This is a genomic window from Paenibacillus sp. FW104-T2, from assembly GCF_058789975.1.
The window spans coordinates 57,672-151,157 of sequence record NZ_JBYTCE010000017.1 but is presented as its reverse complement, the minus strand read 5'-3'; the positions used below and the strand labels follow the sequence as shown (position 1 = coordinate 151,157).

General features: G+C 47.5%; 76 protein-coding genes. 52 read left to right on the top strand and 24 right to left on the bottom strand.

The window, feature by feature from the left end; all coding sequences use genetic code 11:
* Positions 1-195: 195 nt before the first annotated feature.
* The 5 genes from AC3WQ3_RS20615 to infC all read left to right on the top strand — a co-directional run bounded on the left by AC3WQ3_RS20615 (position 196) and on the right by infC (position 4,167).
* The gene (locus tag AC3WQ3_RS20615) at positions 196-1,203 is read left to right on the top strand and encodes an LLM class flavin-dependent oxidoreductase (RefSeq protein ID WP_492473340.1); all 1,008 of its coding nucleotides are present in this window, start codon (positions 196-198) and stop codon (positions 1,201-1,203) included.
* A gap of 68 nt (positions 1,204-1,271) precedes the next feature.
* A complete protein-coding gene (locus AC3WQ3_RS20610) occupies positions 1,272-2,045 on the top strand; it encodes a metallophosphoesterase family protein (RefSeq protein ID WP_492473339.1) in 774 nt (257 codons plus the stop codon).
* A 107-nt stretch (positions 2,046-2,152) separates the two neighbouring features.
* A complete protein-coding gene (locus AC3WQ3_RS20605) occupies positions 2,153-2,476 on the top strand; it encodes a (2Fe-2S) ferredoxin domain-containing protein (RefSeq protein ID WP_492473346.1) in 324 nt (107 codons plus the stop codon).
* A 169-nt stretch (positions 2,477-2,645) separates the two neighbouring features.
* Complete coding sequence (locus AC3WQ3_RS20600) at positions 2,646-3,578, top strand: manganese-dependent inorganic pyrophosphatase (protein ID WP_127536116.1); 933 nt, start codon at positions 2,646-2,648, stop codon at positions 3,576-3,578.
* A gap of 97 nt (positions 3,579-3,675) precedes the next feature.
* Entirely contained in the window at positions 3,676-4,167 is a 492-nt protein-coding gene (infC, locus tag AC3WQ3_RS20595) for a translation initiation factor IF-3 (RefSeq protein ID WP_336779751.1), read from the top strand.
* Between the two features lie 178 nt (positions 4,168-4,345).
* On the opposite strand, the gene AC3WQ3_RS20590 is transcribed toward infC, so the two are convergent.
* Positions 4,346-5,170, bottom strand: a complete 825-nt coding sequence (locus AC3WQ3_RS20590) for a protein-glutamine gamma-glutamyltransferase (protein WP_492473337.1) — start codon at positions 5,168-5,170, stop codon at positions 4,346-4,348.
* 282 nt (positions 5,171-5,452) lie between these two features.
* Between AC3WQ3_RS20590 and AC3WQ3_RS20585 the strand changes: the two genes are divergently transcribed.
* Positions 5,453-8,191 carry a PAS domain-containing hybrid sensor histidine kinase/response regulator gene (locus tag AC3WQ3_RS20585; protein ID WP_492473336.1) on the top strand — a complete coding sequence of 913 codons (2,739 nt, stop codon included), beginning with the start codon at positions 5,453-5,455 and terminating at the stop codon, positions 8,189-8,191.
* 103 nt (positions 8,192-8,294) lie between these two features.
* On the opposite strand, the gene AC3WQ3_RS20580 is transcribed toward AC3WQ3_RS20585, so the two are convergent.
* Positions 8,295-8,507 carry a cation:proton antiporter regulatory subunit gene (locus AC3WQ3_RS20580; RefSeq protein WP_127536112.1) on the bottom strand — a complete coding sequence of 71 codons (213 nt, stop codon included), beginning with the start codon at positions 8,505-8,507 and terminating at the stop codon, positions 8,295-8,297.
* Between the two features lie 133 nt (positions 8,508-8,640).
* A complete protein-coding gene (locus AC3WQ3_RS20575) occupies positions 8,641-9,381 on the bottom strand; it encodes a hypothetical protein (protein WP_492473335.1) in 741 nt (246 codons plus the stop codon).
* 697 nt (positions 9,382-10,078) lie between these two features.
* Here AC3WQ3_RS20575 and AC3WQ3_RS20570 point away from each other — a divergent pair.
* From AC3WQ3_RS20570 to AC3WQ3_RS20500, 15 genes are all read left to right on the top strand, one after another.
* Positions 10,079-11,773, top strand: coding sequence for a M3 family oligoendopeptidase (locus AC3WQ3_RS20570; protein WP_492473334.1), 1,695 nt, complete (start codon positions 10,079-10,081; stop codon positions 11,771-11,773).
* 291 nt (positions 11,774-12,064) lie between these two features.
* Positions 12,065-13,216: an iron-containing alcohol dehydrogenase gene (locus tag AC3WQ3_RS20565; protein ID WP_492473333.1), complete on the top strand. Its 1,152-nt coding sequence runs from the start codon at positions 12,065-12,067 to the stop codon at positions 13,214-13,216.
* Between the two features lie 551 nt (positions 13,217-13,767).
* Positions 13,768-14,937, top strand: coding sequence for a glucose-1-phosphate adenylyltransferase (locus tag AC3WQ3_RS20560; RefSeq protein ID WP_492473332.1), 1,170 nt, complete (start codon positions 13,768-13,770; stop codon positions 14,935-14,937).
* 26 nt (positions 14,938-14,963) lie between these two features.
* A complete protein-coding gene (gene glgD / locus AC3WQ3_RS20555) occupies positions 14,964-16,067 on the top strand; it encodes a glucose-1-phosphate adenylyltransferase subunit GlgD (RefSeq protein ID WP_492473331.1) in 1,104 nt (367 codons plus the stop codon).
* 299 nt (positions 16,068-16,366) lie between these two features.
* Positions 16,367-18,799, top strand: coding sequence for a glycogen/starch/alpha-glucan phosphorylase (locus AC3WQ3_RS20550; RefSeq protein ID WP_492473330.1), 2,433 nt, complete (start codon positions 16,367-16,369; stop codon positions 18,797-18,799).
* A 179-nt stretch (positions 18,800-18,978) separates the two neighbouring features.
* The gene (locus tag AC3WQ3_RS20545; RefSeq protein WP_492473345.1) at positions 18,979-19,845 is read left to right on the top strand and encodes an AraC family transcriptional regulator; all 867 of its coding nucleotides are present in this window, start codon (positions 18,979-18,981) and stop codon (positions 19,843-19,845) included.
* A gap of 42 nt (positions 19,846-19,887) precedes the next feature.
* Positions 19,888-20,337 carry a VanZ family protein gene (locus AC3WQ3_RS20540; protein WP_336779758.1) on the top strand — a complete coding sequence of 150 codons (450 nt, stop codon included), beginning with the start codon at positions 19,888-19,890 and terminating at the stop codon, positions 20,335-20,337.
* Positions 20,338-20,502: 165 nt separating this feature from the next.
* A complete protein-coding gene (locus AC3WQ3_RS20535; protein ID WP_336779759.1) occupies positions 20,503-22,230 on the top strand; it encodes a glycoside hydrolase family 13 protein in 1,728 nt (575 codons plus the stop codon).
* A gap of 129 nt (positions 22,231-22,359) precedes the next feature.
* A complete protein-coding gene (locus AC3WQ3_RS20530) occupies positions 22,360-23,052 on the top strand; it encodes a metal-dependent hydrolase (protein WP_336779760.1) in 693 nt (230 codons plus the stop codon).
* Between the two features lie 289 nt (positions 23,053-23,341).
* The gene (gene dctA / locus AC3WQ3_RS20525) at positions 23,342-24,694 is read left to right on the top strand and encodes a C4-dicarboxylate transporter DctA (protein WP_336779761.1); all 1,353 of its coding nucleotides are present in this window, start codon (positions 23,342-23,344) and stop codon (positions 24,692-24,694) included.
* Between the two features lie 313 nt (positions 24,695-25,007).
* Positions 25,008-26,729, top strand: a complete 1,722-nt coding sequence (treC, locus tag AC3WQ3_RS20520) for an alpha,alpha-phosphotrehalase (protein ID WP_336779762.1) — start codon at positions 25,008-25,010, stop codon at positions 26,727-26,729.
* A 29-nt stretch (positions 26,730-26,758) separates the two neighbouring features.
* A complete protein-coding gene (gene treP, locus AC3WQ3_RS20515; protein WP_492473329.1) occupies positions 26,759-28,774 on the top strand; it encodes a PTS system trehalose-specific EIIBC component in 2,016 nt (671 codons plus the stop codon).
* A 229-nt stretch (positions 28,775-29,003) separates the two neighbouring features.
* Complete coding sequence (locus AC3WQ3_RS20510) at positions 29,004-29,855, top strand: chemotaxis protein (protein ID WP_492473328.1); 852 nt, start codon at positions 29,004-29,006, stop codon at positions 29,853-29,855.
* A 44-nt stretch (positions 29,856-29,899) separates the two neighbouring features.
* Positions 29,900-30,160: a YkgJ family cysteine cluster protein gene (locus AC3WQ3_RS20505; protein WP_492473327.1), complete on the top strand. Its 261-nt coding sequence runs from the start codon at positions 29,900-29,902 to the stop codon at positions 30,158-30,160.
* A 77-nt stretch (positions 30,161-30,237) separates the two neighbouring features.
* On the top strand, positions 30,238-30,441 hold the full coding sequence (locus tag AC3WQ3_RS20500; protein WP_336779765.1) for a hypothetical protein: 204 nt from the start codon (positions 30,238-30,240) through the stop codon (positions 30,439-30,441).
* A gap of 111 nt (positions 30,442-30,552) precedes the next feature.
* On the opposite strand, the gene AC3WQ3_RS20495 is transcribed toward AC3WQ3_RS20500, so the two are convergent.
* The 3 genes from AC3WQ3_RS20495 to AC3WQ3_RS20485 form a co-directional block, all read right to left on the bottom strand.
* Positions 30,553-31,674 carry an AbrB family transcriptional regulator gene (locus AC3WQ3_RS20495; protein ID WP_492473326.1) on the bottom strand — a complete coding sequence of 374 codons (1,122 nt, stop codon included), beginning with the start codon at positions 31,672-31,674 and terminating at the stop codon, positions 30,553-30,555.
* 163 nt (positions 31,675-31,837) lie between these two features.
* A complete protein-coding gene (locus AC3WQ3_RS20490) occupies positions 31,838-33,142 on the bottom strand; it encodes an MFS transporter (RefSeq protein ID WP_492473325.1) in 1,305 nt (434 codons plus the stop codon).
* Between the two features lie 99 nt (positions 33,143-33,241).
* Positions 33,242-33,931 carry an O-methyltransferase gene (locus AC3WQ3_RS20485; protein WP_492473324.1) on the bottom strand — a complete coding sequence of 230 codons (690 nt, stop codon included), beginning with the start codon at positions 33,929-33,931 and terminating at the stop codon, positions 33,242-33,244.
* A 138-nt stretch (positions 33,932-34,069) separates the two neighbouring features.
* On the opposite strand from AC3WQ3_RS20485, the gene AC3WQ3_RS20480 reads away from it, so the two are divergent.
* A complete protein-coding gene (locus AC3WQ3_RS20480) occupies positions 34,070-34,981 on the top strand; it encodes a LysR family transcriptional regulator (protein WP_492473323.1) in 912 nt (303 codons plus the stop codon).
* 91 nt (positions 34,982-35,072) lie between these two features.
* On the opposite strand, the gene AC3WQ3_RS20475 is transcribed toward AC3WQ3_RS20480, so the two are convergent.
* Both AC3WQ3_RS20475 and AC3WQ3_RS20470 read right to left on the bottom strand, forming a co-directional pair.
* Positions 35,073-35,789, bottom strand: a complete 717-nt coding sequence (locus AC3WQ3_RS20475) for a YoaK family protein (RefSeq protein WP_492473322.1) — start codon at positions 35,787-35,789, stop codon at positions 35,073-35,075.
* Between the two features lie 92 nt (positions 35,790-35,881).
* Positions 35,882-36,754 carry an alpha/beta hydrolase family protein gene (locus AC3WQ3_RS20470; RefSeq protein ID WP_492473321.1) on the bottom strand — a complete coding sequence of 291 codons (873 nt, stop codon included), beginning with the start codon at positions 36,752-36,754 and terminating at the stop codon, positions 35,882-35,884.
* Between the two features lie 243 nt (positions 36,755-36,997).
* Here AC3WQ3_RS20470 and AC3WQ3_RS20465 point away from each other — a divergent pair, with 243 nt between their 5' ends.
* Together AC3WQ3_RS20465 and AC3WQ3_RS20460 are read left to right on the top strand one after the other, a co-directional pair.
* Positions 36,998-37,744, top strand: coding sequence for a GTP pyrophosphokinase (locus tag AC3WQ3_RS20465; protein WP_095287774.1), 747 nt, complete (start codon positions 36,998-37,000; stop codon positions 37,742-37,744).
* 43 nt (positions 37,745-37,787) lie between these two features.
* Positions 37,788-39,014 (top strand): multidrug effflux MFS transporter, encoded by a 1,227-nt coding sequence (locus AC3WQ3_RS20460; RefSeq protein ID WP_336779771.1) that lies wholly within the window; start codon positions 37,788-37,790, stop codon positions 39,012-39,014.
* A gap of 63 nt (positions 39,015-39,077) precedes the next feature.
* Here the strand turns inward: AC3WQ3_RS20460 and AC3WQ3_RS20455 are convergent, their stop codons facing one another.
* Entirely contained in the window at positions 39,078-39,674 is a 597-nt protein-coding gene (locus AC3WQ3_RS20455; protein ID WP_336779772.1) for a hypothetical protein, read from the bottom strand.
* A 250-nt stretch (positions 39,675-39,924) separates the two neighbouring features.
* On the opposite strand from AC3WQ3_RS20455, the gene AC3WQ3_RS20450 reads away from it, so the two are divergent.
* The 4 genes from AC3WQ3_RS20450 to AC3WQ3_RS20435 all read left to right on the top strand — a co-directional run bounded on the left by AC3WQ3_RS20450 (position 39,925) and on the right by AC3WQ3_RS20435 (position 45,481).
* On the top strand, positions 39,925-40,926 hold the full coding sequence (locus AC3WQ3_RS20450; protein WP_336779773.1) for an iron-hydroxamate ABC transporter substrate-binding protein: 1,002 nt from the start codon (positions 39,925-39,927) through the stop codon (positions 40,924-40,926).
* A gap of 165 nt (positions 40,927-41,091) precedes the next feature.
* Positions 41,092-41,712, top strand: coding sequence for a flavin reductase family protein (locus AC3WQ3_RS20445; RefSeq protein WP_492473344.1), 621 nt, complete (start codon positions 41,092-41,094; stop codon positions 41,710-41,712).
* Positions 41,713-41,970: 258 nt separating this feature from the next.
* Positions 41,971-44,172, top strand: a complete 2,202-nt coding sequence (locus tag AC3WQ3_RS20440) for an MMPL family transporter (protein ID WP_492473320.1) — start codon at positions 41,971-41,973, stop codon at positions 44,170-44,172.
* A 289-nt stretch (positions 44,173-44,461) separates the two neighbouring features.
* The gene (locus tag AC3WQ3_RS20435) at positions 44,462-45,481 is read left to right on the top strand and encodes a dienelactone hydrolase family protein (protein ID WP_492473319.1); all 1,020 of its coding nucleotides are present in this window, start codon (positions 44,462-44,464) and stop codon (positions 45,479-45,481) included.
* A 107-nt stretch (positions 45,482-45,588) separates the two neighbouring features.
* On the opposite strand, the gene mnhG is transcribed toward AC3WQ3_RS20435, so the two are convergent.
* From mnhG to AC3WQ3_RS20405, 6 genes are read right to left on the bottom strand one after another with little or no spacing between them, the layout of a single operon-like run.
* Positions 45,589-45,981 carry a monovalent cation/H(+) antiporter subunit G gene (gene mnhG / locus AC3WQ3_RS20430; protein ID WP_110822468.1) on the bottom strand — a complete coding sequence of 131 codons (393 nt, stop codon included), beginning with the start codon at positions 45,979-45,981 and terminating at the stop codon, positions 45,589-45,591.
* Complete coding sequence (locus AC3WQ3_RS20425; RefSeq protein WP_095287537.1) at positions 45,965-46,249, bottom strand: Na(+)/H(+) antiporter subunit F1; 285 nt, start codon at positions 46,247-46,249, stop codon at positions 45,965-45,967. The genes mnhG and AC3WQ3_RS20425 overlap by 17 nt, the downstream gene beginning before the upstream one ends.
* Positions 46,249-46,725 carry a Na+/H+ antiporter subunit E gene (locus AC3WQ3_RS20420; protein WP_095287536.1) on the bottom strand — a complete coding sequence of 159 codons (477 nt, stop codon included), beginning with the start codon at positions 46,723-46,725 and terminating at the stop codon, positions 46,249-46,251. Before AC3WQ3_RS20420 ends, AC3WQ3_RS20425 begins: the two co-directional genes overlap by 1 nt.
* A gap of 6 nt (positions 46,726-46,731) precedes the next feature.
* Complete coding sequence (locus AC3WQ3_RS20415) at positions 46,732-48,210, bottom strand: Na+/H+ antiporter subunit D (protein ID WP_336779776.1); 1,479 nt, start codon at positions 48,208-48,210, stop codon at positions 46,732-46,734.
* Positions 48,203-48,541, bottom strand: a complete 339-nt coding sequence (locus tag AC3WQ3_RS20410; RefSeq protein ID WP_095287534.1) for a Na(+)/H(+) antiporter subunit C — start codon at positions 48,539-48,541, stop codon at positions 48,203-48,205. The genes AC3WQ3_RS20415 and AC3WQ3_RS20410 overlap by 8 nt, the downstream gene beginning before the upstream one ends.
* A 1-nt stretch (position 48,542) precedes the next feature.
* Entirely contained in the window at positions 48,543-51,494 is a 2,952-nt protein-coding gene (locus AC3WQ3_RS20405) for a Na+/H+ antiporter subunit A (protein WP_492473318.1), read from the bottom strand.
* A gap of 308 nt (positions 51,495-51,802) precedes the next feature.
* On the opposite strand from AC3WQ3_RS20405, the gene AC3WQ3_RS20400 reads away from it, so the two are divergent.
* On the top strand, positions 51,803-53,467 hold the full coding sequence (locus AC3WQ3_RS20400; RefSeq protein WP_492473317.1) for a sensor domain-containing diguanylate cyclase: 1,665 nt from the start codon (positions 51,803-51,805) through the stop codon (positions 53,465-53,467).
* Between the two features lie 27 nt (positions 53,468-53,494).
* Positions 53,495-54,025, top strand: coding sequence for a hypothetical protein (locus tag AC3WQ3_RS20395; protein WP_492473316.1), 531 nt, complete (start codon positions 53,495-53,497; stop codon positions 54,023-54,025).
* A 77-nt stretch (positions 54,026-54,102) separates the two neighbouring features.
* On the opposite strand, the gene AC3WQ3_RS20390 is transcribed toward AC3WQ3_RS20395, so the two are convergent.
* On the bottom strand, positions 54,103-55,227 hold the full coding sequence (locus AC3WQ3_RS20390; protein ID WP_336779780.1) for a GGDEF domain-containing protein: 1,125 nt from the start codon (positions 55,225-55,227) through the stop codon (positions 54,103-54,105).
* Positions 55,228-55,449: 222 nt separating this feature from the next.
* Here AC3WQ3_RS20390 and AC3WQ3_RS20385 point away from each other — a divergent pair, with 222 nt between their 5' ends.
* The 7 genes from AC3WQ3_RS20385 (at position 55,450) to AC3WQ3_RS20355 (ending at position 67,297) form a co-directional block, all read left to right on the top strand.
* Positions 55,450-62,169: a DUF7507 domain-containing protein gene (locus AC3WQ3_RS20385; RefSeq protein ID WP_492473315.1), complete on the top strand. Its 6,720-nt coding sequence runs from the start codon at positions 55,450-55,452 to the stop codon at positions 62,167-62,169.
* Positions 62,166-63,857 carry a COG1361 family protein gene (locus tag AC3WQ3_RS20380; RefSeq protein WP_492473314.1) on the top strand — a complete coding sequence of 564 codons (1,692 nt, stop codon included), beginning with the start codon at positions 62,166-62,168 and terminating at the stop codon, positions 63,855-63,857. Before AC3WQ3_RS20385 ends, AC3WQ3_RS20380 begins: the two co-directional genes overlap by 4 nt.
* A 156-nt stretch (positions 63,858-64,013) precedes the next feature.
* Positions 64,014-64,271, top strand: a complete 258-nt coding sequence (locus AC3WQ3_RS20375) for a YolD-like family protein (RefSeq protein WP_095287528.1) — start codon at positions 64,014-64,016, stop codon at positions 64,269-64,271.
* Between the two features lie 93 nt (positions 64,272-64,364).
* The gene (locus AC3WQ3_RS20370; RefSeq protein ID WP_017688846.1) at positions 64,365-64,484 is read left to right on the top strand and encodes a hypothetical protein; all 120 of its coding nucleotides are present in this window, start codon (positions 64,365-64,367) and stop codon (positions 64,482-64,484) included.
* Between the two features lie 191 nt (positions 64,485-64,675).
* Complete coding sequence (locus AC3WQ3_RS20365; RefSeq protein ID WP_154893447.1) at positions 64,676-65,179, top strand: ferritin-like domain-containing protein; 504 nt, start codon at positions 64,676-64,678, stop codon at positions 65,177-65,179.
* 395 nt (positions 65,180-65,574) lie between these two features.
* Positions 65,575-66,315, top strand: coding sequence for a polysaccharide deacetylase family protein (locus AC3WQ3_RS20360; RefSeq protein WP_336779782.1), 741 nt, complete (start codon positions 65,575-65,577; stop codon positions 66,313-66,315).
* A gap of 73 nt (positions 66,316-66,388) precedes the next feature.
* Complete coding sequence (locus AC3WQ3_RS20355) at positions 66,389-67,297, top strand: hypothetical protein (RefSeq protein WP_492473311.1); 909 nt, start codon at positions 66,389-66,391, stop codon at positions 67,295-67,297.
* Positions 67,298-67,382: 85 nt separating this feature from the next.
* Here the strand turns inward: AC3WQ3_RS20355 and AC3WQ3_RS20350 are convergent, their stop codons facing one another.
* The 3 genes from AC3WQ3_RS20350 to desA all read right to left on the bottom strand — a co-directional run bounded on the left by AC3WQ3_RS20350 (position 67,383) and on the right by desA (position 70,282).
* Positions 67,383-67,982, bottom strand: a complete 600-nt coding sequence (locus AC3WQ3_RS20350; RefSeq protein WP_127536079.1) for a response regulator transcription factor — start codon at positions 67,980-67,982, stop codon at positions 67,383-67,385.
* Between the two features lie 2 nt (positions 67,983-67,984).
* On the bottom strand, positions 67,985-69,127 hold the full coding sequence (locus AC3WQ3_RS20345; protein WP_492473343.1) for a sensor histidine kinase: 1,143 nt from the start codon (positions 69,125-69,127) through the stop codon (positions 67,985-67,987).
* Between the two features lie 96 nt (positions 69,128-69,223).
* Positions 69,224-70,282 (bottom strand): Delta(5) desaturase DesA, encoded by a 1,059-nt coding sequence (desA, locus tag AC3WQ3_RS20340; RefSeq protein WP_127536077.1) that lies wholly within the window; start codon positions 70,280-70,282, stop codon positions 69,224-69,226.
* A 374-nt stretch (positions 70,283-70,656) separates the two neighbouring features.
* Here desA and AC3WQ3_RS20335 point away from each other — a divergent pair, with 374 nt between their 5' ends.
* Positions 70,657-71,496, top strand: a complete 840-nt coding sequence (locus AC3WQ3_RS20335; RefSeq protein ID WP_095287770.1) for a YitT family protein — start codon at positions 70,657-70,659, stop codon at positions 71,494-71,496.
* Positions 71,497-71,861: 365 nt separating this feature from the next.
* On the opposite strand, the gene AC3WQ3_RS20330 is transcribed toward AC3WQ3_RS20335, so the two are convergent.
* Both AC3WQ3_RS20330 and AC3WQ3_RS20325 read right to left on the bottom strand, forming a co-directional pair.
* The gene (locus AC3WQ3_RS20330; RefSeq protein WP_154893441.1) at positions 71,862-72,449 is read right to left on the bottom strand and encodes an AAA family ATPase; all 588 of its coding nucleotides are present in this window, start codon (positions 72,447-72,449) and stop codon (positions 71,862-71,864) included.
* 87 nt (positions 72,450-72,536) lie between these two features.
* Positions 72,537-74,270 (bottom strand): ABC transporter substrate-binding protein, encoded by a 1,734-nt coding sequence (locus AC3WQ3_RS20325; protein ID WP_492473310.1) that lies wholly within the window; start codon positions 74,268-74,270, stop codon positions 72,537-72,539.
* 136 nt (positions 74,271-74,406) lie between these two features.
* On the opposite strand from AC3WQ3_RS20325, the gene AC3WQ3_RS20320 reads away from it, so the two are divergent.
* Both AC3WQ3_RS20320 and yidC read left to right on the top strand, forming a co-directional pair.
* The gene (locus AC3WQ3_RS20320) at positions 74,407-76,032 is read left to right on the top strand and encodes a DUF4153 domain-containing protein (RefSeq protein ID WP_492473309.1); all 1,626 of its coding nucleotides are present in this window, start codon (positions 74,407-74,409) and stop codon (positions 76,030-76,032) included.
* A gap of 379 nt (positions 76,033-76,411) precedes the next feature.
* The gene (gene yidC / locus AC3WQ3_RS20315; RefSeq protein ID WP_492473308.1) at positions 76,412-77,281 is read left to right on the top strand and encodes a membrane protein insertase YidC; all 870 of its coding nucleotides are present in this window, start codon (positions 76,412-76,414) and stop codon (positions 77,279-77,281) included.
* A gap of 122 nt (positions 77,282-77,403) precedes the next feature.
* Here the strand turns inward: yidC and AC3WQ3_RS20310 are convergent, their stop codons facing one another.
* Positions 77,404-78,510, bottom strand: a complete 1,107-nt coding sequence (locus AC3WQ3_RS20310) for a helix-turn-helix transcriptional regulator (protein ID WP_492473307.1) — start codon at positions 78,508-78,510, stop codon at positions 77,404-77,406.
* A gap of 128 nt (positions 78,511-78,638) precedes the next feature.
* Here AC3WQ3_RS20310 and AC3WQ3_RS20305 point away from each other — a divergent pair, with 128 nt between their 5' ends.
* The 8 genes from AC3WQ3_RS20305 (at position 78,639) to AC3WQ3_RS20270 (ending at position 86,628) form a co-directional block, all read left to right on the top strand.
* Complete coding sequence (locus AC3WQ3_RS20305) at positions 78,639-79,349, top strand: class I SAM-dependent methyltransferase (RefSeq protein ID WP_492473306.1); 711 nt, start codon at positions 78,639-78,641, stop codon at positions 79,347-79,349.
* Positions 79,333-80,430, top strand: coding sequence for a saccharopine dehydrogenase family protein (locus tag AC3WQ3_RS20300; protein ID WP_492473305.1), 1,098 nt, complete (start codon positions 79,333-79,335; stop codon positions 80,428-80,430). Before AC3WQ3_RS20305 ends, AC3WQ3_RS20300 begins: the two co-directional genes overlap by 17 nt.
* 207 nt (positions 80,431-80,637) lie before the next feature.
* Entirely contained in the window at positions 80,638-80,931 is a 294-nt protein-coding gene (locus tag AC3WQ3_RS20295) for a hypothetical protein (protein WP_127536068.1), read from the top strand.
* Positions 80,932-81,008: 77 nt separating this feature from the next.
* The gene (locus AC3WQ3_RS20290; protein WP_492473304.1) at positions 81,009-82,301 is read left to right on the top strand and encodes an amidohydrolase; all 1,293 of its coding nucleotides are present in this window, start codon (positions 81,009-81,011) and stop codon (positions 82,299-82,301) included.
* Positions 82,302-82,604: 303 nt separating this feature from the next.
* On the top strand, positions 82,605-84,440 hold the full coding sequence (locus AC3WQ3_RS20285) for a UbiD family decarboxylase (protein ID WP_492473303.1): 1,836 nt from the start codon (positions 82,605-82,607) through the stop codon (positions 84,438-84,440).
* A gap of 276 nt (positions 84,441-84,716) precedes the next feature.
* Complete coding sequence (locus tag AC3WQ3_RS20280) at positions 84,717-85,820, top strand: HD-GYP domain-containing protein (protein ID WP_336779794.1); 1,104 nt, start codon at positions 84,717-84,719, stop codon at positions 85,818-85,820.
* A gap of 148 nt (positions 85,821-85,968) precedes the next feature.
* Positions 85,969-86,436 (top strand): SRPBCC family protein, encoded by a 468-nt coding sequence (locus AC3WQ3_RS20275; protein ID WP_492473342.1) that lies wholly within the window; start codon positions 85,969-85,971, stop codon positions 86,434-86,436.
* Positions 86,437-86,466: 30 nt separating this feature from the next.
* Positions 86,467-86,628, top strand: coding sequence for a hypothetical protein (locus AC3WQ3_RS20270; protein WP_336779796.1), 162 nt, complete (start codon positions 86,467-86,469; stop codon positions 86,626-86,628).
* Position 86,629: 1 nt separating this feature from the next.
* Here AC3WQ3_RS20270 and AC3WQ3_RS20265 read toward each other — a convergent pair whose 3' ends face one another.
* Positions 86,630-87,829, bottom strand: coding sequence for an MFS transporter (locus tag AC3WQ3_RS20265; protein WP_492473302.1), 1,200 nt, complete (start codon positions 87,827-87,829; stop codon positions 86,630-86,632).
* Between the two features lie 278 nt (positions 87,830-88,107).
* On the opposite strand from AC3WQ3_RS20265, the gene AC3WQ3_RS20260 reads away from it, so the two are divergent.
* From AC3WQ3_RS20260 to AC3WQ3_RS20250, 3 genes are all read left to right on the top strand, one after another.
* A complete protein-coding gene (locus tag AC3WQ3_RS20260) occupies positions 88,108-88,701 on the top strand; it encodes a TetR/AcrR family transcriptional regulator (RefSeq protein ID WP_492473301.1) in 594 nt (197 codons plus the stop codon).
* A complete protein-coding gene (locus tag AC3WQ3_RS20255; RefSeq protein WP_492473300.1) occupies positions 88,698-89,786 on the top strand; it encodes a hypothetical protein in 1,089 nt (362 codons plus the stop codon). The genes AC3WQ3_RS20260 and AC3WQ3_RS20255 overlap by 4 nt, the downstream gene beginning before the upstream one ends.
* Positions 89,787-89,927: 141 nt before the next feature.
* Positions 89,928-90,899 carry a D-2-hydroxyacid dehydrogenase family protein gene (locus AC3WQ3_RS20250; RefSeq protein WP_492473299.1) on the top strand — a complete coding sequence of 324 codons (972 nt, stop codon included), beginning with the start codon at positions 89,928-89,930 and terminating at the stop codon, positions 90,897-90,899.
* A 141-nt stretch (positions 90,900-91,040) separates the two neighbouring features.
* Here the strand turns inward: AC3WQ3_RS20250 and AC3WQ3_RS20245 are convergent, their stop codons facing one another.
* Positions 91,041-92,072 carry a LacI family DNA-binding transcriptional regulator gene (locus tag AC3WQ3_RS20245; protein WP_492473298.1) on the bottom strand — a complete coding sequence of 344 codons (1,032 nt, stop codon included), beginning with the start codon at positions 92,070-92,072 and terminating at the stop codon, positions 91,041-91,043.
* 351 nt (positions 92,073-92,423) lie between these two features.
* On the opposite strand from AC3WQ3_RS20245, the gene AC3WQ3_RS20240 reads away from it, so the two are divergent.
* Positions 92,424-93,473, top strand: coding sequence for a 2,3-butanediol dehydrogenase (locus tag AC3WQ3_RS20240; protein ID WP_127536058.1), 1,050 nt, complete (start codon positions 92,424-92,426; stop codon positions 93,471-93,473).
* The last annotated feature ends 13 nt before the right edge of the window (positions 93,474-93,486 follow it).

Below are 93,486 nucleotides of genomic sequence, written 5' to 3'. Positions count from 1 at the left end.
GGTGGCACTTTTTGATTCAGTGTATAAGGAACCTGTATATTAAGGAAGAAAGAGGAACGTGTTTTAATTGCAATTCCACAGATAAGAATAAAGAGATTTTGAAACTGTAACCATTAATGTTACAATGAAGTGAGTGTGAATTTTGCACTAGAAAAATATGGCCAGCAACCCATTCGACGAGAGGAATGAATATAGATGAAACTTAGTGTACTCGAACATGGACATATCAATGAAGGACGCAGTGTGCAGGACACACTTCAGGAGACTGTGACGTTAGCGAAGCATGCCGATGAACTGGGGTACTCCAGGTTCTGGATGTCCGAGCATCATGGCGGCGGAGCATTGTCCTTCTCCAGTCCGGAGGTTATGATCGCTCATGTCGCAGCTCATACCGATCGGATTCGGGTTGGTTCCGGTGGTGTAATGCTGCCTCATTACAGCGCCTACAAAGTCGCGGAGAACTTCCGTCTGCTGGAGGCACTGCACCCTGGACGGATTGACCTCGGCATTGGCAGAGCGCCAGGCGGCATGCCGATTGCGAGCCGCGCTCTGAATGAGGGCAAGGCTTCCAATGTACAATTTTTCCCGCAGCAAATTGCTGACCTGGGCGGTTATTTCCACGAGCAGCTGCCAGAGGATCACCGTTTTGCATCCCTCGTAGCTGGACCATCTGTACCAACGGTACCTGAAGTATGGCTGCTGGGTTCCAGTTCGGAAGGTGCCCGGATTGCTGCAGCACAGGGGACATCCTATGCATTTGCACAGTTTTTCGGAACACCTGGCGGGGAAGAAGCGATGAAATACTATCGCAGACATTTCAAACCATCGATTCTGAATGACAAACCTCATTCCATGATTGCCGTAGCGGCCTTCTGTGCAGAGACGGAGGATGAAGCAGCGGAACTGGCCCGTAGTAATGAGCTGTTCTTTTTGCGCCTGGGCAGAGGATTAGAGCAGAGTTCATTTCCTTCGCTGGAAACTGTCCATAATTATCCTTATACAGCGATGGAAATGGAACAGATTCGCCAGCGCCGCTCCTTCTCCATTATTGGTACACCAGATCAGGTGAAGGACAAAATTACAGCTATGGCAGAACGTCATGAAGCAGACGAGGTCATTATTGCATCAGCTATTCATTCGTTTGATGCACGCCTGCGTTCTTTTGGTCTGATTGCTGAAGCTTTTGGTCTCAAGAAGGATTAGAGCCGGTTGAACGGGAATTTATATTCTAAGAGGTTGGAGTCCCGCCATGCGGGGCTTCAATTGTATTCTTGAGTAAGCAGAGAGGAGGAATTCACATTCGCAGATGTATCATAAGTGATATTCATGGCTGTTATGATGAATTCAATGCGCTGCTTCGTCAAGTGCATGTTGACCTCAATCAGGATGAACTGATTCTCCTTGGAGATTATGTGGACCGGGGACCGAAAAGTCGGCAGGTGGTTGAGCAGATTATGGAACTTAGGGAGAAGCATGGTGTAGTGGTGATCAAGGGTAATCATGATGCGATGATGGTCAAAGCTCTGATGAATGACGTGGAAGAGTATGATCTGCACTGGATTCGCAATGGCGGATTGCAGACACTGGGCAGTTATGTGGAGATTAATTTTGATGAGCAACAGATCGATTGGATTGCCTACACGGAAGCCAAGCAATGGATTCGCAGCCGATACGAGCATCACCTCCGTTTTCTGAGTGAACTCCCCCTTGTTCATGAAGTCCCCGGTTATATCTTTGTGCATGCCGGAATTAATCCGGATGTAAAGGACTGGCGCAGTCAGCCTGAACGGGACTTTATCTGGATTCGGGAGGCCTTTTACTCCAGGCCCACATCCATTCCGGATACGGTGGTATTCGGACACACACCAGTGAAAAACCTGCATGATTACGCAGATATCTGGTTTGATCCTAATGGTGACAAGATCGGCATAGATGGCGGATGTGCTTACGGTGAGCAATTGAACCTGCTTGAGATCGGTGAGGATGGCAATTTACAGACGTTTCATGTGAAAAGGGGAGAGACTGGAGAAGGCTCGGCAGAATAATATTTGCATTGCTTATCCAGGTTCCGTATGCTACTTTATATTTTTATGAAAGATACTTCATTATCAATCAATACATATCATAGAAGTCGAGGGGAATGAACCGAGTTTTGGCTATTTATAATCTGGATCAACTTCAGCACCACATCCTGCTCTGCAACGGTGGAACTTGCATGCGGAACGAAGGAGAGGAAGTCACTCAGGCTGTACGGGATGAAATTCTGAAGCAGCAGGCCGGTGGATTTATTCATACAACACGAACACGCTGTAACGGGCGGTGTGACGATGCTTGCGTGACGATCGTGTATCCGCAGGGAGACTGGTATGGTAAAATGACCCCGGAATCTGGCCGGGCATTGGTACAGGCTCTCTGTGATGGAGAGAAGCTGGAGAGTCACTTGATTGCGAACGTGGCTCAAACGGCCTCCGAATAATACTGCAGGGTTCCTCCCATGTCCACTAAAGAGGCAGACCCTGAGAACGAATTTCAACTCATTCGCTGTTAAGGGTTTGGAATTAAGTCTTATTGACGCTATAATCAGTAAGGTATGATTTGAATTATGATATGATTATTCTAATCACAATTGACGGAGGGCTATAAATATGGAAAAAGCATTAATCTTTGGTCACAAAAATCCCGACACGGATACGATCTGTTCTGCAATTGCGTATGCGGATCTCAAAACTAAACTGGGACAGGACGTTGAAGCTGTGCGTCTTGGTGAAGTGAACGGTGAAACCCAGTTTGCACTGGATCATTTCAAGGTGGAAGCTCCACGCCTGATCAAAACGGCTGCGAACGAAGTAAACAAGGTTATTCTGGTCGATCACAATGAGCGTCAGCAAAGTGTAAGTGATATTGAGGAAGTGACTGTAGCTGAAGTTATTGACCATCACCGTATCGCTAACTTTGAAACAAGCCAGCCTCTGTATTTCCGTGCAGAACCAGTAGGTTGCACAGCAACCATTTTGAATAAAATGTACAAAGAAAACGGCGTTGAAATTAGCGCACCGATTGCAGGACTGATGTTGTCCGCGATCATTTCGGATTCCCTGTTGTTCAAATCCCCAACTTGCACAGAGCAGGATGTAGCAGCAGCACGTGAGCTGGCTGCCATTGCGGGTGTAGATGCTGACAGCTACGGTTTGGACATGCTGAAAGCCGGCGCGGATCTGAGCCAGAAAACAATTGCAGAACTGATCTCCCTGGATGCCAAAGAGTTTGCCATGGGACAAGCCAAAGTGGAAATTGCACAAGTAAACGCCGTTGACGTTAACGATGTGCTTGTGAAACAACCTGAACTTGAAGCAGCTATCGAAGCGATTATTTCAAGTAAGGGTCTGGATCTGTTCCTATTCGTGGTAACGGACATTCTGAATAATGATTCCGTTGCACTGGCTTACGGTCAGTCTACCAAAGCGGTTGAACAAGCATACAATGTGACACTTTCCGATAGTAAGGCATTGCTGAAAGGCGTCGTATCTCGCAAATCGCAAATCGTCCCTGTTCTGACCGAAGCATTCAATAACCTGTAATTGAACCATCGGGCACGAACATAGCATTAGTCTGATCCAAGCCTGCTCTGATCTGTCATAGGTCAGGACGGGCTTTTGCCGTAAAGGAGGACAAACCATGATTAAGAACGAAAAGATCAAAGCATCCGAGGTTGAGCTGACTGGACTGAACGGCGAAGATCTCGGTATTATGTCCACAAAAGAAGCTTTGGCACTTGCCAAGCAGCATAAAGTGGATCTGGTATGCCTGTCCCTGATGACAAGCCCGCCACCCTGCAAACTCATCCGTGCCGGAGCAGCCATACAGGAAGCTCAGCAGGAGAAGAAAAAATCCAGCAAATCGCCGGACAAACGCAAGGTTAAGGAGATTCGTCTCAACTTGCAGATGGAAGACCATGACAGGGATACGAAACAAGCTCAGGCGGAACGTATCTTGAAAAAAGGTGACTCGGTTAAGCTGGTCATACAGGTTCACGGAAGCAAAGAAGGCGCCGCAGGTAAGGAGTGGGCTGAGCAGCTAAGCAAGTCGCTGGCTGAATATGGCACAAAAACAACAGGTATTCAGGTAAGTGGCAAGCAGGTTGTGGTCCAGTTGGACCCAAACACATAATAATAGGTTGATTTATGTGCTTGGCATGCGGAAGAATGGAAAGCCGTTAAGGTCTCCCAATAAGTTTATGCGAAGAAGCCCAATGAAAAGGCAGTGTATCTGTTTTCATTTGGGCTTTATTTATGTTGTGGTCAAAGTTTTTCTGTTCTTTGAATTCTCGTTAACCAAACGTTCAGCTTCATGTTCGGAGATACCGACTGCCGCCAATCCGTACATATAATTGTCCGGGTAACACAGGCGTACTTCCTGCAGGTGCGTTCAGATTACTATTTTCGGCAAATCGGGATAGATAATAAAAATCAGGATAAATCACATTATCCATCAAGTAGGCCGAAACTTGGCTTCCTGGAGTGCGGAATTGATTCAAAGTACGAATAATCTGTCCACCAGAGGCAATACCGATGCCATGACCATAATACAGATCTTCACGGAGCATGATCGTATTTTCCCCTTGCCACTCTGGCGTTTCGGAAGAGACATCCGGGTTTTTGAAATAAAGTACATCGCCGGGAAGTGCGTTATGGCTGCCGTTCTTCTCGGTTAAGCGCAGATCGCTGTCATAGTGCCAATCGAAGAGCAGTAAGTCCCGAAAGAGTGAATTGAAGGCCTCTTCACGAATACTTTCGAGCACCCCTCCGTACAGCACAATGACTGTTGCTGTTGCGCATTCAAATGCATACAGGGAACCATTACTCCAAATATCCCGAATGCCTTCAGCCGGAGTTACATTTGGTTTGAGTTCAAATCCGCCCTCGTTGTTGAGATTCCAGTAGGCGGGATTACATCTTGATTTCTCAAATGAAGCAAAGCTGACCCCGCTGGCATTCAATCCCTCAGCTGCATGAACCAGAGAGGCGCGAAGCTTCCATTCGAATTGCAGATGATCCATGGTCTGATAGGAATATAGGGTCGGTCTGTTCTGAAGCTGCTGTAACCAATGCCATTCAAAAGCAGACCACTGAGAAGGTACCAAATCTAGCGGTTGATTCGCAACGATGATCATACATGACAACCTCCGTTTCGTTAGATGTTTGGGCTTGTGTGAACGGAACCTCACGCGTATCTTTTCATTTATATGACGATTGGCACCCAGATTGTACTCTGTTTGAACAATCCCCGTGTAAAAGTGCACACAAAATGTCGATTCATGCAAAAGATTCAGTGGATATCGTTTAATCATTATCCTATTTGGGGTACTACTCTATAGATGAAGTTATGTACAGTACAGGCAGTTAATTACGAATAATATGGATTAGAAAATAATTTGAAAAAAGGAGGATAAGCGGTGTCGAATCCAATTACAGAGAGCCGCTCTCTGTTTGAGCAATTATACAAATATGCACCAATCGGCATTGCTGTTGCTTCGCATGTGAACGGACGTTGGCTCCAGCTTAATCCTGCGTTCTGTGAGATGCTGGGATTCAGTGAAGATGAGCTAATCGACTCACCGATTGTACATATGATCCATGATGTAGATCAGGAGATGGAGAGATTCAGGTCCAACTTCTGGGATATGACGAATGAGGTAAGCCAGATGTATGAGACGGAAGTCCGATTAAAGCATAAGGACGGTTCTCTTCTGTGGTCGAACATACGGGCCTGCATTGTTAGGGATGAGGAGAACAATAATCCTCTTTATTTGCTTGTACAGGCAGCGGATATTACGAGACAAAAGGAAGCGGAGCAGCACTTGATTGAACAGCGCAAACAGTTGGAAGAGAGCACCCGAATCTCTCGTATCCTTACGGAATCTTCTCTCGATCTTATTGCCATACATTGTGCTGATCAGGAACGTACCTTCAAGTATGTTTCACCGGCCAGTCTTGGGATGCTGGGGTACAAGCCTGAAGAAATCGTGGGTCAATCCGGACTGTTCTGCATTCATCCGAACGATATTCCGATCGTGGAGGCGTATGTTGCAGGACAGATGCAGGGTCTGGCACCAGACCGTATTAACTACCGCCTGCTGCATAAGGATGGTTCTGTCGTGTGGGCAGATACGATAACTCACTATATCTATGATCAGGACGGGAACCTGCAGGAGATGATTGCAGTGACCCGGGACATTACGGAAAGCAAAAAACAGGAGCAGAGTCTGCAGGAGTATCAATCACTCTTTGACTGTAACCCGCTAGGCGTTGCATCCCTTGATCTGGATGGAAATTTGCTGAAAGCAAATGCCGGCCAGGAACATTTGACGGGACATTCCAAGGAGGAACTGCTCAGCCAATCCTTTGATCATTTGATTGATCCGGTGGATCTGGCCAAAACCCGCTATCATTTTGAAGAGTCTGTCAAAGGAAAGGCCCAGAGTTATGAGATTGGGCTGATTCATCAGGACGGACGCCGAATTGAAACCAGAGTCATCAATGTTCCCATTATCCTCGAGGATCGAGTCGTTGGCGTGTATGGAATTACAAGTGATATCACCGAGTCCAAAAAATATGTGGAGGAGATCGAGAATCTAAGCTACGAACGTGCCCTGATTCTGAATGCGATGTCTGAAGGTGTCATTGGACTGGACCAGAACGGGAAATTGATATTTGCCAACCCCGCTGCAGCCGAGATGATGGGATTCTGTCCAACAGAAATGAATGGGGTGCACTTCGAGCATATCATTCTGCAAATGCAAAACGAGGCCATCCCTTATCCTTCCAATGAAACACCGATTGTAAAGGCTGTTCGTGAAGGCCGCAGCCTGCCTCGTTCGGAATCTGTCTTCTGGAGACAGGACGGCTCCAGTTTTCTTGCAGAATTCCAGCTGAAACCGATTATGGATCAAGGGAATACCCGCGGGGGTGTGCTGGTGTTCCGAGATATGACTTCGGTAAATGACATCATTCGTGCCAAGGAAGCAGCGGAACAGGCAGACCGTGCCAAATCCGAATTTCTTGCGATTATGAGTCATGAATTGCGCACACCGCTGAATGGAATCATGGGTATGGCTAATCTGTTAAAGGAAACAGAGCTTGATGCAGAGCAATCCGGATTCGCCGAGATTATCATCGATAGTGGGGAGTCGCTGCTCCATATTCTCAATGAAATACTGGATTTCAGCAAAATTGAGGCAGGTAAAATGGATCTGTCACGTGACGCAGTGGATATCCAGGAGATGCTGGCGGGTGTTGTGGAATTGTTTGCCCTGAAAGCGGCTGAAAAAAATATTGAGCTGTTTTGTGAAATGTCTGACCGGATTCCTGAACGTGTCAGAGGAGACGTGACCCGGATTCGTCAGATCCTGATCAATCTGGTGGGCAATGCAGTCAAATTTACGGAGAAGGGCAGCATTCAGATTCGTGTGGATGCTAATGTGGCGGACGATGGCGATCCGGACAAACTTCTGCTTTCTTTTGTCGTGAAAGATACGGGCATCGGCATCCCCGTGGACAAACAACATCAATTGTTCCAGTCCTTCTCCCAGCTTGATCCAGCCATTAATCGTAAGTATGGTGGAACCGGTCTTGGACTTGCGATCAGCAAAAAGCTGGTTGAACTCATGGATGGTGCCATTGGGGTGCATAGTGAAATGGGCAAGGGAGCAGAGTTCCATTTTACACTTCAGCTTGAGAAGTGGCAGGACGAGTCCGGCGACGGAATGGAAGCTGCAGATGATACTTGGGAAGATGATCAATCCCTATTGGCAGCCAATATTCGCATTTTAATAGCTGAGGATCAACCGGTGAACAGCCATCTGATGGAGGAGCTGCTCCGTAAGCTTGGCGGGGTCTGTGACATCGTTGAGAATGGAGAGGAAGCAGTGCGCGCACTGCAAAGGGAATCCTACGATATCGTATTCATGGATATTAAAATGCCTATCATGGACGGAATTGAAGCAACCTGCAAAATAAGACAAAGCCATCCCGAGATTCCGGTTATCGCAGCTATAACTGCATTTGCAGGGGCAAGTGATCGTGAAGCATGCCTGGAATGCGGAATGCAGGATTTTATCAGTAAACCGTTCAGTTCGTCCGAAATTACCCGTGTATTGCGCACTTGGGTACCTTATATCCGGGCTCATCGGTAAAATGCTGGATACCTGAAAGAGTGAGATGAAACCAAAAAACCTGCTCCCAGTTAAAGGGGCAGGTTTTTTTAGGTCTATAACCATAGTCCATGACCAAAAAGGATCAGGACCATCCTCCGATCAACCCGGAGAGGGTTACGCATTCATCATCTTCCAGTTCCGCAATCAATGTAAGTTCTTCCTGATCACTAGGATCAACAGAGAACAATTCGCGGCGTCCATCTTCGTGTTTAATAAGAACCAGTTGGTTGCCGCTTTTTGTATCAAACTGGTACTTAACTCCGATACCAGGCAGTGGGCATTCCCGGATATTCATGAAACCTGTCACCTCTTTAGCTATTCCATAATGTTAACCGTTCACACAGTACGGATGTATTCTACTATCCATAACACGGTTTGGCAAGTCAAACATCCAATTCTGCTCCAGTTTTCACATTAACCGGCTGAAGTTATCCTTTGCGGCGGCGTCTTGTCCGTTTGCGGCGGATGAAAAACCAGATGAGCAGGGAAGCCACGACAATTAAAGCGATGACTGCGGTAATGATAATGTTACGAATGTTGGGAACCTGTACCGTCAAATCCAGTGTATTCGAATTGAGGGGAGAAACGTGCCAGGTTAATGTCTTCCCCTGATCTTCAACCAGGTCCGCGTTGGAATCTTCAGCTTGGATGGGCAGACTCAATTTGAAATCGAAGTTCACATCTTTCAGCAGCAGATTTTTAAGGAAACTGGGCACCTTGTTGATCTGATCCTTAATCTCCCCATCAGGCATGGATTCCATCAGGTCAGCGGTAGCAGTAACATGGAATCTGGAAGTGAAGAAGCCTGGCTCCGTGGACTGCTCGACCTGGATGCCTTTTGGAAGCTTGGACAGATCGAAGCTGGCGGCGGTATTGCTTTTCTCATAATGGGTTGTTGCTGAGAGCTGCTTCCGTTCTCCGTCGTCCACGACCTCGGCTTGAAAGTTGTTTTTCTTCAGGGCTTCTTCGAGCATGGGCATCAGATTGTCCTGTCCAATCTTTCCGAGCGCGGATTCGTTTACGCCGAGGTTCAGTTCCAGATCGGTTGAACCATCCATGTTGACGGTCAGATGAGCTTCTCCATCGGCACACCCGGATAGAATAATCAGCATGAGGCTAAGCATAAATGTAAGAAATAGATGACGTAAGGGAATACGATTCGACGACATTGATTTCAACCTTTCTACGTAAGCGATTTGCATAAGTCCATGCTACATGCGGCATTCAAGCCATTAATTATTTATCATAGAGTTATAGTATACACCGGAAATATGACGGATGAAACTTCTGGCAGCTCATGCCGTCTGCAGGAAGTTCACTTTGAACTTTGAATGCCAATCCGACGGTTGTGCAATAATAGTTTATGTTAAAATTAAAGATGTCGTATTTTTGTCAATGTTAGGACAATTCAAAAGGCGCTTCACCGTGTAAACTGTAAATAGTATGTTGATCAATCGGATGCAGGGAGGGGTACATTCATGACATACATCATTATTCTAATTGCAGTAATGGTTGTGGGAATGATCGGAATGGGCTGGTTCTTTCAGATTCTTGACAAAGACAATAGCTAAAGCATAAATGACATGGACATGAGACAAGCCATAAGCTTGCTTCGCGCGTTTGCGAGGCAGGTTTATTTGTTTTGGCAAGATGTTATCCTGTTGTTCTTTGCAATACGTTACTTACATATAAGCTTGTACCTTACATAAGTGCGTAATATATATAACGAAAGGTGTCGCACAATTTGACCGATGGACAAATATTTTTCGTAAAGATGGGATTTTTAGGCTGCTCTTTTGTATAATAGGGATTAGTCCAACTCGGGATATTTCCCGAAATATGCCTAACAGGAAAGGGTGTACATAAATGAAATTTAGTGAATATACGTATACACGTCCCGATCTGGAAAAAATCAAAACATCTTTCCGTGAGCTGTTGAAAGGTTTCGAAGCTGCGGCTACGGTGGATGAGCAAAGCGGATTTATGGATCAGATTAACGCATTGCGAAGTGATTTTGAGACTATGGCGCAGCTGGTCTATATCCGTCACTCGATTGACACGAATGATACGTTCTACAAAGCTGAAAACGAATTTCTGGATGAAAGCTCCCCGATTATTCAAGAGTACATCACCGATTATTACCGGGCACTGGTGAATTCGAAATTCCGTGCAGAACTGGAGCAAAAATGGGGAACTCAGCTGTTTCAGCTGGCAGAACAGTCCTTGAAGACCTTCAGCCCGGACATTATCGAGGATCTTCAAAAAGAGAACAAGCTGTCCACGGAATACAATCAATTGATTGCTTCAGCAAAAATTCCGTTTGAAGGCGAAGAACGTACCTTGCCACAGCTGCATCCGTTTGAACTGTCTACAGATCGTTCCATGCGGGAACGCGCTTCGGAAGCAAGATATACGTTCATGGCTGAGCACGAAGCGGAATTTGACCGCATTTACGATGAGCTTGTAAAAGTACGTACGCAGATTGCCAAAAAATTAGGTTATCCTTCCTATGTGGAACTTGGTTATGATCGCATGAATCGTACCGATTATAACGCGGAGATGGTTGCCAATTTTAGAGCGCAGGTTCGTGATTATATTGTGCCTGTAGCTACGAAGCTCAGAGAGCGTCAGCGCAGCCGGATCGATGTAGATACGCTCTATTTTTATGACCAGGGCTTCAGCTTCAAGACAGGCAACCCGACTCCTAAAGGGGATCCGGACTGGATTATTGAGAATGGTAAAAAAATGTACGCTGAGCTGTCCCCTGAGACGGATACGTTCTTCCAGATGATGACGGAGAACGAACTGATGGATTTGGTTAGTAAAAAGGGCAAGCAGGGCGGTGGATATTGCACCTTCCTGAATGATTATAAAGTACCGTTTATTTTCTCGAACTTTAACGGTACATCCGGGGATATCGATGTCCTGACACACGAAGCCGGTCACGCGTTCCAAGTGTATGAAAGCCGTCACTTTGAGGTGCCGGAATACAACTGGCCGACTTATGAATCGGCAGAGATTCATTCCATGAGCATGGAATTTTTCACATGGCCGTGGATGGAATTGTTCTTCAAGGAAGATACGGACAAATACAAGTTTGATCACCTGTCCTCCGGTTTGCTCTTTATTCCTTATGGCGTTGCCGTGGATGAATTCCAGCATTTCGTCTATGCCAACCCGGATGCAACACCGACTGAGCGTAAACAGGCATGGCGCAATATTGAGAAAACGTACCTGCCACACATCAACTACAAGGATAATGCCTATCTGGAGCAAGGTGGATTCTGGCATAAGCAGGGGCACATTTTCTCCTCGCCGTTCTATTACATCGATTACACGCTGGCTCAGATCTGTGCCTTCCAGTTCTGGAAACGCAGTAACGAGGATATGAAGTCTGCATGGGCCGACTATCTGACCCTGTGTAAAGCGGGAGGAAGCCTCTCCTTCACAGGATTGGTTGAACTGGCTGGTCTTAATTCCCCGTTTGAGGATGGCTGTGTCTCTTCTGTAATCGGTGATATTGAAGCATGGCTGGATGGGGTAGACGATAAAGCGCTGTAAGAAAGTTTTCTGCAAACAGATACCAATCGTTCCATACCATGTTGATGGTAAATGATAGGATGACAACATTCGTAAAAAGCGGCTTTGAAACCTCTGGGTTCAGGCCGTTTTTTTTGCGTGCAGTTATAACTTGTGAAAGTAAAAAGGAAGGAGCGGGCGAAGGGCAAGGAAAGCACAAGGTGTATGAAAGTGTAACATTTTTGCACTGAATGTGATTTATTTCACTATATCTGAAAACGGATTCAGTTACAATAATGACAGTAAATCAGGGGTTACAGGAGGCTGGTTCAGATGGCAACACATGCTTATTATGTTCCGCCCGTGAACTTGATGGGCAGGGGATGTTTACAGGAAACAGGCAAGATGATTCAGGACATGGATATTCGCAAAGCACTGGTTGTCAGCGATCGGCAGCTGATCTCTTCCGGTGTAGCTGAGCAAGTACTGTCTATATTAAGAAAATCAGGGCTAGACTACGTGGTATATGATGAAGTACAACCAAATCCTACGTGTCAAAATGTGCATGATGGTCTCAAAGTGTATCAGGAACATGACTGTGATGCCATTATATCGATCGGCGGAGGTTCACCTCAGGACGCAGCGAAAGCCATCGGCATTGTCGCTACCAATGGTGGACATATTCGGGACTACGAAGGATTGCATCAATCGCATCATAAGTCTGTACCGCTTGTTGCGATCAATACGACTGCCGTTACATCGAGTGAGGTGACCATTAATTACGTGATTACGGATGAGGAACGCAAGGTGAAAATGGTAATGGTGGATCGAAACAGTCTGGTCTCTCTGTCAGTGAACGATCCGGAATTGATGCTCAGCAAGCCAGCCAGTCTGACAGCTGCAACAGGCATGGATGCTCTGACCCATGCGGTGGAAGCGATGGTGACGCCTGGCGGATTCACAGTGACCAGTGCGACAGCTGCAGCAGCGGTTGAACTGATTTTTGAGTATTTGCCACGAGCGGTCAGAGACGGGAGCGACCTTGAAGCCAGGGAGCACATGACCTATGCCTGCTTCTTGGGAGGAATGGCTTTTAATAATGCGGGTCTCGGCTATGTGCATGCCATGGCACATCAGCTTGGAGGTGTGTACGATCTGCCGCACGGCGTATGTAACGCCATGCTGCTCCCTTATGTGGAGGAGATGAACGCAAAGCATGTGCCCGGCAAATTCCGACATATCGCCAAAGCCATTGGCATGAATGTGAAGGATAAGAGTGATGAAGAGTGCTCCAGGTATGTCATTGACGCTATTCGCCAGCTCTCCAGGGAAGTGGGCATTCCCGAGAAATTGTCCGAGCTGGGCGTGTCGGATCCTGATCTCGAGCTGCTTACAGATAATGCGATAAAAGACGCCTGTGCCCCCGGTAATCCGTATCAGCCTTCGAGAGAAGAAGTGATGGAGCTTTTTCGCAAAATTATATAGATACGAGTACAACACGATGAACAGTATTTTTTCACAAACGATAAATGAGCTGGCGATGAGCCGGGCACAGTCCTGGCTTTTTGTCATGCCCCAAGGTGAGAATTACTTATTTTTCCATTTTAATCAATCGTACAAAAGCAAAAGGATTTTGAATCCCTACAGCGAATACAATAATCTAATCACAGCAGCATCAAAAAGGAGTGATGTCAGCCTGAACTTTTGTCTTACGTTATCCAGCAAGATTCCCCAGCCCGTTTCGTGTTTAATGTTAATTAGGGATAGTGGATTGCATTTCTCACGGGGTACATCTTAATTTCAATTCCACCAATCACCTCTGCACGGCAAGTCAAGGCTACTCTGTAATGATCATCCTACTCAGACATAACAATGAATTACGTTTCGCTACAGTCTCGGGCGAGATTGCGATATCAATGCATATGGTTTGTCTGTACAGCGTGCTCCTAATCATGACAACAGCGTCCAAACAACAGAATATGGATTATGGGCTCTGAAATGTACCAGAAAGAATGCGCGTGGAGGAGGCTGTAATGATGGCAAAAAAAGAAGTTGTAGCGATGCTGCTCGCAGGAGGGCAAGGCAAAAGGTTAAAAGGGTTGACCAAATCACTGGCGAAGCCGGCTGTATATTTTGGCGGGACATACCGAATTATTGATTTTCCTCTAAGCAACTGCTCCAATTCAGGCATTGATACGGTTGGTGTACTGACACAATACGAACCTCTGGTACTGCACTCCTACATCGGCATCGGCAGCGATTGGGATTTGGACCGCAAAAACGGCGGGGTATACGTTCTTCCTCCGCATGAGCGTGAAGACGGGAGTAACTGGTACCGAGGCACGGCAGATGCGATTTACCGCAACCTGAATTTTATTGAACAATTCGATCCAGAGCATGTACTTATCCTTTCAGGGGACCACATTTACAAAATGGATTATGAAAAAATGCTCAGGTATCACAAGGAAAAGGACGCGGATTGCACCATATCGGTTATTGATGTGCCGCTCGAAGAAGCCAGCCGGTTTGGGCTGCTTAACACCCACGATGATTACCGCATCTACGAATTCGAAGAAAAGCCTCCTGAACCCAAAAGCACACTTGCTTCCATGGGTATCTATCTCTTCAAGTGGGATGTACTGAAACGTTTCCTGATCCAGGACGAACAACAGGCATCCACCTCATACGACTTTGGCAAAGATATCATTCCCTTACTGCTTGAAAATGAAAAATCCTTATACGCTTATCCTTTTGAAGGCTATTGGAAAGACGTAGGTACCATCCGCAGTTTGTGGGAGTCCAACATGGATCTGCTGGATGAGGAAACACCACTCAACCTGAATGATCCCAATTGGCGCATTTACACCCGCAATCCGAATCAGCCGGCACAGTATATCTCACCTGCAGCCAAGGTACGGAATTGCATTATAAGTGAAGGCAGTATCGTACATGGAGAGGTTAACCACTCCATACTGTTCTACGGGGTGGAGGTTGGAGAGCACAGTTCCGTCATTGATTCTGTCGTCATGCCACGGGTGAAGATCGGGAAGAATGTGCACATTCACAGAGTGATCATTGCGGAAGGGCTGGTCATTCCGGATGGAGCCTACTTATCCCCTGCGCCTGAGGATGAAAGTGACGTATTGCTTGTGGACCATGAAGAATTGGAACGTCAGCTTCAACAGGGAATGGCAACTAAAGTCTAATCTGAGCCCAAAGGACGGTGCATGCGATGAAACCATTAATCGGTGTTATTAACCTTGATCATGAACTTGAAGAATTGAAGGAATTGACGTACTTTCGCTGCGGAGCCGCGGTCCCTTACGCTGGGCGTTACCGTCTAATTGATTTTGTATTATCCAATATGATGAATGCGGGCATAGAGAGTATTGGGGTGTTTGTTCGCCGCAAATACCGTTCGTTAATGGATCACTTGAGTGACGGCAAACCCTGGGATCTGGATCGCAAACATGGAGGCATGTTCATCTTGCCGCCGGACTGGAATGATCCAACGGATACGTCACAAGGGGATTTGCAGCATTTTCACAACAATCTCGATTTCTTTCACCGCGGTTCGGGTGAATATGTGGTTCATGCCGGCAGTCGGCATGTGACCAAGGTAGATCTGCAGGATGCCTATCAATATCATGTCAATAAGGGAGCAGACGTGACGCTGATTTGCAAAAGAGTGGACCAACTGCTGCCTGAGCACGATGCCTGTGTCAAAGTTGAACATGACGGGAACGGTAATGTGGTGGACATTCACCAAAGCGCCGATCACCCGAATATATATACAGAAATTTTCATCATGAAAAAGGAGTTGTTCCTGCGTCAGGTTCAGCGCTGCATTGATCATGGCGAGAGCCATTTCTTCCGTGATGTTATTCAGAAAAATCCGGATGGTTTAAATATTGCCTCATATGCTTATGAAGGCTACCATGCCGTGATTAATTCCATTGACAGTTATTATCGCAACAGTATGGAGCTGCTGAATACGGGGCTGTATGATCAACTTTTCAGAGAAGAACCCGTGCAGACCAAGATTAAATACGAGGCACCTGCGAAATACCTCGACACGGCCGAGGTCAAACATTCCCTGCTTGCCAATGGATGTATTGTGGGCGGAGAAGTGGAGAACAGCATTTTGTTCAGGGGTGTGCAGGTAGCGAAGGGAGCCAGAATTAAAGGCTCAATTATCATGCAGAAATGTTACATCGGTGAAGATGCGGTACTGGAGAATGTCATTCTGGACAAAGACGTGAAACTGACTGGTGGACAGACGCTCATAGGGGACCCGTCGAACCCGTATATCTTGGCGAAAAGTACTATTATCTAATACCTGCTGTTAACCGATATCATCTATAAATAAAATAAAAATTCTGAAGGATGGTTATACGCGAAATTGCCATGCTCAAGCAGGAAGAGCAGAAGTAGTGAAGGGGACGAAGTCGATTCTGGAGAAGCAAAGCGTTCGCATTTATCCCTGGATTTTCACCTTATTATAAAGTTGAAAAAATCCAGGGATAACGGCGATCGGAAGAACGATTCGTAACCGGAACGGGCACTTGCTGGATTTGAGCAGTGAAGCGTATGAAATAAACCATCCTACAGAATTTCACCGGGAGGAACCTGCTTTTGTTTGACAACAAGGAAACATTCAAGAGTATATTTGGGCGGAATCTGGTCAGCAAATTGGGCAAACCACTTGAAGAAGCCACGAACGAAGACGTCTATCACGTTCTGGGCAGCATGATTCGCGAGTATGCGGGCCAGGACTGGGCAGCGTCGAATCAGGGATTCAAGCAGCGCCAGGATAAACAGGTATATTACTTCTCGCTGGAATTCCTGATTGGACGTCTGCTGGGCAACAATTTGTTGAACGTGAATGAACTGGAACTGGTTCGCGACAGTCTCGCCGAGTTGGGCTTCTCATTGGAGGACATTGAGGAACAGGAATCGGATGCCGGCCTGGGAAATGGCGGATTGGGCCGTTTGGCTGCGTGCTTTCTGGACTCGCTCGCATCCCTCGGATACGCTGGCCATGGCTGTGGTATCCGGTACAAATACGGATTGTTTGAGCAAAAAATCATCGGTGGCAATCAGGTAGAGCTTCCGGACAACTGGCTCGATAAGGGCAATGAATGGGAAGTAAGACGCCCGGACAAAAAGGTCGAGGTTCAGTTCTGGGGCCGGGTAGAGGCCTACGAGCAGGACGGACATTATCATTTTGTGACCAAGGATGCGGAATCCGTTGTTGCGGTACCCTACGATATTCCGGTTCTTGGATACGGTCAGCCGCACGTGAATACGCTTCGCCTGTGGAGTGCAGAGCCGAAGAGGGAAACCTCGATGGATACCCCTTCGAACTATTACGGTTACCTGGATTACAGTCGGTCAGTGGAGTCGATTTCCGAGTTTCTATACCCGGACGATTCCCAGTACGAGGGCAAGCTGCTTCGCTTGAAACAGCAATACTTCATGTGCTCTGCTGGCGTGCAGAGTGCATTGCGTACGTTTAACAAGCTGGAACTCTCATATGACCGGTTACCAGACAAGGTGGCATTCCACATCAATGATACCCATCCGACGCTGGTCATTCCGGAATTGATGCGCATTCTCATTGATGTGAAGGGTTATGGTTGGGATGAAGCATGGGATATTACAACGCGTACCGTCTCTTATACCAATCATACGACGCTGAGTGAGGCACTGGAAAAATGGCCGGTGTCCATGATCAGCAAGCTGCTGCCACGCATTTATATGATCATTGAAGAGATAAACAAGCGATTCTGCGGCATGCTTCTGGATCGTTATCCGGGAGAACAGGAGCGTATTCAGCATTTGGCTATCATTGCGAACGATCAGGTTCGTATGGCACATCTGGCGATTGTCGGCAGTCACAGCATTAATGGTGTCGCTGCATTGCATACCGAAATCTTGAAGGAGCGGGAGATGGCGCCGTTCTATGCCTTGTATCCAGAGCGTTTTAACAACAAAACGAACGGGATAACACATCGTCGCTGGTTAATGCATGCGAATCCCAAACTGTCCAATCTGATTACCGATACGATCGGTAGTGAATGGATGACAGAGCCAGGCAGATTGAATGAACTCGCCGAATTTGCAGACGACGCATCATTCCAGCAGCAGTTAAGGTCCATTAAACACGAAAATAAGGAACGGCTCGCGGCATACATTTTGGATCATACCGGAACGCCGGTTAATCCGGATTCCATTTTTGATGTACAGGTGAAAAGGCTGCATGGCTACAAGCGCCAGCTTCTGAACATTTTACATGTCATGCACCTGTATAACCGTCTTAAGAATGACTCGTCATTCGATATCGTTCCACGTACATTCATCTTTGGAGCGAAGGCTGCACCAAGTTATTATTTTGCGAAGAAAATCATCAAGCTGATCAATACGGTCGCGGATACCGTGAACAAGGATAAGGCGGTAAATGACCGGCTGAAGGTATTTTTCCTCGAAAACTATTCCGTCTCTCTGGCCGAAAAAATTATTCCGGCCGCGGACGTCAGTGAACAGATCTCCACTGCAGGGAAGGAAGCTTCAGGTACGGGCAATATGAAGTTTATGATGAACGGTGCGTTAACCATTGGTACGATGGATGGGGCTAATGTGGAAATGGCTGAGCAGGTTGGAGAAGAGAATATGTTTATCTTCGGTCTGCGAGCGGATGAAGTGCTGGATTATTATCGTTCAGGCAGCTATCGTCCTAACGAAATTGTACAGCAGGATGAACGCATTCGCGAAGTGGTAGAACAGCTCGTTCATCCAGGACCGTTCTGTTGTCGGGAAGGCGAATTCTGGGATATCTATGATTCCTTGCTGGCACATGGAGATGAGTATTTTGTACTGCGTGACTTTGCTGCTTATGCCGATGCCCACGCGGCCATTGATAAGGCTTATCGGGATGTGCCCGGCTGGTCACATAAAACGATTCTGAATACGGCTCAATCCGGTATCTTCTCCAGTGACCGTACCATTAGCGAATATGCTACTGATATCTGGGGAATTCATCCGGTTTCGGGACACTGGAAAGGCTGAGGTAAATAAGTCAGGAGATGAAGTCCCCTTGATGCAAGGGGACTTTGTTGTGTTATTTTTATTGGAAAAGAGTTTAATACCGCACGCAATATCAAAAAAATAAACCTCCGTTAAGCGATAATCAAATCAAGAGGACAGCATTCATCTCTATTTTTATGAAGAAAGGGAAATTATTCGTTATGGATCATTACTCACAAATACAACGGGCTATTGGGTATCTTGAGGAGCATTTGCAAGATGAATTCAACATGAGGCAGGCATCGGCAGCAGCGGGTTTTTCCGCGTTTCATTTTCAGCGTTTATTCCAGGCGATCACCGGGTTTACCGTGCTTGAATATGTGCGTAAGCGCAGACTGACGGAAGCAGCTCGGCAATTGCTGGACTCGGCAGATGGCATCCTCCATGTGGCCCTGAAGTGGGGATATCATTCACAGGAAGCTTTCACCAGAGCATTCACTGCCCATTGGGGGACGACACCGGCCCGCTTTCGCAAGCTGAATGAGCTGCCCGCTTCTGCAAAGATTCAGCAGAGTATTGACTTTAACGACTATCGTACCCGGCTGGGAGGAGAGTTTATTATGAACAAACCACGCCTTGTGACCATGGAGGCCATCCAAATCATAGGTTACGCGTACCACACGAATTTGAATAACGACCAGCACTATAACGAAATTCCGGGATTCTATCATGATTTTGGTTCAGAACAGAAATTTATGAATATCCCTGAACGAGCACGTCCTGATTTGGCCTATGGTGTCGCCTGTCAATTTGAGGATGATGGTGCATTCACATTTCTTGTTGGTGAGGAAACTTCATCTGACAAGGCACTACTTCAACCAGGTTATACAGCATTTGAGATCCCGGGGGGATTGTACGCCGAATTCACAGTGGATGGTTCCGCACAGGATATCCGCAAGATGATTTATGGCAGCTGGCTGCCCCAATCCAACTATGAACGCAGGGAAGGTCCTGATTTTGAGATAACCGATGTGTGGAAATCCACCCCTGAGCAGTTGGACATGAAGATCTATATTCCGGTAAAATAAGGGAGCCGCGCTGCGGTAATCATTCCCGGAGGATACTGGTACATGCAAATAGGTAGGGGAATATACAAGCCCTGGGTCGTGGTCTTGGTTGCCGTTTTTGCAATAGCATACATATGGATCATGGGGAATTTGTTATTTATCCATGGAAGGGTCTCAGGGGAGCGTTATCAGTACAATCTGGTTCCGCTCGAGACGATCGGACCCTTGTTAGTAGAGAGGGAAAGATACGGTACGGAGGCCTGGGTAAAAAACCTGTTCGGTAATATCGTATTGTTTATTCCACTGGGCATATGGATTCCCTGGTTGTTCCGTTCAAGCCGAACGGGGTTGAAATTTACACGGACCGTTATTTTGCTGCTGCTTGCCGTTGAATTGGCGCAACTGGTTTTACGTGTGGGTTCGTTTGACGTGGATGATATCATCCTCAATACCCTAGGTGCCTGGATCGGTTATACTGCATTCCGTCTGTTTGTACAGTTCATAAAGACATGAAGATCAGAATAGAAGTCTGCCACTCAGGCGGAATTCATTTTGGTCTTTTTTGTATGCTTCGGGATACGTTTGTGTTTATACAGACGGCATTTCGGATAAAACATATTAACGGGTTGTTCTGTACTTAAATGACCTATGCTCATGACAGATATCGGAATAATGCGAATGTGCGGACAAAAATTAGTGAAGAGCGGAAACGGGGTGATCCACATCGTGTGGTGGAAAGAGAGTGTTGTATATCAGATCTATCCCATCAGTTTCAAGGATTCGGATGGTGATGGTCACGGTGACTTGCAGGGCATTTATGAAAAGCTTGATTATTTGACGGATCTGGGGATCGACGTCATCTGGATCTGTCCCATTTATGAATCTCCCGGACATGATAACGGTTATGATATCAGCGATTACTATGCCATTATGCGCAAATTCGGCACGATGGAGGATTTTGACAGGTTACTCGCAGCGGCTCACAGCAGAGGGCTCAAAATCATGATGGATCTGGTGCTGAATCACACATCGGATGAGCATGCCTGGTTTGCCGAATCCCGCTCCTCCAAGGTCAATCCCAAACGGGATTATTACATATGGCGATCAGGTAAAAACGGTCAGGTTCCGAATAACTGGGAATCCTATTTTGGCGGGTCCGTGTGGAAGCATGATCCCGAAACGAACGAATACTATCTGCATTTATACTCCGAGCATCAGCCTGACCTGAATTGGAACAATCCACAAATGGCCGAGGAGATGTACGAAATGGTGCATTGGTGGCTGCAAAAAGGGGTGGACGGATTCCGTTTTGATGCGGTAGCCCATATTGCCAAGGCTGAAGGACTGCCCAGTGCACATAATCCTGACAATCTGCCGGTTGTCCCAGCATATCAGCTGTTCTCCAACCTGGAACAAGTACATTCCATATTGAACAAGTTAAACAACATGATTCTGAAGCCATATGGTCCCATGACCGTCGGAGAGACGTCAGGTCTGGGCCCGGAGCAGGCTCTTGCTTACGTGGGAACAGATCGCAACGAGCTGAATATGGTGTTTCAGTTTGAGCATATGTTTGTGGACGCCAAATCTTCGGGGATAGGGAAGTGGAATTACAGGGAGTGGAAGTTGACTGAACTGAAGGAAATCATGAGCCGCTGGCAGACTGTCCTGCACGGTAGAGGCTGGAATGCCAACTATATGGGCAATCATGATCAGCCGCGGCCGGTTTCCCGTTTCGGAGACGATGGCCGTTACAGGGTTCGGTCTGCCCAGATGCTGGCTACCTGGATGCTCACCCTTGAAGGAACGCCTTACATCTATCAGGGTGAGGAGATTGGTATGACGAACGTAGCATTTCCGAATATCGAGCAGTATCGAGACATTGAAACAATGAATTATTACAGGCATTATATCGCCCAAGGGCGGGACAAAAATGACATTATGAAGGCGATCTGGCTGAAAAGCCGGGATAACGCACGTACACCCATGCAATGGGATGACACGGAGCATGCAGGGTTTACGGAAGGCGAGCCATGGATTCAGGTCAACGATAACTACACAGAGATCAATGTGGCTTCTGCCGAAAATGACCCCGGATCCGTATTGCATTATTATCGCAAGCTAATTGCCCTTCGGAAGAAGAGCAAAGTGCTGATCTACGGTGAGTATGAACTGCTCTTGCCAGATGATCCGGACATCTATGCCTACACACGTACGCTGGATGACGAGAAGATGCTCATCATCCTTAATTTTCGAGGGCATGAACCGGAGATGCATTGGCCAGAAGGCTGGACAGAGGAACGTGCGAAGCTGGTCATCAGCAATGTGAAAAGACGGTATTCAACGGATGAAGGTACCATTCTGCTGCAACCCTATGAAGCTAGAGTCTACCGTTTGCAATCCTGAAGGCGACATTTTGCTTCCCGCAAACGGTTTGATTTATAATAAAGTAGGTAAATGCTATTAAGATGGATGTGAACGCAGCGGAACTTGAGAAATGAGGTTGCTCACATCCAATTGTCAGGAGGACTTAAAATGTTGAAAATGACGTACCATGGACACTCTAGCGTTCAATTGGGTACTGGGGAGAAGTCTTTAATTATCGATCCGTTCCTGCGCGGCAATGAACTGGCCGTGACCAAGCCGGAAGACATCAAAACCGATGCCGTTTTGCTGACGCATGCACATATGGATCATATTCTCGACGCCGAACCAATTGCCAAGGCAAATAATGCCAAAGTCGTCGCCATCGTGGAGCTGGCTACATACATGTCCTGGAAAGGGCTGGAAACCATTGGCATGAATATGGGCGGAACAGTAGATCTGGATTTTGCTCAGGCCAAAATGATTCAGGCGTTTCATACTTCGGGGATTGTGCTTGAAGAGGAACAGCGGATCATGTACGCAGGACTGCCTGCGGGATTTATCATTAACATAGGCGGTAAAACCATTCTGCATGCCGGAGATACAAGCTTGTTCGGCGATATGAAAATGATTGGTGACCGCCATCAGATTGACGTTGCTTTTCTGCCGATTGGCGGGCATTATACTATGGACCCTGAAGACGCACTGCAGGCTGCAGAATGGTTTAACGCAAAACTGACCATTCCTGTGCATTATGATACATTCCCGGTAATCCGTCAGGATTCTGAGAAGTTTGTACAGCAACTTGCTGCCAAAGGACTGAAAGGCCAAGTCCTTGCACCAGGCGAATCCATCACGCTTTAATTGAATTGAATGATTATTATGGTTAGCATGTAATGTCCCATTCCATAATCGTTTTTTTGTACATGAACACTATTTTATAAAATTTAAATATACGGCCAAAGGCGAATATCACGTTATGATAACTGACGTGATATTCGCTTTTTTTCGGTTTTAGGTTCAAAAAGTGGGCTTGAAGTTGGTACATATAACAAAAATATTCAATTTTCATTGTTGCAGGCTGGTTGGGGATGTTATAAAAAACTACACGTAAACAACGTTCCGAATGGAACGGAAAACAGGGGGAACGTTCATGTCATTTATGAAATCATTGTTTTTCCAAATTATTGTGGCGGTGATCATTGGGATAGGTGTAGGTATCTTGTGGCCTGATTTGGGCAGCTTACTGCAACCGCTTGGAACAGGCTTCATCAAATTGATTAAAATGATTATTGCACCTCTTATTTTTATGGTGATCGTTACAGGTATTGCCAAAATCGGTGATTTGAAGTCGGTCGGGCGAATCGGACTCAAAGCGATTATATGGTTTGAAATTGCAACGACGATTGCTCTCGTCCTTGGTCTCGGTACAGCCAACCTGCTCCGTCCCGGTGCAAGCATGAATGTTGATCCTTCAACACTTGATGCAAGCGGCATTGAAGCCAAAACGAACGGATCCGAGCTGCCGCATGTGGTCGATTTTATCATGAACATCATTCCGACCAGTGTTGTGGACGCTTTCGCACAAAATGCATTATTGCAAGTACTACTTGTAGCTTGTCTGTTTGGAGTGGCGCTGGCGGCAACCGAGAACAAAGCAAAGGAAAATGTGCTCACATTGATTGAGAATATACTGGGAATTCTGTTCCGGATTATTGGGTACATCATGAAACTTGCTCCAATCGGTGCGTTTGGTGCTATGGCCTACACGGTTGGAGCGTATGGAGCCTCCACGCTATCCTCATTCGGGATGCTTATTATTGCCTGCTATGGAGCGGCGTTGTTGTTCTTGGTGATGCTTGCACTTGCGGCTTGGTGGATCACCGGTCTTAACTTTTTACAATTTGTAAAATATACCCGTTCTGAAGTCATGCTGGCGATTGGAACAGGTTCATCCGAAGTAGTTATGCCCCGTATGATGGATAAGCTAACGAAAGCGGGATGTGACCGAGCCGTCGTTGGTCTCGTTGTTCCGACAGGGTACTCGTTCAATCTGGATGGTGCTTCAATCTACCTTTCCCTTGCAACCGTATTTCTGGCTCAGGCGGTAGGCATCGACCTGACGCTCGGACAAGAGATCACGATTCTTCTTGTGCTGATGCTAAGCTCTAAGGGGATGGCTGGTGTTCCCGGTTCTGCCTTTCTTGCATTATCGGCCACTGCCGCTGCGCTCAATGCATTCCCGGTTGCTGCGGTTGCGCTGCTGCTTGGAGCAGATCGTTTCATGGACACGATGCGTGTCTTCACGAATCTGATGGGCAATTGCGTGGCCGCATTCGTCGTAGCCAAGTGGGAAGGCCTGCTGGATCAGAAGCGCATGCGCGCCGTTCTTTCCGGTGAGATCAGCGCTGCAGAACTGGAACGTGAAGAACAGGCCTCGCTATCATCAATGTCAGTAAGTAGGTCTGAACAAGGGAAAAGAGCCGTATCGCCCGAAATGCTTTAGAAAGGCTGGAGTCTTGATTCACGAGTATCCCCCCTTACAAGGAGAACCAACCATAAAGGCGTCTGTTTTTGCAGTGTGATCACTGCGAAAGCAGACGTTTATTTGCGTTCACCAATACATGTATCAGGGAGTTGCCAAACGCAAACCTGCAAATTTATGTTACAGAGCGATTATTAATGGGGAATGTGTAGAAGAGGAATATTCTAGGTATATTATAGTTTCAACTTGTATATACATGTTTACTTATGTAATATAGAAATGTAGTTAACTGAGATCTTGATCATGTGCAATACAACTTATTGGAGGCGTTAACATGAGTTCAAACGATACAACTTCCTCATCGTGGTGGAGAACCTCCACGGTGTATCAGGTATATCCCAAGAGCTTCAACGACACCACGGGTTCAGGCACCGGGGATATTCGGGGGCTGACCGAGAAGCTTGATTATTTGCAGCACCTCGGAATTGATATTGTGTGGCTGCAGCCGGTATATGTATCTCCGCAGAATGATAATGGTTACGACGTAGCGGACTATTACGAGATTAATCCGGACTTTGGTACGATGGAAGATTTTGATGAATTATTGAAGGGTCTGAAGGCTCGTGATATGAAACTGATGATCGATATTGTGGTGAACCACTCGTCAACCGAACATGAATGGTTCAAGCAAGCGCGTTCATCCAAGGATAATCCGTACCGGGATTATTACATTTGGAAAGATCCGGCGCCGGACGGCGGCGTACCAAACAACTGGCAGTCCAAATTCGGTGGACCTGCTTGGCAGTACGACGAGCAGACAGGGCAGTACTTCCTGACTTTGTTTGACAAAACCCAGGCCGATCTGAACTGGGAAAACGAACAGGTTCGCAAGGCGGTAAGGGACATGATCAAGTTTTGGGCAGAAAAGGGTGTAGATGGTTTCCGGATGGACGTTATTAACCTAATCTCCAAGGATCAGCGTTTTCCGAATGATGACGGCAGCGAAGGACCAGGCGATGGACGCAAATTCTATACGGACGGACCACGTGTTCATGAATATATCACCGAGATGTATGAGGAAGTATTCGGTCCCTACAACATGGTAACGGTTGGAGAGATGTCTTCCACAACACTGGAACATTGCATCCGCTACTCGAATCCGGCTTCCCGTGAATTTTCAATGACGTTCAATTTCCATCACCTGAAGGTGGATTATCCGAATGGGCAGAAGTGGGAATTGATGCCTTATGATTTTGAAGCGATGAAACGCTTGTTCAGTGAATGGCAGACAGGAATGCAGGCAGGTGGAGGCTGGAACGCACTCTTCCTTAACAATCATGATCAGCCGAGAGCGCTGTCCCGTTTCGCAGATGATGGGGACTACCGTGCCGAGAGTGCGAAAATGCTGGCAACAACCATTCACGGCATGCAGGGTACGCCTTATGTCTATCAAGGTGAAGAGATCGGAATGCCGAATCCCGTCTGGAATGACGTAAGCGAATTCCGTGACATTGAATCCACGAATATGTATCGTTTGCTTCAGGAAGAACGCGGAAAGTCAGCGGAAGAAGCCTTTGCCATCGTGAAAGAGCGCTCCCGAGACAACTCCCGTACGCCGATGCAATGGGATGGCAGCAAGAACGCCGGATTCACAACAGGTACACCTTGGATCAAAGTAGATGAACGTTATCCTTCGACAAACGTAGCTGAACAATTGGCTGATCCGAATTCGATCTACTATCACTATCGTAAGCTCATTGCACTGCGCAAACAGGTCCCCGTATTGACAGACGGTCTGTATGAGCGTCTGGATGATGCACATCCCGAAGTATTCGCTTATGCCCGGACAAATGGCAATGAAACATTGATCGTTGTGTCCAACTTCAGCAAGAGAGAGGTATCCTTCTCACTCCCAGCAGCGGTCTGGAACGATCACGTATCCGGTAAAACGGCTAAACTGCTTATTGGCAACACAGAGGTGGAACCTGCTCTGGATCAGGTCATCACACTTAGTCCGTACGCTTCTTATATGTGGCTTGTACCACAACAGGACTAAATTACATTATCTAAATAGGAAGTGACAACATGGCAATCGATAGAAAACAGGTTGAGGAGATCGTACGGGCTGTCGGTGGAAAAGAAAACATCGAAGCTGCGACGCACTGTGTCACACGACTCCGGTTCGCCTTGTATGATGAGAGTAAAGTGGATACGGAAGGTCTGGACCAGAATGATCTGGTCAAAGGGCAATTTTCATCGCAAGGTCAATTCCAGGTTGTTATCGGACCTGGACTTGTCGATAAGGTATACGATGAGATGATCCAGATAACAGGCGGTGACCGTGCGTCCAAGGACGATGTGAAGGCAGCTGCCGGCAAAAAGCAAAATCCGATCCAACGCGCAATCAAAACGCTGTCAGACATCTTTATTCCGATCCTGCCTGCCATAATTACGGCAGGTCTTCTGCTCGGAATCAACAATATTTTGACAGGACCGGGCATATTCTTTGATGAACAATCGCTGGTTGATGTCTACCCGGCATGGAAGGACCTTGCGTCCATTATTAATACCATTGCAAGCACAGCCTTTACCTTCCTTCCTGCCTTAATTGGATGGGCAGCGGTAAAAAGATTCGGCGGAAGCCCGCTGCTGGGGATTGTGCTTGGGCTGATCCTGGTGCACCCTGATCTGCTGAGTGCCTACAGCTATGCGAATGCAGTAAATGAAGGCACCGTGCCGACCTGGAATCTCTTCGGCTGGCATATTGAGAAGATTGGTTATCAAGGCCAGGTTCTGCCGGTATTGGTTTCGGCCTACCTGTTGGCCAAAATTGAGATTTTCCTGAACAAAAGGGTGCATGACTCCGTCAAGCTGCTTGTCGTTGCACCTGTAACATTACTTGTTACCGGATTCCTTGCATTTACCATCATTGGTCCCGTTACGTTCGCCATTGCGAATGCGATTACATCTGGCCTGATTTATATTTATGAATCCTATGCGGCACTTGGTGGTCTAATCTATGGTGGTCTGTATGCATTGCTGGTTATTACCGGTATGCACCATACGTTCCTGGCGGTCGATGTGCAATTGATTGGTAGTCAGGGAGGTACCTTCTTGTGGCCGATGCTGGCGCTGTCCAATATCGCCCAAGGTTCTGCAGCGCTTGCGATGATGCTGGTTCTGCGCGAACAGAAGATGCGCGGACTTGCGGCTACTTCATCCGTATCAGCTTTCCTTGGTGTTACGGAGCCTGCCATCTTCGGGGTAAACATCCGTTATCGTTACCCGTTTATCTTCGGTATGGTAGGTTCAGCCATTGGTGGCGTTCTGTTGACCATGAATAATGTCCAGGCAACCTCCATCGGTGTAGGTGGGGTTCCCGGATTCCTGTCCATCTTCCCGAACAAATGGGGAGTGTTCTTCATCGGCATGGCGATTGTGCTCATCGTTCCATTCGTTCTGACGGTGATTTTCGGCAGAGCGAAGTTGAGAAAACAAGATCGCAGTACCCATGCTGAAGCGGTAACCGGAAGCAAAACAACCGCAGTTTCCGCGAGCAACACAGCGGTTTCGGGTACGGATGCAGCTGTAGCCGAACGGACACGCACAAACGCACAAGTGGGAGACGAACCCGTGAACACGCTGGAAGTCATGGCACCATTAACAGGAACAGCGGTTCCATTGGACCAGGTACCGGATCCGGCTTTTGCCGAGAAACAGATGGGTGAAGGGGTAGCCATTGAACCTTCAGGCAATCAAGTAGTTGCCCCGTTTGATGCCCAGGTTGCACATGTTATTAAAAGCAAACATGCGGTCATTCTGGAACATGCAAGCGGCTTGCAAATTTTGATCCATGTTGGGATCAACACGGTATCGCTGAAAGGCGAGGGCTTCAACATGCACGTCGAAGCTGGTGAACATGTAAGAGCGGGACAGACGCTGCTCGAATTTGATCGTAATGTCATTGAAGCTGCTGGACATCCGCTCATTACACCAATCATTATTCCGGATGGGCAGGATATGGTTGATCGGGTTGAAGTTACTACAGGTGACGTTTCATCCAATCGCAATGGTATACTAACCGTTCATCTGAAGGGATAATTACTCACCGGAGCTTATAACATTATTCGCTTTCTTCTATATCAAGACGAACCAGTACAGGTCTGCGAGCCTGGAACTGGTTCGTTTTTCTTTGGGGTCATGATACACTATATATAACTAAAATTTGAAATAGACTATCGTTGATCTCCGCGTGTATGCATGTTACGGATGAATTATTCATATGGTTCTGAGGAGAGTTCCTAGTGCTAAGGACGATAGGAGGAGAGCCATGACGCGTGTAGCTGTGATGGTTATACATGGGCTGGGTATGCAAAAGGATGATTATGCGGATAAATTGATTTCACGTTTGCATAAGGAATTTGATCAAGTGATGGTCATGCGTGGTGCAGCGGAGAAATATTTGGACATTGAGCCGGTCTTCTGGGCGGACGTCTTTGAAGAGAGGGAAGAAGCGCTGTTCCAACAGCTGGTAAGCTCTCATAGGTTGAATTATCAGGCGCTGCGCAGATTTGTCATTCACTATTTGGCGGATGCCGTCGCCTATCAGCCTGTTGAGCATCAAGGCCATAATTATGACGCTGTACACAGCACCCTCAACCGGGCCATGCATGCACTCGCACAGCGCAACGGTTCCGAAACTCCGCTCTGTGTGATCGCTCACAGTCTGGGTGCTGTCATTGCTAGCAATTTTTTTTATGATCTCCAGTTTCCATCGAGCCGCGTCCCATCGATTGTGGATGTGACCTCTGCATTGGAGCGGGGAGATACGTTAACCAATTTCTATTCGTTCGGAACGACGCTGCCACTTTGGAGTCTACGTTATCATGACTTTAGCAGTCCGATTCAGGTGCCATCCTCCATGGCTGCACAGCAGTACTTTCCCGGACTTGAGGGGGAATGGGTTAATTTTTATGATCGGGACGATATTCTTGGATATCCCTTAAGACCTATCGATCCGGCTTATGAAGCCGCGGTCAAGGAAGATATAGAAATTAATTCAGGTAGTTTGATTGGGAGCTGGAATCCGCTCAGTCATGGGGGATACTTCGCCAATAGGGCCATGAACCGCAGGATTGCTCAAGGACTGGCACGGACCTGGACTTGGGTGAATCGTGAATGACATCTATGTATATAGGATACGACTGTTGGAAGGAGGGAATTACTTTGGAATGCAGGACAGGCTGTGCCGCATGTTGTATCGCCATTTCCATCTCTTCACCGATACCAGGCATGGAAGATGGTAAACCGGCAGGTGTACGGTGCGTACAACTGACAGCCGATAATCGATGCAGCATCTTTGGTCATCCGGATCGTCCGGCTGTTTGCAGTGGATTACAGGCTTCTGTTGATATGTGTGGAGATTCGGATCAAGAGGCTTTTATTATTCTGAACTGGTTGGAGGAAGAAACGAAACCCGGATTCTAACGTGAAGTTGTTTTATTGAAAAAAGGGTAATTATACTTATTATGGAAGTTATATGAGTAGAGAGGAGCATGGGGTTAATGCATCTGGTCAAACGATTTCTGGTCGTGACAGCGAATATGATCGCTGAACTGTGGATGGGATTCTATCGACGAAACTCGGACTTCTATGATAAGCAAACTTCTGGATCGAAAAGTAAAACGGGCTATTATGTTTTTGTAATTACTGCTGCAGTGGTTGCAGTAGGTGTGGTCAGCTGGATGTATAATCGTATGTACTCATAAGTGGCTAAGAAGAATGTACCCTGCACGAATCAAGCTCAACGTGTAAAATCAAACCAAAGAGTATCCATGGATAACAACCAAGGGATACTCTTTTTTTGGTGTGCTTGTCCCTCAGGATCTGGAGGAACGAACACGCTCTTCTTTTTTCTTCAGCATGTGTGTGAGAAGCAGCTTTAACACGGAGGATACAATGAAGAAAATAAAAAGGATCCGGAACAGCTGATACCCTGACACCACGGACAAGTTGGCATTGACTTCATGAGCCATGATACTCATCTGATCCATTCCACCTGGCGCCATGCTGAGCAGTGAGGTAGCGGCTGAAAGAGAGAACAGCTGCATGAGTACATAACTTAACCCAAGCGAGCTGGCAATAAGGAGAACACTGCTGAGCACAGCGAGGGTAATGGTCTGTGTTTTGCGCTGCAGATGCTGAGGCCTTAGCATGAGACCCACATGACTGCCAATCATCAGCTGCGAAATATTCAGCAAGGAGGAAGGCAAGGGTGATGTTTGCATTGTTGTAGTCAGATGTATGACACACATAACAATCATTGGCCCAAGCATAAACGCTGTAGGAAAACGAAGCTTACGAGCAACCCAGGCACCAGCTACACAGAGCGGACCATAGAGCAGGATCTCCGGAAAGAGATTCATCCATGACGCTGCCTGGGCCGCTTGCGGATCAGCTGCAGCGCCCGCCGCACCGCCAATCCATGGACTGAACACCAGGAAAGGCACACAGAACACAATCAAGATCAACCGAGTCACTTGCAGGAAGGTCACCAGCGTCAGATTAATGGACTTTATTTCTTCCGCAAGCGAAACCATTTGGGACAACCCGCCAGGAATACTTCCGACCAGGAGAGAAGGGAAGTCAAAATCAGTCAGCTTGGATGCGATGTATGCGGTTAACGTACATAATCCAATCAACAGCAGGGTCATGAGCAGCATAACGGGAAGCTGGTGGAGAATGCCCTGCAGTGCATCTGCTGTCAGTGACAACCCGATAGAATAACCGACGATCAGAATCCCATAATCCCGGATGGAGGTTGGCCATAGGAGCGGCAGTTTAACGACCTGAGACCCAAGCAGCATAAATACCATGGGGCCGAGCAGCCAGGGAATCGGGGTGTGGATGGCTGTGAACAGAAGTCCGCCGAGTACCGAGACGCACAGACTAAGAATGAACCGGAAAAAGGCGGAGGGACTGTGCTTATGCATCAGTTCCATCCGCTTGGTCTTTCTGCTGGATCAGGTTGTATCAGTAGTAAGTATGAGTCTGAATTAAGAGTATGAACCATGTGTGATCACTCCTGATGATAAAATACGTCCCTTCACAGTTTGCTATTTATGAACGAACTACGACATGTTAAGCGAACTTGCTACAGCTTGATTAGTTTAACCGAACACGAGCTGAAGGTTTGGGTTCTTTAAACATCATATAGTACATCAGCGAGGAAATCACGTATAAACCACCCGTAATACTAAACGTAATGGCGTATCCCCAGTATGTGCCGTATGTGGTTACGAGGTAGGATTGAACAGGCCCCATCGTTGCCCACCCAATCATAAATGCAGTTTGCATCAGGGAATTGGCGATTCCGCGACGCTTGTCGGAAACTCTGTCTACCAGAATGGCAGATTGAATCGGATTCGCTGCATTCATCAAAGCTTGTCTGAACAAAAAGCTGACCGAAGCAATGAAAAGTACGTTAGTGAAGCCGGTCAACAACAAGAATGGAAGGGAAAACACCTGAAATATGACTACAGCTCGGACACTTCCGACTTTGGCGGCAAGCGTTGGCCCGATCAGCATGGAGACGATTGTCATAATTTGTCCAAGCGAAATAAGTAAGCTCATCGCACTTAGCGAAACGGAAAACCGGTTGGTAAAATACAAATTCAGGTAAGGGACGACCAGCCCGGAACCGAACCCAATCAGTAATTGAGTAATAACAAACTGACCAATCAGTCGGGAGTCATTCTTTTTGTCCTGTAAATTCCCAGGCTGTTCGGTAGCAGACAGATTCTTATCCTCAGAGGCAACCACCGCAGGAACAGCACCAGTAGTGACAGTCTGTGAGGGAGTCTTATCATCGGATACAAACAGCATCGGAATAAATGCGGCCAAAGTTGCTGCCCCCCCAATGAACAACACGGTTTGCAGTCCAGTAACCTTGGCGATTCCCAGTGTGTGCAGAAGGTCGGCAAACACTCCGCCGCCTAGACTTCCAAGCACCTGTGAGGCGAGCACAAGGGAGGAGTAGTAGCTGAACATCTTCAACCGCTGACTCTTCTTCACATTTTCGGCCAGAAAAGGAATGGCCAGGACCTGAAAGACGCCTGCGAATAGCCCTGAAAATACAGCAAACCAGATCAGGCCGCTCGCCGAATAATCAAATGACCGGCCGATCAGGAAGATTCCGCTGAATAAAGCGCCTGCGATTAGCAGTCTCTTTCGGCTGAAACGATCACCACCAAGCCCGATAGGTACAAACATGATCGCTGTGGCTAACGATTGTATACTTACAATCTGGCCGTTCATTGTATCATTGTAGCCTAGACCCTGAATGTACAGATTGTACAAAACCGAGAACATGCCATTTCCGATCTGATACAGGATGCTTGCCAGAAAAAAGAGTTGAATATTTCGGGACCAACCCCGAATCTCAGCGTGAATCTGTCGTAAAACTCTCAAGTGTAATCCCCCAGTCGTACCAGTGCAGTGATTCCAGTGTAACAGGAAAGGGGGATTTGCGGAAGAATTGACCACTGTTTATTTTGTCATAAGGCTGAATTACGCAATGACACGAGCGATGACCAATCCATCATGCCCTTTGCTGCCTACCGTTTGCAGTGCAGTTGCTTCAAGACGAGGGTGATCGGCGATCAGCTTGAGGAATTGACGTACGCCCTGAACTCTCGGGTCCGTACTCTCTGCATGGATCACTTCGCCATCTCTGACGATGTTATCTCCGATAATCAGACTTCCCGGCCGGGACAGACGGAGCGCCCATCGGAGGTAATCGGGATTACTCGGTTTGTCTGCATCAATGAAGATCAGATCAAAAGGCTCCCTGTAGTCTTCTTGAACGTCAGGAAGGGTTGTTAATGCAGGTCCAATCCTCAGATCAACCTTGTCGATTAGCCCAGCCTGCACCAGATTGTTGCGTGCGATTTCCGCATGATGTGGATCAGCTTCAAGCGTTACGATTTTTCCGTGCTCAGGCAGTGCTCTTGCCATCCAGATCGTGCTGTAAGCACCCAGCGTACCTATTTCAAGCACACGTGCTGATCCGTGAATTTGAAGCAGGAGCTGAAGGAATTTCCCTTGGTTAGGAGCAACATCATGGGCTGGTAATCCGGCTTCCGTGTTCCTACGAAGCGTTTGTTCCAGCAGAGGATCCGAGGGAATAAGCAACTGATTCAAATAGTCGTCGACCTGACTCCAAGTGTGCTCAAGAGAAGAATAATCATTGTTTTTCATAAAGGTTTCGTCCTTTCCAAAAACGATAGTTTGAATTTCATAATTCAACTATAATGATTACAGATGTATAAATAAAATATATATTATATATAAAATCATAAATTAAAGTTATATATTACCGACATAGGAGTGACGGAAATGAATTTGCACGGATTACGATTGTTCCATGCCATTGTAAGATATGGTGGCGTTACCCGCGCCGCAGAAGAACTGAATATTAGCCAGCCTGCGGTCTCGTCACAGGTGAAGAAATTTGAACATGAGCTGGGCATTCGTTTATTTGTTACAGAGGGTAGACGACTGGTTCTTACCGATGTGGGTGTGCAGTTAAAAGAATACGCAGAACGTCTGTTTTTGCTTGAACAGGATGTAGAGAACTTTGTGCAGGATATGCGGGAAGGGAAGAAAGGCATCATTCGGTTAACGGCAACGTACTTGCCTTCTAATTTTTTGCTGCCTGGATGGATTGCGAAGTTCAAGCAAATGCACGAAGATGTAGAACTGGTGGTTAGTACGACCAATACCCGGATGGCCTTTGATCAACTGCTGCGATATGAGGCTGAGATTGCCGTATACGGTGGGAGCGGGGTTACACATCAAGGCGTACATTGGGATGAATTGTTTGAGGATGACATGTGGTTTGTCGTGCATCCAGCGCATCCGTATGCTGATCGGGAAGTGGACTTGGCCCAGATGGTAGCAGAACCCTTCATCATGCGTGAAGAAGGCAGTGCGACGCGTGAGCGGCTAATCTCACTATGCAGTATGAACTACGTGGCTGCCCCTCGAATTGCGCTGCAGTTCAACGGGTTGAATGAAACGATTAGTGCGGTAAAGGCCGGTTACGGAGCCAATTTTATATCCTCATTGGTCGTAAAGGAAGATGTTCGTGAGGGCCGTCTTTCACGTGTATATGTCCGAGGAATTCATCTGAAAAATAAGATTGCCGTGTGTACCCGAGCTGGTGAAGTGTTATCACCTGCAGCGCAGCATCTGGTACAGCTAATTCGGCAGGAGGCATCCCGGATAATCGGAGATGATATCCGATAAACGAATGGAGGATATCTGAAATGGAAACGAACACGACATGCCTCCCAGAATGTTTTGTATGAAGATTGACATGGCATATCAAACCCGAATGTTAACGTTCTGCTGTAACACCTTGCTGATCGTTAAACCGGTATAGGGCAAGCAAAGTCACGCCTCCAACCACGACAACAGGTATCCAGACAGCAATCATAGGAGTGTTATGAAACATAAGTGCCGCGACAATGACACCAATCAGATAAATGATTACGGCAAACACCCGCAAGTATGAGTCAGTGGATAAAGCCTTCATCAATGAACCTATACTCGTGTGCCGGAGACGCTGCAGAATGCTTACGGCATCTTCAATGACTGCGGCAAGATTATTTGTCAGTACTGTGGTGGAGATCCCGGCGATGCCGATCCGCCGTGCAGCTGTAGTTTGCATTCCCATAGCAGCAGCCAGTATGGCGATTAACAGATAGGCAAGCTGTTCTGAATAAGGGCTGACCATGATGATCGCGAATATCAGGAGCAGGATGCTTTCGACAACAAAAACACGGGTTACACGGGATGACCATCCGTTTTTGGTCTGTTGGGAACCGATCATGCGTGCGGCAATGGCATTGCCGGCAATGAAGCCCGCCAGAGCAATAAGGGAACGCAGCACGATAAACTCCTGCGCACGGGCTATCGCAATTCCCAGCAGTACGATATTACCGGTCATATTCGCGGTAAGTACATGCCCCAGTCCCAGATATCCAATGACATCGACCATTCCGGCCGCCAGACATAGAAGCAGAAGTGAATACTTTTGCAGAGGTTGCTGCATGGTGAATCCGTCCTTTCAAGAAATGCTCAACCCCTCAAGTATACAGCATCATCTCATAAAATAAAGACGGTACGTTCACTTATGGTGTGGAACTAAGGTGAAGCAAGCCAATCAAACATGTTGTTTACCGCGGCTGCATGGATACGGTCATGGAACCAGTGATTCTGTCCCCCATAGGCATGAAAGGTTACTTCGATTCCTCTTCGCTTCAACCAATGATACATACGGGTTCCATGACTATAGTTGACCTGGGTATCTTCTGTACCGTGCATGATCAGTACGGGGCAGCGAAGCTTGGAGGCGGCAGCCAACGGAGAACGGGCAAGATAGGCTTCGGGAACAGCACGAGGCGTTCCGCCCAGAATACGTTTCAATGTGCGTCTCAGGTCGGTTCGCTCCTGATATGTCCGTTCGACATCGGCAACACCGCTCCACAGCACAAGTTTATGTACATGGTGGGGGCCTTCGTTGAAAAAGGTAGCTGTATGCACAGCATTGATGGCCCCGCGGGAGAATCCCATAAGCGAAATACGCGAAGAATCGGCATATGGAAGTGCTTGTACTAGCCGGTATGCGGCTCGCACGTCTTCAATATCATGTCCACCATACTCGTCCCGGCCTTCGCTACCCTCATTGCCGCGATAGGAGGGAGCGAACACGATGTAGCCTTTGTGTGCAAACTGCTCCACCCAGGCCGTTTTTACGCCGCCATAGTTGCCAAGGCCTCCGCGACAATAGATAAGAACAGGCCAACTTTCTTGCTTATGGTTATCGATTTGCGTTGGAGGATAACGACTTGCCAGCAGCCGGAATTTCACATCATGTAATAAGTCCGTGCTGCATGTTCCAATATGTTCCTTCGTCTCTTGCTTGTGGCAAGGAGAAGAGATTATACAGCCTTCGGGCAGATACATATACGCTTTAACCCGGAATTCATTAGAGGAATAGGTCACTTGATACAGCAAGAAAAATCAGCCTCTTTCATGGTCAATAGATGTAGATATGACAAGGTATAGAGCATGGAATACCATGTAGCATGTGTCAAAAATCTGATCCCATACCTCTCGTTCATGCTAACTGCTCACGTGACACAAATTCGTTTATTGGCTCCATATGTTTTATAATGAATCAGAGACAGGTGCGGGCCGCCTGAATTCTTATACCTGTAAATTACTCAAGTGCGCATAAAAGAAAGGAAGAAAACCATGATGAACGCTCCACATCCGATTGACCAATTCAAGAAATTCAAATACGAAATTACCAGATTCATGATGATTTATAAATTTGCTCTCGATCAGATGGAAACCAAAATTGAAGTTTTAAAGGAAGAGTTTCAGTCCTTGCATGATTACAGCCCAATTGAGCATACGAAATCCAGATTGAAGTCTCCTGAAAGCATCATGAATAAGATGTTTCGCAAAAATCATGAACTGACCTTCGAAAGTATCAAGAAAAATATCAAGGACATTGCCGGCGTTCGTATCACATGCTCCTTTATCTCGGACATCTATCGGATCAAGGATATGCTGTGCAATCAGAGTGATCTGCGTGTGCTAGAAGTGAAGGATTATATCCAGAATCCGAAGCCCAATGGATATCAAAGCTTGCACCTTTTGGTGGATGTACCTGTTTATATGTCCAATGGTGAAGAGCGTGCCTGTGTTGAGATTCAGATCCGTACCATTGCCATGGATTTCTGGGCGAGCCTTGAACATAAAATCTTTTATAAATACAATAAGGACGTTCCTGAACGTCTGACCAAGGAATTAAAAAGCGCAGCAGATTCCGCCAATGCCCTTGATCAACAGATGGAGAGACTTCATCGGGAGATTCAAGAGATCAAGGACGCAGAGAATGAACGGGATGAGGAGGAGCTGCGCCGCATTATCATTAATAATCAGCAGTTTACACTGCCATCCAACCTGCTTCGTCTGCTTGGTGACGGAGAACACTAAGTAAACAGGAAACATCGTAAGGAAAGGAACAAGTTTAATCCCTATGAATAGTTCATCAGCATCCTTAAATAATCAATCATCATCACGTGTGCGTATGGCCTTGATATTGGGGACACTGTCTGCCTTCGGTCCGTTGTCTCTGGATATGTATCTGCCCGCACTGCCTACACTCGCTGAGGATTTCAATTCCTCTCCTTCGTATGCACAACTTAGTTTAACAGCCTGTATGGTCGGGCTTGCTGCAGGGCAACTGCTGGCAGGTCCCCTTAGTGATGTACGAGGACGTCGTACGCCGCTTATTGCAGGACTTGTGCTATATACGATTGCTTCCATTCTATGTCTGGTGAGTCCGACAATGGGTTCTTTTGTTGTGCTGCGTTTTATTCAGGGGGCTGCGGGTGCAGCCGGAATTGTTATATCCCGGGCAGTGGTAAGAGATGTGTATTCGGGTCCGGAGTTAACCCGGTTCTTCTCCCTGCTGATGCTTATTAACGGGGTAGCGCCTATCGCAGCACCGATTATCGGTGGGCAGCTGCTCGCATATACTTCATGGCGTGGTGTCTTTATCTTATTGAGTCTTATTGGGGTGCTTACGTTACTGGCCGTTATTTTTGGACTTGGAGAGACACTGCCGTCCGAACGAAGATCCAGCGGAGGCTTGAAGCAGACTCTGGTCACATTCCGGCAGATCGCATCGGACCGTCTGTTCATGGGATATGCATTGACTCAAGGATTTGTGGCAGCGGGAATGTTCGCGTACATATCGGGTTCACCATTTGTACTGCAAAAGATTTACGGCGTCTCTCCGCAGATGTTCAGTATCTGCTTTGCCGTTAATGGTCTCGGAATCATTCTGGCAAGCCAGATTGCCGGGAGATTGGCGGGTAAAGTGTCCGAAACGCGTTTGCTCTTGGCCGGCCTCGTTGCGGCTGCTGTAGGAGGCACATCTCTGCTCGTTGCCATCCTATTGGGAGGCAATCTGATCTCCATCCTGGTTCCGTTATTTCTTGTCGTTTCCAGTGTGGGTCTCGTCAACACGGCTTCCTTCGCGCTGGCCATGGCCAACCAGGAGAAGTCAGCTGGCAGTGCCTCTGCACTAATAGGGGTCATGACATTCCTGTTTGGCGGGATCGTAGCTCCGCTCGTCGGTTTGGGAGGAGAGGGAACCGCGGTACCAATGGGGATCGTTATCGCATGTGCCGACCTTGGGGCTTTACTGCTCTATCTGGTTATGGTCGGTAAGCGTGGGCATCGTCAGCAGACCCGTTAATCCTATATAAAATAGCTAAGCGCCCCATTCGAAGGTCTAAACTTCGGGTGGGGCGCTTGTGTGTTAGCAAAGAGCGAACAAGATTTGCGTATTGAGCAAAATGCCAGGGGTCAGGAACGGATAGAAGTAACCGACGACAAAACCAAAGATATTAGTGGCAGGCCACATGAGAAAGACGTCATTGTAGGTGAATACAAGGGACCAACGGTTGTAACAAAAGTTCTGCAGTACACGCTGATTCTGATCCCTTGGGGCGGTTACGCCTGTTTGGGCGAATTGCACAGCCTGGGTCAAATTCTGTGGTTGCTGCTGGATAAACAACGGCAGAAGCCCGGGGCTGCTTTTGATCAGATTGTAGAGAAATACCATCTCCGCTGGTGGCTGCCCAACCGGACGTGGATAGGCGCCTAACAGGGTAGGCAGATTGCCTTGCGACAACTGTGCGGGAACGCCTGGAACCGTACCTTGACCGCCTCCTGGAAAGAACGGTGGCTGTCCGCCAATGCTTCCACCTGGAAAGTATGGGGGAAAAGATCCCTGTCCTCCGGGAATTCCTTGGATGGGCTGCCCTCCCTGGCTGCCACCCGGGAATAATGGAGGAAACTGTACAGAGCGCTCTTCACCACCGTAACCTGCATAGGTATGATTGATGTAATCCATCTACGAACATCCTTCCTGTCGTCGTATTCTGAGAACATCATATGGCGGCATTCGCCCAAAGGTGAATGGATCACGAGCTATCGAACGTGGTAAAGGAAAAACCGGATTGACAACTCAGTTGATAACAATTATCATTGTCAATGGAAATGGACAAGTACATACAGGGATCATATACCGGAGAGTATAGGCCCTTTTTAAATTTTCCATACCAGCTCATATTGAGGTGTTCATTATGAAAGGGGATAATCACGTGTTGAAAAGTAATAAAAAAGGGATCATGCTGCTAATCACGATTATGGTCATGTCATTGTGGCTGGCTGCATGCGGAACGAAGTCGGCAGATAATGGAACTGCAGCAGGAGAGACCAATACAACAACGGAAACTGAGACACAGACAGAAGCTCCAACAGAACGCACGGTAAAAGATGCACAGGGTCATGATGTAACGATTCCAGCCAATCCGCAGCGCATTATCGCTTCCTATCTGGAAGATCATCTGGTAACACTTGGCGTGAAGCCTGCTGCTCAGTGGTCAGCCCGTGATGGCAGCAGTGTGCAGGATTATCTTCAAGAAACTCTGAATGGAGTCCCTACAATTGCAAGTGAACTTCCTTTTGAGGCTGTAGCCAGCTTCTCGCCGGACCTGATCATTATGGGTTCTGAAAGTACTGTAGAAGGGGAGAAGTACGAACAATACAATAAAATTGCCCCGACCTATGTACTTGGTGATGATGTGAACAAGGATTGGCGTCAGGCTCTTTTGAAAATAGGCGAGCTGTTGAATAAATCGGATGTAGCTCAAAAAGCGCTTGACGATTACGATGCAAAAGCAAAAGAAATTAAGGAAAAAGTGACTGCAGCAACAGGTGGTACGAAAACTGCAGCAGCACTCTGGCTCTTCAATAACAAGTTTTATGTGGTTAGTAACAATGTCTCCAGTGGTGAAGTCATGTACAATGAACTCGGACTGCAACAGCCTGAAGTTGTGAAGGAAATATCGGCAAAAGCAACTGGTAACTGGTCCGAGGTTTCCCTGGAAAGAATCGCAGATATGAATGCTGACTATCTCTTCCTGGTTAACAGTGATAAGGGAACAGGGGCAGAAGCGTTGAAAGACGCAGTGTGGCAAAGTATTCCTGCTGTGAAAAACGGAGAAGTATACGAGTTTGAGAGCACGAGCAGCTGGTTGTATAGTGGAGTACAAGCGAACACGCAAATTCTGGAAGATATTCAGAAAAGCATTGTTAAATAAATGAATGGCACATGATATGTGCTGCAAGTCATCGTACAACTCTCTGGTGTCCATAGGCATCAGGGAGTTTTTTGTTTTTTTAGTATAACCCGATATATACTTACGAAGTAACAGTGTCCGTATGGGAACCATCCGTTCCCGATTAAGAAAGGGGATAGGTCTATGATGTATACATTGAATCCAAATGATCTGACGAGCAGGGATAATTATAAATTGATGAGTGGTTCGGTAGTGCCGCGACCGATAGCTTTTGTCACAACCATTTCAGAGGACGGCAGCGTCGTGAATGCAGCTCCGTTTAGTTTCTTTAATGTCGTTAGCTCCGATCCGCCGTTGCTGTCCATTTCCATTAACCGTAAGGATGGAGTGATGAAAGATACCGCCCGCAATGCGATTGCAGGGCAAGAGCTAGTCGTACATATCTGTGACGAATCAATCGTTAACGAAATGAATGAGACAGCAGCACTGCTTGAACCACATGAGAGCGAGCTGGAGCGAACTAGCCTGACGAAGGTACCAAGTTCAGTTGTGACGGTGCCCGGAATACAGGAAGCACTGATCCGCATGGAATGTCGTCTGTATCAGCATATTCCGGTGTCTAATGATGAAGGAAAACCTGTAACGGATCTGCTTCTCGTTCGCATCGTACAGTATCACTTTAATGAAAAAGTGTATGACCCCGCTCATCACTACATTTTGATGGATCACCTTAAACCCGTAAGCCGGCTTGCGGGCAATGATTACGCTAAACTTGGTGAGCGATTCACGGTAGTTCGGCCTGTATAAGGTCATTCACTTGGTCATTTACTTTTCATCTTTCCATATAGGATCCAAATGGCTGATTATCTAAATCGACTGATCAAGACGGATAACCTGTGCAAACGTACAGGTCTTGTCCGTCTTTCCTTGTTTGCTGAACATAAACTCATTCTGGCGTGAATAGACTTGTACTATTCTGGTGTGTTACTTGATTGTATTGTAGGCCCCTGCTAGCCATCATAGATGAAGAATGAAATGACAATCTGATAGAAGAGGAGCTTGGATATGGGTTATCGCAGCCTTGCTTACCTCATAGGCCGATATCCACGGTTCATCATGATCAGCTGGGTTTTTATTATCGGGGTATCCGCCGTATGGGCATGGAATCTGCCCGGTGTTGTTCAGGATCATGGGTTGAAACAGATTCATGGAGATGCACATCATATTGAGCGTATGCTCAAGGAAGACTTCGGAATCCCGGATGAACCGATTATTGTCGTTTATGAAAAGCAAACTGGCACCTCTCCAGCAGAATTTCAGAATTGGGTCAACAGACATTTACAGGCGGTAGCCAAGCTGCCCCATATTTCAACCATAATCTCTCCACTTGAGGCTGGAAGAAGCACAATGATGCGGGATGGCATGGCATATGCACTCCTGGATTTTAATGTACCGGCACACCGGATGAATGCTCCCACCGAGCAGCTTCGTTCCCTGAATACAGCAGATGATCAAGGAATTATTCGTTTAACCGGCAAGCCGGTAGTTCAGCAGGATGTGAATCAGTTGAGCTTTCGAGATCTGGAGCGTGCGGAAGTCGTTGGCTTACCGATTGCCTTGTTTATTCTGTGTTTTGCCTTTCGAGGTCTATATGCGGCCCTTGTTGCCGTAATTATGGGGGTCGTCGGTGTGGTCACAGCCATGGGGATGACCTCTCTCATGGGGCATTACGTGGAACTTTCGAATTTCGTTATTAATGTCATACCTATGGTGGGAATGGCGCTTAGCATCGATTTTGCGCTGATCATTATAAGCAGATACAGGGATGAGATGCAGTTGTATCCGCATGATCATGGGCAGAGTTCGTATGAGATTATTCAGAGGACACTGCGTACAGCCGGAAGGGCTGTTTTGTTTTCTGCTGCTTGTGTGCTGCTTGGCCTGTTGTCGCTGGTCTGGATCAGACTTCCCATGTTTCTGAGTGTCTCGCTTGGTGCCATGACAGTCCTGATGATATCCGTGTTAATTAATGTGACCTTACTGCCAGCCATTCTTACCCTCTATGCTCAGCGGATCTTTAAACGAAAAAAGCATTTTCCAATCAGTAAGCCGCCGCGTAAACCCTCCATATGGCTTCGATGGTTTGGCACAGTGATGAAACGACCGATACGGATGACCTTGTTGGGTACAGGTATTCTGCTGTTCTGCGTGCTTCCGGTTCAGCAGTTGGAGATGGCGATTCCGGACGCAACCTCATTGCCCGCAACCATAGAATCCAGACAAGCTGCAGAGAGGATGCAGCAGGTTTTCGCTCAAAAGGACTTCGCTTCCGTTGACATCCTCATCGGAGGATCGGGAGAGAGGCTAACCCCATTACACTGGAATACGGCACTTCGAAAGGTAAGGGAGTTGCAAAAGGATGAGGATGTTCTTCAGATAGAATCCGTCTGGGGAATGGATCAGAAGTACAGGCCAGGACAGAACAGAACAACCTCGCAGATTGGAGGTGCGAGCAGCGAGCTGATCTTGCACGATTCGCTTCTCTCCTCGTACGTATCTGAGGATGCTATTCGTCTGGTGGCGATCATCAAGGGAGCTCCAGGATCAGAACAAGCTGCAAACTGGCTGAACATGATGAATGAACGGGACGCGCAACAAGGCGCTCAGGGGATACCTATTCGTTATGGCGGAGAAGCTGCTTCCCAAGTTGAGATTATGCAGGAAATTTTGGGACAGCTGCCCAAGGTGCTGGTTTTCGTAATCGTATCTAATTACATTGTACTGCTGATGGCATTTCGTTCGCTGCTGATTCCAATCAAAGCAATACTGATGAATATACTCAGCCTGACAGCTTCGTTTGGAGTCTTGGTGCTGGTCTTCAATCAGGGGCATCTTGGGATGGAGCCCTCGGCGATTGCCATCATGATTCCGGTGTTTATCGCTGGACTTGTCTTCGGCATTTCAATGGACTATGGCGTATTTATGCTCAGCCGGATACAGGAGATGTATCGTCTGACAGGAGATAGTGACCAGGCGGTCATGCAGGGACTCGCATCAACGGGTCGACTGATTACATCGGCTGCAGCCATTCTGCTTGCTGTGACTATACCTTTTGCCTTTGGAGATGTGGAAGGAGTGAAGCAGCTTGGCGTTGGCATTACTGCTGCGGTGCTCATTGATGTCACAGTCATTCGTTTGCTGCTCGTGCCAGCACTAATGAAGCTGATGGGGAAATGGAATTGGTGGCTCCCAGGACAAAAAACATAACGCTTGAAGAACATGGTCTGATTACCAAGTGTGCAAAATGTTCCTATAAGGTAGCCACCATATGATAAAGGAAGATTCCTGATGTCTGCTTTGCAGGACAGGGGGATGTCTCTTTTTTCATAAAAATAGCAGGGTTTTGGGTTAATGCGGCATGAATATTAAATTCATAGGCCATGGGCTTGCACTATAATGTACTGGAAAATAGTCCGGATTTGATCCGTTTAGTTCATCAATTATATTTTATTTCATATGGATTGATGCAGCGAATGAACAAGGAGGTATACCATTAATGACTGGGATTGAATCATATCTGCAACAACAAACGACTGAGCACGGACGTTATGCATATCAGGCAGGACAGCCTCTGGAACAGTGGAGTGAACAGCTGCGTTCGGGAATACGTGAACGACTTGGTGATTTCCCGGCTGAGGATGCAGAGCTGCAAGCTGTCGTGCTGGAGCGTATTACTTGCGATGGTTACGTAAGAGAACGCGTGGAAATAACGACCTATGCAGGATTGCGAATGCCAATATACATATTGATTCCTAATGAGTTAAGTAACACAAATGCACCTGTTCCTGCCATGATTGCCTGTCATGGCCATGGTTATGGGAGCCGGGAGATAAGCGGCATGGAGCCTGACGGCTCACCTCGAACCGCCGCAACGGGACTGCATAAGGATTTTGCCGTATCCCTGGTGCAGCGAGGGTTCATGGTTGCCGCTCCAGAATTGCTCGGATTCGGTGATCGAAGACTGGATGAGGATATTGATGAACCGCCAGGAATTAGCTCCTGCACGAAGATTGCAGTCCATCTGCTCATGGCCGGACAGACACTGGCCGGACATCGTGTCTACGAGACGATGAGGGTGCTTGATTATTTGTCTACCCGCCCTGAAGTTGATGCAGAGAGGATTGGAATCATGGGCATCTCGGGTGGAGGGCTCGTTGCTGCCTTTACTGCTGCGCTGGATGCAAGATTCCGGGCCACGGTCATCAGCGGATATGCCAGCACCTTTCAAGCAAGTATTCTGGACCGGAACCACTGTCTTGATAATTACATTCCAGGCATCTTGCGGGAAGCGGAGCTGCCGGATATTATCGGACTAATCGTGCCAAGACCATTATTCATTGAAGCAGGAAGTGAGGATCGGGTGTTTCCACAGGCTGCGGCAAGGGAAGCGTTCGCAAGGTTGCGGGAGATCTATGCACAAGAGGATGCACAAGATGTGCTGGGTGCAGACTTCTTCACAGGCGGGCACGAAATCAGTGGCGCCAAGGCGTATGATTGGCTGGATAGGTTTTTATAAAAAAGCGCCTCACTGAACATGAAAAATAACCCCGTAGCTACACGCCTCTGGTGTGTAAGCTGCGGGGTTGCCTTTGATTTTTCTAATAGGAATTGAAGTGGTATTCATCATTCCATCATATCCTTGGCCTCATGGTTGACTTTTTTACCTTTGAGCAGCGGTTCAAGTTCATCCTGTACGCTCTGTTCCCAGAGTGGAACGTCTGTCCGGTATGCTGCGCGTGCATTCAAATGCCCGGCAACCGGAGCGGTAATAAAGACAAACACAATGCCAAGAAGTACGCGTGCACTGATGTAGTTATCGAAGTACCAGAAGAAGAAAAATGTTCCGATGAGTACGCAAAACACACCGAGTGTTGTACTTTTAGTCGCGGCATGCGCACGCAGGTAAACATCTGGTAATCGTATGAGTCCAAAGGCGCTAAGTGCACTCAGTAAAGCTCCGCACAGAACAATCAGACCGATAGCAATTTCAGCGGTTCCATTAACGATCTCCTTCATTTTTGAACACCGCCCCCCGTTCAATATATCGTGCGAATGCGACTGTACTGAGAAAAGCAAGAATACCAATCAGCAGAATGATATCCAGATAGGCCTGCGTGTGAAGCATCATGGACAGCACAGCCACAATGGCGATGACGTTAATGCCGATGGTATCCAGAGCTGTAATCCGGTCAGCCATGGAAGGACCGCGCAGCACACGGTACAAGCAACCCAGGATGGCCAAGGACAGTACAAGCAGGGATATAAACAACATTGAGGATAGCATTATCGCGTCACCTCCATAATGGCTTTTTCAAACGTATTTTTGATATCATCCCTCATTTTTTGTTCATCCTTGATATCCAGTGCATGAATGAACAGCTTCCGTTGATTCCCAGATATCTCAAGTGGTAACGATCCCGGTGTGAGTGAGATAAGCAGGCATAAAAAGGTAACCTCCCAGTCGGAGGACAATTGAGTCCGGTAGGTAAAAATGCCAGGACGAATTTCAAGCCTAGGCTTGATGATCTGGCGTATAACCTCAATACTCGCTCGTATTAATTCCTTGAACAGCAGATAGAGCAGCTTCATGATGGCCCAGACTCGAACGATATAGAAGCGCTGGGGGAAGAACCGCCGCATACTTCCGATTAATAGTAGACCGAGCAGGTAACCAATAAGAAAACCAACGCCATTCCAGGCATTGTTCAGAAACATCCATACAAAGGCAATGATCAGATTCAGTATGATCTGAAAGGCCATAAGCATCTACTCCTTCAATACTGCATCAATATAAAGATTGGGATGCAGTAGAATGTCGCCTGCGCGGGAGGTTAGCTGAAACATTCCTTCAGCCCCCAAGCCCATGACGATAATAAATATGAACAGGATGCCGGCAGGGATTAAGAGTCCGTTTACCGCGTAAGGCCGTCTAACGATACCTGCTGGCGGTTCGCCCCAGAAGGCCTGAATGAAAATACGCAGGACCGAGTAGAGCATCAACAGGCTGGAGAGCACCGCAATTCCCGTAAGACCGTAAAGGCCGGCCTGCAAGCCACCCTCGAAGAGCAGCAGCTTACCTGGGAAACCACTGAATGGAGGAATACCGGCCAGTGCAAGTGCACTGATGAAGAACATCCATCCAAGCAGCGGATAACGATGGAGCAATCCACCCATGTTTTCCAGTTTGGATGTACCCGCAACGGCGATCAGGGCACCTCCCAGCAAAAAGAGCAGCGTTTTGATCAACATGTCATGCAGCATGTAGAAGAGCAGCCCTTCCAGAGCCTGACGACTTGCAGCGGCCATGCCGAAGGCCACAAATCCGACACCTGCAACCACGTTATAGACCAAAATTTTGTTCACGTCACGATAGGAGATCGCGCCAATAACCCCGAGAATCATGGTTGCGCCAGCCATCCAGCCGATGAGAGCATTGAAGAAATCCGGATCATGATAAAAAATGAGCGTGAATGTACGCACAATCGCATACAGCCCTACTTTGGTCAGCAATCCGGCGAACAAAGCCGTCACCACGGCAGGGGGAGCTGCATAGGAGCCGGACAGCCAGAAGAAAAGGAACAGGCCCGCCTTGATACTGAATACGATGAGAAAGAGGACAGCAATCAGAGTAATCACACCACTTTGTCCCACCTCGGCAATCCGATTGGACAAGTCCGCCATATTCAGCGTGCCTGTTATCGAATAGAGGAAGCCAATAGAGGCAACAAACAATGCGGATGATACGATGTTAATCAAGACGTATTTGATCGTCTCTCGGAGTTGTCTTTCCGTTCCTCCCAGTACGATAAGTGCATAGGAAGAAATCAGCATCAGTTCAAAGCAGACAAAGAGGTTGAACAGATCACCTGTCAGAAAAGAACCGTTCACGCCTGCAATCAGAAAATGAAAGAAGACGTAAAAATGATGTTCTTCCCGCTCTTGGTTTATGCTTCGAAAAGCATACAGCAGACATGCCAGAGCAATGATGGAAGCAGCCACAACGAGCAGGGCAGATACCATATCAGCTACAAGAACGATACCGTATGGCGGGGCCCAACCGCCCATATTAAGGGTCTGTACGCCTGAGCTCGCCACCTGTGTAATTAATACGGTTGATGCAGCAGCGGTCAATAGTGTCCCCATGACACTGACTATACGCTGCATACGGACTTTGCGGAAAAACAGAATGGTTATTACACCTGTAATTAGCGGCAGCAGCAAAGGCAAAACCACAAGATTATTCATATGGACGCCCCCTTACTTCTTCCATGTCGTCCGTTCTCAATTTTAGATAAGAGCGATAGGACAGAACAAAGAAGAAAGCAGTTAGCCCGAAATTGATGACAATGGAGGTCAAAATCAGCGCCTGGGGCAGCGGATCGACATAGCTTTCTGCCTTTTCTCCCAGCAAGGGAGGAGCACCTGTCTTAAGACGTGACATCGTGATCAGCAGCAGATGCACCCCATGCGTGAGGATGGACATGCCTAACACAATCCGGAGCAGGCTCCGTGACAAGATTAAAAAGACGGCGACGGCAAACAGTATGCCAACGGCAACGCACATCAATATTTCCATATCAGCGATCCTCCCCGATCTGTAGAATGATGGTCATGGTGACGCCAAGGACAGCGATATACACGCCGAGGTCGAACAGCATCGCAGTAGCAAGCTCGGTCTCTCCCAGCAAAGGAAGTTCGAAATAACCGAAGGTCTGGCTGAGGAAGGGAACCCCGAATAAGAAGGAACCGGCGCCCGTCAAAAGGGCTATGGCCAATCCGACAGCCGTCAACGTACGAAAATCGATCGGCAGCGCTTTGCGTACCGTATCCGTACTGAATGCAAGAGCAATCAAGACCAGTGCAGCAGCCGTGACCAATCCTCCGATGAAACCGCCGCCCGGATTATGATGTCCTGCGAAGAACAAATGCAGCGCAAACGTCAGAATGATAAAGACGACTACTTTGGTTGTCGTTTGCAGCAGCACATCGTTACTCTGTAAGGGAACAGTATCCCAAGTGGAGGAGCTGCGTTCCTGGTTTCCATATTTTTTCGTATTATCCGCTTCGTCATCCAGATTATCGTCATCTTTGCTTTCTTCTTTTTTGCGGAACTTCAATCGCGCTCCGAGATCCTTGGCTTCCAGGTTCAGATTGATCATGGAATAGATGGATAATGAAGCTACCCCCAGCACCATAATTTCCAGAATCGTATCAAAGCCGCGGAAGTCAACGAGCAGCACATTGACCACGTTTTTGCCGCCTGCAAGGTTATAGCTCTCCTGAATGAAGAAAGTGGAGATGCTCTCCAGGGAAGCTGTTCCGCTTGCGGCAAGGGCTACGAAGGTCATGACGATACCCACCGCAATAGCGACAATCATGTTCACGCTGAGATATTTGCGGCTGGACCGTCCGCGTTGAAGCTCAGGCAGATGGTAGAAGCACAACAAGAACAGCGCTACAGATACGGTCTCCACAATCATCTGGGTTAATGCCAGATCGGGTGCACGGAACAATACAAATAACAGCGTAACCAGATACCCGACAGCTCCAGTCATAATGACCGCAGAGAGTCTGTTTTTCGCAAAAGGAATGGAGACTGCAGCAGCAATCAGGGCGACAAGCAGCACCGCTTCATAGAATGAGAAGGGAGCATGCCCTTTGAAATTCCAGGTAATATTCTCGCCGGAGCGGAAAAAGGCATATCCAAGCAGTGCAACGGTGAACGAGAAGATGTATACCAGATAATTGCGGACAGATCCGTTCATGTAAGCTTCTGTCCATTTGCGAGCATAATGCTGCACATTATCCAGAATGACATGATACATATTGTTAATGGTCAGGCCCTGCGGGTAATGTTCATACACATTTCTCCAGCGAGGTAACAGTTTATACAACGTGATACCAAGAAGAATGACACCGATGGTCATGATTAATTCCGGTGTTATTCCGTGCCATAAGGAGAAGTGAACATCAAAATGCTCGTTTCCGTCCAGTAGCGCTGGAAGCACGGAGGCCATCGCCGGCTCAATAAGCGATCCAGCCAGCAGATCCGGGAAAAGTCCGAATGTAATGACAAGCACACCGAGGATTACCGGAGGAATCAGCATACCAACCGGAGCTTCATGCAGCTTCTCCGCCGGAAGCTCCGTGCGGCGGTTACCGAGGAACGTTTTGAACACGATGATCAGCGCATAGATTAAAGTAAATACACTGGCGAGCCAAGCGAGTACAGGCAATAGGATGCTCCACGAACCAAGTCCGAAGATACGCAGATGTGTCACTTCAACCATGGCTTGGAAGAACAGTTCTTTACTCAAGAAACCGTTGAAAGGCGGAATACCCGCCATGGCAAGTGCGCCCACTAGCGCTACAGTGAACGTGACAGGCATAAAGGAAGCCAGTCCTCCGAGCTTGCGAATATCGCGTGTCCCTGTTTCATGATCGACAATACCGACGACCATAAATAGTGCTGCCTTGAAGGTTGCGTGATTGAAAAGATGAAGCAGGGCAGCTGTAATTGCAACTGTATAGACGGCAGAAGACTCGCCATAACCGAAGTAGAGTGCTGCGGAGCCGATGCCAAGCAGGGACATGATTAATCCAAGCTGTGAGATCGTGGAATATGCAAGAATGGCCTTCAGGTCGTTCTTTTTCACAGCAAGGAATGATCCATAACATAAGGTCAGGAGACCTACGCCAGTGACCAGCCAAAACCAGGTTCCCTCTCCCCCAAAGATGGGCGTGAAGCGGGCTATAACGTACAAGCCAGCCTTAACCATTGTGGCCGAATGCAGATATGCACTGACGGGTGTTGGAGCTTCCATCGCATCCGGCAGCCAGATGTGGAAGGGAAACTGCGCGGATTTGGTAAATGCCCCGATCAGGATCAGCACCAGTGCAGGCAAAAATAATGCACTATCCTGAATCTGTCCCCATTCCGTAATGGTTGCACGGATACTAAACGTTCCAGTCATCAAGTACATCATCATGAATCCCGCTAACATGGCGAACCCGCCAAATACGGTAATCAAAAACGACTTTTGTGCGCCTGAAGTGGAAGCTTTGCGTTTGTAATGAAACGCGATCAGCAAGAAAGACGTGATACTTGTCAGTTCCCAGAATCCGTACAATACAATCATGTTATCGGACAGTACAACGCCCAGCATGGCCCCCATAAACATGAGCAAATACAGGTAGAAACGGTTCAAATCCTCTTTTTTGTCCATGTAGTAAATGGAGTAAAACACCACCAGGACCCCGATCCCGGTAATAAGTAGTGTTAACAGCAGACTTAAGCCATCCAGATATAAATTAAATCCAATGTCCAGAGACGGAATCCAGGGCACATAACCGGAGACCATATTCCGCTGAGACACGGCAGGAATGAGGCTTGCAAAATAACCGAACAACACCGCCGGAACAATAAGAACCGGCCACCCCATATGTATTCTACGGAAGAAGCGGTTCAGCATCGTAAGTAAAATCCCCATGGCGAAAGGGAAAATAACAGCAAGATGAAGCAGGCTCAATATTACACCCCCAATTTCTAGTTGAAGTTCTCTCTGTTCGACAAACATGCTGAATCATCATTTCATCATAGGATGATATGCTTGCTCTCTATATTCATAACCCAAGTATGTATATACAGAATCGTGACTATTCTTTGAATGGAAGAAACACGGCATTTCAGACGACGTAACTTAGCATCCACATGTATAATAAAAAAAGACATTGCTTCCGATATAGATGAAAACGAATAGGTGACATCCCGTGTGCCCTTTCCAGCATGTCTCGTGTTGAAAAAGCAAGATGGTTTCACCGATTATTGGAGGCCAACATGTCTTACAAACTCAGAACGATACTTACCATGACCTTCGCCGTGTTATCCTTGCTGGTAACGTTAACGATCGGTTATATTTTTAGTCAAAAATCAGCGGTGGCTGTAGAAACGGAAATTGGGCATTCTCTGACCAGCACCGCTTCCCAAACAGCAGACAAGCTGGATCGCTTCATGTGGGCGCGGTCCGGAGAACTGGATCTTCTTGGCCAGATGGCCGGGTTGGAAGACCGTTATGAACCTGCTGATATCCAGATGCTGCTGAATCAGCTACAGAATAGCTTTCCCTCATTCTCCTGGGTTGGATTCATGGATCCGAAGGGAAAAGTATTGGCTTCAACGGATGGCATATTGCGTGGTGAAAATTTGTCTGAACGACCTGTGTATCAGGAAGGCATCAAGGGTAAATTTATTGGAGACGTACATAACGCAGTACTTCTCGCCAAACTGCTTCCGAATCCTTCAGGTGAGCCGCTGCAATTTGTCGATATCAGCTTTCCCCTGAAGTATAAAAATGGTGAAGTTTCAGGCGTGCTTGCAGCACATCTAAGCTGGGCGTGGGCAAAAGAGGTGGAAAAGGGTGTCCTGGAGCCTCTGAAATATCAGGAAAAGGACATTGAAATGTTTATCGTGAGCAAAAGAGAGCACACGGTGCTGCTTGGTCCGGAGGAGTGGGTTGGTAAACCACTGGAGTTGTCCGAAATGAAGGCAGCGGAGGTTAACAAGACAAGTTGGTCCATCGAGAAATGGGCTGACGGAAAGGAATATGTTACCGGACTCGCTTACAGCCAGGGACATCTGGATTATCCGGGTCTCGGATGGACTATTGTCGTTCGTCAGCTCAAATCAACGGCTTTTGCTTCCGTAACCGACATGTTATGGTTTAATGTCTGGTCGGGGCTTGCAGTTACCGTATTGTTTGCACTTATTGGCTGGTTGATTTCCCGGCGAATCTCCTTTCCAATTACACGCTTAACTCAAGTGGCAGACCGGCTGCGTGCAGGCGAGCAATTACAAATTCCCGAGAACAAAGGCATCAAGGAAATTGAAGTGCTATCCCGCTCGCTGAGCGACATGTTGACTTCGCTAACGAATAAAGATTCGGAACTGGTCGTCATGCAGAATTTGGCCCATTACGACCAACTGACAGGTTTGCCGAACCGGACAGCACTCGAAGTTTATCTGGAGGAATCACTTGAAACGGAGAGTACGGATCATACTTTGACTTTCCTCTATCTGGATTTGGATGGATTCAAAAGTGTGAACGATACCCTTGGGCACCAAACCGGAGACGTCCTGCTTCAAAAAGTGGCCCAGCGTTTGATGGCCCTAAGCCACGACAAGGGAATTACGGTTCGTTTGGGCGGCGATGAATTTCTCATTGTACTCCGTTCCATTGGGGCTAATCCAAAAGAAGAGGCGCGAGCATATGCGGATGAGATTATTCTGAGCTTGAATAAACCATTTATTATTGAATATGAGCGGATCCACATTGGATGCAGTATCGGTGGTGCCGAGTATCCGACAAACAGCGGCAATCCGAGTGAAATTATCCGTATGGCTGATGAAGCCTTGTATGAATCGAAGCGTTCGGGCAAGAATAAAATGACATTCTATGTGGATTTGAACAAGGATCAGGATGAGCAGGATACCCAAAACAAATAAGCATTTATAACGGACTGGAGGAATATCATGTCTGGAAATTATACATCGGTTCCGTACGGTTATGAACCGCCTGCAGCAAGCCGGAAAGGTACACTGATTTTCTACGATTCATTCGAGCATGTGACCGATGAACAACTTCAACATGCAGCAGTCACTTCAGATACGCGTGCATTTACACAGTTGGTACTTTATCCGCTGCATGAGAACACGGTTAAGCGCATGAGCAAGGATGGGGTACAGCCGTATTATAAGAGAGAGGACCGCTTGCATGAGTGGAAGCGAGATCATACGGAGTTCCGCATTAAGGTGGAGGGACTGGATGGCAAGAGGAAGAAGTACACACCAATGGATTCAGCTCTGCGTCATCTGACTTCTGAATACCCGGCGCCTCATTTTCTGTACCTCACCTCTGAAATGGCGAATCTGTTTGCATCGTTTGACTCGTTCAAGGACTGGATTACGAAACTTCGTCTGCTTATCGATGGCCAGCCGGGTACGCTTCATCCCAAGTTGGAGCAATATGCCCATCGCTGGGAATGGGCCGAGCAAGGCGAATAGATTAGATATAAAAAAAGTTGTACTGCACAACCGAATTCGGTTTGCGGTACAACTTTTTTTGATGACTCTACTACTTACTAAACCTCAACAAGGTCAAGGGAAGTCACGGTTTTGTTTTTACCCGTCCGTTTGGCAGCGTATAGACAGGCATCCACCTCTTCAAACAGCTTTTCTTTGGTTAGCCGGGCATTGAAACTTTTGAGTCCCACACTGACGGTGATGGAATTCCCCTCCAGTTCCAAATGGCCCATCAGGGCTATTTTCTGACGAATCTGTTCCACGAGAGCGTAAGCCTGATCGAAGGACTGTTCGAACATAAGCAATGCGAATTCTTCACCGCCATAACGGGCTGCAATATCGCTTGAAGTGATGTTCTCCTGAATGACATGGGAAACTTTCTCCAGAATGATATCGCCCACCCGATGTCCATAGGTGTCATTGATTGATTTGAAATCATCAATATCAATGAGAGCCAAATGAAGGCTCATACCGCTCTTGGCATACTCATATGCTTTATCGTAATAGTCTTTGAATGAGCTCTGGTTATACAGATTGGTAAGCCCATCGGTTTTGGACTGCTTGGTCATAATGGCATTTCGTACAATCAGTTCCTGCTTGGCCAGCATGCTGTCCTTGAGATCATCCAATACCTCAACACCACTTGTGACAATGACTTGAGCTACATATGTACCGACAATGAGAAAGGCTGGGATGGAGACCATGTCAAAGGAAGTCAAATAGGAACGATAGCCTGAATCAAACAGAACCAAAACATAACCTGTTGTTTGCATCATACATGCCGTCCAGACCCGTTTTCTGCTAAAAAACAAAACCGACGTAAAGATGGGCAGCAGGCTGATCGCTTGAATAATTCGAATGTCATAATTGACATGAATGATCGTCCAGGCAACGACAGTACTGGCGGCCGACATGGCATAAAAGGAATAACTGCTGAAGCGGCGGTCGACCCAGCTGGCAATCATAATGGAAGCAATACTTGAGGCTGTGGGCCAAAATAAAACATAAATGATGAAATCCTCAGGCGTACGATCATAGTCCAGAAAGAGGAAACAGGCGATCTGAACGACGAAATGTGTGATTACGACAACCCAGTACGCATGGAGCATTTTTTTAATCCATTTGGAATGCTTGAATTCATATTCTGTTGGGATATGACTGTTATGTGTTGACAAACTCTTCATATATCACCGCTGACTGCATCATAATGGTACGACAGAATGACTCTCGTATTAGTTGATTATAAAACAGATTGTGCAAAACGCAAATGTTAATTAAATGGGTGAAAACAAAGTGACATAAACGTAGAACCTAAGCAGAAACTTTTCACAGGGACAAACAAATTCCGGATTGAACCTCATAGACTGATACAAGGCTCCGTTCTCATACGATGATTACAATCCTTGATGAAGGAGGTGATCTCCATTCCTCTTGTCGTTCGTTCAACCGTCAACGCTACGGGAGCAATTACGTTTACAGGCAATACACTCGGTTTGAGTCGTTCCGATGCGGCAGGGGTGCCAGGAACACAGGACAGTATTGGGGCATTCACAACGACCAATACGGCCGCAAGTTTTGGGACATATCCACAGGGTACAACCAATTTATATCAGAACAACAGCTCAGCTGCCATACTTGTTCTTCCTCCGGGGAGTACAGTTTTTTACGCCGAGTTGATTTGGGGCGGAAGTTATATTAATGGCAACGTTAACTTAAGCTCTGCCATCAATAATCCGGTCACATTTATCACACCTGCAGGGACATCGAGTGTTACACCTGACCCGGCGACATACAATCAATTTGATCTGGGCAACGGCGCTGCCGGGTATGTGCGTTCGGCCAATGTTACGACACTTGTGCAAAATGGGGGAGCGGGTACATATATCACCGGAGCGGTTGTCGGAACGATCGTCATCAACAATGATGCCACGGCCAACCATGCAGGCTGGACGCTAGGAGTCATTTATCAAAATCCGAACCTGCCTTTCCGAAACATGTCACTGCGGGCCGGCGGAGTACTTGTCCAATCGACTTCCGCACCGGTAGTTACCACACTGACAGGATTTGCGACTCCGATCTCTGGTACGCTCGGGGGAAGAGCGCTGTTCAGTGCGCAGGAGGGTGATGCAAACCGGACCGGAGACCAGGCGTTATTTGGACCAACGTCGGCGACTTCGGTTGCCTTGTCGGGACCAAACAACCTGGCTGCCAACTTTTTCGCTTCCCAAATCAACGGAGACACCGGAGCACTTAACACGACAGGAACCTTCGGAACCCGGAACCAGATCAACGGTGCACCAGGCTCCAACATTTCTGGCGGACGACAGGGCTGGGACATAACCAATGTGGATGTGTCAGCCAGACTGATTAACAATCAATCTTCAGCCGTGTTGACATTAACAACATCGGGAGATGCATACATCGTCAACGGCAATGCCATTCAAGTCGATATTAACGCACCAAGAATTACCTTATCGAAGGGATCAACGGCCACTGGTGCGGTAGCAGGGGATAGCATTCTCTATACGGTTACCGTTGCCAATGCAGGTACGGCCAGCGCCGCCAGTGTGGTGCTATCGGACTCACTGCCTGCAGGACTTACTTTTATTCCAGGAAGCGTCACCGTTGCAGGTGTATCTCGTCCAACACTGGATATAACCGCAGGCGTTCCGCTGGGTTCATTAAACCTGTCCAGCAGTATAGTTGTAACCTACCGGGCGCTTATCGGACAGGATGCAAGCATTCTGCAGCTTGTGAATTCGGCTAATGCGGCTTTTACGTTTCAGAGTGTGGCAGGAGGTCCGACCATAACAGGTGTAATTCCATCCAACAGCTCCACACTTCCTGTATATTCACCGAACCTGTCCATTGTGAAGTCGGGGAGTACCACCAATGCTACGGTCGGTGACACGGTAACGTACACGCTTCAGGTGAACAACGGAGGGAATGTTGCGGCGAACGTCATATTGACAGATAACATCCCAAGTGGCAGTTCGTATGTAGCAGGCAGCTTCCGCCTGAACGGAAATGTTATTGCAGGTGCCAATCCGGCGACTGGTGTGAATTTGGGCAGCCTTGCTGCAGGCAGCGCGAATACCGTCACCTTTCAAGTGCTTGTCACAAGCTTGCCTACACCGCCAACCCTTGTGGATCAGGCTACCGCTTCATATTCGTTCAACTCTCCTGACGGACGAACCATATCGGGTACAGTAGCATCGAATACTCTAACGATTCCGGTGACTTTACCCAATGTAACCGCAGTTAAATCGGCTTCGGTCAGCGATGTAGCCGTAGGGGAGACATTCACCTATACCGTGGTGACCACGAACGCCGGTATTCAGCCGATTAACAATGTGATTCTTACGGATTCTCTTCCTGCAGGAACCATATTTGTTCCGGGGAGTGTAACCGTAAGGGGAACTATCGTAGCATCGGCTAACCCGAACAGTGGTATCTTTATTGGAACACTGACTGCAGGGAGTTCCGCGACGGTGACGTTTCAGCTTACGGTTCAAGCCTTGCCTGCATCAGGTTCGCTGCTTAATCGGGCTTCTGTGTCCTATAGTTCAGGTGCATTTACGGGCATCTCCAACTCCAATTCGATTACAACCCCTGTGTACCAGCCGATCATCGCCATCAACAAGTCGGCGAGTCAAACGAATGCAACTCTGGGAGATCAGCTTTCATATACACTGGTGGTGACAAACAGCGGCAATATAGGGGCTCAGGTTACGGTGACCGATAAGATACCAGCTGGATTGACATTTGTCCCGAATTCAGTAACGGTGAATGGTACTGCACGTCCGGGAACCAGCCCACTAACCGGAATAACGCTGGGCAGTCTCTTGCCAGGAGCCACGGCAACGGTGGTGTTTCGCGCTACTCTCAATACACTGCCATCTCCGCCCACACTGGAGAATCAGGGTACCGCAACTTATACGTACCAGCTTCCGAGTGGACGGAATCTCTCAGGGTCAAGTCAATCTAATATCGTTCGCATATCTGCATCAGCGCCGAATATTTCCATTAGCAAAACCGTGAATATACCTGATGCGACAGTAGGCGACATCCTCACCTATACGGTCATTGCAACCAATGCAGGCATAAGTGCAGTCCAAAATCTCGTGATTTCAGATATACCTTCCGGCTCAGAATTTGTACCAGGCAGTGTCACCATTAATGGAACAGCTGCGGGGAGTGCAAGCCCCGTTTCAGGCATTGCTGTTGGAACCTTGAACAGCTCAAGCAGCGTAACTGTTACCTACCAGGCTAGAGTGGCTTCTGTTCCATCTACAGGTTCGGTTACCAACCGTGCAGGTGCAGCTTTTACGTCGGGCAGTTTTAATGGGGTTTCTACATCGATCTCAGTTAGTACACCTGTATTTCAGCCCGTCATCCAAGTGGTAAAATCGGCAAGCACAACGAATCTGACGGTAGGCGATACGTTTAATTACAGCATCCAAATCAACAATACAGGTAATATTGCAGCCACGGTTACCTTGACCGATCCCATTCCAGCCGGAGCTGTATTTAGTACGAATAGTGTCATTATCAACGGGGTGCCCACACCGGGTGTAAGTCCTGCAACAGGAATTAATCTGGGGTCGATCGCAGCTGGCTCAAGCGCAACGGTTACTTTTGTAGCAACGGTCACAAGTTTACCTGAATCAAGACAGCTGACTAACCAGGCGGTCGCATCATTCAATTACACTCTTCCAAGTGGAAGAACAATTGCCGGATTCTCGTCATCCAACACCATCACGATTCCCGTCTCTCTTCCCAATGTAACGATTGTTAACAGTGACAATGTAGAGTACGGCGTAGTCGGGGATGTCATCAGGTACACATCTGTTATTCGCAACAATGGAACAGTAGCCGTTAACAATGTGGTATATGTCAACCCTCTTCCTCCGAATACCCCATTTGTACCCGGAAGCGTCATTGTGAACGGGACTTCATTCCCGCTCTCCAATCCGACCGCCGGCATTCCAATCGGTACTTTGGCTCCAGGAGCTGAGGTTACCGTAACTTTTGAGGTGACGATTACTATGCCGATTCCTTCGCAGATTAACAATCAGTCGACGGTCAGCTTCACATCCGGTTCATTCTCAGGGTCATCATCGTCCAATACGACAGAGACTCCGGTCATTCAACCGCAGATTGCACTTGTCAAAACGGCCAATACCGTTAATGCGACTGTAGGTGATACGGTCGTATACACGGTGACTGTCAGCAACACAGGCAATTTGCAGGCAAATGTTACCGTCACAGATACCATTCCTGCTGCAACTTCTTTTGTAGCTAACAGTGTTGTGGTATCTGGTGTGCCGCAGCCTGGAGCGACGCCTGGAACAGGCATCCCGGTAGGCGTTGTAGCGGCGGGAGCGACAGCGGTTGTCACCTTCGCGGTTGTCGTGGATACCCTTCCGTCACCGCAGCAGCTCAGCAACTTTGCGACATCTTCCTTTACCTTTACACCGCCTGACGGACGAACCTTAACAGGAACAGCCACCTCGAATACGCTGACGTTCCCGGTTTCATCTCCAAACGTAGCTGTCGTTAAAAGCACAACTTCGACTGCGGCTGCTGTAGGCGACACCGTTACTTACTCCATTCTCGTAACGAACAGCGGTATAGCCCCCGTAAACAATATCCAATTGTCGGATCCGATTCCTGCAGGCGCATCCTTTGTCACAGGCAGTGTCACGGTGAACGGGGTGGCGCAACCCGCAGCCAATCCAGCAGGGGGGATATCGCTGGGTACACTTGCTCCGGGAGCCTCCGCAACGATTACTTTCAGTATCCGTGTCGACACGATTCCCCCAAGCGGCCAGTTGAGCAATCGGTCCACTGTGAGTTTTACTTCAGGGGCATTCTCAAGCACGACGTTTTCCAATACAGTGGTTACGTCGGTATTTCAGCCAATTCTCTCGGCACAAAAGACAGCAAGTACACAAAACGCTACGGTCGGAGATACGGTTAGCTATACGGTCACCGTTTCTAATACGGGCAACTATGGTGCCCAAATCAACTTGACGGACAATATCCCTGCGGGAACCATTCTCGTTCCTAACAGTGTCATTGTGAATGGTCAGCCGCTGCCTGCCGCGAATCCAGCCACAGGCATTTCGGCAGGGACTGTCGCTGCTGGTGCAACAACAACCATTACTTTTTCTGTGGTCGTTGATACCTTGCCATCTCCACAGCAGCTGGTGAATCAGGCTTCGGTGGCTCTTTCCTTCACCTTGCCTGACGGACGGACCATTACAGGTTCGGTGCTGTCCAACGTACTAACCATTTCGGTCTCAGCTCCGGACGTCGATGTGGTGAAATCGACGACGTCAACGGCGGTATCTGTCGGTGATATTGTGACGTACAGCGTCGCTGTAACGAATAACGGAATTGCGACGGTGAACAACGTAGTCTTCACGGATGCAGTACCGGCAAGCACTGTCCTCGCGCCAACCGGCGTATTTGTAGATGGTGTGCTCCGCCCGGGTGCCAATCCTTCCACCGGAATAACCATCGGTTCTATCGCACCTGGTGCTACCGTGACCGTTGTATTTAGTGTGCAGGTTACTTCGCTCCCGGCAAGTGCAGTTTTGAACAATCAGTCCACAGTCAGCTTTACTTCAGGCGTGTTCTCAGCCACAACATTTTCCAATACGGTTACAACGCCGGTGTACCAGCCGATCCTGACGGCGGTCAAGACGGGGGATCAGGCGATAGCCACGGTAGGAGATACCGTTGTGTACAGCATCGCCATCTCGAATGCTGGGAACTATGGGGCAGCCGTTACGTTGACCGATACGATCCCGGCCGGGACTGAGCTTGTACCGAATAGCGTTATAATCAATGGGGCATCAGCACCGGGGGCCGACCCCGCCTCAGGTATTCCGCTGGGCGTCGTTTCCACAACGACCATGGTCATGTTCTCGGTCGTCATTGTTACCCTTCCTTTGAGCCAGTCCATAACGAATCAGGCTTCCGCAACTTTTACGTATACACTGCCAGATGGAAGAACGCTGGGGGGCAGTCTAACATCCAATTCACTTAACATCCAGGTGTCTGCTCCGGATGTAACTGTAACGAAGACCACAGCTGCGGTAGATGCGGTGGTCGGTGATACGATCGTATACGAAATGGTTGTAACCAACAACGGAATTGATCCCATTAACAATGTGTTACTGAGCGATCCGATCGATCCTGCCACAACATTTGTCACCGGAAGTGTTCTGGTGGATGGCGTACCGCGCGCCTCGGCTAATCCAGCTCTGGGAATCGCACTCGGCACAATTGCACCCGGCGCCTCAGTAGCCGTATCCTATGCCGTCCGTGTCAATTCACTTCCTACTCCACCCGTTGTGAGCAGTCAATCATCCGTAAGCTTCACATCGGGTGTCTTCTCGGGTGCTTCTTACTCGAATACGGTAATCACACCGATCTATCAACCAATCATTGCCGTGACCAAGACAGCAAACACATCCAATGCGACAATCGGCGACACCATCGTGTACTCTTTCTCGATCAATAACAGCGGAAATTTGGCTGCCAATCTGACATTGACAGATGACATTCCGGATGGGGCTGTGCTTCTTCCGAACAGTGTCTTGATTGATGGTGTTCCACAGCCAGGTGCCAATCCGGAAGCCGGAATCGTGGTAGGTACCATACCACCAGGTGGATCTGTTAATGTGACCGTCACCCTGGAAGTTACCGTGGACACTTTACCGCAGAATCAGCAGCTAATCAATCAGGCCGTGGCCAATTATACGTTCAGTCCGCCGGATGGCCGTCAGTTAACGGGAACCGTATCCTCCAACGTTCTGGTTATTCCTGTTTCTTCACCGGATGTAGTCGTTGTCAAAAGTACAGACGCCATTGATGCTGTTGTCGGTGATGTCATTACCTATACGGTTGTTGTAACGAACGCGGGCATCCAGGTGGTCAACAATGTGGTGATGGTAGACCCTGTACCTGTAGGAACGGTGTTTGTGCCTGGAAGTGTTACGGTGGATGGAGTGCCACGGCCAACTGGTAATCCAAATACGGGAATAACGATCGGATCGATCGCTGCTGGTGCTTCGGTAACCGTTACATTCAGAGTAGAGGTCGTGGTGATATGAGCCAATCCTCCGGTCCGTTGTCCCACTGGCTACAGAATCAGTCACTGGTTCGATTCAGCTCGGGTACGACTGAACTGGAACAGGTGGCTTATTCCAACACCGTTGTTACACCATGGGTTGGACCCAAACTTGAAGTAAGAAAGGGCTGCAATGTGACTGTTGCTGCACTGGGGCAGTCACTAACTTATCAGATTGAGGTCAGGAATACGGGGAATCGAACAGCCACCGTTTCTGTGGTCGACCCGCTTTCGGAAGATACGTCACTCCTTCCGAACAGTGTACTTCGCGATGGTATTCCGTTACCAGGGGCATCACCCGAACTCGGGCTGCCTCCTGCGGAGGTGGCACCAGGAGCTATACTACGCTACCACTTTCAAGTTGCCATCGTGCGATTACCTCCGACATTAAAGGTGTTGAATCAGGCGCAGGTAAACTATGAATTTCTAACACCAGAAGGCAGGACGGTTACAGGCCGAGAATTTTCCAATACGGTTGAGGTCACTCTGGCCTCATCCCGTCTGGAGATAGCCCTTCAGTCGGACCATATCCCGACCTTCTCAGGGGATATTGTTTTGTACAGTGTTGTTGTGAGCAATCCGGGATTTCTGACAGCTACAGGTGCCAAGGTGACCATCGCTTTGGCTCCTGGCCTTGTGTTTATTCCCGCAAGTGTTGTAATCAATGGAATGTTTGCCCCTCAGATGACCCCAGATTCTGGAATGGAAATCGGTGACATTGAGCCCGGAAGTACGGTTACCATTCAATATCGGGTACAGGTTGTTTCGGTAAGAGATGCTGAAAGCATTCCAACTCAGGCGGTGCTGGAGTATACTTCTGCAGGCAAGCAGGAGATTGTTTATTCGAACGAAGTTATACTTGAAGTCATCCAGCCTTTGATCTCGATTCAAAAGAGGGTACATCCAGTAGTTGCCTCAGTCAATGACACCATACGATATGACATTACCATAGCGAATGAAAGCAATTATGCGGTGGATGCCAAGGTGTCAGATTCATTGCCAGCCGGCATGACTTTTCTGGAAGGGAGTCTTAGCTGGAATGGAGTCAAGCGGCCCGGGGCCAATCCGGTCAAAGGCGTTAGCCTGGGAACATTGACAGCACGGTCTGTCATTAACATTCAATTTGAAGCCAAAATTATTGAACACGGGACTGTGGTGCTTGAATCATTCGAGCTGGTGAACCAGGCGCGTCTCTTGTATACGTATCGATTGCCTGATTCACGTACGGTGCAGCGCATGGCCGCTTCCAACGAAGCAACAGTCTACCTGAAGAGTCCTATGATTAAGGTCCACGTTGAAGTGAACCCCAATTTAGTCGAGCAGGGAGGATCTGTTATTTTTCAGGTCCGAGTCGAGAATACAGGCTCTCTGTCTGCTCGTGTACAGTTGACAGGCGTTCTTCCACCGGGAGCCAAATGGCGCGCTCAAGCGGAAGGTCAAGTTCAATGGAACATACCCGAATACTCTTCGCCAAGATATCTGCATCTGGGAGAACTGGCTCCGGGTGCTGAGAAAAACATCTCTTATGTAGCGCAGCTATCGCCAGAGGAGACGGGAACGCTGAATGGTTTCCTGACTGCCCTGTATACCTATGAACTCAATGGACAGAGAAGAAGCGGTGAAGCTCGGTCAAACGAGTACACGATTGTGATCGAATACCGCGATGAATAACGTCAATCAATTAACAGTGATGAATTGGGAAATTTGCTCCAAATGACTTCCATGACATTACACGAACGCAAATGAATGGTATACTAATTGAATATGCCCTCGGCAAACAACCCGTGGAATCGGGACGTCGGATTAGCTGTAGAGGAGGCCTCCACATTGGCAAAAGCAAAAGTTGCAAAAAGACCTACACGGGATGAATTTGAGCTGGAAGAGCTGGGGAATCAATTGGTTGAAGCGTATCATGAGCGTTCGGAAGTGCTGTTGACGGTATGGGGGAAAGAAGAGCAGGTGCAAGGGGTTATTGTTAAGCTGGATTCCCGTACTCGGCTGGTACATGTTGAACACACTGAAGAGGAGTTCATGGCAAAAGTACCTTTTCTCGATATCATGCGGGTGGAATCTCCCCGTTATTAAGAAGTGCAATTTTAAATAATAGGGCATTCGCCCGGTCAAACCCGCTCTTCCTGCATAAGATATCCCATACCTGTTGCAGAGGAGGTACGGTCAATGAGCGAAGTATTAGGTGGAGAAACAAGAGGCTACGGATACGGAGGTTTCACTTCTGTAGGTGCCATTCTGGTTCTGTTCATCCTGTTGGTTATCATCTCCAAAGCGTTCTTGGTATAATTCATTTCTCCAAATGAATGAAGAGAGCTCTGCCATTCCGGCAGAGCTTTCTTTTATTCTGATTCGCTGCATATCTCATATGAAGAACATAAATTCGTTCATTGGCCGATTAGGTAGATAATCCATGTCAGTCGAACGTTCATTATGATAGAATAGGACCATTCCTAGAGAAAGCATGAGGTGTGTCAAACATGAGTAAAGAGCTAACACAAGCATTGAACCAACAGATGAACTTTGAATTTTATTCTGCCCATGTATACCTCGCGATGGCAGCATACTGTTCCAGTGAAAGTCTGGACGGCTTCGCGAATTTCTTCATTGTACAGGCTGAAGAAGAACGATTCCATGGCATGAAAATATACAAGTTCCTGAATGATCGCGGACAACGCGCGACGCTGGAGGCTTTGCCGGAACCGAAAAATGAGTATACTTCCATGCTGGATGTGTTCGAGCACGGATATGCACATGAACAGCAAAACACGAAGAAATTCTACAACCTGGCCGACATTGCCCTGAATGAGCGCGAGCACGCCACGATGTATTTCCTGAAATGGTTCATTGATGAGCAGGTAGAAGAAGAAGCGTTGTTTGACAGCATCATTCAGAAGCTGCGCCGTATTGAAAAAGACAGCAATGCCTTCTACATGCTTGACGCTGAGTTCGGTAAACGTTCATTCACCGCTCCTGCAGAGTGATAGGAGTGCAAATTAGTCACACGTATTCCATGTTCATGGAGTATACCGTTCTACATATGAAAAGTCTGCCTTTGTGCAGGCTTTTTTTACTGTGTTTTTTAGTTCTAATGGATCTAAAAGGAACAACTTTTAACTTGAATCTATCAGATCATTCAAAATAGGTTAATGAAACATATGTCAAAAAAGATCTATCCTCACGGGCATGATTTTCACTGGAAATCTATCAATTTCGTTTTATTTCATTGGCTAATCTGACAAAAGTGTAACTCGAACGTAGCATTTGAAGCGAGAATGAGGCATGTCCTTTTTGTTAGTATTTAGATTATCGCCAAGGGATGCAATGAGAGATTCGAAGACACCCGGGGAAATACGAGACACAAGGGAGATTTATATTTATGTTACATATTCGCAAGTCATTTATTGCTGCACTCGCCATCTTACTTATGATTCCACTCCTGCTGCCTCAGTCAGCATCCGCGAAGCCAAGTGCTTCAAGCTCTGCTGGAGCAAAAGCGAATGCGAAGATCATATATCTTACGTTTGATGATGGGCCTACAGCCCATACAGGACAACTGCTGGATATCTTGGATCAGTATCATGCCAAAGCGACATTCTTTATGCTCGGACCGGAAATGAAGCAATTTCAAAAAGCAACGAAACGGATTGTTGCGGATGGGCATGGCTTGGGACTTCATGGTGTCACACACGTTCCTAGCAAGTTTTATCAATCGGCATATAGCGGCTTGAAGGAAATGCAGCAGGCGAATATGACGCTAAACAAAGTTGCTGGAGTGAAAACAAGTCTTGTTCGTACACCTTATGGCAGTAAGCCATATCTCAAATCATCTTACCGTAAAGTATTGCTTGCTCAGGGTGGATTCCACCTCTGGGATTGGAATGTGGACTCCGAAGATTGGAAATACAAGAAAGATCACCAAAAGGTCTACAACAGTGTAATGAAGCAGATCCACACGGTTCAAAAGAGCGGTACAACACCGGTTGTACTCATGCATGATCAGGAAGCGACATTAAAAGTACTTCCGCAATTGTTGAAAACATTGAAAGCAGAAGGATACCAATTCAAAGTATTGACCAAAAAAGTACAGCCGGTTAATTTCTGGAACGATAAACGTTAATCTAGTTAAACTCTATGGAAGTAATAATGAAACATAATTCACTGGAAATAAAGACATCGAGGAGGCTAGCATCATGAAAAAGCAAAAACGTTGGGTCATCATTCCTGTTACCACTGCTGTGTTACTTGCGCTTGCAGGTTGTGGAGGGCAGGATGACAATACGTCACAGGCAAGCAATACGCCTACTTCGACTTCAGGAGAGCAAACTCAATCCGGGAGCGGTGGGGCGGATCTTGCGAACACTTCAGAAGGAAGCAATACGGCAGCAGGCTCGGCCAATAATGAAGATAGCTCAGAGGATACCAGCACATCCGCAGGTGAAACAACCGGAACACAAGGGCAATCCAGCATGAATGATGTCATTCAGGAAATTCGCAGCCAGTTGAAGATGAAGAATGCCGTGCTGCCGACTTCATTCGCCCTGGATAAAGGTAAACATCTGGCAGCAGCCATTCCTGTCAATTCGTCAGATGCTTTCAAAGTGAATTTCTATTCCGTAGATCAGTCCATTCCGGTCAATGATGCTTCTTTGACGTCTTCCACTAACGCACCTAATGTGCTCGCATCCTATGAAGTGAAGACTTATAAGGACCCGGATAGTTCAGGGATTTTCCCGGATACGGATCTGGACAACATTCCCGATGAAATGTCTGTTGATCTTGGACATGGAATCAAAGGCATGGCCGAAGGTGCCGCAGGGAGTCAGTATCTAACCTGGAAGGAAGGCAGATGGACACTGCAAATTCGATCGGTTTCCGAAGATAAGATGAACAATCCGGGAATTGCCAAGAAAATGGTCGAGTACTTGGAATCACATACACTGCCTGCTCCGAAGGATAAAGGCTTCGTAAACGTGGAGTATCCGAGTGGCGGGAAAACGGTGAATGTTACGATCTCATGGCAGGAAGGCAAGCAAATCCATCAGCTGCAAACGAACCAGGTGCCGAATAACGCATTAGGTATGGTTGCATCGGTCAAATAAATATACGTAAATAAAATAGCTTGGCTGGGAGTGGAAGCTCCTGACCAAGCTATTATTTGTGTCGTAATGGGTTGAAGCGGTACTTTCATTTGAACCAGCCCTTTTCCTTGGAACGGGTGATGGCTTCAATCCGATTGCTTGCATTTAATTTGTTCAAAATGATGGATATATAGTTGCGGACCGTACCGGTTGTAATAAAGAGGTGTTTGGCAATTTCCTTCGTGTTCTTGCCATCAGCCATGAGGCCGAGAACGGCATTCTCTCGCTCCGTAAGCGGATTTTCCTCTACATAGGCCTCGTCCACCAGATCAGGGGCGAAGATCCGGCGTCCGTTCATAACCTGGCGTATGGCTTCAGCCAATTCCTCGATCGGACTGTCCTTTAACAGGTAACCTCTAACTCCGCCTTTTAGTGCACGTTCGAAATACCCTGTTCGAGCAAAGGTCGTTAAGATAATGACTTTGCAGTTCGTTCCTTTCAGTTCCTCTGCAGCTTCCAGCCCACTTTTGATAGGCATTTCAATGTCCATTAGGCATATATCCGGTGTATGCTGCTGGACGAGTTCAAGCGCCTCCTGCCCGTTGCTTGCCCGGCCAACCACTTCCATGTCTTCTTCCAGATTAAGCAGGGAGGAGAGGGCACCCAGCATCATGCGTTGGTCTTCGGCGATGACGATTCTGATCATGTTTATTCCTCCTTGATTGGTTTGCGCACGAGCTTTGGTACCTGAATAATAAGCTGCGTCCCGTCTATGTTTGGTCCCGAGCGAATATCCAGACAACCATTAACAAATTCCAGTCGTTCCTTCATGCCAAGAATTCCTGTACCGCGGCGTTCTTTGTTATTACTGTGTTCCATTCCAATACCGTTGTCATGCACAGTCAATATGTTATCGGAAGGTGTCTCTTTCAGCCTGATGGTACATATTGTTGCCTGGCTATGCTTGACCACATTCGTAACGGCCTCTTTCAGACACATCCCCATCACATTTTCATTAAGCTGAGAGGTGTCCTGCAGCTTAGGGTTGCCATCCAGCTTGAACTCGATCGCAGCAGCCTTCAGGATCTGCTCGGCACGGTACAATTCATCAACCAGCTGTGTTCCGCGCATCGTAGTAACCATTTCCCTAACTTCCTTGAGTGCTGTGCTTGCCGTTTGACGCAAGTCGTTTAGCTCCGCCTCAGCCTGCTCGGGATTGACACGAAGCAGGCGTTTCGCCAGATCGGTCTTGAGTCCAATCAAGGAGAGTTTTTGTCCAAGTGTATCGTGCAGATCCCTGGCGATCCGCTGGCGTTCTTCCATTTTGACCAAATCATCCAGTCGTTTGTTAGCATTTTCCAGCTGACCCTCCAATTGCTCCCGTTTGTTTTTGTTATACGTGCTTACCGGGAGAAGAATGGATGCCATCAGACTGATGAATACAAATGGAAATTGACTAAGCAGCCTGGAGCTCTGAATGATAAATCCGTAATTTATGGTCAGAAAGCTGGCAGCCAAATTGACCGTATAAAGAGTAATGAAGCCGGCTTTGTTTTTAATATTCCCAATGAAAAAAGCTAGAAACAGGGAGAAATATGCATAATCATACGCGATCGTCATCGTTATGGAAATGGCAATCAACAGACCGATCCACATATATACCTGCCAGCCCTTGGTGATGAACGCAAGCAAATAACAAACGAAAAAGAGAAGAATGATCACGATTCCTGTCACCAAGGTCCACAGTTTTGAATACTGCGAAATATAATAGAAAGGAAGGATGAAAAAGACAAGCCATACGTACGGATTTAAACCTGTATTTTTATAAAAGAGCTGTGACCACTTTTGAATGGAATTCTCCTCCTTGAGCGTGATTCTTGTACTCCAACTTTAGCCTGACTGTAGCACGACTTCAGCCTGAATACAAGAAAACGAATCCGACAGAGTTTAAGGCTTCTCTGTCAGACCCGCTTGATTGGTTACGCGTATAGGTGGCTTGGCATAAGGCTTGCGGTATATCGATTTGATTTCCCTGAAGCTGATAAATCGTTTGGACTCCTCATCCCACAGGCGGAAGCGAAGGGCTGCCAAACTGGAACGAAGGGTAATTGTCGTTGCCTTTTGCAGCGGTGGTGTCGCATTATGTGCCTCTTCAAGGTAATAGTTCGGTACACGCGGACTCAGGTGATGAACATGGTGAAATCCAATATTACCGCTGATCCATTGCAGCAGCTTCGGCAGCTTGTAATACGAACTGCCTTCTACAGCAGCCTTAACGTAACTCCATTCATCCTCATGCTCGAAGTAGGTGTCTTCAAACTGATGCTGAACATAGAACAGCCAGATTCCGAAGAAGCCGGAGAAGAAGAAGACGGGTGCCTGCACCATAACAAAGGCCTGCCATCCGACCAACCAGGACATGAATGCATAAAGTGCGACGATCAATACCGTAGTCAGATGTGTGTTGATGCGTTCTTTGCGACGGGCAGCCTTGCGATTAAAACGATAAGCAATCAGGAATACATAGATTGGACCGAGTCCAAACATGACAAACGGATTACGATAGATACGATACCACAGCCGTCCCCAAGGAGATGCAGCCTTGTATTCTTCAACCGTCATGACCCAGATATCGCCTACTCCACGTTTGTCGAGATTGCTGCTGGTGGCATGGTGGATGGAATGCTCCGCTTTCCATTGTTGGTACGGAGTAAGGGTCAAGACGCCCGTAATGGTACCCAGAATGTCATTGGCGCGTTTGTTTTTGAAAAAGGAACCGTGACAGCAGTCATGAAAAATAATGAAGGTCCGAAGTACAAATCCGGATGCCACCAAGGCAATCGGGAAGGTTAGCCAATACGAAACGGATAAGCTGTAATAAGCGGCGGCCCACAACAAGAAGAGTGGAAGGATCGTATTTATGATTTGTCGGATACTTAATCGTAGATCATTTTTCTCGTAAGGGGTAACTTCTTTTTTCAGTGCCATTTCTTTTGCTCTGCTCATGAATGGTAGTCCTCCTTCAGTCGTTATAACCAAGCACGGCTATAACCCGCGTTTCCCTGATGTGTCTTGGAGGGAAGCGTTTTTACCATTGTAAAAGAATCGATGTCATACGGTAAGTCATAAACGTCAGCCATCTGTAATGATGAATATCAAGGATGGCACATGACGTTTGTCATGGTTGGTGTCCAATTCGCACTCAGGATTGAGCAGATCAGAAGGTGATTTTCTGATTCCTTTGCACATTTCGTGCAACAATTTGTATTATGTATACAAATTTTGCTGGTGACATGGTAGAATCTATCATTGTGAGTGCACATGACAACTTATGAGCCTGATGGATAGGTTGATTTCTGAAGGATTGGAAGGAATACATGATGAAGAAACGATTAACGGATATTTTATTTATTATGGCGGGGGCTTTTTTATTTGCCCTCGCGGTGAATTTGTTCGTCATTCCAAATGATCTTGCTGAGGGTGGCGTTACGGGGATCACCATTATTTTGTATTATCTGTTCGAATGGTCGCCCGGTTTAATGAACTTGATTTTGAATGGGATTTTGTTAATTGTGGGTTACCGGTTTCTGGACAAGACCACGACGGTATATACCATTATTGCGGTGGTATTCAATTCCTTGTTCCTGCATCTGACGGAGAGCTGGACGATTGATTCGCATGAGCTGTGGATCAATACGATTTTTGGGGGATTATTTGCCGGTCTCGGGATTGGTTTAATTGTAAGAGTTGGCGGTACAACCGCGGGAACCGTCATCTTGGCGAGACTCGCCAATAAGTATCTGGATTGGAACATCAGCTATGGACTTCTATTTTTTGATCTGATCGTGGCGTTCTCCTCTTTCTTCATTATCGGGGCACAGGGACTTATGTGTACGATTGTCATGCTGTTTGTTGGAACCAAAACGATGGAATTTATCATAGAAGGGCTGAATCCGAAAAAGGCGGTTACCATCATCTCGACGAAGCAGGATGCGATTGCGAAGCAGGTCATCGAGAAAATGGATCGCGGTGTAACGGTTCTATCGGGCCATGGTTACTATACGAAAACACCGAAAGAAATTCTCTATATTGTCATTAGCAAACAGGAAGTTCCCATGTTGAAGAAGATTGTACGGGCTGAGGATGAGATCGCGTTTATTACGATTCACGATGTTCGTGACGTATTCGGTGAAGGGTTTATCGAACTGTCCAAAACATAATGTATATATGGAAGAAAACCGTGGTGAATGATGACCGCGGTTTTTTTTGGTATCCAAAAAGCCCTTCTCCATCGAGAAGGGCTTAAGGCTTTCATTAATGATGAGTTCCTTTTCTGATTACACCATATTTAACAGTGACATGACAGTGCTTTTTAACCTTGGTGGGAACATATTTGATTTTAGTTACACAAGTTTTGGTAATCTTTTTGTAATAGCATTTCGTTACGGGTGGATGACATCTATGCTTCTTTCTGTTCATTGCGACCCCTCCTGACTAGTGATAGTTCATTCTATGTAAGGGTCATCATTTCGGAAACATATAAACGTCTAAAAGAGTATAAAAAGTTTACGAGAAATGTATGGCTCTAATTACCGTACATGTGTCTCTCAACTTCGGATAGAGCCACATTCACATCTTCCTCTGAATTATCAATATAAACGACGGAAGAAGCAGGCAGCGGCCAAGCTACTTGTTTACGGGCAAGGGAAGCGGTGAAGGTATCCCAGTTAGCCAGTTTATATTCATCAAGTGGAGATTGTCTTGCCACAATCCGCTTGTGATACAACTGTTCGTTCGCCAGATAAATGTAGGCTACGCGAACATCCGTATCTTCCAATGAACGACCGATTCGGCTGAGCTCTTGCTCAATCCAACCCGTTGTTTCGGTTTCTTTGGTAAACGGTCCGACGACCACGGTATCAATTCCTAATTGAACGTTATCCAGTGCCGCATCCATCGTTATGCGATATCCCAGATCTCGACATAGGCGTTTGTATTCAGGTGAATCCCGGTCAGATGGATCCAGTCCCTGAAGCGTCATGATTGCCTCGGCAGCGGGGCGGAGCAGGATATCCATATCGAAGAAGGCGGCCTTATATTTGCGGGAAAGGGCTTTGGCCAGGGTCGTTTTGCCGCTGCCGGCACCGCCGAGAAAGAAAATCAGTTTACTCATGAGAGTCACCCTCCTTAATAGAGCTATTTTATCACAAAGAAGATCGAAACGATGGATAGACAGAATCACGAAATCGTAATCAAATAATTAGATTAACCCCGTATCGTTAATAGAGGTGTCAGGCTGCGGAAACCAAATATGGCGCAAGTTGACCCAGCCCTGACTATTAAACGAAAGCCCGCGCACGGAAGGCAGATAGGCGGTTTCCACAGGTTTCTCAGATAAATGAAACATCAAATGATGATCCAGCAAAAACTGTTCAATCCGCTCAAGGCCTGCAATTCGATCTGTCATTAATGGTGACTCGATAACGGTTTTCAGCATCATCTGCACACGCAATTGTGTGGATTCATCCAGATGCTCCGACAGGGTAAGATAGAGGTCTGTCCTCCGCAATTCTTCATCCTGGTCCCGGATCAGGGAGAATAATATGAGATCGGACTCCAGCCGCAGTTGACCTTTGAATTGTTCCATCGTTGCCGTATGAATCTTGCAAGCATATCCGCATTGTTCCAGTTTGGCTGCGATGAGAGCAGCATCCTTTCGATATTGTGGAATGGTAGCCAGCTGTAAGGGAATCGACTGATCCTTGACCAAGGGATTATCAGAGGATTGGATCACGCCAGTAATGCATTCGTATAGATGAGTTCGTATAGCCGGATCGCTTAGCGGTCCGGTTTTTTGCGTGTTACAAGTGAGCAGCTTATTCACCATGACACCCGCACTAATTTGTGTCCAGTCAGCACCCTTAGCGGCAGCCGGATTCGGAACAAGGTGGAAGAAAGGTGTTTCCGCTTCGGCATGTTCTCCCCATTCGGTCTCGGCACTCCAAGGAATCTGCAGAATATCCACCCGGTCCAGATGGGCTCTTCCTTGAAAATAGGCCGGGAATGCTTCCAGTCTGCACAGGTGTTCATCCCATAACGTCACCTTGAAGGGGCCTGTTCCTACAGGCTTTTGCAAGGACGTGGATTCAACTGACTTGTCATCGCCAGGCTTCGTGATGCTGTCCGAAGGGACTATGGCTGCACGGCTTGTGGCTAGAAAGGACAGAAATAATTCATGCGGTGCTTTAAGACGGAAAACTACGGTGAGCGAATTCAGGGCTTCCACAGATAGAATCTGTCTGCTCACATCCCGATACAATGTACGTCGCTCGGTAGACTGCAGCCTGGCAAACGTATGCACCACATCTTCTGCAGTCAATCGTCCTCCATTGTGAAACAGGACACCTTTGCGCAAATGAAAAAGCCAGGTTTTCCGATCTGGGCTAACATCCCAGGTGTGGGCAAGACATGGAATGATATCTCCTTGCTCATTACGCTGAACCAGCCCATCAAACACATGACTGGTGACAAAGGACTCGGCAAGTAGATTAATATACAGCGGATCAAGGGCATGAAGCTGCTGCTGCAGTGGCAGTCTCAACGTATCAATTCGCTCGTTATGCTCCCCTGCTTCTGTATGATGGCCCGAGTAACCGAGCAGCCAGTGGTTTAAATGCTCTCGCATCATGGTCGAGGTGGAGAAGGCGCGCACCTGTTCAGCGGCCTGATGCAATTCACGGCGATTGAGGGCTTGCATCATATATTCTGCTGCGATCTGTTCGGCTGGTACGAGCAGCGTGAGTGTTGACCTGCGGCCTCGGCCACGCTGAGAGATCCAGCGAATCCAATCGCAGGCCGCCATTTTTTTGACAATGGTAAGCGTATTTCGATGTGTGCAATCGAGCAGTTCTGCGAGCTCGGATAGAGTTGCTTCATGCTCGGTCATATCACCAAAGCGGGTATGAAGCAGCAAATACTGTTGATGCAGTTTCACGATTTCAAGCCTCCTCGGAAAAAGAGCTGGTGGTGCAACCGAACTAAAATAAGAAACTTTATCTCCTATAATTTCTCTTTATCTTCTTATTTTATCATCTAGAATAAAGTCTAGAAAGATAATGGAGGTTTTTCCCATGATTGAGAAAATACTGGCTTCACCGAATCGTGCTTTGATTACGCTGTTGTCTGCCTTGCTCCTGGCGGTTATTCATCAGTATTTGTTTTATGGAAGAGAGCCAGGCGTATCGTATCTGCTCTTTGTGCTTCTCTTTTATGCATTTATGTATGTGTTTGCGAGGGATCGAATCCGTACATTAACCCTGATTGACGCATGGATGGCTGCAGTCGTACTCATGCTCGCGCTAACCTTTTTACTTTTTGACAATGAACTGCTGCGTGTTCTCAATTTTCTGTTCGTCCCCGGTTTGATTATTTTACATATGACTTATTTGGCTGGACGTAAGCGGAAGCAGTGGTGGGATCTCCGAATCATCGGTACCTCTCTGGATCATTTGCTGCCACAATCAATTCGCCACTGGGGGACCATCGCAGGCATTGTGGTAAAAGCAGGAGGACGTGGAATGGAGAAGTCCCAGAAAGCAGTTCTGGTCAAAGTTCTCATTGGACTGGCCGCATCCTTCCCGATCCTGATTGTGGTGGTTGCATTGCTGACTTCCGCAGATGGCGTATTCAATCAATATTTGTCCGGTTTTCCGGAATGGTTGAACCATCTGACCCTAACACCTGGATTTCCGAGAATCCTCTGGATTTTCATAGGAGGTATTTTGCTGTTTAGTTATGTATGGGGATTCGTTCAACCTATGGAGTACGAAGCTGAGAAGAGGGAGAAAGCCCATTGGAAAAATGCAAACTTGTTATCGCCTGCGGCAGTACATGTCTCCGATCATGACCATGCAGACCAGAAGAATACGGAAACCGAATCGAGCAAGACGGTTGAACCCAAAACCCATACTCATTCCATCCCTACCGGCAGGGAGACGTTGAAGCTGGATCCCATCATCGTGGGCACCATGCTGTTCGTTATGAACTGTGTGTATGTACTGTTTGTACTTGTACAGTTTTCCTACCTGTTTGGTGCAGGGAGTGGGCATCTTCCCTCTGACCTGTCTTACGCAGAATATGCCCGCAGTGGCTTTGCCGAACTTGTGCTGGTCACCAGTATTAACTTTCTCATTTTGATTGTTGCACTCCAATGTACAAGACCGAGTGGGAGAACAGCTTCGATTATTCATCAGGTGCTTCTGCTTATTCTTGTGGGCTGCACAGCCATCATGCTGTATTCTGCGTTTATGCGTCTCCATCTGTACGAACAGGCATACGGGTACACGTATATTCGATTCTTGGTACATGCCTTTATGATTTTTCTGGCATTGCTGCTTCTCATCGCCGGTTTACGCATCCGATATACCTCCATTCCACTGCTTCGCTGGTACATTGTACTGTCACTTACAGCTTATGCAGCCGTCAATTATGTGGGTATGGATAACCGGATCGCCGAGCTGAACGTGGAACGTTACCATAAGACCGGTAACATTGATGCAGCTTATCTGGCGAATTTGTCAGCGGATGCAATTCCGCAGTTAAGAAAGTTTGCGCAAGAGGAATTTCCGGCACTGAAGGATCATCTATTGGAGCGTGAAGCTTACATGAATGAGAGAGAAAACAGCAGTTCCTGGCCTTCTTATAACGTGGCAAGACATAGGGCTGCGAAGGAATTGTCCAAATTGAGAACAGAATAGCGATTCGTTATGAAATTTGAGCTGTGAATTTATGCAAAACGGATATGTAAGTGTTATAATATAAAAATGAACCTATAAAGGGGGTGAATCCCTTGTTTGAACTTCAGGAGTTATTACCTTATTTATTCTCAATAGGGCTTATTTTCACCGTGAGCTATGCCTACATTGCCCATCTGCACTGTGGATTGACAGAGTACTGGATGGAAGGCGGAGGCGGAGACGGCGTTGAACCCGGACTCCCTACACTGACGCTCGATGGAAAGCATAGACCTGAAGATTTAACCAGGATGATCAGACGTAGAGAAGCACCGGATGAAGATGAGCCAGATTGTACATCCTCGTTGGACACATTGAAACCCAACCAACGAGGAGGATATATATGGAACATAAGACAAGCAAGGGATTCACTTTTACATCTGGCAAGGGACGGATCTATGGGCTGATAGCGATTTTATTTGCAGTCATGCTTTTGGCCGGATGCAGCAACAATGTTTCGGAGATTAACGCTTCAACACCTGGATTTTTCAATCACTATATTGTATTTCCACTGTCGTATCTGATTCAGCACATTGCAACCATCTTTGGTGGCAGTTACGGCGTCTCCATTATCGTGATTACTTTGGTCATTCGGCTTGCGCTGCTGCCTTTGATGATGCGGCAGGCCAAATCCCAGCAGGGAACCCGAGTGATCATGAATGCCATGAAGCCCGAGATGGATGCACTTAAGAAAAAATACGAGGGCAAGAATGACGCAGCAGATCGTCAGAAGCTTTCCCAAGAGACGATGGAGCTGTACAAAAAGCATAATTTTAATCCACTGAATATCGGCTGCTTGCCGCTGCTGATTCAGCTGCCAATCCTTTCGGGAATATACACAGCGATTCGGCTAACGCCAGAGCTGTCTTCACATTCTTTTTTGTGGTTCAAACTCGGGGCACCCGATTATGTGCTTGCTGTTGTGGTTGCGGTTATCTACTTGATTCAGGCAAAAGTTTCACAGGCCAATATGGCACCTGAGCAGCGAAAACAGTTTGCAATCATGGGGTACATTTCACCGCTGATGATGGCCTTTTTCTCTCTGACAGCACCTGCAGCCATGCCGCTCTATTGGACGGTTGGCGGTTCATTCCTTGTCCTTCAGACGTTATTGTTCCGTAGACTGTATCCGGTGGAACATTCTCAGGAAACAGTAATCCTGCAGGAGAAGAAGATCAAACCAGCCAAAGGAACCAAACCCGCAAAATCATAGTTGTGACTTATCAACAAAAAACGCTATGAGAAGCGCAAGCTGGTTAGGTGTACTCAAGCGAATAGAACAAAAGAAGCGTAATCCTTAGATGGATTACGCTTCTTTTTTGTTCTCCGGCCTTCTTAAACGGCACGATCATCTTTAAGTTGGAAACGGGATACAAAATACCAAATGAGCTCCCGGCGTGAGTATACGCTTGTCTTGGCGAAAATGGATTTTAAATGATCCTGGACTGTATACGCGGATATATTCATCGCTGCAGCGATTTCTTTGGAAGAGTAGCTCCGGAGCACATAGCCCAGCAATTCCCGTTCACGCACAGATAAACCGTGACTCTCCGCAAGCAGGGGTAGCAAATCCTGCGGCATAGCCTGTTCAAGTCTGACGGCGATCTGATCCGGACCAGTCATCTGCTGCATGCGACTTGCGTGTAGCACAAGATATCGACCATCCAGTAGCTGTATGCAGACTTTGGAAGGTGACTTTGCGGACAGCTCCGAAGATACAGCCGATGACAGCGTCTGGCTCAACAAATGAGAACTAACTGCGCGTACCGGACGAGGCAGAATGTCCGGGCCTACTGACTCAAGCCGCTGCAATTGGGTTAGCCAATATTGTGCTGAGTCATTGGATGACAATAACTGAAAGGTATCGGTTATCATTATAAGCCCCGGATCGGCTGGACTTCCTTGTCTGATCTCATCCATAAGTGACAGACTGGTCCTTTTCAACATCCTGGCTATGGAAGTGGTCCATTCTTCAATCCATTGCCCTTCCTCTTCCGAGAAGAAAGGCTGATCTGCCTTTCGATAGAGGGTGAGGTAACCCCAACACGTCTCGTCACAGATCAGGACTGCTCGAAGCTCATCCCTGAAACCAGCAGGCTGCAAGATCGAACGATATCGCAAACTTCGTTCGGGCATAGCATGGATGGATGCCTGTAGAAGGGCGATAGGCTTGTTGCTGCGAATCAAGTCTGCATATTTATGTACATCGTCTTCCGTATATTCGTTAATGAACAGCCGATCATGTATCGCTTCAATGCCGTCTTCTGTCACAGCACCGGTTGATAACAGGGTCTGTGGGTCCACTGTCGTAAAACAGTATGCATCATATGGAACAACGGCGTGGATTGCTTTTAGTACGGCTTCCCTATAGGTACGGGAGGTCCAGGATCCTTTTTCGAGAGACGTTATGGATGTTCTGCCTTGCTCTAATGCTGACTTCATATCAGGTGTCTCCTCTCCCGCGGGGGTATCCCATTGTTCTGGGATTGTAGGCTCATCGTACTCTTTTATAATGAAATTAGATGAATCAGGAGTCAAGTCTAACATCAACACAGAAGGAGTGTGGCACCATGAACGCTGATCACTCATCCCTGATGAGCTGGAAGACAGCAGATGAAAATCGTTATGAACAATCCATTTCCCTGAAGATCCCGGGATATTCTCATATGCATGATCTGATGGAGAGGCTGCTGGCTGCATCATTAACGGATAACAACGAATCTAAGATACTTATTGCCGGTGCCGGAGGAGGAAAAGAGATTGTTTTGCTGGCAGATAGGCACCCAGGGTGGACATTCACCGGTGTGGATCCTTCCGAACCCATGCTTCAGTTAGCGAAGCGAAGGATTGCTGAAGCAGGAGCAGGACCAAGAGTGAAGCTGGAAGGCATGATGGTGGAAGACCTGCCACTGGATGAGTTATACGACGGGGCGACAAGTATGCTGATGCTGCATTTCCTTCAGGGTATGGAGGCGAAGAGGAAATTTATGACCAGCCTCGCTGCGAGGCTTAGATCCCGAGCACCACTGGTTCTTGCCGCTGTTAACGCTGACCTGTATTCACCTGCCTATAAGGTCATGATGAATGCATGGAGGGACCACATGTTAAGTGCGGGAATAACACGGGAAGAATGGGATCGGTTTGCGGCATCCCTGGGAAGGGAGTCTGATCCGATCTCGTCCGAGCAGACCGTCGCGCTGCTCTCTGAATGTGGTTTTACTCATATTACACGCTATTTCGGAGCATTTTGGGTGGAGGGTTATTATGCAATTCGAATCTAGTGTTAAGACAAATAAAGAGCAGATTTGGGTCGTAGGCGGTTATGGCCAAGTAGGACGAATGATATGCACTCAGCTCGGGAAATTGTTCCCGGGTAAGGTGTGGGCGGCAGGAACTCGTATGAATCGAGCCGAGGAATTCAGTCGCTCTACAGGGGGGACTGTGAAGCCGCTGCAGCTGGATGTGAGGCAAGCTATCGATCCGGCCATGCTGGAATCAGTCAAGCTGGTTATCATGTGTGTGGACCAATCGGATACGCGGTTTGTGGAGGCATGCGCACAATCGGGAACGGATTATATGGATATATCGGCGAAGGTGGATTTTCTTGCTCAAGTGGAAACATTACATAAGAAAATGCAGCGTAATAAGGCTACAGCCATGCTTAGTGTGGGCCTGTCACCTGGCGTGACGAATCTGCTTGTACGTGAAGCAGCTGCTCAATTGAATCAGGTGGATGAAGCAGATATTACCGTCATGCTGGGACTGGGAGAGAAGCACGGAAAGGCAGCGGTGGAGTGGACGGTTGATCAGATGAACGCAACTTATACTGTGATGAAGGGTGGTAAGCCAACCGAGGTCCGGAGTTTCCAGGATGGTAAATGGATTGATTTTGGACCAGCGCTGGGACGCAGAAAGGCATATCGGTTTAACTTCTCGGATCAACACGCGGTTGCCCGTACGCTCCATATTCCAACCGTGTCTACTCGCCTATGCCTGGATTCCCGCTGGATTACAAGATCCATGGCGATTTCAAAGAGAGCAGGGGTGTTCAGCTTACTGGGTTTCCCTTCCATCCGAAGCGGCACCGTCAAGGCATTTGGTCTCATTCCCGGCGGAGAGGAGATGTTTGCAGTCAAGGTGGATGCAGCCGGATGGAAGCAAGGCAAACCGGTTCGAGTAGAGCAGCTGCTAGTGGGTGAGCGCGAAGCTGATTCGACGGCAGCGGTGGCTGCAGCGGTTGCGGAACGAATGTACCGGACTGAACTGCCCCACGGCGTCTTCCATATTGAACAATGTCTCACTCTGCAAGATGTTCAGCATACGCTTCCATCACCGCTGAACGTCGTGACCGTTATCAAGTGAGCATTTGGCCTAAACGCATAAGCGACATCTAATCTTCAATATAGACAATGCTCTAATCCCCTATATTATGTATCCACGTTGGAAGTGGAATCGAATGATGCAAACTACAGAAGTCTCATCTTGGTCATCATTTAAGTTAATTATTTTGGCTGACCTCTCCAATCTGCTATGATGGAACCAGAATTATGACAAGAGCGGAGGGGGATCATGACTTGTATTGCAGTGCTGCCATACTATAAAGTCCAGAGGGAAGTGACCGGTCTCGCGCAAGAGATCAAGTCGAACGAACGATCCATGATCCTGTACTCGGACAGAATTGTAACGAAATATCGCGAGTTTCATATCAAGGATGTATTTGACATGTCCTTTCGAAGAATGGGCAATGAGGGGGGATTTTTCTACCTCCATACAAGCACCGGGGTGTATCCCTATATGGTGAAAATGGACCCCAAACCTTTCATCCAAAGTTATCGAAAGATCACGATGCAGAAATATTCATGACTTGACCTTTCCGTTACGTGAAGGCTTATCCTTTGGATCTGAGCTATTTACTTGAATCCAGAGGAGCTGTGAAACGAATGGGCATATTGATTCAGCAAGCGATGATTCTATCCATGAAAGACGGAGAGGCCCCCTTCCTGGGGGATATTCGTATTGAAGGAGACCGGATTGCCGAAATCTCGCATCACCTTGCCGCCAATCCGGGTGATGACATCATGAACGGAAAAAACATGCTTGCCATGCCGGGTCTGATTAATGCACATCAGCATTCCCCGATGAGTCTGCTTCGGGGGTTCTCGGATGATCTGAGGTTAATGGACTGGCTGGAACGCAAAATGCTGCCTGCTGAAGCACAAATGACGCCGGAAGACATCTATTGGGGAGCTCAGTTGTCCATGGCCGAGATGATTCGATCAGGTACCACCGCCTATGCAGATATGTATATCCACATGAATGAGATCGCTGAAGCTGTAACCAAAACGGGCATGCGTGCATCTCTCACGCGCGGAATGGTATTCATGGAGAATGACGGCGGCCGTAGGATGCAGGAAGCCATTGATCTCGTTCACCGCTGGTCAGGCAAGGCGGATGGAAGAATTACAACGATGTACGGGCCGCACTCGCCATACACCTGTCCCATGGAACCGTTAAAGGAAGTCATTGCCCTGGCTGAAAAGGAAGATATCCCTCTTCATATCCATCTGGCCGAAACGAAGGAAGAAGTCGCGAAGATTCGTGAGCGTTACGGTATGACCCCAACGCAGTACCTTGAGGAAGCTGGCATGTTCGAGAATGCACATGTGCTGCTTGCCCATGGAGTGCACCTCAATCGAAGAGATATCGACAGGCTAAAAGGCATGCGTGGAGGCATAGCCCACAATCCGGTCAGCAATCTGAAGCTGGGTTGCGGTATTGCTCCCATCACGGACATGATTGCACAGGAGATCCAAGTCGGACTCGGAACAGATGGGGCCGGTAGTGCGACAACTGTCGACATGTTTGAAGAGATCAAAGCCGCAACATGGCTGCAAAAACTCGATTACGGAGATCCGACTCGCTTGCCGGCAAGGCAAGTGCTGCAGATGGCTACTCGGGGCAGCGCAGGTCTGCTTAAGCTTCAGGAGGATGTAGGTACGCTGGAGGCAGGGCGCAAGGCAGATCTGATTCTGATCAATCTGAAGAAGCCACATCTTCAGCCTGTACACGAGCTGGAGTCTCTACTTGCATACAGCGTAAATGGTGCAGACGTAGACACGACGATTGTAAACGGACAGGTTCTGATGAGAGGAAGGAAGCTCTTAACGATCGATGAGGATGAACTTTATCGTGAGGTGAAAGTTAGGGCGAAGCGGATTGTTGAGGGAATTTAATATTCTCTTACGTATGAGGGATAAGGAGGCCAGCCTGGAACCGAGGTTCTTAGCTGGCCTTCTTGCTATACACGGAAGTGTAATTTCTGGATTCTCATCTTTAACCTTAGTCAGTGAGGATCATATATATTTTTTGTTTACTAGCAGATCATTTGATAAAATAGAAGAGACGTGAAGAGTGAGTCTTATAGAATGAAGTAGATTAGGACGTGGATTCAGGCGGTTGGTTCAAATTCTTGTTTGCGCGTCCATGTGAATATATGAACATAAATATATATTATATTAAAAGAATGGAGCCATCCCATGAAATATCGCAATATGGAAGATTGCATCAACGATCTGGAGCAGCATGGACATCTGATCCGGATTAAGGAAGAAGTAGACCCGAATCTGGAAATGGCCGCAATACATATGAAAGTGCACGAGGCGAAAGGCCCAGCGCTGTTGTTTGAAAATGTAAAAGGCTCGAAGTTCCAGGCGGTATCCAATCTGTTTGGCACACTCGAACGCTGCAAATTCATGTTCCGTAACACGCTCGAAGGCGTACAACGGGTCATGGCAGTACGGGACGATCCGATGAAGGCGCTCAAGACGCCTTTGCAGCACATCAGCACAGGTCTTGCTGCGTGGCAGGCGCTGCCCAAACAGAAGTCGATCAGTCTGCCCGTGTCGGCTCAGGAAATTCAAATCTCCGATCTGCCGCTGATTAAGCATTGGCCCATGGATGGGGGTGCCTTTGTAACGTTGCCGCAGGTATATTCGGAGGACCCGGAAAAACCGGGGATCATGAACTCCAATTTGGGTATGTACCGTGTCCAGCTGAGCGGCAATGATTATGCGATGAACAAGGAAATCGGGCTGCACTATCAGATTCATCGCGGGATCGGTATACATCAGGCGAAGGCTGTCAAAAAGGGAGAGCCGCTTAAAGTCAGTATCTTTATCGGTGGTCCTCCAGCTCATACCCTGTCTGCGGTGATGCCTTTGCCTGAAGGTCTGAGTGAACTGACCTTCGCCGGTCTGCTCGCTGGGCGTCGTTTCCGTTATAGCTACAAGGATGGATACTGTATTAGCAATGATGCTGATTTTGTCATTACCGGAGATATTTATCCAGGTGAAACAAAACCGGAAGGACCGTTTGGTGATCATCTGGGCTATTACAGTTTAACGCATGAGTTCCCGCTGATGAAAGTGCACAAAGTGTATGCGAAGCCTAATGCAATCTGGCCATTTACGGTAGTTGGTCGTCCTCCGCAGGAGGATACAGCATTCGGTGATCTAATCCATGAAATTACGGGCGATGCGATCAAACAGGAGATTCCGGGTGTCAAAGAAGTACATGCCGTAGACGCTGCTGGGGTGCACCCTCTGTTGTTTGCAATCGGAAGTGAGCGTTACACGCCATATCAGACGGTGAAGCAGCCAACGGAATTGTTGACCATTGCGAACCGTATTCTGGGTACGGGGCAGCTGAGTCTGGCCAAGTATCTGTTTATTACAGCTGAGGATCAGCAGCCGCTGGATACCCACCGTGAAGTGGAATTCCTGACCTATATTCTGGAGCGCATGAATTTGCAGCGGGATATCCATTTCCATACCAATACCACCATCGATACCCTGGATTACTCAGGAACCGGGTTAAATACCGGTAGTAAGGTTGTTTTTGCAGCCTACGGTGAGAAGCTTCGGGAGCTGTGCACAGAAGTGCCGGATACCTTGAAGAATATTCGTGGTTATACGAATGCGCAGCTGATTATGCCGGGGATCGTATCGATTCAGACGTCTGCTTTTACGAGTTATGAAGAGACGGCGCGGGAAATGCAGCAATTTACGGATATGCTGAAGGAGCAAGGGGGACTTGATTCCTGTCCATTGATCATTCTGTGCGATGACAGCTCTTTCCTGAGTGCGAGCCTCAGCAACTTCTTATGGGCTACATTTACGCGCAGCAATCCTTCTCACGACATGTATGGGGTAAACAGCAGCTATTCGCATAAGCACTGGGGCTGCGATCAGATGATTATTGATGCCCGGGTGAAGCCGCATCAGGCACCACCGCTTATACCTGATCCTGCGGTTGAGAAAAGCATCGAACGTTTATTCGTCAGTGGAGCCAGTCTGGCATCGGTCAAAATTTAGCTCTATAGGAAAGGGCCCAAACTGAAGTTTGGGCTCTTTATATTTCTCCAATCCAAAGAAACGTAACATTCCATGTTCCGTATTCGGCAAAACCGGGATTATTTAAGAAATATGAATGAGAAGAAAGTCTTACACGTTCGTATTTCCTTTTGCGATTAAGGTCGTTTGAACTATGCAGAAAATCAAGAAAATGATCGATATAAAGAAGTATAGGTATTTTTGGGACCCAATCCATCGGGTACTGTTACTATAATGAATGTTCAGGGGGAATACCGATTGAGAATCCATATTATGAACCTGCAAGACGGAGACCGTCTGACTGCGGATACATTTAGCGATGCGGGGTTGCACATTCTCGGGAAAGGGACTGTAATCAAGAGTGAGGATATTTCCTTGCTCATGCAGCACCGTGTGGACTATGTAGATATTGAATCACGTGAAGAAGAAATAACAGAAGCTGAGTTTTTTGCCGCTGCAGCCAAATTTGCAGCCGGTTCGAGTATTGCAGCTGGTTCCGGCATTAAGGAAGAACCGCCTGAAGAGGAAATGAAATCCCAATTTACACAGACTGTACATAACTACCAAAATGCATTTCTTGAAGCACTTACTGTGGGTAAATTCAATGCTACCATGGTGGACGATGCACTGCAGCCAATGGTGGATGGACTGGACGAGCAAAAGGATGTCGTACATCTCCTGATGATGCTGGAACGTGATGATGTTAACAACTATACACACTCCATTCAGGTTGGATTGCTGTCCTTCTATATTGCCAGCTGGATGGGGTATTCCCAGAAGGAAAGCTATCAGATCAGCCGCGGCGGCTATCTGCATGATATAGGCAAGTGCAGAGTGTCCCATCGGATTCGTAACAAAGTGGAACCATTAACGGCGGATGAACAGCTTGAATTGCAGCGTCATACTATTTATGGCCATGATATCATCAAAAGTTCCATGACCGATGAGGCTACTGCGCTTGTAGCGCTTCAGCACCATGAACGTGAGGATGGCTCGGGGTATCCAATGCAAATGGATAAAAGTGAAATCCATCCTTATACGCAGATCGTGTCTGTGGCTGACGTATACATTGGTATGAGATCCGGCATTCACGGGGGCAGCAATCCGAACCTAATCAATAATCTGCGTGACATCTATGCGATGGGGTTTGGCAAGTTGAATGAAAAGCCGGTTCAGGCTCTGATGCAGCACCTTCTCCCGAACTTTATCGGCAAGCAAGTGCTTCTGAGCAATGGTGAAAAAGGGGTAATCATCATGAATAATACCTCGGACATCTTCAATCCGCTGGTCAAGGTCGAGTCCGAGCAGTATCGTGACTTGTCCAAAGAACGCAGCATTGCCATTAAAGAACTGATTATTTAAGGTTATAAAAGTTTAGAGTACAAACAGGTCTCCTGCATAATGACAGGGGACCTGTTTTTGTGTGTCGGCTTTTGGTGCATTGTTCTCTAAGGAGAGCAAGCGTATACTGGGTACAAAATCCATTTTACCTGAGGAGCGATAAACCTTTATTGAAGTTGTAACCGAAATTACAATACGTGCTCCAATTGAAAAATGTTTTGATTATGCCCGGGATATTGATGTTCATACAAAGACGGTATGGAAACATACACGGGAACGAGCTGTTTCGGGCGTGACCTCCGGCAGAATAGGTGCCGGCGACACGGTGACGTTTCAAGCAACTCATTTTGGCATAAGGCAGAAACTCACTTCCTGTATCGTGCAATATGAACGTCCGCATGTGTTTGTCGATCAGATGGTAAAAGGGGCATTCAAGAGCATGCGCCACGAACATCATTTCAGCAGGATCGATGACCAAACCACTTGCATGAGGGACATGCTGAAATTTGAAGCACCACTTGGTGTGTTGGGAAGACTGGCTGAGCGGCTCGTCTTGAAGCATTATATGCATGCTTTTATCCAAAGCCGCAATACGAAGCTGAAAGCTATACTGGAACAGACGAACCAACAGGTCTGACGACAAATTACTTGATAAGGAGTGATCGTGATGGGAAACGAATATTTTGTTGGTTGGGGCACCCTTGCGTTAATTAATGCCGGACTTGCTCAAGGGAAAAACAGAAGTGGGCTTAACTGGTTTCTGATCTCCCTCTTGTGTGGTCCGCTTGCAACGCTGTTCATTGTTGTATGTTCTAAGTTAGAACAATAATTCAGTTTCCTTTATGTGCCGGAACACAAGAGGATTGGATCATATTCCGTTGTAAGTAACGGTCAATAGCCCAGAACAGGAATGCTGCTGCACTCACCGCTGCTCCCAGCCAGCATACGCCCGTCCATCCTGCCCAGGCAAACATCATAGTCGAAGCAATAGATCCGGTTGCACTGCCCACTGAGTAAAATATCATGTATGCAGCAGTAAGACGGCTCTGTGCTTCAGGACGAACCTGATAGATCAGGCTCTGGTTGGTGACGTGGACTGCCTGTACAGCGAGGTCGAGAACGATGACACCAATGATCAGAAACCATAACGATTGATGAACGAAGCCGATCGGCAGCCAGGACAGGAGGAGAAGCAGAAGAGAGAATCCAGTTGTGTGCTGACCAAGACCCCGATCAGCGAGTTTGCCGGCACGGGCAGCAGCCAGTGCACCCGCGGCACCTGCCAAACCAAAAGCACCGATGGCTGTATGGGACAACGAGAATGGAGGTGCGCTAAGTGGAAGGACCATGGCAGTCCATAAAATGCTGAATGCAGTGAATATCAGCATGCCCAGCACGCCACGAATTCGAAGTATAGGCAGCTCCCGGTAGAGTTGTATTACCGAAATAAGCAATTGAGCATAATTTAATTTTGTTCGCTGAGGCTCATGCTTCGGCAGGAGAAGGAGCAGGGCGACTACGCCGAGCAAGGTTAGCGATGCGGAGAACAGGTAAACCGATCTCCAGCCGATCCAATCATTTAGGGTGCCCGCAACCGTTCGAGCGAGCAATATGCCAATCACGATTCCGCTAGTCACGAGGCCTACAATCCGTCCGCGTTCCGAAGGGGCAGCGAGTACTGCGGCAAAGGCAACGAGCGCTTGAGTATTAACAGCCAGTAATCCGACGAGTGCCATTGCTGTGAAAAAGATGGAACTAGATGATGTGGTACCAACGAGAAGCAGAGCCGCGACGGAGAAGAGCATCTGCACAATGATCAGTTTTCGCCTGTTAATCAGATCGCCGAGAGGAACAAGAAAAAACAGTCCGAGGGCGTAACAGACTTGGGTCACCGTAATGATTACGCCGATATGTGAGTGGGAGATCCGGAAATCCCTGGCCATGGCATCCAAAAGGGGTTGAGCATAATAAATGCTGGCTACGGAAAGTCCGCTGCACAGAGCGAAGAGGAGCGCAACAAGTCGGGACATGCCAGCATGAGCTTTTGAAGATGGATGTATCCGTTGAATCGGAGTATTCATGAGAGTCACCTTTCAAGAGTGGATTTTTGAATTTAATTTTATACTGATCAGTACATAATAATTCTGAATTAACATACTGTATATATCATGCAAATGTCAATTGTGCATATTTTAAAGTAGATTTTTGTTATTGATTCAATGATTTAATGGAGGTATACAATTGACATCATGATGGATGAAAGCTACGATATAATATATCGATTGGTACATAAAAAAGGAGAAAGAATATGGTGAGACAACGGGAGTTTGATACCGATAAAGTGCTTGATGCAGCCATGCGCATATTTTGGGATAAAGGGTTTGAAGCAACGTCAATGACTGACCTTACTTCCGCAATGGGTATTCAACGCCCCAGTTTGTATGCTGCCTTCGGGGACAAAAAAGAGTTATTTGAGACGGCGCTGCGCAGATATACCACTCTGCATGCCGCGCAAATTAGATCGAGGCTTCAGCAGGAAGGGTCTGTAAAACAGGCATTTCGTGCGCTGTTTGAGCACATTGGGGCTGAGGGGGATGTATCCAAGCCGAGCCACGGTTGTTTTTGTATTAATACGATGGTTGAACTGGCTCCGCACGATTCGAAATTCGCCGTTTTAACCCGGGAGCATCAGATGTATCTGGCAGTGATTTTTCGGGAGACGATCGAACGGGGGCAGCGTTCCGGAGAATTGTCCGGTGATCTGAATGCGAGTGCAGCTGCAAAATCTTTGGTTATTTCAATGATTGGACTTACTGTGTTAATGAAATCGGGGCCAGAGCGCTCGTTTGTAGAGCAAAGTATTGAGGCGGCGTTATGGATTATTGGAGGGGAATCGATATGATTCAGCCCACCGAAACATTGCTGGAATGGTTTCATTCGGGTCTTCCACTGAATATGGGTGTGATTCAATCTTATTGCCGAGTTATTGCGATGTATGGGGACCGGGAGGACGCAGCGGTTTTGCTCCAGTTATATTTGGAGCATTCGGAGGATTACCGATATGTACTGCTGCTGGAAGTCGTCATGCGTTGCGGTGATATGGAGCTTGCCCGGCAGCTTCATCAATGTAGTTTTGTGAATGGAAAGCTAAAAGAGGGGGTTCCCGGGGACGTTTTGCATGTCCTGGCTTACATGGGATATCCACTCAGCACCGAATATCTGGTGGATTGTGTAATGACAGATGATTGGTATTTGTCCAAAGATGCTTGTTTGGCCTTGCTGCACATGCCTTGTGAGGATCAACATCAGCGATTGAGAGATAAATTCGAACAAGTATACGGAAATGCTATTTTCCCGGAGATCCTCCCTGCATTATGTGCAAAATGGGCTCCTGCTGATAAGATGGTGCCGAGGCTTCTAGCATGGGGAGAACAGGCGTCAGTGGACTGCAATGGCGGGCTGGTGTGGGGTATTGCGATGTATGGAACATCCCAGAAGGAACAACTTCGAAATGTGTTATGGAACCCGAATTGGGAACTGTGCGCTAATGGAACAGGCAGTCAGTGGTGGGCCTACATGGCCATGCCCATGGTCGGATTAACATTCTCGGATTTGATCAGAGATCTTAAGAACGGAGCTGGCTTAGCTGCATTTACAGATATAGCGAGTAGTGTGCAGACTTCCCAAGCAGGCTTAACAAGAAGCCTGGCTGAGGAGCATCGGTTTCACGTATTCCACGACTTGCTGCAGATGAAACTCGAATCCGTCTCACACCCGCTTAGATATGTTAAACAGAGCCAAGAATCAATGTTGAGCCTGTATCAGCAGCTGTTTAGCTGGAGTACACCACATGTGGATGATTCCATATTAGGTGTGATCGCGCAAGCACTCGGAATAGATCATGTGTTGGTCGAACGGTATAATCAATTGAGATCCAGGATGGAGCTATATGTCAGTCATGAAATTGAACTGGATGCGTTGCGTTAAGAGTGGTGTGCCGGTTAATGAAGAGGCGGAAACTGACTTCCGGCTCTTTTTTTATGTCTAAGGACATTGGGCAGACCGGTGTCGAATTGATACAATACGGGTAGGTGTAGGATACAACGCTTTTTGAAGGAGGGGTACATCTTGCAAAAGAAATTACGTTGCGCCATATTGGACGATTACCAGAACGTCGCCCTGTCATTGGCTGATTGGGGTTTAGTCCAGGATCGGGTTGAGGTGCAGACCTTTAATCATTACATGGGCTCGGAAGAAAAGGTCATCCAGGAACTGCAGGATGTGGATATCGTTATTCTGATGCGTGAGCGTACGCCGTTTCCTGAATCGGTCATATCCAGGCTTCCCAAGCTGAAGCTGCTGATTACAACTGGGATGCGAAATGCCTCGATTGATCTTAAGGCTGCGGAACGCCATGGAGTCACGGTGTGTGGGACAGAGGGCAGCTCCAATCCACCGACGGAACTAACCTGGGCACTTATCCTGGGACTGTCCAGGCAGCTCGTTACCGAAAATAATGCGCTGAAATCCAATCGCAACTGGCAGAGTACGGTCGGCATGGATTTGTACGGAAAGACGCTCGGGCTGCTCGGATTGGGCAAAATAGGTTCCCGGATGGCCGCGATTGCGAAGGCTTTTGGCATGAATGTCATGGCCTGGAGTCAGCATTTGACACCTGGACAAGCTGGGGAACAAGGCGTAATCTGGTGCGCAACAAAGGAAGAACTGCTGGAGCAAAGTGATATCGTGTCGATTCATCTGGTGCTAAGTGAACGTACTCGTCATCTGATTGGTCAGGCTGAATTCCAGCGGATGAAAAAGACAGCATTGCTGATCAATACATCCCGTGCGGGAATTGTGGATCAGGGGGCTATGGTTGAGGCACTGCAAAATGGTCTGATCGCCGGGGCAGGACTTGATGTCTTTGAACAGGAGCCTTTACCTGTTAATCATATCATGCGAACCTTGCCTAACGTGCTGGCAACACCGCATTTGGGTTATGTGACCCGAGGGAATTATGAAATCTATTACAATCATGCGGTAGAAGACATCGAGATGTTTCTAAAAGGGAGTCCGATCAGACAGTTGATCGTGAAGTAATAACAAGCCATGCCACAGTTCTCGTCACTTTTCATTAAATCGATACAGACAACAAAAAGGTGACCCTCAGGCCGTGATTAATGGCTGCGGGGACACCTTTTTTGCTTGTGATTTATCATTTCATCCATCCAGGATGAGCCATTAGCAACGTGGTGACGAGGGACGAATCATCGCTACGCTTGATTCGCGTACGATAAGTCTGGGTTCAAACTGGATATGCTCATAGTCAGAAGTACTCATCTCGCGGATTCGTTTGAGCAGCAATTCTGTCGCCAGCCTGGCAACCTCTTCGCCCATAATGGAAACCGAGCTGATCTGCGGTGACGAGACGGTAGTCCATTGATTATTATCGACCCCAACCACGGCGACATCTTCGGGTACACGTACACCCAATTCTTTGAACCGGTTAACCAATCCGATGGCTACCATGTCATTGATCGCGTAGACTGCATCTGGCATATGGGTCAGTCCATGGAAGTAATCCGCAGCATTGGCACCAGTGTTCAGGGAGAAATCTTCACCGAAATAGACAAGTGAAATATCGACATGTGGCAGAGCTTGTTCATACGCACGGTAACGCTCTTCAATGATGTCCTTGGGGGCACCCGCATAGGCAATCCGCGTTCGTCCAATTTTAATCAGATGTTCCATCACAAGCTTTCCCTCAGGCTGAGATAGAGAGACGATATCTGCCTTCATGCCGGGTTCGAGCCTCTTGCCGTAGTTAATCATGGAGATGGGAAGGGGAGCCTTGTCGATCAAGCCTGGAAGCGTTTTGGGATAAGCGAGCGGCATGAATATGAGGCCGTCCACATGCAGCTTTTTAATGTTTCGAATAGTTTCCAGTTCTGTACGGGCATTTCCTGCCGTATTAATCTGTACCACGTGATAGCCGTGCTGTTTAGCTGTTTGTTCCACAGACCAGGAGATCTCTGGAATGATCGCATTTCGTATATCCGGAACAACCAGGGCAATTTGGTGGGTCTGGCGAATTTTAAGACTCTGAGCGGATGTGTTGGGAACAAAACCGAGCTCTTCAATGGCCTGCATGACCTTATCTCTGGTTTTGCTGCTGATACCCTCAGAATTATTAATGGCTCTTGAGACGGTAGCAATGCCTACTCCCGCTAACTCCGCCACATCCTTGATGGTAACTTTTTGTTCTTTGCTCACGTTTGGGTAACCTCACTTCACCGGAAACGATTCCGACTCTATAGTAATTTCATGTTGAATTTATGTGTATACTCTGATTATAACACTTTTTGTAAGTCAATAGACTTTCCATGATCTATAACTGTAAGCAGGTTGTTAACTTATTCCATACGTTCTTAAGCATATAATCTGCACACCATTGGATACAGGCAATCACAGCAGGTTTTATCATGCTGCATGTAAAGGCGAAAAATTCATGAATTCGACTTATTTATGGGAAAATGTGTTTGACAGACTATCTAAACTATGACATATTTAACTACGGAAACGTTTCCGGTTATATTCAAACCTATGATCTGGGAGATGAAATTGATGAAAGCATTACGTTGGCATGGTGTTAAAGATTTACGTCTGGAAAATATCGATGAACCTAGCCCGGCACAAGGGAAAGTTAAAATAAAAGTGGAATGGTGCGGAATTTGCGGCAGTGACCTGCATGAATACACTGCAGGACCGATTTTCATTCCAGCTCAAGCACCGCATCCGCTAACAGGCGAACAAGCTCCTGTAGTGATGGGACACGAGTTCTCGGGACAAGTCGTTGAAGTGGGTGAAGGTGTTACCCGTTTTCAAGCAGGAGACCGTGTTGTCGTTGAACCTATCTATGCATGCGGACATTGTGAAGCCTGCAAACAGGGAAGATACAATCTGTGCGACCAGATGGGATTCCTCGGTCTCGCCGGAGGAGGCGGGGGTTTCTCTGAATACGTAACAGCTGAAGAGTATATGGTACACGCCATCCCTGACTCCATTTCCTACGAACAGGGAGCGCTCGTAGAACCTTCTGCGGTAGCGCTGCATGCCGTGCGTCAAAGCAAGCTGAAAGTAGGCGATACTGCAGCTGTATTTGGTGCGGGTCCAATCGGTTTGCTCGTTATTGAAGCATTGAAAGCTTCCGGCGCCTCCGACATCTATGTAGTAGAGCTATCTGAAGAACGCAAAGCGAAAGCCGAAGAGCTTGGCGCAATTGTGATTGATCCAACCCAGTACAATGTTGTGGAAGAGATTCATAGACGTACACAAGGCGGCGTGAACGTTGCTTATGAAGTGACAGGTGTACCACCTGTGCTGCAGCAGGCGATCGACTCGACACGTATTGGTGGAGAGCTGATGATCGTCAGCATTTTTGAGCAAGCGGCTCCGATTCTGCCTAACTCTATCGTCATGAAAGAACGTACAGTGAACGGTATTATTGGTTATCGGGATGTATTCCCGGCTGTGATTAGTCTGATGGATAAAGGCTTCTTCCCGGCAGACAAGCTGGTGACCAAACGTATTTCGCTGGATGAAGTAGTCGATCAAGGGTTTGAAGCTCTTTTGAAAGAGAAAAATCAGGTGAAAATCCTGGTCAAAGCCGAGTAGCAGCAACTCAGAA

Coding starts and splice junctions, on each gene's coding strand:
- AC3WQ3_RS20615 (WP_492473340.1), top strand. CDS start 196: ATGAAACTTAGTGTACTCGAACATGGACATATCAATGAAGGACGCAGT.
- AC3WQ3_RS20600 (WP_127536116.1), top strand. CDS start 2,646: ATGGAAAAAGCATTAATCTTTGGTCACAAAAATCCCGACACGGATACG.
- infC (WP_336779751.1), top strand. CDS start 3,676: ATGATTAAGAACGAAAAGATCAAAGCATCCGAGGTTGAGCTGACTGGA.
- AC3WQ3_RS20590 (WP_492473337.1), bottom strand. CDS start 5,170: ATGATCATCGTTGCGAATCAACCGCTAGATTTGGTACCTTCTCAGTGG.
- AC3WQ3_RS20580 (WP_127536112.1), bottom strand. CDS start 8,507: ATGAATATCCGGGAATGCCCACTGCCTGGTATCGGAGTTAAGTACCAG.
- AC3WQ3_RS20575 (WP_492473335.1), bottom strand. CDS start 9,381: ATGTCGTCGAATCGTATTCCCTTACGTCATCTATTTCTTACATTTATG.
- AC3WQ3_RS20570 (WP_492473334.1), top strand. CDS start 10,079: ATGAAATTTAGTGAATATACGTATACACGTCCCGATCTGGAAAAAATC.
- AC3WQ3_RS20565 (WP_492473333.1), top strand. CDS start 12,065: ATGGCAACACATGCTTATTATGTTCCGCCCGTGAACTTGATGGGCAGG.
- AC3WQ3_RS20560 (WP_492473332.1), top strand. CDS start 13,768: ATGGCAAAAAAAGAAGTTGTAGCGATGCTGCTCGCAGGAGGGCAAGGC.
- glgD (WP_492473331.1), top strand. CDS start 14,964: ATGAAACCATTAATCGGTGTTATTAACCTTGATCATGAACTTGAAGAA.
- AC3WQ3_RS20545 (WP_492473345.1), top strand. CDS start 18,979: ATGGATCATTACTCACAAATACAACGGGCTATTGGGTATCTTGAGGAG.
- AC3WQ3_RS20540 (WP_336779758.1), top strand. CDS start 19,888: ATGCAAATAGGTAGGGGAATATACAAGCCCTGGGTCGTGGTCTTGGTT.
- AC3WQ3_RS20535 (WP_336779759.1), top strand. CDS start 20,503: ATGTGCGGACAAAAATTAGTGAAGAGCGGAAACGGGGTGATCCACATC.
- AC3WQ3_RS20530 (WP_336779760.1), top strand. CDS start 22,360: ATGTTGAAAATGACGTACCATGGACACTCTAGCGTTCAATTGGGTACT.
- dctA (WP_336779761.1), top strand. CDS start 23,342: ATGTCATTTATGAAATCATTGTTTTTCCAAATTATTGTGGCGGTGATC.
- treC (WP_336779762.1), top strand. CDS start 25,008: ATGAGTTCAAACGATACAACTTCCTCATCGTGGTGGAGAACCTCCACG.
- treP (WP_492473329.1), top strand. CDS start 26,759: ATGGCAATCGATAGAAAACAGGTTGAGGAGATCGTACGGGCTGTCGGT.
- AC3WQ3_RS20510 (WP_492473328.1), top strand. CDS start 29,004: ATGACGCGTGTAGCTGTGATGGTTATACATGGGCTGGGTATGCAAAAG.
- AC3WQ3_RS20500 (WP_336779765.1), top strand. CDS start 30,238: ATGCATCTGGTCAAACGATTTCTGGTCGTGACAGCGAATATGATCGCT.
- AC3WQ3_RS20495 (WP_492473326.1), bottom strand. CDS start 31,674: ATGGAACTGATGCATAAGCACAGTCCCTCCGCCTTTTTCCGGTTCATT.
- AC3WQ3_RS20485 (WP_492473324.1), bottom strand. CDS start 33,931: ATGAAAAACAATGATTATTCTTCTCTTGAGCACACTTGGAGTCAGGTC.
- AC3WQ3_RS20480 (WP_492473323.1), top strand. CDS start 34,070: ATGAATTTGCACGGATTACGATTGTTCCATGCCATTGTAAGATATGGT.
- AC3WQ3_RS20475 (WP_492473322.1), bottom strand. CDS start 35,789: ATGCAGCAACCTCTGCAAAAGTATTCACTTCTGCTTCTATGTCTGGCG.
- AC3WQ3_RS20465 (WP_095287774.1), top strand. CDS start 36,998: ATGAACGCTCCACATCCGATTGACCAATTCAAGAAATTCAAATACGAA.
- AC3WQ3_RS20460 (WP_336779771.1), top strand. CDS start 37,788: ATGAATAGTTCATCAGCATCCTTAAATAATCAATCATCATCACGTGTG.
- AC3WQ3_RS20455 (WP_336779772.1), bottom strand. CDS start 39,674: ATGGATTACATCAATCATACCTATGCAGGTTACGGTGGTGAAGAGCGC.
- AC3WQ3_RS20445 (WP_492473344.1), top strand. CDS start 41,092: ATGTATACATTGAATCCAAATGATCTGACGAGCAGGGATAATTATAAA.
- AC3WQ3_RS20440 (WP_492473320.1), top strand. CDS start 41,971: ATGGGTTATCGCAGCCTTGCTTACCTCATAGGCCGATATCCACGGTTC.
- AC3WQ3_RS20435 (WP_492473319.1), top strand. CDS start 44,462: ATGACTGGGATTGAATCATATCTGCAACAACAAACGACTGAGCACGGA.
- mnhG (WP_110822468.1), bottom strand. CDS start 45,981: ATGAAGGAGATCGTTAATGGAACCGCTGAAATTGCTATCGGTCTGATT.
- AC3WQ3_RS20425 (WP_095287537.1), bottom strand. CDS start 46,249: ATGCTATCCTCAATGTTGTTTATATCCCTGCTTGTACTGTCCTTGGCC.
- AC3WQ3_RS20420 (WP_095287536.1), bottom strand. CDS start 46,725: ATGGCCTTTCAGATCATACTGAATCTGATCATTGCCTTTGTATGGATG.
- AC3WQ3_RS20415 (WP_336779776.1), bottom strand. CDS start 48,210: ATGAATAATCTTGTGGTTTTGCCTTTGCTGCTGCCGCTAATTACAGGT.
- AC3WQ3_RS20410 (WP_095287534.1), bottom strand. CDS start 48,541: ATGGAAATATTGATGTGCGTTGCCGTTGGCATACTGTTTGCCGTCGCC.
- AC3WQ3_RS20400 (WP_492473317.1), top strand. CDS start 51,803: ATGTCTTACAAACTCAGAACGATACTTACCATGACCTTCGCCGTGTTA.
- AC3WQ3_RS20395 (WP_492473316.1), top strand. CDS start 53,495: ATGTCTGGAAATTATACATCGGTTCCGTACGGTTATGAACCGCCTGCA.
- AC3WQ3_RS20390 (WP_336779780.1), bottom strand. CDS start 55,227: ATGAAGAGTTTGTCAACACATAACAGTCATATCCCAACAGAATATGAA.
- AC3WQ3_RS20385 (WP_492473315.1), top strand. CDS start 55,450: ATGAAGGAGGTGATCTCCATTCCTCTTGTCGTTCGTTCAACCGTCAAC.
- AC3WQ3_RS20380 (WP_492473314.1), top strand. CDS start 62,166: ATGAGCCAATCCTCCGGTCCGTTGTCCCACTGGCTACAGAATCAGTCA.
- AC3WQ3_RS20370 (WP_017688846.1), top strand. CDS start 64,365: ATGAGCGAAGTATTAGGTGGAGAAACAAGAGGCTACGGATACGGAGGT.
- AC3WQ3_RS20365 (WP_154893447.1), top strand. CDS start 64,676: ATGAGTAAAGAGCTAACACAAGCATTGAACCAACAGATGAACTTTGAA.
- AC3WQ3_RS20360 (WP_336779782.1), top strand. CDS start 65,575: ATGTTACATATTCGCAAGTCATTTATTGCTGCACTCGCCATCTTACTT.
- AC3WQ3_RS20355 (WP_492473311.1), top strand. CDS start 66,389: ATGAAAAAGCAAAAACGTTGGGTCATCATTCCTGTTACCACTGCTGTG.
- AC3WQ3_RS20350 (WP_127536079.1), bottom strand. CDS start 67,982: ATGATCAGAATCGTCATCGCCGAAGACCAACGCATGATGCTGGGTGCC.
- desA (WP_127536077.1), bottom strand. CDS start 70,282: ATGAGCAGAGCAAAAGAAATGGCACTGAAAAAAGAAGTTACCCCTTAC.
- AC3WQ3_RS20335 (WP_095287770.1), top strand. CDS start 70,657: ATGAAGAAACGATTAACGGATATTTTATTTATTATGGCGGGGGCTTTT.
- AC3WQ3_RS20330 (WP_154893441.1), bottom strand. CDS start 72,449: ATGAGTAAACTGATTTTCTTTCTCGGCGGTGCCGGCAGCGGCAAAACG.
- AC3WQ3_RS20320 (WP_492473309.1), top strand. CDS start 74,407: ATGATTGAGAAAATACTGGCTTCACCGAATCGTGCTTTGATTACGCTG.
- yidC (WP_492473308.1), top strand. CDS start 76,412: ATGGAACATAAGACAAGCAAGGGATTCACTTTTACATCTGGCAAGGGA.
- AC3WQ3_RS20310 (WP_492473307.1), bottom strand. CDS start 78,510: ATGAAGTCAGCATTAGAGCAAGGCAGAACATCCATAACGTCTCTCGAA.
- AC3WQ3_RS20305 (WP_492473306.1), top strand. CDS start 78,639: ATGAACGCTGATCACTCATCCCTGATGAGCTGGAAGACAGCAGATGAA.
- AC3WQ3_RS20300 (WP_492473305.1), top strand. CDS start 79,333: ATGCAATTCGAATCTAGTGTTAAGACAAATAAAGAGCAGATTTGGGTC.
- AC3WQ3_RS20295 (WP_127536068.1), top strand. CDS start 80,638: ATGACTTGTATTGCAGTGCTGCCATACTATAAAGTCCAGAGGGAAGTG.
- AC3WQ3_RS20290 (WP_492473304.1), top strand. CDS start 81,009: ATGGGCATATTGATTCAGCAAGCGATGATTCTATCCATGAAAGACGGA.
- AC3WQ3_RS20285 (WP_492473303.1), top strand. CDS start 82,605: ATGAAATATCGCAATATGGAAGATTGCATCAACGATCTGGAGCAGCAT.
- AC3WQ3_RS20270 (WP_336779796.1), top strand. CDS start 86,467: ATGGGAAACGAATATTTTGTTGGTTGGGGCACCCTTGCGTTAATTAAT.
- AC3WQ3_RS20265 (WP_492473302.1), bottom strand. CDS start 87,829: ATGTCCCGACTTGTTGCGCTCCTCTTCGCTCTGTGCAGCGGACTTTCC.
- AC3WQ3_RS20260 (WP_492473301.1), top strand. CDS start 88,108: ATGGTGAGACAACGGGAGTTTGATACCGATAAAGTGCTTGATGCAGCC.
- AC3WQ3_RS20255 (WP_492473300.1), top strand. CDS start 88,698: ATGATTCAGCCCACCGAAACATTGCTGGAATGGTTTCATTCGGGTCTT.
- AC3WQ3_RS20240 (WP_127536058.1), top strand. CDS start 92,424: ATGAAAGCATTACGTTGGCATGGTGTTAAAGATTTACGTCTGGAAAAT.